This is a genomic window from Kurthia sp. FSL E2-0154 (genome assembly GCF_038003625.1).
GTDB lineage: Bacteria > Bacillota > Bacilli > Bacillales_A > Planococcaceae > Kurthia > Kurthia gibsonii.
In genome coordinates, this window is record NZ_JBBOPO010000001.1 from 2,752,672 (window position 1) to 2,868,014 (window position 115,343).

Sequence of the window (115,343 nt, forward strand, 5' to 3'; positions counted from 1 at the left end):
CAGCAGCAATTGCTAAAATAATCCACACACCTAAAGAACCTTGCCAACCGAATGACAATGTTGATAACGGATAACTCACACCAGCAGCAATACTAGCAGATGAGTTCATTGCGACTGTATAGATTGCTGTAAGTAAACCTACTTGGAATGGAAATTTAAGTTTGATTAAACTAGGTAATAGTACATTGCCAAATGCAATTCCGATTCCAATTAAGGTAGTACCGATAAATAATAACGACGTCACGCCACTTGAACGAAGTGCCATACCCACGACTAAGATAATCATTGATAAGAATAGAGAGCGTTCAACCGTAATTCTACGCGATATTTTCGGTACGATTGGTGACACGACAGCAAATGCAAGTAGAGGAATGGTTATAATAAAGCCAGCTACTACATTTGAAATATGTAATGAGTTTCGAATATCTTCGATTACGGGGCCAACAGACGTTAGGGGAGAGCGAAGTGTTAATGCAATGAAGACGATTCCAAGTACAAGAAGCCATGTTGTTGAAGTCCATTTTAGTTTTTTTGAAGCAACGTTTTCTGTAGGTGACATAACTTTCCTCCTATATATAATTTGATTTATCGTAACATTATGCCCCTACCTATTCAATAATAAATTCGTTTCACGAAAGTCTTAATTGTATAATAGTTGAGAGTTTTTATGTCTTGAATTCGTCTGTAGAATATATTAAGATAATAGTAGAAATAATATAAATATTGCAATGCCTCATCCGTTCGATGAGGTAGAGGTCGCAAAAAATAAAAGTAGTATAATCGAGATGTAAAAGCATTGGTGACATTATATGAAAGGATTTTTTGCCGAAGTGGTGGGTTGCTTTTACAATCAACTGCTGGGGCTGTCGCTTAATAGGTGCAGAACTGTCACATCTGTGAGGGTGTGTTGAGCTATCTTTTTCAAGGTTGATGAGTGTCATTGTGTGATTACAACCATCCAAGATTGCTTGAGATGGTATTTTTATTTTCCAGGAAATAATCACTTACGAACACCTCAACTAACATATTCCCTGCAATAAAAGGAAAGAGGAAATGAAATGAGTCGTACAAAAGCAAGTCAAGAAGCGCCTACAACTCTAAAAAGAGGACTAAAAAGTCGTCACATTATGATGATTTCACTCGGCGGTACGATTGGGACAGGTTTACTACTTGCAAGTGGTAACTCAATCGCACAGGCTGGACCAGGTGGAGCGCTATTAGCATATGGTTTAATCGGGATTATGGTATTTTTCTTAATGACAAGTTTAGGAGAGATGGCAGCGTATATGCCTGTTTCAGGTTCGTTTAGTACGTATGCAACAAAGTTTATCGATCCAGCACTTGGATTTGCATTAGGATGGAACTATTGGTATAACTGGGCAATTACAATCGCAGCTGAAATTGCAGCTGTTTCAATCGTTATGAAATATTGGTTCCCTGATACAGCGTCATGGATTTGGAGTGTATCATTCTTAGCTATTATCTTCTTGTTAAACTACTTATCGGTGAAAAGTTTTGGTGAAAGTGAATATTGGTTCGCATTTATTAAAGTAGCTACAATTATTATCTTCTTAATCGTTAGTATTTTAATGATTTTTGGTATCTTAGGAGGTAAAGCACCTGTTGGTTTTACGAATTTCTTTGCAGGTGATGGTCCATTCCACGGTGGATTCTTTGCGACACTCGGTATTTTCTTAGCAGCAGGATTCTCATTCCAAGGAACAGAGTTAATCGGTATTACAGCTGGTGAAACAAAAGATCCAGGCAAATCGATTCCAAAAGCAGTGAAGCAAATCTTTTGGCGTATTTTATTATTCTATATCTTAGCCATTTTAGCGATTGGCTTATTAATTCCTTATACAGATAGTCGTCTAATCAATGATGGAGAGACGGTTACGACAAGTCCGTTTACGCTTGTATTCGAAAATGCAGGTATTGCTTTTGCAGCTTCGATTATGAATGCAGTTGTTTTAACAGCTATTTTATCTGCTGGTAACTCTGGATTATATGCTTCATCTCGTATGCTTTGGGATTTAGCGATGGAAGGTAAAGCACCAAAGATTTTTAAAAAGTTAAACCGTCGCGGTGTACCATTTGCAGCATTGATTGCAACAGTCATCGTTGCAAGTTTATCATTCTTAACATCTATTTTCGGTGAACAAGTATATATTTGGCTATTAAGTGCTTCTGGTATGTGTGGTTTTATCGCATGGCTAGGTATTGCAGCCAGTCACTATCGTTTCCGAAAAGCACTGATTGCGCAAGGGAAGAACTTAGATGAAGTATTACCATATAAATCAAGATTTTTCCCATTTGGTCCATTATTCGCATTCATCTTGTGTGCATTAGTTGTCTTCGGACAAAGTTATTTTGCATTTGAAGATGGGCAATTTAGTTGGTATGAACTACTTGTTTCTTATATTGGTTTACCAATTTTCTTCTTACTGTGGTTCGGTTATAAAATCAAAAACAAAACGAAAATGGTTAAATTAACAGAGGCAGATGTGGAACCGACTAAAAATCTTTATACAGAAGAATAGCAAAAAGCACTCGGGATTTCCGAGTGCTTTTTTATGTAGAAATAATGAATTTTTAATTATTTCCTAAAAAGAAAATCATGAATAATAGAGAAAATTATGCAAAAAATATAAACAACATTAAAATGTTATTTAAATTTATTTATTTCCTTTTTCATCCATTTTAATGGTTAATCACGAACGAAAAATTAAATAACTAATATAAATGTTCATAATAAGGCTCTATTTTCTTATTTTCAGCTTAAATATGCTCGATTCGTGTCAGAATATTTTTAATTTAAGAAATCTAGTTGTAAAAAGTATTTCCCGTGATATAATTTGTACATTCTTTAAAAAACATACACACGCATTCACTCATATAATAGTGGGAATATGGCCCACGAGTCTCTACCGATTTGCCGTAAACGAATTGACTATGAGGAAGCATGATTTAGTGTCTATTTCGTATATATATGAAAAAGCTCAAAGTTATTGCTCCACTCGTAGAAGAATTGGGGCAATGGTTTTGAGCTTTTCTTTATATGAGGAGATTGCATCTATTAAAAAAAGGTAATTTGAATTTGAAGGGAGATCCTCATAGTGAAAGCACTTCAGGACAAAATCATTAAAGACGGTAAAGTATTATCAACAGAAGTTTTAAAAGTAGATTCATTTTTAAATCACCAAATCGATCCAGAGTTAATGCAACAAATTGGTCAAGAATTTGCTGATTTATATAAAGATGCAGGTTTAACAAAAATCGTAACAATCGAATCTTCAGGTATTGCACCAGCGGTTATGGCTGGCTTAATTTTAGGAATCCCTGTGGTGTTTGCACGCAAACGTAAATCTGTCACATTAACAGACAATTTCTACTCAGCAGAAGTGTATTCATTCACGAAGCAAGTATCAAGCGACATTTCAGTTTCTAAAGACTTTTTAAATAAAGATGATGTGGTATTAATTATCGACGATTTCTTAGCAAATGGTGAAGCAGCAAAAGGCTTATTAAGTATTGTAGAGCAAGCAGGTGCAACAACAAGCGGTATTGGAATTGTAATCGAAAAAGGATTCCAACCAGGTGGACAAGCACTTCGTGATCAAGGTCACCGTGTAAATTCATTAGCCATCATCTCTTCATTAGAAAACGGGAAAGTACAATTTGCTTAGGAGGCAACTTTTCAGATGAACAAGCTTAAACTAACGACTCTTGCGTTTCAACATTTATTAGCAATGTATGCAGGTGCAATCCTCGTACCATTAATTATTGGTGGTTCTCTTGGTATGACACCTGAACAATTAACGTACTTAGTTTCAATCGATATTTTAATGTGTGGTATTGCGACATTACTCCAAGTTATGCGCGGTAAAGTATTCGGCATTGGTTTACCACTTGTATTAGGCTGTACATTCACAGCTGTAACACCAATCATTACAATCGGTAAAGAATACGGTTTAGGTTCAATTTATGGAGCAGTTATCGCTTCGGGTGCAATTGTTGTATTAATTGGTGGTATTTTCGGGTTATTAGTTAAGTTATTCCCACCAATCGTTACAGGTTCAGTTGTAACGATTATCGGGATTACATTAATTCCAGTAGCATTCAATAATGCAGCTGGTGGCGATGCAACAAGCCCAGATTACGCATCATCGGAAAATGTATTATTAGCATTTTTAACACTTGCGATTATTATTTTATTCTATCGTTTCTCAAAAGGTTTTATGCGCTCAATTGCAATTCTAATCGGTTTATTAGTTGGTACAGTTGTTGCATCATTCATGGGATTCGTAAGCTTTGATAATGTACGTAATGCAGATATGGTACACATGGTTAAGCCATTCTTCTTTGCAACACCAGAATTCAATCTTGTACCGATTGTGACAATGACCATTGTTGCGATTGTATCGTTAGTTGAATCAACAGGTTCTTACTTTGCATTAGGTGAGATGACAAAAACACCTGTAAATAGTAAAAATTTAGCACGTGGTTATCGTTCAGAAGGTTTAGCATCTGTTATTGGTGGTATTTTTAATGCCTTCCCTTATACTGCCTTCTCTCAAAATGTTGGTTTAATGCAATTAACAGGCGTTAAAAATCGCGCTGTAATCGGAATTATGGCTGTTATGCTTATTGCTCTTGGTTTTTTACCAAAAGTAGCAGCATTAACAACAATCATTCCAACACCAGTTCTTGGCGGTGCGATGATTGCGATGTTCGGTATGGTTATCTCTCAAGGTATTAAAATGTTAGGACGTGCAGTAGTAGAATCAGAAGGTAATGCGATGATTATTGCTTGTTCAGTTGGTATGGGTTTAGGTGTAACAGTTCAACCAGGCATCTTTAATTTCTTACCAGGTTCACTAAGCATCTTAACAAGTAACGGGATTGTAGCAGGTTCATTAACAGCGATTGTTTTAAATATAATCTTCAATATGATTCCTTGGAGACGTGATGAAAAAGCACCAATCGAAGAGTCGGCTTCTGTTCAAATGAAAGAAGAAGTTGTTTCTACAACAGAAAAACACGCTTAAGCGATGAAATACCTTAAAGTGCTACTCGCATTTTAAGGTATTTTTTATTATCATTAAGAGAAGGTTAAAGAGATTTGGGGTGTTTTAAAAGTGGAGTTGGGGCAAGTATTAAAAGAGATTCGCTTGAATCGTGGACATAGCCAGTTAAATGTCGCGCATAAGATCATTTCACAAGGTGTTTATTCAAAAGTAGAAGCAGGTACAAGGGACTTAGACGCAGTTGGTTTTTTGAAAATTGCGAACCGTTTGAATGTCACACCAGATGAAATTGAATTTATAAGCAATGGCTATAATTATAATGAAAAACAACAAATTTTAAATGAGTTCTTTCAATTGAATTATAATGACCCAGAGAGATTAAAAAAGATTAAAGCAAAGGCAATGGACTATTTAAAACACGGTGATGACTTAGAATTACGTGAGATTCATCTTCTTTGTGATGCCTTATTAGTTGTATCAGATTCAGAAGATTTCGATCGTGCACGCGAACTCATTGAACCAATTTGGAGAAGGCTGAAAAAGTATGATCAATGGTATTTATATGATATTCGTTTAATTAATACGATTCTCTTTATGTATCCTCTTGATACGACGATTGCGTTTTCGCAACGTGTACTTGAAAGGCTAAAAGATTATGAAAAGCATGAAAAGGTGGATCAGTTAAAAGATATTTATAATATAAACTTATCACTATTATTAATTAAGGCTGAACGTTATGAAGAAGCGCTTGAAGTAGTGGAGGAACGTCTTGAAAATCGCAAACGTATGAATTATACAATGTTGGCATTGCATCTTGGAAGACGCGCACTATGTAAGAAGCTACTGCATATCCCCGGGCATGAAGAAGATCAAGTATTAATGCGCTATGTTTTAGAAGCATATGAAGCGCATGATTTATTAAAACGTTTAGAAGAAGAGTTTGAACAATATACAATAGAAGGAACACAGGTTTAATCAAAAGAGGCATTTCGCTATGATGAAATGCCTCTTTGTCTGTTTAAAAATCACGTTAATTGTTCCATTCTTTCATTTGAATTTCTTCAGCAATCATTTGCAAGTCGTAAGCATCTATTTTGATACATTCATAAGCATGGTTTTCCATATATTTTTGTGCGAGTTCATACATGTATTTAGGAGAACCTTCATTTTCATCATCATACACAATTAATAGTGCGTCGGAATGTGTTAAAAACCATTTGTTTTTTTCAATGAATTGCCATGGTGCTTCATAAGGTCGATTTGTAATGCTGCTTGTAAAATTGGCGTGTTGCATGATTTCTTGATATTTCTCTTTTTTTACGTCGTTCCAATTTTTCTCTTGTTCTAAAAATGGTGTGACGATGGCGAAATGTAGTTGTGGAAATTCTTTTTGTAGCGAAATGACAACATCTGCTGCCCATGTTTCGACACCTAATTGGCCACTCAACAACACCCATTCTAAACCTTGTTCGATTAAAGAACGCAGCTTTTCCTCCAAAGCCTGTTGAATGACTCGAACACCGGGGTGGTCTTCTTGAAAAATGCCGAGTTCCTGCGCTTTATAGCCTGTAATAGCGACTTTGCTAATAATCATATTGAACACCTCTTTCTTTTATTGTGCCATAATTTAATTTTAAAAAAACATTTAAATAGCAAACATAATTCTAAATATTTGTTTTTCCCCTACTTTTTACTTTACACTAGTAATGTAAGGTAATTATTTTGTAGGAGGTAGGATAGTATGAAAGCAGCAGTATGGTATGGTGTGAAAGACATTCGTGTAGAAGAAAAAGAACTAAGAGAATTACGTGACCATGAAGTAACGGTTCGCGTTGCATGGGCAGGTATTTGTGGTTCAGATTTACATGAGTATGAAGAAGGCCCTGTTTTTGTTCCTGTTGATGCACCAAACGATTTAACTGGTGAAGTCGCTCCAATTACGATGGGACATGAATTTTCAGGTGTAGTAGAAGCAGTCGGAAAACATGTAACGAAGTATAAAGTCGGTGATCGTGTTGTTGTGAATCCTACTTTAACATATGGTAAAAAACATGAAGAATTAGATATTTATGATGGATTTAGTTTTATTGGATTAAGCGGTGATGGTGGATTTGCACATTTTGCAAATGTACCAGAAGCAAATGTATATGCCTTACCTGAGTCATTAACTTTACAAGATGGAGCATTGGTTGAACCAATGGCTGTTGCTGTACAAGCTGTAAAAGAAGCTGATATGCGTTTTGGTGATACAGTCGCAGTGTTTGGGGTAGGTCCAATTGGTTTATTAACAATCATTGCAGCAAAAGCAGCTGGCGCAAGTAAAATTTTAGCTTTTGATTTATCAGATGAACGATTAAATAAAGCAAAAGAATTAGGTGCAACCCATATCTTTAATTCAGGTAAAGTAAAGCCAGCTGAAGCTGTTCGAAAAGAAGTGCCAGATGGTGTTGATGTAACATTTGAAGTAGCAGGTGTAGGACCAACATTCCAATCGGCTATTGAAGTAACAAGAGCGCGTGGTACGATGGTTATTGTATCGATTTTTGCTCGTCCAATTGAATGGAATCCAATGATGTTGACAAATACAGGTGTAAAAGTAACTTCTACAATTGCTTATTCACCAACTTCGTTCCAACAAACAATTGATTTAATGGGAACGGGACAAATTAAACCTCAAGGAATTATTACGTCAAAAATTCATTTAGAAGAAATTGTTGCTTCTGGATTTGAAGCATTAACAAATGATAAAACGCAGGCTAAAATTCTTGTAGAATTAAGTGGAGAATTTTAAAATATTATTTGAGAAGAGAGTGTTTAGGCATATGTCTAAGCGCTCTTTTTTCTATTTTCTATGCTTTTTAAGCAGTTTATTACCTGGGAAATAATGAAAAAATACACTTTAATTTACAAGAATTTTAATAAATTTTTGAAAGAAGGGTGATGGAATATGCATGAGAAGAACCAGAATGCGAAATGGAAGAAAAACAAAAGAACGACATACAAGATGTAGCAGAAAAAGTTGAAAATTACTGTATAACACGCACAAAAAACTCAGAAGAAGAGCTTGAAAAAGTAGTGTTTGATTTAATTACGAAATATAATCATCATAGAGATTAAATGATATATAAATATAAAACTTCAAATAAAAGGATTAATCCATACTAATTGCTTGATTAATCCTTTCTTTTTACATATGTGTGTGAATAGCTTCTTCGACATACTTAGGTAGTTCACTATAAATACGGCGCTCTTTAAATGTGCATTTTTCACCATTAATAAATAGTGTAGGTACACTTTTTACGCCACGCTTAATGGCTTCTGCTGTAACAGCTAAACTAATTTCTGTATTTTCTTCAATCTCTTCTTGTTCCAAATCATATTTAGAAACAAGTAAATCTTTTAATTCGTGCTGTGTTAAGTGTAGCCATTCTTCTTGTGTTTCAAATAAGTCATCAATGATTCTAAGTGATTTTTCAGGCTGATCGTATTGGAGACTAAGATGTACAAGTGTACCTAACAATAGTTCTTCACGCGGCTTATCATAAAAGTATAAAATGACTTTTGCTTTTCCCTCTTGTACTAAAGGTGGCAATAATTTTTTAGCATCTTTATAAAAGATCGCGCTTCCAGGGCAAGACATATTGTAGAAAATTTCAAATGTAACGGGTGCATCTTCTGGACCAATTAAAAAATAAGGTTGTTTCATGAATGTTTTACCTCCTGTCCTTCTTTTAATGCATTTTGTGCGAGTTTTGTAATCGTCATATCATCCATTGGTGGATTGTGTAGTCCAGCACGAACATCACGATAATAACGGTTCAATGGGTTTTGACTTTGTAAACTTTTTGCGCCAACAATACGCATCGCTAAGTCAACAATCTCAATTGCATCGTTTACGACAACATGTTTTGCTAGACCTAAATCTTGTGCAGCCGCATCATGTGTTGTAGGTTGTTCAAAGTGGTCTGCAACGCTATAAAGAATGTGACGAGCTGTTTTTAACTTCACTTCGATTTGACCTAATTTATCTTGTACATGTGGTAATTCACCAATAACAGTTGGTAAGCTGTTCGGTTGATATGTGCGTGCAAAATGTAGTGCATAATCACGTGCAGCCTGTGCAATTCCTAAATAAACAGCAGGAATGTGAAGCGCCCAACCATTGATATTATTACTTCTAGGGCCATCATTCACTTCTACAAGTGCATCTGCTGGAACGATTACATCTTCTAGAATTAAGTCATGACTTGCAGTGCCTCGCATCGCGACCATATCCCATGTTTCTTCAATTGTTAATCCGTCTAATGTACTTGGAATTAAGAAGAAACCAATTGCTTGTTTTTCTTCAATCCATGCAGAAGTTAAAAAGTGTGTGAGTGCATATGAGAGCGTTGTAAAACTTTTTCTTCCTGAAATATGCCAATTTCCATCAATGAACACTGCATTTGTACCAGGACGTCCTCCGCGAGTAGGACTTCCTGTTACGGCTTCACTCGCAATACGATTTACAAGTGCGCGATGTTGTGTAATTTCTTGTGCAAAATGTTGTAGCTGTTCTTCAGACCATTTCTTCTTTTCATAAATTTCACCGACAACACCAAGTTGCCATCCAATCGCAAGAGCTGTTGCACCATCGAAACTAGCTAATGTTTCTTGAAAAGAAATCATTTCTGAAATACCGAATCCATCTCCACCATACTCTTTTGGTAATGTGAGTTTGTTATAACCAATTTTCAGTAGTTCTTGAAAACTTTCGGATGGAAAACTATTTTCACGATCAGCCTCTACACCGCGTGCTTGAATTCCTTCTTTTAATGTGTGTAATTTTTCAATGACTTCTTTTTGTGCATCATTTTTTAAAAACATCGTTAATGAATTCAATTCAATCGCTCCTTTAAATTTATTATTAAAACTATCATACTACAAAATGAAAATTAAAAACATACTTTACAGGTAGGATTAATTATGTTAAATTGTCGTTATATTTTAAAAAAAGCAGTTTTATTTTAAGGTAGGTGATTTGGTGATTAAGTTGAGTGGTATTTATAAAAAGTTCCAACAGCATGAAGTGTTAAAAGGAATTGATTTAGAAGTGAAGAAGGGTGATGTTTTAACAATCATCGGGCCTTCGGGATCAGGGAAGACGACTTTTTTACGCTGTATCAATTTCTTAGAGAAGCCAGATGAAGGAACAATTGAGATTGGTTCCACTTTAAAAGTGAATGCGATAAAACCAAGTAAGAAAGATATTTTAGCGTTACGACAAAAAACAGCGATGGTTTTCCAAAACTACAATCTGTTTCAAAATAAAACAGTACTTGAAAATATAATGGAAGGTTTGACTGTCGTACAGAAAAAGTCGAAACAAGAAGCACGTGAAGTTGCAGAGCGCTTATTACATAAAATTGGTCTTGAAGAAAAGCGAGATGCTTATCCTTCTAGTTTATCTGGAGGGCAGCAACAACGTGTCGGTATTGCGCGAGCTCTAGCACTTAATCCCGAAGTCATCTTATTTGATGAACCTACTTCAGCACTAGATCCTGAAATGGTTGGCGAAGTGCTTCAATTGATGAAACAAATTGCGGCAGAAGGTATTACGATGATTGTTGTGACACATGAGATTGACTTTGCGCATGAAGTATCCAATCATGTGGTATTTATGGATGGTGGTCACATTGTAGAAGAAGGAACACCAGAGGAAGTCATCGTACATCCACAAAAAGCACGAACACAACAATTTTTAAAACGATTACGAAAAAATCCAGAATACATTATTTAATAGAGGAGAATGAACATGAAATTTAAAAAATTAACAGCACTAGTGGCAACGATTGGTATTGCAGGTGGATTACTTGCTGCATGTGGTACATCAGATGAAAAAGCAAAGTCTGCAAATGGCGCGCAAATTGTAAAAGTAGCACTTAGTGATGATGTAAACCCACCATTCCTATATACAGACAAAGAAAACAATCCTGTAGGTTATGATATTGATTATTTAAATGCAGTAGAGAAGAAGTTGGATGGGAAATATGATTTTCAATATCGTTTTGGAGCAGAGGAAAGTAACTTAATCGGATTGAGTACAAAGAAATCAGATTTTGCGATTAACTGGTTTTTTAAAAATCCAGAACGTGAAGCGAAGTTCTTATATGGTAATCCAGAGTATGGCTATTCAATGACAGCATTAATCGTAAGAAAAGATGAAAAAAATATTGAGAAGTTAGAAGATTTAAAAGGAAAAAAACTAGCACCAATGGCTCCAAGTGGTGGCTTACGCACGATTTTAAATAACTATAACGAGCAAAATCCAAAAACAGCAGTTGAGATTGAAACAATCGATCAGCCATCTAATGCGGATAACTTAAAAGGATTAGCAGATGGCAAATATGATGCAGTATTTTTAAATGTTTCAACATTTAAGGCTGTACAAAAAGAATTAAAGTTAGAAGATTTAAAAGTGGGGGGCATTGTATCAAAAGAGCCAGTCTTTATCGTGTATAACAAACAAAATGAAGCAATTCAAAAAGATATTAATGAAGCGACAAAAGAATTAACAGAAGATGGTACATTATCGAAATTAGCTGAGAAATGGTTCGAAGTCGATTTCTTCAAAGATGTTGATTATATCAACCAAAAACAATACCAGTTTAACAAATAATAGAGACATCGTGACGGAAGTGTAGCGCATTTCCGTTTTTTTATTCGTATGATTGGAGGGGAAATCGAATGGGATCACAACAATGGGGAATACTATTTGCTCAAATTATGGAACGATTACCGATTACAATTGCGATGCTTATTGCCGCACTAATACTCGGTTTAATACTTGGAACAATAATCGCGATTATTCAAATTAAGCGTATTCCCTTCTTACATCAATGTATGACACTTTTCATCTCATTTTCAAGATGTACACCACTATTAGTCCAACTATTTTTAGTGTATTTTGGTGTGCCTCAACTATTGTCAGCTTTCGGTATTTATATTAATGACCTTACGCCATTTATTTTTGCAGTAGTCACATTTGCTTTACATATTTCAGCCTATTTAGCCGAAGTGATTCGCTCTGCTTATTTAGCTGTCGGAGAAGCACAATTAGAAGCTTGTTATAGTATCGGTATGACGTATACACAAGCGTTACGTCGCGTTATTTTACCGCAAGCTTTCGTATTGGCACTTCCAAACCTCGGAAATACCATTATTGATTTATTCAAAGATACGTCACTCGCCTTCACAATTGGCGTAGTCGATATTATGGGACAAGCGCGTCTTATTATTGGGAATAATTATGGTTTAGGTATGTTTAAAGTGTACATTATCATTTCCCTTATTTATTGGGGCGTATGTATCATTATTGAAATTATCATCCATCAAATTGAACAGCGCTTTAAAAAAGGGCGCGTGAATGTAGCGAAAACGTAGAGGAGGGAGCATATGACAGTTTTTGATTGGGAGTTTGCCATTGATCACATACCAGAAGTATTAAAGGGTGTACCCATCACTTTATTAATTGCCGTAGTATCGATTGTGATTGGTTCATTCGTCGGTCTGTTTATGGCACTTATACGTGTATACCGTGTGCCTGTTTTAAATCAAATGACATTAGTATTTATCTCGTTCATTCGTGGAACACCATTATTAGTGCAATTATATGTATTTTTCTATGGTATTCCTGCTCTTGTAGAAGCACAGGAATGGCAAGTGAATCCAGATAAAATTTCACCTTTATGGTATGCATTCATCGTCTATTCAATGAACGCTGCTGCCTATACAGCGGAGATTTTTAGAGCTTCTTTAAATTCCATTGCAGCAGGGCAACTAGAAGCGTGTCATAGTGTAGGTATGACAACATGGCAAGGATTAAGACGCGTTGTCTTCCCTCAGATGATGATTATGGCATTACCGAATATGGGGAATATTTTTGTGAATTTAATTAAATCGACTTCGCTAGCCTTCGCGGTAAAAGTAGTTGAGATTATGGCGATTGCGAAAATGTTAGCGAACCAAGGATATAACTTCTTAGAGATGTATCTTGTCGCGGCAGTAGTCTACTGGGTGATTTGCTTATTATTAGAAGTAATTTTCCACTATACAGAAAAACGTCTAAGTATCTTTAAAAGAGCTGTGACAGTTTAAAAAATACTTTTGAAGGTGTTGAAGCCTTCAAAAGTATTTTCTTTTATAATAAAAGAAAAAGGAGGCAGTCATATGAAATCAATTGCAGTTTTTTGCGGTTCACGCTTTGGGAATAACCCATTTTATGAAGTATATGCGAAAGAGGTTGGTACCTATTTAGCAAATGCAGGTATTCAGCTCGTATATGGTGGTGCAAAAGTAGGGATTATGGGAACAATTGCAAATGCCACACTAGCAGCTGGTGGAGAAGTCATTGGGGTCATGCCAAAATCATTAGAAGAAAAAGAAATTTCACATGAAGGATTGACCGAACTTCATATTGTGGAGAGTATGCATGAACGTAAAAAGATGATGATGGATTTAGCAGATGGTTTTATTGTATTTCCAGGTGGGATTGGCACAATGGAAGAATTTTTCGAAGTGTTTACATGGAATACGATTGGTATTTTACATAAGCCATGTGCCTTGTTGAATGTAGCAGGTTATTATGAAGGACTCATTCAAATGCTAAAGCATATGGTAGACGAAGGATTTTTACAACAGCAAACCAATCAAACGCTTATTGTAGAAAAGACAATAGAAGTAATAGTAGAAAAAATGATGGAACAAAGTGCCATATTAAAATAATACAAAAAAGACACATCGTTATGTGAACGTGTGCCTGTCACTGTAGTAAGTAACTATATTTATACCATAACGGTTTGACGACATATAAATAAACCGGAATGGCAATAATTAGATAAAGAAATAGTTTGAAAATCACTTTGAAAAAAATCTTGAAAAAGAGCACAAATAATAAAATCGCAACGATTACCGCGATCATAAATGACATAATGAAGACTCCTTTCTCTTCATCTACTAAGACTACATTGAGCAGTAGAAGTTGCGTCATTTTTACACATAAATTGTGAACAATTTATGTGTGTGGAAATCAAATAATATGAGAAAAGGAGAAATTCCATATGCAATGGCATTCCTCCTTTTCTCTATAACTATACTTTAAATTGACGTACGTGATTTTGTAATTCTTCTGCCATGCGTGATAAATTTGAAGCAGAAGATGAGATTTCTTCCATTGAAGCAAGTTGTTCTTCAGAAGCAGAAGCTACATTTTGGATATTTGCTGCTGAAGCTTGTGCGATATGAGCGATTTCTTCGATTGAAGCATCGACTTCTTCCACACTTGCAGACATTTCTTCTGATATTGCTGAAGCTTCTTGCGTTTGAACTGTTACTTCTTCAATTAATTGACGGATTTTTTCGAAGCCTTCTTTTGCTTCTAATACAACTGCTAAACCTTCTTTTACTTCATCTGTACCTTTTTCCATCACACTTACTGCATGGTCTGTTGAACCTTGGATACGTTGAATTAATTTTGTAATTTGATTGGCTGATTCTTTTGACTGCTCAGCGAGTTTACGAACTTCTTCTGCTACAACTGCAAAACCTTTACCATGTTCGCCTGCACGAGCTGCTTCAATGGCAGCGTTTAATGCAAGTAGGTTCGTTTGGTCTGCAATTGATGTAATTACTTCGATGATCTTGCCAATCTCTTTTGAATGTTCACCTAAATCCTTAATGACTGTTGCAGAATCATCTACAGCTGAACTAATTGAGTTCATTTGTGTATTCACTTTTTGAATCGATTGATTACCGCGTGACGCCTCATGACTTGTTTCAACAGCTAACTCGGATACAGCTGAAGTTGTTTCCGCAACGCGTTGAATACCGATTGCCATTTCGCGCATCGCAAGTGAGCTTTCGTTTGCGCCTTGACCTTGTTCTTCAGCACCATTTGCAACATCTTGAATGGACGCTGTAATTTGCTCTGTCGCACGTTTTGTTTGTTCTGCACTTGCAGTTAATTGTTCAGAAGCAGAAGCTACTTGTTGAGAATTCAAGTTTACCTGTTCAATTAAACGACGTAAGTTACCTTTCATCATATTGAATGAAGTAGCTAATTCCCCAATCTCATCGTTATTTTTGATTTCAATATCTTGCCCGTTTAAGTCGCCTTCTGCAATACGTTTTGAAGCACTTGCGATATATGTAATTGGACGTGCAATTAGTCGACCGATGAATAGCGCAATACCAATGCCTAAAAGAATCGCAATAACACCTAAAATGATTAATTGTGTTGAGATAGTTTTTACTTTTGCCGTAGTTGTTTTATTGTCCATTTGTAACAATTTATTTTGATGGTCCATTAATTTACTTACTTGCTCATCAAATTTAATTGCAATATCACGACCTGTAGTTGCGACAAGTTGTGTATATTCTTTTGTTTTGTTTTCTGCTTTTAATGCAAATGCATCAGCAGTAAAATCACGAAATTCTTTCTCAGTTGTACCTAAGTCTGTTAATAATTTTCTCCCTTCAGGATTTTTAAAGTTGCTTTCTAAATTATTATAAAGTGCTTGGAAGCTATCTTGTGCTTTTTGATTTGTATTTAATTGTTGTTGATCGCCAGTTAAAAGATAGCCACGCATAGATGTTATTTCTTGTTTTACGTTGATTTGTAAATCTTTAACGTCCATTGTTTTTTGAACTTTATCACTTAAAAGTTCCGTGTATTGTTTATTAATGTTATTTAGCCCGTAAAAGCTAAGCGTTGTGATAGCGACAAGGATGGCTAATACTACGATAAAGCCACCGAAAAGCTTCCTATTGATTGTCCACTTCATATGAAGTTCCTCCTAGTAAGTTGTAGTGTCATCGAATAACTTTAAAATTGTTCGTCATCTGTTTGCTATGTATCCTTAAATATCTAAAAAGAAAAATAATTTTTTAATAGAAATTTAAGTAGTTTTAATAAATTCCCTTGATGTAATTTATTAAAGAAAACAAACGAATATTGGTTCACATCGTGTAAATAAAAGCTTGCATAGATAAATCATCTTCTAAACTAAAAGCTGTAGAAGTTATATATAAGTTTAAAATTAATATTTATAAAACTTATATATAACTTTATACCTAAAAATAAAAGTGGGATTCATCCTATTTTTGCAATGCTTTTTCACCTTGAATATCATACAATATACTGTGACGTAAATCTATTTATAGTCACTGGAAAATGAAAAAATTTAAAAAAGTGGGTAGTAAAGTCTTATAGAGAAAAAATATAATATAGTACATCTTTAGTATTAACTTTTTTATTACAGTTGTTAAATAATGAAAAGTGACATAAAAAAGACACCCACCGAAGTGAGTGTCTCTGAAATGTAAAATAGAGAAGCCGCCTTTGCCGTAAGTTGATCATATTGAAAGTTTTAAACCACCACTCCTAAAAGTGGGTGTTCGCAGAGTCGCTCATGTATGTCCTCCTAGCTAAGAGGCTTGCCAGTCCTTACTCAATCTAAAACTCCCTATTACAGCTTAAAGGTTAAAACTTAATACTATTACGAACAATGCAGCTTGTATTAATAATATACGCTAGAATCACGATTCATGCAAACATCTTGTTCGAGTTAAGGTGCTTCTTGAATCGCTTGTTCTGTAAGCTTGATAATATCAATAGTTGTATCTTCTTTCATGACATCTTTTAGCATTGTATTTTTAAAATAGTCTACACTGTTTGGTAATGGAAGATTTAAAATCTTCTTGAGTGCAGTTTGATACATTTTCACAAATTCAATATCTTTATTACCGCGTTTTAATTCCGCGAATGACTCATAGAATTGATCGAGCTTGTCACTGAGTTCGAGTAAACGACCTTCAATGGTCTCGTCCTTACCTTCCTTCATGCGATGTTTAAATGTCGCTTGAAATTCTTCTGGAATTTCTTCTTCTATATAATGTTCCACCATTTTTTCTTCAACTAGTGCAATCATACTTTTTAATTCAGGTGATGAGTGTTTTACTGGTGTTTTAATATCACCAATGAAAATCTCACCATAGTCATGATTGATCGTTTTTTCGTAAAGTGATTTCCAATCAATCGTTGCACCATGCATTTCTTCTAATGTAGCAAAGAACATCGCATATTGAGATACTTTCCAAGAGTGCGCCGCCACGTTATGTTCTTCAAATTTGAAGCGTCCAGGCGCGCGAATAATACGTTCTAAATCATTTAAGCTTGTAAAAAATTTATGAATACCCATTGTGACCTCGCTCCCTTCCTTTCATTTCACTATACCGTATTTTCTCCTAAAAGAATATTGATTTGCAGAAGCTTTACACAAGCTTTAGAAATTGAGAAAATAAAGTGGAATGACAGAAGACAAGAGGAGGGTAGAATTGTCTCGGCAATTCTTCAGTGAATGCTCTATCTAACAATTATTTATATACATGTATTAAGCACTATTTTATCGATTGGTCCATTCTTTGTGCTATTTCCTGTATTAAAAAAGATGGAGAAAACATCAAATATGGATATGTTTCGTGCCTATGCACACGCTTTTCAATCTGGAATCACTGTTGTGAAACATGCAGGTCACGTACTAATCATTTTTGGTTTACTTGCAATGTGGTTAGGTCCTTATAAGTGGGATACACCGTGGATTTTAACAACGATGATTTTATTAGTGGCATCAGTTGTTTATTTAACGCGTGCGTTTAAACCAACGATGCGTATGCTAGACACACCGCAATTTCAAAAAGAAAAGTTTATACGAAATTTACGACGAGGCGCGATAATCTATACTATTTTACTCTGTATTATGCTGTGGTTAATGGTTACAAAGCCAATCTTATGGTAATGAAAAAACTCCGACATTTTAGTATGTCGAAGTTTTTATAATTATCTTGTGTGAATTGCTAAAATCTGTTCTTTTGCTTCTTCAACTGTTGATAAAATGGTTACTTCTTCTGGAAAATGCCCTGATGATGTTAAATCGTTTGGAACAACGATACAAGGAATTTTTGCAGCTACAGCTGATTTTGCACCATTCTCAGAGTCTTCAATCGCAATGCATTGTTCAGGCTCTAAATTAAGTACAAAGAGTGCTTCTTCATAAATTTCTGGATGTGGTTTAACATGAACAACATCATCAGCACATCGAATCGCTTCAAAATAATGGGCAATGCTATGTTTATTAATAAATTCTGCAATAAACTTTAATTGGCTACCTGATGCAATTGCCATACGTACACCCTGTTCGTGAAGTGTGCGAAGTAAATCTGTAATACCATCTTTCACAGGTAAATCAACTAAACGTTCATTTACACGTTTTTCGGCAAAAGGTGATAATTCGTCACGTGTAATATGAGCATCTACATGTGTTGTTAAGTAATCATAAAGTGATGTATCTTGTGTACCAATACATGCTTGAAAAACTTCTAAAGGTACTTCATATTCATATCGTTCTTGAATAAGTTCTTGGTAAACGTCAATCCATAATGCTTCTGTATCGACAATTGTTCCATCAAAATCAAAAATGACTGCTTCCATTTTTAATTCCTCCTTTATAAAAAGTGAAAAAACTTTTCAAATAATACTTTTCGAAATATACTGTTAGAAATAGCATAACATAGAATAGTTTCGAACTGTAAAGGAAAGGGGTGCCATCTAATTGGAAAATAAAAAGAAAATGAAACGCTTATCAATCATGAGTATCGTATGTGTATCAATTGTAATGTGTTGTGAGATCGTATTCCACTTAGAGAAGGCACTGGATTTATCAACAACTAAGTATTTTTCATATTTACAAGTAGCTACATATTTCATTGCAGCAATTCCCTTTACATATGCGCTGTTCTTATATATACAAATAAAAAAGCAACAAAACATGAAATAAAATTTCAGATTGAATGGTTTTGCTTAACAAATAATAAAAAAGACCCTATAAGATCGACCATTGAAAAAGTCATCTTATAGGGATATTTTATTTTAAATCCAAACCATAAATGCTTTGCAAATGTTTTAAAAGACCAAGTTCGTTATTCGTATATTCGGTTACTTCTGTTGCTTGCTCTTGTACCCAGAGAGGCGCATTTTTCATTGCTACAGAGCGACCTGCTTTATGGAATAGTGGTAAATCATTTCCGCCGTCTCCAAAAGCAATTACATCTGCGAAAGATAGGTGATTTTCTTCTAGAATTTTTGCAACACCAGTAGCTTTTGTAATATGGCGACCGCTAATATCAATTAAATCAATTGCGGAAAAAGCCGCAGTAAAAGGTAGGATTTTTTCTAAAATACGTAGTTCACCCAAAAAGTCAGCTAATATATCATGATTTTCTTTAAAGAATAGAATCTTTTCAACATCTTTTGTATCAACATCTTTTGTCCATTCGGGTGATGTATAGCCATGTACGGTTAATTCATGTGCGCGATCACGCATAGGCGAAATTTTCGCGGTTGTACGTCCATCGTGATGGTGAATTTCATGATGGATTTCGTGTACGAGTGATAAATCAACGAGTGTTTCTACAGCTTTTGCTTCAATGGATTCGCGATAGATTTCTTTTCCACCAAAGTGTACGTTCATTCCATTTGAATTAATAATACCGTCAACTTCAAAATCAATTGGAATCGCTAAGCGCATTTCATACATCGTTCTCCCTGTCGCAATACATACTAGAATGCCTTTTTTTCGAAGAGCTTGTAAGTAATCTGAGAGTTCAGGATCTACTTTACGGTCATTGTTCAATGTTGTGCCATCTAAATCAAGTACTATCATTTTAGGTTCCATATTCATCGACTCCTTATTTTTTCGTTTCAATTGATTTTTCAACTTCAGGAACGAGATTTTTAATCAATTGTGTCGCGGTTTTTCCACTTTTTTTATAATTTTCTACGAGTGATACAATTAAATAATTCTTTTTTTCGGCATTGAATGCAAATACGAAGCTATTCTCTATACCTTCTGTACCTTGTTCAAGCTTTAATTCAGCAGTTCCTGTTTTAGCTGCTAATGGTAATTGTAGTGAAGCTAGGTTATGAGCTGTACCATTCGGATCTTTCACTACTTGTAAAAGAGCTGCATTTACTTGGTCGACTGCTTTTTTGGATACTGCTTCAGAAGTTTTAGATTTTTCATTCACTCGAATATGTGGTTGTACAATTTTTCCGTCATTTGCAAAAGCACTGTATGCGACTGCCTGTTGGATAGGTGACATGAGTAGTTGTCCTTGTCCATAAGCTGTATCAGCTAATAAAATATCACTCTTGAATTGTTTATGCGTTGAAATTTGGGCAGGTGTCATAGCAAAAGGTAGATTGAAATCTTGTCCAAAACCAAATTTTTTTAAACCAGCACGTAATCGATCCTCTCCAAGCTCTAGACCTTCTTGAGCAAAGAAAATATTATCGGAATAAATGAGCGCTTTTTTATAATCTACTTTTTGATTCTCTGTAACGCGCGTAATTTTATAATTTCCCCAAGAACCATCTTTTTGCCATTGTAGCCCATCAATTGTACGTACGCGATTAGGTTTTAATGTTCCCGCATCAAATCCAATTGCTGCTGTAATAGCTTTCATTGTTGAGCCAGGCGCATAACGCTGTGTAAATCGATTTGTGAACGGTCTGTTAGGGTCATTCGCATATTGGTCATACGTTCTTTGCGATAAGCCACGTACCATCTGATTCGGGTCAAATGATGGTTTCGACACTAATACCATTAGCGCACCATTTTGTGGTTCTATAATGACAGTAGAACCCGTAGCTTTTTCTAAATCTTCGTATGCACGTTTTTGCATTAAGGCATCTATTGTTAAACGAATTTTTTCACCATTCTTTACCTTACTCTCAAGTAATACCTCTTTTACTTTACCGTCTTTATTAACTAAAGAGATACTTCCTCCATCTATACCGCGAAGTTCCTTATCGTAAGCTCGTTCTAGCCCTGTTTTTCCAATAATTGCGTCAGAAGAAAGAGCTGGATTCTTTTTAATATCTTCTGCTGTAACCGTTCCTGTGTAACCAATTAAATGAGCTGCTGCTGCACCAAGAGGGTAGTAGCGTGTAGTTGTTGCAGCATATTGTAGTCCATCCATTTTCTGAACATGTTCATCGGCTACTATTTTAATAGGAACAAATAAGTCATCTTTTACCCATACTTGTGCCAATTTTTGTTCGATACTGTCTGTTGAAACATCTAAAAAAGTTGCAATCTTTTTGATTCTTTTCGTACGTGTCGAATTATTCCCTAATTCTTTAGGAATGATACCCGCGCGAAAAGCCTTTTTATTTGTGGCTAAATCAAAACCATTCACATCTACTAAATCACCACGTATTGCATCGGTTGTTTGAAATGATATGCGATCAGTTGGCTTCATATTTGGAAAGATTAAAGATGTTTTCCAATCAATCTGATATGTGCCATCTTGTTTGATTAGTTTTGTTGAATATGAAAAAGACGTTGTTTTCCCAATAGTCGTTTCAAATATAGCTTGATAACTCAACTTTTGATCAGATACTTTCATATTTGAAATTTGAATGTTACTTGCACCAATTCCTCCAAAGACATTCGTATATTTCTTCACAAAGTCATCTTTTGTATAACCTTGTTGTTTTAAAGAATCTGTTGTTACCTGTTTTACAAGCTCTGTATATTTCTTCTTTTCGAAGTTTTGAGTCCATTGTGTTGCTGCTTTTTCCTGTGCTTTTTGATCTTTTTGTTGTATGAAAACATAGATGCCGACAACTGCAAGAATTATAATAGCAAGTACACTAATGACCATTATTATTTTTTTGTTCATTTTCCTGCCTCCTTCTATTTATTATGAAGGATTCATGCAAAGTTTGCACAAAGAAAGACTGCCGTTTTTTAACAAATTGTAAAAAAATAAAAAAATTTATCGAAAAATGCGTGATTTTCTCAAAAAATATATTATAATTCTATTTAAGGAAGAAAAATTGTTTAGTTTAAGAGAATTTCTGTTAAGAGTAGATAGGGCAATCATTTTTTAAGTAAAGAGAGCGGACATTCATTATCAAATAATTGAAGTCGTAGCCTCTATTCTGCAACGTCTATTTCTAAAAATAGAAACTCTGGAAAGAGAGGGGAGTAATGATGTTTGATCAATATGCTTTTGGTGAGCAGCTAAAGTTACTAAGGGAGCTTAGCAATCACTCAATGTTGTCTTTGGCAAAAGAAATCGGCACGTCAGCGAGTCGTATTAAAAGTTGGGAGGTTGGTGAGAGCATTCCTTCAGCGAAATGGATTGTTCGATTGAGCCAAGCTTTAAAAATTTCTGCAGACGATTTATTATTAAATATTATGAGTGATGTACCAACACCGCAAAATGATATTGAATATAGCAGAAGAAAGAATGTGTTACTTCGTGATTTGAGTTCCATTTTACCAGAGCTGACGAAGCAGGATTTACTAGAACTTTATACGTTAGCTGAAATGAAAGTAACGGTAAAAAAAGAGATGCCAATTGAAGAAGCCATTCGTGCATAATAAATGATTAAAAAGAGAGGTTACGAGCAAGCGTAATGTCTCTTTTTTTTCGTTTCGCGTCTTACATATAAAGGGTATGATATACATAATGTATATTATCTCGAAAGAAATGACTCAAAATACTTATAAAATAAAGCACTTTATATTAAAAGATTCGTTATAATTAATAGGATGATAAAAAATATGTAAATGGGGGAGAAGGGTGAAAATAAATCGTTCAAAAATCTTTCAATGGATTAAAGTTATTTTACCGATTCTCTTAATGCTTTTTGCGATTCACGAGTTGACCAAAATTGTAAGAGAAGCAAATGGAGCTCAAATTGCGCGGCAACTTGGTTCAATTGATGTTCGGACGCTAGCATTAATCGCAGTTGTGCCGCTTTTTTTAGCTTTTCCAATGTTTTTTTATGATTTTTTTATTATGAAAAAACTGAAGTTAAAAATGCCAATCAAAAGGCTTATGAAAGAATCTTTAATAATTAATTCATTTTCAAACTTAATCGGATTTGGTGGCTTAGTAGGTGTACTTTTGCGTACACATTACTTTAAAAAGCCAGACATGGATAATACGACATTCTTTAAGATGATTGCCTCTGTAACGCTCTTTTATTTAGGGGGTATTTCATTATTTGCGGATTTATTATTAATTTTCTTCCGCGATATTCGAATTTTTACAGAGCATCCTTTCTTACTATATGTAGCTGCATTTATCGGCTTATATACACCGTTTTTAATTGTGCGCGCGATTGTTCAGCTACTGCGTAAAAAAATGACAAAACATCAACTATTAGGCGATGTTGCACTGATATTTGTATCTATTTGTGAGTGGTTAGGTGCTTTCACAATGCTCGTTATTTTAACAAAATTACTTCATATCGATGTGCCTTTAATCGATTTATGGCCGATGTTTGTTATTGCTTCTGCAGCCGGTATTGTCAGTATGATTCCTGGTGGATTAGGCTCTTTTGACTTAGTTTTCATTTGGGGGGCTACGAGTTTAAATATTCCTTCAGAATCTGTATTAGTATTATTACTATTCTATCGTGTTGGATATTATGCAATTCCGTTTTTAGCTGGGTTGATTCTCTTTATTCGCGATATTTGGCGTACATTCAATAGAGGCTATAATAGTATTCCAAACTTACTATTAGAACGTACGATGCATATTATTGCGACAGCACTCGTGTTTTTGGCTGGTTTAAGTCTATTAATCTCAAGTGTTGCACCTGGTGCAATCGAAAAAATAAAGTATGTGAGAGAACTTACATCATTGCCTTTTATTAATGTATCGCATCAAGTGTCGGTCATGACGGGTTTCTTATTACTAGCATTATCAAACGGAATCTCTTATAAGGACCGTCGCACATTTAAAGTGACACTATTCGTCTTGCTGTTTGCGGCTACGCTTTTCATTGTAAAAGGTATTCAATATCGCCAAGCGCTCTTTATGATTTTTGTAGCGCTATTACTGTACTTTGCACGCAATCGTTTCTATCGTACGAGTTATGTAGAGACATGGGGACGCAGCATTTTCAATACATTCGTTATTACGGTTGTATTACTAAGTTACTTAGTGATTGGGATTATTGTGAAGTCGGATTTACGTCACCACCTTTCTGAGCATGTACAAGGGATTATTATTCGTAACCCTGATGACTTATTTAAAAGTGCATTAATTGGATTGGTTGTTATTGCAGCTGTAGTTCTGTTTGAACGTTGGCAGCGAAATCGAACCCAATTCAAGCGTGTTTATTTAGTTGAAAATCAAGATGAAGTAGCAAAGCATATTACAAAATATGGTGTGACAGAAGCGCATCATTTTGAACAGCATATGCATCAATGTATTTTTTGGAATAAACAACGTAATGTACTTTTTTCTTATCGTATTACTGCTGATAAATTTATTGTACAGGGTGATTTAATTGGTGATCGAAAGCATTTTAAAACATCAATTGAGGAATTTATTGCCTTTGCAGATTACTATGGTTATACACCTGTATTTTATGAAGTCAGCGATTCATTCATTCCATATTTATACGGATACGGCTATAACTTTTTTAAACTAGGTGAAGAAGGAAATGTAGAGATTTCAGAAGTTGTTTTAACGCATGAAGAAAAAGAGCAATATAAACAGTTACAAAAAGAAATGCAAGAAGTTGGTTATACATTTGAATGGTTAGAACCCAAATTTTCTGAATCATTTATACGAGAGTTAGCAGAACTTTCAGCTATATGGCAAGGCGATAAAGAACAGATTGGTGAACATTATGTATTTAATGAGCGCTATTTAAATAATGGTCCAATCGTTTTATTACGAAACAAACAACAAGAAATTGTCGCATTTGCAAATTTAACAGAATTAGATGGTCCAAAGCATACGATTGCGATTAGTTTATTGCGTTCGACACAAATAGACATGCCAGCACATGCACTTGATTATTTGTTAGTCTGCTCGTTAATTGCAACGAAAGAAAAAGGTTATCGATATATTAATATTGGAATGGTTTATTTAAAACATGTTGGTGTATCTAAATATGCGGGAATTTCAGAGAAAATTGCAGCTCAGATTTTAGTGAATGCACAAGAGTCTGGGAATAAAAAAGACTTACGTTATTTGAAAGAGCAATATGCGAATGAGTGGCGACCAAAATATATTGCCTATCGTAAACGACGCTCGTTACCATTTACAATGATCCAAATTTTAATGTTAATTGGCGATAATAAAATTGCGAGTAAGCGAAATCAGTTAATCGCAATGCGAAATTTAAAGAAAAAACAACGAAATTAATTTTAATGAGGTGCGGGTTATGACAGAATTGACAGTAGAACAACAGATTTACGATTGGTTTCGTCATTTTCATGAACATCCAGAAGTAAGCTGGAAAGAGTATGAAACAACAAAAACATTAGCTTCGATTATGGAAGAACTACAAGTGGAGTATCGCTTATTCGGTGATATTCCAGGTTTAGTTGCAGAAATTGGTACAGGAGATGAAATTATCGCTGTTCGTGCAGATATCGATGCCTTGTGGCAAGAAGTAGATGGTGTATGGCGCGCGAATCATTCATGTGGGCACGATGCGAATATAACAATGGTGTTAGGAGCATTACTTCGTTTGCGAAATGAACCATTAACACATCGCGTTCGTTTCATTTTCCAACCTGCAGAGGAACTAGGGAATGGGGCTGTTGCAGCTTATGAGCATGGGGCTGTTGACGGTGTATCTCATTTATTCGGTGTTCATCTACGCCCGATTGAAGAATTACCACTTGGCAAAATTGCGCCAGCGATTCATCATGGAGCAGCGTATTTCTTAGAGGGAAGCATCAAAGGTATTGATGCACATGGTGCTCGACCACATCAAGGTAAAAATGCACTGGATGTTGTCATGGCTGTTCATCAAATGCTAAATAGTTTGCACTTTTCACCGTTCGAACCACATTCAGCAAAATTAACCAAAGTAGTTGCTGATGGCGGAAGTACGAATATCATTCCAGGGAGTGCGACCTTTGCGATGGATCTGCGTGCGCAAAGTAATGCTTTATTAGATGATATGAAAACAGCTATCCATAAAGGATTGCAAGCGATTCAACAACAGTTTGACATCGATTTAGAGTGGCGCTTTTATGATTATACGCCAGGAGCAGAAGTTTCTGAAGAAGCGTCACAGATGGCAAAAGAAGCAATTGTTGAAACGCTAGGTGAAGAATTTTGCACAGAAGCAATCCATACACCGGGAGCGGATGATTTTCATTTTTATACAGTGAAGAAGCCAGAACTAAAGGCCGCAATGTTAGGTGTAGGGGCGGATTTAGCCCCTGGTTTACATCACCCGCATATGACATTTGACCAACAGGCTCTAGTAGATGCATCAAAAGTATTGACTACATTATTAAAGAAAACACCACGAAAATAAAATACATTTCAACCACTTAATCAATTTGATTAAGTGGTTCTTTATACACTTAAATGAATTTTTATTTATTTTATCACATTTGTATTGTTTAGCTATTACAAATAAAAATACTGTCTATGTAATCGTTTTCTTTCTGCTTTGGTGCAAAAATTTTGCATTGACCTCTTTCCAATCAACGGATATTCTTAATTCTAGTGAATGTTTTCATTTTTCAGACAGATAAAGGGGATGAGATGGATGAAAAGAGAAATTAAAGCAAGATGGACGATTTTAACGTTCTTTGTCATGATTACATCGATGGCTGTAGCTGTTGCAGTTTTGGGGACAAGCCCGCACGTACCACTTGTTATTGGTACAGTAACAGCAGCGATTGTGGCGATTGCTCATGGTTTTAAATGGTTAGAAGTAGAAGAGATGATGTATAAGGGGATTAAATTAGCACTTCCAGCGGTTGTCATCATCATGCTTGTTGGTTTTACAATTGGCGCATGGGTTGGTGGCGGTGTCGTTGCGACGATGATTTTTTACGGTTTGAAAGTAATCTCACCTGCATGGTTCTTAGTAACAATTCTATTATTATGTGCGATTGTAGCATTAGCAATCGGTAGTTCATGGTCTACAATGGCAACTGTGGGGGTTGCTGGTATGGGTATTGGACTAAGTATGGGTATTCCTGCACCAATGATTGCAGGAGCAGTTATTTCAGGCGCTTATTTCGGTGATAAGATGTCACCATTATCAGATACAACAAATTTAGCTTCTGGTTTAACAGGTACACAATTATTCGATCATATTCGTCACATGCTCTATACGACGATTCCAGGATTAATTATTTCATTAATTGTTTTCGGTATTTTAGGTCGTAAGTTTGCAGATGTGAATATGAACTCGGAAAGTATTTTAACGACATTACGTGTCTTACAAGAGACGTTTTATATCTCACCATGGTTATTAATTGTACCTGTAGCAGTTATTTTCATGGTAGCCAAGAAAATTCCAGCTATTCCGGCATTACTTGCAGGGATTGTGATGGGTTTCTTATTACAAATTACGGTTCAAGGCGGTTCAACAAAATTTGCACTTGAAACATTACAAAGTGGTTTTGTTTTAGAATCAGGTAATGAATTAGTTGATAAACTATTCAATCAAGGCGGATTAGATGGCATGATGGGTACGGTATCAATGACGATTATCGCGATGACATTTGGTGGTATTTTAGAGTACTCAGGTATGTTGAAATCATTAATTCAAGTCATTATGAAATGGGCAAAATCAACAGGTAGTCTAGTAGCATCTACGATTACAGCCTGTATTTTTACAAATGCGACTTGTTCTGAACAATATATCTCAATTGTCGTACCATCGCGTATGTTTGTAAAAGCTTACCGAGATCGAGGGTTACATTCTAAAAACTTATCACGCGCGTTAGAAGATGGTGGTACTTTAACATCTGTATTCTTCCCGTGGAATACATGTGGTGTATTCATTTTTGCAACGTTAGGTGTAAGTGCATTTGAGTATGCGCCATATGCTATTTTAAATTTTGTTGTACCAATTATTTCGATTATTTATGCTTATGTAGGTTTTGCGATTGTTAAATTAACACCTGAAGAATTAGAAGAAGCAAAACAAAAAGAAATTGAAGAAGAAAAAGCATTAGAACCAAGTGCATTATAAATGTAAAAAAAGCAAATCGTCACTTATTGGCGATTTGCTTTTCCAGTATTAAGAGCCAATCCAAGTGTAGACTGCACGTGGTCTACCTTTTTTGTATGTCATTTCAGAAGAAATAATTGCTAAATAACCATGTTCTAATAGTTTTTTAATCATGCGCTCAGCAGTGCGTCTTGTTACGTGTAGGTGATCTGCAACATCTTGAGCAGTAAAGTGTTTTGTATGGCGTTCCTCAATGAATGAACTCATTTTTGAAAGACTGAGTACACTTAATTTTGTACGTTCAGCCATTTCTTTTTGCTTCTCACTATCAAATTTGAGTGGCAAAATCATTTGATGAGTTGGGTAAGGACCTAATAAACGACTATATTCATCAAGAATGTAGATTTCGTCGGTTTTTGTAAATTGAAGAGCATCTTGTGCATGTTGAAGTGCTTCTGAAATCGACTCACCATAGCCGAAACCCATTTGATACGGTTTTTTAAAATAGGCGAGACAGGCTTTTAACTGTTTTTCATTGTGTAGAAGTTGTTCTAAGTGACCAATTGTTGTATATAATTCTAGGCGATGTGTATTGTGCCTTGTATAATTTGCATGGATGGCTTGCATAAAATGAATGAAAGCAGCCTCATCTTCTGGATGAATTTTTAAGACACCTGCTGTCATACGGTTGGCATTTGATTTTTGCAAAAGAACAGAATCACGCATTTTTTCTAACTTTTGAATGGTTGCAGAAGTCGATTCTTGCATACGCATAACAGGATAACCATTTGCTTTTAACTTTTCATATAATTGGTGTACGCTAGTAATAATCAGTTGTATATGCCCTTCATCGTATAATGTTCGATGACGTTGTTCCACGTCTACTTGTGTTGCATCATGAATATATGGAGGAGTATCAAGCTGATGAATATCTTGTAAAATAGACGTAACAAATGTTGGTTCAATCACATCAATGGAGATTTGATTGAGCGGAATATGATATTTGGTTATAGCAGCTAATAATGTAGTAGAGATGGTAGCCTCATCTTGTATAAAATGTGTATAAGGAATACGAAGTGAAGGCAACAAAGGTTTCACTTCTAAATACGGTAAAAAGCCACCAATAATAAGTGCATCACATGGTTGTAATTCATGTAGTAATTGTGTTGCTTGTTCCGGTTCTTCATACACATAAAAATCTAGTTGGATATCCGCTATTTTTTGTGCGATACTAGAAATGTATTTTTGATAAGCTTGTGAGCTGATTAATGCCATTCGAATGTGCATGGTCATCTTCCTTTGCTTTTTATTTTCGTTATTTAACGACAACTTAACGACATCTATTATAAAGGAGTTTTTTATTTATGAAAATTAAAGAAATTGAGCTATTTGCTATTAACTTACCATTAATCGATCCATTTATCATCAGCTATGCGACATATGATTCAATCCAATCGATTATCGTGAAAATGACAACAGATGATGGAATTGTTGGATATGGTGAAGCAGTTCCAGATGAACATATTACAGGGGAAACGTGGGAAAGTACATTCCAAGTTTTAAAAAATCATTTAGCACCAGCCGTAATTGGTTTAGATCCACGTCAGTTTGAGAAGTTACATGATGTGATGAATCATGTTGTAAAACCAGCACCAGCAGCCAAAGCAGCAATTGATATTGCTTGTTTTGATATTGCAGGGAAGTCGATGAATGTACCTGTGTATCAATTATTAGGTGGCCGTTATCACGAGAAATTCCCAATTACACATGTATTATCAATCGGCGAACCTGAAAAAATGGCTGAGGAAGCGGCTCAGAAGATGGAACTTGGCTATACATCGTTTAAAATGAAGGTCGGAACAGAAGTAGCAAAAGATGTAGCACGTATCAAGGCAGTACGTGAACGCGTAGGACAAGATATCGCCATTCGTGTTGACGTTAACCAAGGGTGGGGTAATGCAGCGACGACATTAAAAGCACTTCGTGGTATGAAAGATTTAAATATCGATTGGTTAGAACAACCTGTAGAAGATAATGATATTGACGGTTTAGTTGAGATTAAGGCGAAATCAGATATTACATTGATGATTGATGAAGGTTTACGTAGCGAGCGTGATATGCGTGAAGTCATCGCAAAACGTGCAGCAGATAAAGCAAATATCAAACTGATGAAATGTGGTGGAATTTATCCAGCGATGAAATTAGCTGTAATGGCTGAAATGGCTGGAATCGAATGTCAAATTGGTTCAATGGTTGAATCATCTGTTGGTTCAGCTGCTGGATTCCACGTAGCATTCTCGAAAAAAAATATGGGTAGTGTTGAATTAACAGGACCAATTAAATTTTCAAAGGATATCGGAAACTTGAAGTATGATATTCCATTCATTCAATTGAATGAAAAACCTGGACTTGGTGTAGATGTTGACGAAGCAGTTCTTCACGAATTAACAGCATTTTCAGAGAAGATTACAGGGTAAGGGGTAACAGATATGACATATTTTTTAACAGGTCACTTAGGAGAAACACCTTTTGCTGTTCGTTATTTAACAATGGATGACCTACAGGCAATCGAAGCACTTCAGCAACGTGTATATGAAGCATTGCCTGTTCGAAGTGTCCTTCAACCATTAATGACAGAAGAATTTGAAGCGATTTTACAAGATGAAAAGATGATGATTGGTGTTTTCGTAGAGGAGGAAATGATTGGCTTCCGCGCACTATTAAACCCACCAATAGAAGAAGAACATCTAGGATATGATTGTGGTGTTCCAGAAGATCAATTCCATCGCGTACTTTATCAAGAGATTTCAAATGTAGCACCAGAATATAGAGGATATGGTCTACAAAAGAAAATGGCGCAATGGTCGATGGAACGAATCGATCAAACACGTTATGACTATGTATGTTCAACAGTTCAACCATACAATATTCCAAGTTTAAAAGATAAATTTTCTCAAGGTCTAGTTGTAAAAGCCTTGAAAATTAAATATGTAGATAAATTACGCTATGTATTTTTCAAAGATTTACGCACTCCAAATCCAACATATGTAAAAAAAGAGACGATTGTCATGCGTGATACAGAAGGTCAACAAAAATTATTGAAAAATGGATTTGTAGGGACAAAAATGTACGAAGAAAATGATGAATGGTATGTAGTGTATGAGAAATAAAAAGTATATAATAAGATAACTATTATATAAGGAGTATTATCTACACATGAATAAAATCCCTGTAATCATTGACTGTGACCCAGGTATCGACGACACAATGATGCTGACATTAGCATATGCACGTCCAGAACTAGATATTAAATTAATAACAGTTGAGGCTGGTAACTTAACAATTGATAAAACAACTTATAACACATTAAGTTTCCTAACATACATTCAAAAAGAAGTAGAAGTTGCAAAAGGAATCGAGCAACCCATGTTCCGTAAACAAGAGGTAGCAGAAGATATCCATGGTGAAGGTGGACTTGGTAATGTAAAATGGGCAGACCCTGTTTTACAAGCAAGTGACCGTACAGCGATTCAAGCGATGTACGATATTTTAATGAACGCTGAAGAGCCAATTACGATTGTTGCAACAGGTCCATTAACGAATGTGGCTGCTTTATTATTTGCACATCCAGAAGTGAAACCAGTCATTAAACAGATTTCTTGGATGGGCGGAGCAGCAGTTGGAGGTAATATGTCAACAGTAGCTGAATTCAATGCATATGTTGACCCGCATGCAGTGGAATTAGTATTCCGTTCAGGTGTTCCAATTATTATGAGCGGTTTAGATGTAACACATAAAGCATACATTACACGCGATGAAATGACACGTTTACGCAATCTAGGTACACCATTCGCTGAAAAAGTAGCAGATATGATGAACTTCTATACATTTACACAATCTCAAACACCGTTTAACCCACCAGGATTTGAAGAACAAATTCGTGTGCATGATGTGTGCGCAGTTGCGTGTCTAGTTGAACCTGAGTTATTTAAAGGTGATGATTACTTTGTAGAAGTAGAGTTGAATGCCTCACTAACACAAGGGGCAACCTTAGTCGATTTCGCAAAGAAGACAGGGAAAGAACCCAATGTTCATGTATTACACACAGTAAATCGTGACGACTTTATCGATTTATTCTTTAACGCAGTCACAACAGTAGGTAAAACACTTTAACAAATTGTTCCATGTGAAACAATTAAAAAAATAAAAATGAGGACAGGTTATGTAATTCATAGACCTTGTCCTCATTCTATTTTGTGTGCTTTTCTTTTCATTTGAAATGCCACCTATTTTAATTTAATATTCTCAGTAATTGAATTAATGTAATAACTAAAGCAATCGTCACAACAATACCAAGTATGAATAATATGACTAAACGACGTGGTGTTTTTTCCATACGACGACGACCATAAAGCACTAGCTCTCTCCAAGCGAACCCCCATACAATTAAATCGATAACTGCTAAAATAAGAATCCATATAACCATTTCATCACCTCTTACTATTAATTGTAACATAAAGTAAAAAAATGAAGCATAAATTTTCAGATTTCTTCTTATTTATACCCATATTAATTCCATAAAGTGATGAAGAATAATCAAATCATCTGTTTTAGGTATATAATGATAGAATAATCTAGAATTTTGAAATGAAAAAGATCTTTCACTCTATTAGAGAAAAAGATCTTTTTTACGTATTAAGATTGAATCAATTCAACAATCGAACTGTAAATTAAGAATAGATTGAGAGCAACCGTAATAGCCGCAATTACCCAACTTGTATAGGTCACCCATTTTCGATTCACTAAACCACCCATGATTTTAGGGTTACTCGTGAAAATAATGAGTGGAATTAAAGCGAATGCGATACCAAATGATAGGATTACCTGACTCCATACTAAAGCAACAGTGGCATTTAAACCGAGTGCGATAATGAGAATAGGTGGAGCCATCGTAATCGCACGACGTAAGTAGAGTGGAATTCGTCGATTAATAAATCCTTGCATAACGACATCACCAGACATCGTACCAACAGCTGAACTTGCTAAACCAGCAATTAATAATCCTAGACCGAATGATACTGCAGCTGTAGGACCGATTAATGAGCCGAGTTCATGGTAGGCAACATCTAAATCGCTGACATCCATTCCACGCTTATGGAATAGCGCAGCCGCAATGACTAACATCGATATATTAATTGCACCAGCGATGACCATTGCAATGATAATATCGAAAAATTCAAATTTGAAAATCTTTTTCTTTTCTGCTTCAGAACGCCCGATTACACGACTTTGTGTTAGAGAAGAATGGAGGTAGATGGCATGTGGCATAACCGTCGCTCCTAAAATCCCTGTAGCAAGTAAGATGGAACCAACACCATCAAAAGAAGGGAATAGGCCTGATAATACTTCAGTTGGTTTAGGGTTTGCTAAAAATGTTTGGAAAGCAAAAGCCATTACAACCATCATAACCATACCAGAGACAATGGCTTCAAATGTACGAACACCTCGTCTTTGAAGCTCTAAAATAGCAAAAGCAGCCACCGCGGTTATAAGAGCAGCTGGTAACATAGGGATTTTAAATACTAGATAGAGTCCAAGAGCTGCACCGATAAATTCAGCTAAATCGGTTGCGATGATGACAATTTCTGCTTGAATCCAGAGCATAATTGATGTTTTTTTAGAGAAATTATCACGTGCGACTTCAGGAAGGTTACGCCCTGTCGCAATGCCCAGTTTAGCTGATAAAGATTGAATCAATACCGCCATTAAGTTGGAAACGACAATGACCCATAAGAGTAGATAACCATATTCAGAACCTGCTGTAATATTCGTCGCAAAGTTACCTGGATCAATATAGGCAACTGCAGCAATAAATGCAGGACCTAAAAAGGGAAGAATCTGTCTGAAACCTTTAATCTCACCGCGTAAGACAGCATTTGCGGATAAAGATGTTTTTTGTTTGTTTTTCATAGTCTGCGCTCCTTAATATGTGTGAATGACAAAAAGTTGCTTTAGGGAAACTTTATATTGTAAGTGTATAATAGAATCTCATAATTTGTAAAGTATGAATTCACTACAGTATTCCCTTTTTAAACTAAAATAAAAAAGAAATCAATGGAATAAATGATTTCTTCTTTCATATATTATTTTAATGGACAAAAACCACAGGCGAGTAAACCCGGAACATCTTTTGAAAAACAGCAACTCTTTCGAACGGGTAAGTGAATGAGTGTAGAAGGGTGTTGTCCGCCTGTATAAGTGTGAAAACGTGAATGTTCACTAATCCCTTCCCATACAACATCACTTTCAAGAAAGTCTAAATATGTTCTGGCTTCTTCTGTAGTATGGTTTGAAAGAAGCGTATGATAGTGCCATAAAAGATAGCCAAATACATTCTCCCAGTGCGTTAAGACGGATACGCCGCCTAGCTTTTTCAGTTGTGAGAAAATCTGATGACATTGCTCAAGTAGAATGGTATGTACAGCTTGTTCGCGTTCATCCTCATCAATCATGTCCCAATCTTCGCTACGTGTGAACATGCAAATAGAAGGGCGACCAAATTCTTCTCTCACACCAAATTTTAAGTTTTCGAACTTCCCCACCCACATTTCGTCATAGACGGTGAGCATATAAAACTGCATAGCGATAAACATACCGTAGCGTCTTGTGAAGTACGAAATCGCAACTGCGTCTTGGTCACTTTGACTAATTGCTCTCCATATATTTTTAGCATCTTCTAAAAAATCATCCTCTAATAATTGTTGTAAATTAAATAAAAAAGGTTGTTCTTCATCGATATAATTGCTATAAGCGTGTAGTTGTTGTAATTGATCTTGTGATAAACGTGTCATATTTCTCCCCCTTATAATAACTATACACGAAAAAAGTTTAATAAATCTATTGACTATTTAATTGATAACGATTATCATTATCATATAAACAAATTACTTCTCCTCGAAAACAGAAATACAGAGGACATTAGCCACTTTTCTCCAAAAAAGAGCTGATGAAGAATAACAGAGTATTCATAACCCCCCTCAAAACGTTATGGAATAGCTCGGTATAGCATAGAACCAACAGGGATTCGCCACTCTGTTGGTTTTTTTATGGTTCTCATAAAAAAGAGGTCGCTAGGAAAAGCAAACTTCTTGTCATTCTTAAATAGCATTTTTGTTCATAAGCATCGTGTGATAACTGTGTAGTAACATACCGAAAATAATAACGAGTAAGCCGACAAGTGCAAGTGGAGCAGGAAGTGGAATACCGAGTAGAATCATTTCACCGATAATAACGAAAATAATTTCAGCAGATTGAGTCGCTTCTACAGCCGCTAGTTTTCCTTGATTATCTCGTACGCGATCTGTTGCAATAAAGAATAGAATGGTCGCAATAATACCAGAACTAATCCCCACGATGAATGATTGGAATACTTGTGAACTACTTGGTGCACCTACAGTGAAGCTGGCATAGATAGCGAGTATAATCCATGCAGGCATCGACATAATCGTCATACCGAGTACACGTTGGAATGTATCGAGTCGACCATCACAGACTTCCATCATTTTACGATTACCAAGTGGATAGGCAAAGGCAGCGATGATGACAGGTAACGTACTAAGTAAGAGTGCCTTTTTTGAAACAGTTGCGGCACTTGGAATTTGAATTAAGATGATCCCAACTAATATAATGCATGAAATAAGGAGTGATTTAAACGGAATTTTCTGACGAATTTTTTTCTGTTCAATATGTATAAAAAACAGCGGAGCGAGTAATACGCCCGCAATAATAGTGAATTGCCATGTCCCTGATACAAGCCAACCTGGTCCATATGAAGCAGCATAGGTCAGTGGTGCATAAAATAGTACGAAACCTACAAAACTCCAAAGTAGCCAAGCACCTATATTTTGTTTAATTTCTTTTGTCATCTTAGGCAGCCCACGACGAGCTGCCACGATGATCAAAAGAAAAGGTAGCATGAAGAAATAACGCAGAGACGAACTCCATAACCAACTACCACCTTCTAATTCCATCGCACGATTCAAAATGAATGTGACGGCGAAGAAGAGGGCAGCAAAGATACCGATTACAATTTCTTTCATACCCAAACCCCTTTCAAACGCAATTAAGCGCGTTGTTCGTATAACTTCACAATTTCGAGAATAACTTCTGTTGCTTTTTCCATTGTTTCAGCCGATACATATTCATATTTACCGTGCATATTTTCGCCACCAGCAAAAATATTTGGTGTTGGTAAGCCCATGAATGATAGTTGAGAACCATCTGTACCGCCGCGAATCGCTTTTTTAATCGGTGTAATACCTAAATTTAACATTGCTTCTTCCGCAAGGTCAACGATGAATTTTACAGGCTCAATTTTTTCAGCCATATTGTAATATTGGTCATTCATCTCTAGTTGAACTGCATCTTCACCATATTCTTTTTGAAGTGCTTCAAAAGCTTGTTGTACAAGTGCTTTTTTTGCTTCAAATTTTGCACGATCATGGTCACGAACGATGTAGTGTAATGTTGTTTTTTCAATTGAACCGTTAAATTCCATTAAATGAATGAAGCCTTCACGACCTTCTGTTAATTCAGGTACTTCGTCTTTTGGCATCATCTCTTGGAATTTAATTGCGGCTGTTATTGAGTTGACCATTTTATTTTTGGCGCTACCTGGGTGTACGTTTGTACCGAAAGTTGTTAATTTGACACCAGCTGCATTAAAGCTTTCGTATTCTAATTCACCTAGTGGACCACCATCCATTGTATAAGCATAGTCTGCATTGAAGCGCTCAACGTCAAATGCGTGTGGACCGCGACCGATTTCTTCGTCTGGTGTGAATGCAACACGTAATTCACCATGTTTAATCTCTGGATGCTTGATTAAGTATTCCATTGCAGTCATAATTTCTGCAATCCCTGCTTTATCATCTGCACCTAGAAGTGTTGTACCATCTGTAGTAATTAATGTTTGACCTACATAATTCGCCAGTTCAGGTGAATTTTCTGGTGATAGAACGACTTCTTCATTTAATTGAATCGCTTTTCCATCATAATTGTCATGACGAATCGGATTCACATTTGTACCTGTGTAATCAGTTGTTGTATCGACATGTGCTAAAAAGCCGATTGTTGGAATTTTTTTATCTGTGTTAGCAGGTAGCGAAGCAAATAGGTAACCATGCTCATCCACCATTACATCTGACATACCGATTGCCTTTAATTCTTCTTCTAATACATGAAGTAAATCCCATTGTTTAGCTGTTGAAGGTGTTGTCTCACTTGTTTCACAAGATTGTGTATCAATTTTCGCATAGCGAATTAAACGTTCGATTAATTTTTCTTTCATTTGTAGCATCCTCCTTAATTGTTGAAGCATTGCTACTATTCTAACACTTTCTTACGGATTTCGAAATGTTCAGGAAAATGAAAAATAAATAAAAATTGTGCAAATAAATAAGTCCCTAATGTCCACTGGGCTGCACCATCAATGGTTGTCACAAACATATTAATCATAAAAATAGAATCTGACATGATGAGTAGTATTGCGCTGAATAATAAAATCCATTTGCGCGTTTGAATAGTCGCCCAGCCAATTGTGAGCATGACTGCGATATAGAAAAGTACGACAAGACCTAAAAGAACAGCACCACTTTTAAAAATATTCCCACCCACCCATGCAGCAAGAACAATTCCATAAAATAATAAGCAGAGTGTCGCAATTTTAGAAGGGGATGTTTGTCGAATTGTTAAGCAAGCATGAATATAAAAAAGATGACCAATTAAAAAGAAGAATAAACCGATGATAAACCAATGGTGTGTGAGTTGTCCCACAATAAAAAAGAGAAGACCAAAAATGATAAAACAATCATAATGAGCTGTTTCAATAGATTTTGAAGTGAAGAAAATGAGTAAGAGACAAATTGTGGGAATTGTTGGTATGAGGATATCGTAGAAGTATGAAACTTCCTTTGGTAAGAAGAATAAATAAAGAATACTAAATATGAATGCAGTAATCCAAAGTGTACGTTCTTTCATAAATCAACCTCCTCGTATGAAGTCATATTTGAATATACCCCGAATTTGTGAATTCAAGAGGTTTTGAAACTTTTTCCTTCGCTTCACGTAAATAATGTAAGAGGAAAGGGAGGTTTTTTGCAAAATGACGATGACTTTTATCATTGCAGTCGCATTAGCCGCTGTAATCGGTGTATTAATTGTTCCGATTTCTAGTCGAATGAAGGACGGTAGTTTTAATTTCAAATTTAAAGCATTATTTTTCATTGGTATTTTACTCGTTGCATCCATTGCGACCATGATTACGCTATACATAACGATGATGGATTTAAACTGGACAGCAGTATGGCCAGTTATAGCAATTGTCGCATTTGCGGGTGCTTACCTATCAACAGGATTTGAGCGAAAGATTAAAGGATTAATTGGTTTAGCTGGTATTGGTGTCGCAGTTTATATGCTCTCTGCACCGATGATGAATGCAGATGAAAAATATGAATCAGCTAAGATGAAAACAGAAGTCGAGTTAAAAGCATTCGACGAAACAAAAACACCAGCGAGCGTACCGCCAAAATATGCACGCAACAAGATGAAAAAAGCATTTGGTCAAGTACCGAACACAAGTTACTATGAGCTTGGAAATTTACAAATTCAAAAAATTAACGATGACTACGTTTATGTTGCACCTGTTGAATTCTCAGATGCTTTCAAATGGTTCAAAGGGAAAACAACACCGGGTTACTTCGTATTAAGCGCGACGGATTCATCAGCGAATCCAAAATTTGTTGAAAAAGAGATGAAATATGTTCCGTCTGCTTACTTAAATAATCATGTTGCGCGTTATATGCGCTTACACAACCCGTTAACTATTTTCAACGGAGATGTTCAACTTGAAATCGATAATGATGGTACACCGTATTATATTCGTACGTATGGTGACTTCATTTCGGCACGTAACGGTTTTAAACCACAAGGGATTGTCATGGTGAATGCACAGAATGGTGATATCAAAAAATATAAATTAAAAGACGTTCCGAGCTTTATAGATGGAGCAGTTTCACCAGAGGCTGTGAGCTTACAAAATAGTTATTTCGGTAATTATGTGCATGGTTACTGGAATACAATTTTCGGTAAAAAAGATATCAAAATTCCTTCAGATGAAGGTGTAGAAGCAAATGTTAGCCCTGTATTTGATGAGAATGGCGAGATGTATTACTTCACTGACTTTACAAGTCCAAAAGAAGGCGTGGACTCCATGCTTGGTTATTCATTAACGAATGCACGTACAGGTCAAGGAACGTATTACACAGGTAATAGTGATGAATCGTATATGGATTCAGAAGGGGCACTGCAAGTAGTGGAAAAGAAATTCGTTGAGAAAAAATGGTCAGGTTCTATGCCATTACTTTATAACTTCTATGGTGAAACAAGTTGGTTAGTACCTGTATTAGATTCAAATGGATTCTTACAAAATTACTACATCGTTTCAGCAGCAAATCCTGAAATTGCTGTAACAGCGACGACACCAAATGAAGCACTTCGCCAATATAAAAATGTTCTAAGTCGAACAGGTACGAGTACAGTAAACGGTAACTCGACGAAAGAGGAAAAACAGGGTGAAGGAACAGTACTACGCGTATATAAAGAAACAGCAGGAGACTTCACGAATGTTACATTCCTTTTAGATGATGAGACGAACTATACAGTGAGTTCGGAAGTAGCTCCACTTGCAGTCTATTTACAAGAAGGCGATAAAGTGAAATTCACGTACTTGGCGACATCGGAAGTATTCCAACAAGTAAAAGAATTAACAATCACGACATTAAAGCCAAAAGAAAAGAAGACGAAAGAGTAACGTAAAGTACTGAATGAACAGAGGAATCGCATACGATGTGGTTCCTCTTTTTTTAACTGAATGATGCTATACTAAAGTTATAGGTTAAAAAAGGAGTATTTAGTATGCAAAGTAAAAATAAAACAGTTGTACGCTCAATGGAAATACTTAATTTATTTATAAATCATGCGAAATTAACATTTAATGAAATTATTGAATTATCAGGAATACCGAAAACATCCGTCTATCGTATGCTGCAATCATTAGAAGAAATGGGCTTATTAGATAAAGATGCGAACGGGAAATATAGTTTAGGCATTCTTTTTTTACGCTTCGGACATCTTGTTTCTGAACGAATTGATTTACGCCAAGTGGCATTACCAGCGATGGAGAAGTTACATCAGGAGTTAGGTGAGGCCATCAATCTCATTATTCGTGACGGCGATGAAGCAGTATATATTGAAAAGTTACAGTCGATTCAACCGGTTCGTCTTTATACAACGATTGGACGTCGTACACCTCTTTATGCAGGTGCTTGTGCAAGAGCCATTCTATCGTTTTTACCACCAACGGAACGAGAAGACTACTTGAAGCGAGTAGAATTAACAGCTTATGCAAAGGGAACCATCACATCAGAAGAAGCACTACGTCATTCGATTTCTGAAACGAGAAATAAAGGATATACGGTGAGTTTTTCAGAGCTAGAAGATTTTACTGCAGCAGTTGGCGTTCCAATTTTTAATCATTTAGGTGAGGTTGTTGCAGCGATTAGTATTGCAGGAATTGAAACGAATTACGCAGAAGAACATCTTGCTGTATTTATTCCAAAAGCAAAAGAAGCAGCACTCGATATCTCTTTAAAGTTAGGTTATCGCCCAGAAGTGTAACGAATTAAAAAAGTAGGTGACGAATGAAGATGAAAAAGATCATATTGGGCACACTGGGTTCTATACTACTGATTATAGGGATTATATTAAATCGCATCCATTCTATTGATTCGGGAATAGCGATGATTATCGGAATTTTTGCAGGACTTTTAATTGGTGCGATGTTCGGAGTAAAAGAAAAGTAGATAATGTTCATAAAAATCATGAATCTATGTAACACTATTCATTTTAATCGTGCTGATTGGTTGGATAATTTATGATACGATGAAAATCCCTACGTAGGGAAAAATCTAGATAATTTAGGAGATATAAGATGATGGATCAACAAGGACAAGAAAAGTTTTTACAGTTCATTTTAGAACGAGTGCAAGAAGGAAAAGAAGAGGAAGCGCGCGCAATACTTCTAGAAAACTTTAAAAAGCAAGATGAAGGTACATTCTCACAACAAGACATTCAAGAATTCGTTCCTAAAATGCTCCTTTTATTAAAACCAGAAAAATTACAAGAAGTTCAACTAATTGCACAACAATTTGCTAGTAAGTTTGGCTACTAATAACATACGAGTTTGAAATAGAAGATGAGATATCAGTGTAGAAACACCATCTCATATGAGCATAAGAAAAATCGGAATCGCGCCACAATGCGGTTCCGATTTTTTGTTTAGAACCCTAAAGAAGGAAGGTGAGTGTTATGTCTCATTCTGAACTTTTTATATGTATCAAGTATAATAAATAGGAAAGGAGTGGAAATGGTGGATTTTAGAGAAAAGTTAGCAAAATATCTGACAATTTTTGCACAAGTGGGTTTCCTATTAGCATTTGCTTGTAACGTATTCATTGGCGTACAAGGAATACCATCGACAATTGTGACAAGTGAACTGACATCAATCGCATGCTTTTTATTTATTTTCTTGTACGTTATAACAAAATTCATCATTAAACCAAAAACTAAAAATGATGTATTTGATTCAATACATTAAACATATATTTTTATCAATTAGTAAAGGGTGATTAAGTGTTCCATTATATTTTGAGGTAGAATAATTTTTTTAAAAGTTTAGTTTCTAGTGGAACAAGAAATAATATGATAGGGAATGGATAGGAAGAATAATTCACTTATAGCTATGTTATCTATTTACTATATAGATGATAAAGTCATAAAAATATATGGAAAGGACGGTGTGCTAATGGATATTGTGATTAAAGTGTTGAGTACATTAGTAGCTATTGAGTTTTTATTTATTATGTACCTAGAAACATTAGCAACTAGTTCAGATCGAACATCTAAAACATTTAATTTTACTAAGAAAGAATTAAGCAGCGATAAAATTAAGCTACTTATGAAAAATCAAGGTATTTATAACGGTCTTATTGGTTTAGTTATTTTATATGCAGCTTTTATCTCAAATAATGGACAGGAATTACTTATAATTAATATGATTTACATTGTTTTAGTGGCGTTATATGGTGCATATTCTAGTTCTAATATAAGCATATTTTTTAAACAAGGAACCTTAGCGTTGATTACGTTGCTGATTTTAGTTTTCTCTTAAAGTTTTTGATTGAATTTCATTTTAAAAAAGGGAGATTGGGACAGAACAAAATAATATGTCTCAAATGCGAATGATCAAATCAATTGAACTCGTAGAAAACGACTCCTGTGGGATTAGCATGAGCTGAAAACCCCACAGGAACGTAGTGACGAGGAGTTTGAAGCCATGCCCGAACGCTGCGTGATGTAGTGGGGCAAGATTTGCAACAGGACGTTGCGTTCTTTTCTTGCCTACCTCTATTCGTTTTTCGAAGCGGAAATTAATCTGAACGAGCAAATCCCGTATGATTTTGAAAAATCATACGGGATTTGCTATGTTGAAAATACTTTTGTCTCAGGCCCTCTTTGGCTTTTAAATTGAATTTTATAGAATCCCTAAATGCTCGTCACGAATATCCGTTATAAACATATGTCCAGGTGCATGTGTAATCATTAAATCGGGTTTTACGTGCATAGCAATTGCTTGAGGCGTAACACCACAAGCCCAAAATACAGGTACTTCGCCTTCTTTAATGGTTACTGCATCACCAAAGTCTGGTTTTGAAAGATCTTGAATACCGATTGTTTCAGGATTACCAATATGAAGCGGCGCACCATGAACAGAAGGAAAACGTGAAGTTACTTGAACTGCACGTACTACGTCTGCTTCAGGAATCGGACGCATCGAGACAACGGTCGGACCTTCGAAAAGTCCAGCAGGTGTCGTAGCGATATTTGTTTTATACATCGGTACATTACAGCCCTCTGAAATATGACGTACATCAATCTCGTTATTCAGTAGTGCATTTTCAAAAGAGAAACTACAACCGATTAAGAAGCAGACGAAATCATCTGACCAGTAATCATATAAATCCGTTACTTCTTCAACGAATACACCTTTTTTATAGACGCGATATTTTGGAATATCTGTACGAATATCTGCATCTTTGGCGATTCCTTTTGGTGCGACTTCACCAGGTTCGATTACATCTAAAATTGGACAGGCTTTTGGATTTCGTTGTGCAAATAAGAGAAAATCAAAAGCGTGTTCCTTTTTTAAAATAGCTAAATTTGCCTGTGCATAGCCAAGTGCGTGACCAGCTGTTGGACCTGTAATCTGCTTTTCGCGAATTAACTTGCGAATTTCAGCAGGTGATAAGTTTGCATAATCCATTCTCGTTCACTCCTTATTTCATTAGTAATTGAATTTGTTCAACCAATGTCATGTAGCCAAGTGTCCCCATCGATACGACAACAAGGATCCCTGTAATCGTTAGCCATTTTGGATGTTTATAATTGCCCACGATTGATTTTTTATGAACAGCAATTAATAATGTGCCAAGTGCGATTGGTAAGATTAGACCATTTAATGCACCAGCTAATACAAGTACATTGATAGGTTTACCAACTGAGATGAAGACAAGAGCTGAAATCGCGATAAACGCAATAATAATCCAGTTTTCATACTTAGCAATATTTTTATGGAATGTTTTAATGAATGATACAGATGTGTAAGCAGCGCCGACAACTGAAGTAACAGCTGCAGCCCACATAATCACACCGAAAATACGGAAACCAGCAGTACCTAAAGCACTTTCGAATACAGAAGCAGCAGGGTTATCTGCAGCTAATTTAACACCTTGTGATACAACACCTAATACAGCTAGGAATAGAAGAACACGCATAACACCTGTTACAGCAATCCCTGTAATCGAGCTTTTATTCACTTCTGGAATTGCGCTTGTACCTTTTAATCCAGCATCTAGTAAACGGTGACCACCTGCGAATGTAATATAACCACCGACAGTACCACCCACCAATGTCACAATGGCAAAAATACTTAATTCCGTTGGTACGAATGTACGAATCACTGCCTCACCAACAGGCGGTGCTGTTGAAATCGCTACGTACATCATCAGAAGAATCATAATACCACCAGCTACTTGTGCAGCGCGGTCCATAATTTTGCTTGCCTCTTTGAATAAGAAAATAACAATCGCAAAAATCGCACTTAGTGCAGCGCCAGTTGTTACATCAAGTCCAAGCATTGCGTTCAGACCAAGACCAGCACCGGCGACGTTTCCGATATTAAAAGCAAGTCCACCAAAAACAATTAAGATGGCTAGAACGAATCCTAGACCAGGTAGTACTTTATTCGCAATCTCTTGCCCGCGCAAACCCGATACGACAATAATGCGCCAAACGTTCATTTGTGCAAAAACATCGAGTAAGAGCGAGATTAAAATAACGAAACCAAAACTCGCGCGTAGTTGATCTGTGAAAATCGTTGTTTGTGTTAAAAATCCAGGACCGATTGATGATGTGGCCATTAAGAAGGCGGCACCTAATAGGACACTAGCGCCAGCTTTCTTCTTTGTCGATGACTGTGTATGTAAGTCGACTTTTTCCATATGAAACTCCCCTTTGTTCTAACGGAACGGTGTAACTTGAATCCCACTCTCCGTTAATCGTTGATGAATGAATTGTGCAAATTGTAGTGCGTGTACGCCATCCCCATGGATACAAACGGTATTTGCGACAATTGGATAACTTGTTTGTTGAACGGTTTGAACTGTTCCTTTTGTAATCATATTCAATACTTGTTCAACAGCTTGATGGTCATCTGTAATAAGTGCATTTGGTAATGTACGAGATGTTAACGAGCCATCAGCTTGATAGGTACGGTCTGAAAATACTTCACTCGCTGTTTTGAGACCGATTTTTTCACCTGCTTTGATGAGTTCACTACCTGAAAGGCCATATAAGACAAATTCAGGATTTACTGCGTAAATCGCTTCTGCAATAGCAGTGGAAAGGCTTTCATCTTTTGCTGCTAAATTATACAGTGCGCCATGTGGTTTGACATGTTCTAATTTTCCACCGAAAGCAGTCGTCAAAGCTTGTAATGCCCCGATTTGGTACGTGACAATGTTGAAAACTTCGTGTGGTGATAGATGCATCGCATTGCGACCGAAACCTACTAAGTCTGGAAACCCAGGATGTGCCCCAATTTTGACGTTCTTTTCAAGTGCTAGCTCTACTGTTTTTCGCATGACATGTGGATCACCAGCGTGGAAACCACAGGCGATATTGGCTGACGTGACATAATCTAAGATTAATTCGTCATTGCCCATTTTGTATGCACCAAAACTTTCACCTAAATCGCAGTTCAAGTCGACTTGAAACATGAAATCAACTCCTTTATCCCCATTTTAGTCCGTAATTCAGTTTATTAGTTCCGTTTTAAGAAACTTATGTTTCGAATAATACCATAAAATAAAAAGTGTGTATAGCTTGAATAGTCCGATATTTTAAAAAATAATTGCGAAAATAATTGAATAATTCTATAATTATTCCTATATTCAGAATTAAAATTCCGAAATTCGGGAAAAGGGGTGGCGACATGCGATTTAATGAATACACAACAATATCGCCAATGGGAGACGCTGCGATTCGTATTGAATTTAACGAAGCGGTGAGCGTCCAACAGTATCATATGATGCAATTATTAATCCAACATATAGAGGATGCGGAGTTACCGTATGAAGAAATCGTACCATCATTTCAAGTAATCACAATTTTGTTTAACCCACTAGATGTGAAGAAGAAAATACACAATCGACAAAATCCATATCAGTGGTTAGAAGAAAAAATCTGTATTATTCTACAACAAGAAATAACTGTTACAGAACAGGTGGAAGAGGTAGTTGAAATTCCTGTTTGCTATGGTGGCGAATTTGGGCCTGATTTAGAAGAAGTCGCAAACTATCATAGCATCACGCCAAAAGAAGTGATTCAAAAACATACAGGACGTGATTATTTTGTTTATATGTTAGGGTTCGCACCAGGGTTCCCGTATTTAGGCGGACTAGACGAATCATTAGCAACACCAAGAAAACAAACACCACGTTTGAAAATTGAAGCAGGATCTGTTGGGATTGCAGGTTCACAAACAGGGGTGTATTCAATTGAAACACCGGGTGGTTGGCAAATCATCGGACGTACACCAACAGCTTTATTTACACCAGAAGCAGAAAATCCTACCTTATTACGAGCAGGTGTCTGGATTCGATTCTATCCTATTTCAATTGAAGAATATCATGCGCTGAAAGGAGAAAGTCTATGTCAATCACTTGCTTAAAAGCTGGCACACTTGCAACAATCCAAGATATTGGACGAATCGGCTATCAAAATATTGGCGTTATTGTAAGCGGGGCGATGGATTCTTTTGCACTTAAAATTGCCAATCGTTTATTAGGGAATCATCAGCACGAAGCGTGTATCGAAGTAACGATGCGCGGTACGGTATTTCATTTTTCAGAAGATACGTATATTGCAATTACAGGTGGTGACTTAACACCGACAATTCAGGGGATGGACGTACCACAGTGGCGACCTGTGTTGGTTCGTGCCAATCAAACACTTCGTTTTAAAGGTGCAAAAAAAGGATTGAGAAGTTATCTTGCTGTGCAACATGGTTTTTCAATAGAAGAAAAGCTCGGAAGTAAAAGTACATACTTGCGCGCAAATATGGGCGGTCTAAATGGACGTGCGCTTCAAGAACAAGATGAAATACAGTTAATGAATACAAATTGGGATACACCTGTATTACCGATTGAAACTGATTATTTTAGTACAGTTTCGTGGCATGTCCGACCTGATTTTTATAAAAAAGCACGTAAAAGACATCGTATTCGTTTCGTCGAAGGGAACGAATATCAATGGTTTACAACAGCTACACAACAAAATTTTGAACGTGTTCATTTTGATGTTGCTATGTCATCTGACCGTATGGGGTATCGTTTAAAAGGGTTTAAGCTTCAAAAAGATGTGCAACAAGAGATGGTTTCAGAAGCAGTAACGAATGGAACGATTCAAGTAGCGAATGATGGACAACCCATCATTTTATTAGCAGATCGTCAAACAACAGGTGGTTATCCTCGAATTGGACAGGTGATTTCAGCTGACTTACATCGTTTCGGGCAAATGAAGCCAGGTGACCAAATACGTTTTGAACGCGTGACACTTGATGAAGCATATGAAGCTTTATATGATTTAGAACAACAACTAAACCATATTGAAATATCGATTCAATTGAAAAAATAAAAAGAAAGAATCGCACAATCGTAAGTGTGATTCTTTCTTGTATTTAGACTATTTCCACGTGAAGCCTTGTGAAGCAAGGAAATCTTTAATGAACGGACGTTGTTGGTTTACTAAGTAATCCGCCATTTGTTTCGTCCAGTTCGTTACTTTTTGATTAGCATTACGGTTTAAGTAGTACTCACCAAGTTCTTTATCATATTGTGTTAATAGTGCGTCATATTTTTCTACATCATAACCATTTTCATGTACAATTGCTTCCACTGGTAAACGTGGTTTTGTATCATTTGTTTTCGTTGGTTTGCCGATCGTCATCGCAAACATCGGGAAGACGTATTCAGGTAGGTTGAATAATTCGCTAATTTCTTTTGGATTATTACGTGCGCCACCAATATAACAAATACCGTAGCCTTCAGCTTCAGCTGCAATAACGAAGTTTTGAGCAAATAAGCTAACATCTGCTACACCCACTAAGACATTTTCAGCCGAATCAGCTGTAATATCAATATCGTATTTTTGACCAGCAATTTGAAGACGTTTGAAATCTACGCAGAATAAGAAAGAAGCGCCAGCTGTTTTGAATTGGAAATCATTATTCGATAATTCGCCAAGTTTCGCTTTTTTCTCAGGATCTGTCACATGAATCACACTATATGCTTGTACAAAGTGTGATGTTGCAGCCATCTGTGCAGTTTCGATTAAATCATATACCACTTCTTTTGGAATTTCTTCGCCTGTATATTTACGGACAGAAGTATGACTACGTAATAATTCTTTTACTTGATTCATGATTCATTCAACTCCTATTGTCATTTGTATTCAAAGACTATGCTACCATAAATGCTCATCTTATTCGAAAACCTTTGATTTATTTTAAAAAGTTTTTTAGTAATTTTTATTTAAAAATAAAATTGTATTTTAAAAGAATTAAATCAGTATAATAAAAATTTTCAGAAAAAAGATTGACGAATGAAAAATAGATGACTATACTAGATAGAAATTGATGGAAACATTATATGTTTAAAACCTTTATCAAGAGTGGCGGAGGGATAGGCCCTGCGATGCCCAGCAACCAGTTTCTTTTTTGAAACCAAGGTGCTAATTCCTACAGATTTTTTATCGGATCTGACAGATAAGGGGAGGACCATGTTCGATAAAGCCCTCTTCTTACCTAAGAAGAGGGCTTTTTTTATAAAATCCTTCTCCTATAATTCCTTATTCCGATGTCCATCATCATAATTCATTTTAGGAGGAATCATATATGACAGAATTCAAAAAAGAAACATTAGCCGTACATGGCGGACAATCACCAGACCCCGTAACAGGAGCAATTGCAGTACCTATTTACCGTACAACTGCATATCAATTTAATGATTCAGAACATGCTCGTAAATTATTCGCACTAGAAGAAGCAGGCAATATTTATTCACGCATTATGAATCCAACAGTTGATGTGTTTGAAAAACGTGTTGCCTTATTAGAAGGAGGAACAGCAGCAGTCGCTCTATCTTCAGGTATGGCTGCTATCTCATTTAGTATTTTAAATATTGCGCGTGCAGGAGATCATATTGTAGCTGCGAATAGTTTATATGGTGGCACGTACAATTTATTTGCGAATACACTTCCACGTTACGGTATTACAACAACATTCGTTGATGAACGCGAGCCTGAGAAGTTTGCAGAAGCGATTCAAGAGAACACAAAAGCGCTATATGTTGAAACAATCGGAAATCCAAGTTTATCAGTAGTTGACTTAGAAGCATTTGCAAAAATTGCACATGAACATCAAATTCCACTCATCGTCGATAATACATTTGCTTCACCAGTTGGATGTAACCCGATTGAACATGGTGCAGATATTGTGATTCACTCGGCAACAAAGTGGATTGGTGGACATGGTACAACAATCGGTGGAATTGTAGTGGATGCAGGGAAGTTCGACTGGACACAGGGTAAATTCCCAGACTATACAGAACCAGATGCTTCTTATCATGGTATTCGCTATGGTGTGGATGCACCGAATGCAGCGTTTGCAACACGTTTACGCGTTCAATTATTACGTGACTTCGGTCCGACATTGAGTGCAGATGCAGCCTTTAACTTCTTACAAGGTTTAGAGACACTTCATTTACGTGTGCTACGTCATAATGAAAATGCACATAAAGTAGCGACATTCTTACGCAATCATGAACAAGTGGAATGGGTACACTATAATGGATTTGAAGATAGTGAGTATGCGCCACTCGTAGAAAAATATTTAAAAAATGGTGCAGGTTCTGTTTTAACATTTGGTATTAAAGGTGGGCGTGAAGCAGGTCGCAAGTTCATTGATGCAATTGAGCTATTCTCACATGTAGCCAATGTAGGTGATGCGCGTTCATTAATTATTCACCCAGCTTCAACAACACATCAACAATTAAATGAAGAAGAACTTATTCAATCAGGTGTGCCAGAAGAACTCATTCGTTTATCAATCGGCCTTGAAAATGCAGAAGATCTAACTCATGCGTTAGAGCAAGCATTCCAACAAGTAACAGTGGTCGCAAAATAGGTTCTAAAATCAGTTATATATAATAGAAGGAACTGACTCAATCCGTTGTAGGCAGTTCCTTTTATTTTCTAAAATTCAGTATTTAGTGACCTCTTAGAAAAAACAATTGTCCTTCTGAAAAAGAATTTTCTTGAAATATGTCTTTAAATACGTTAGAATTTTCATTAAGTTGTGAAATGAACGTTCAAAATAAACAAATTAAATTTAATCATTGGAGGCGAACAATATGACAGCAGTGAAGGTGGCAATCCTAGGGTTCGGAACGGTAGGAGAAGGCATTTTTAACATTTTGAAAGAAAAGCGAAAGCAATTGAAAGAAACACTGGGTGTGGACATCGAAGTAGCAAAAATTTTAGTCCATAATGTTTCAAAAGAGCGCGAAGGTGTAGATGCGTCTTTATTAACGAATCGTTTTGAAGATATTTTAGCATTGCCACAATTAGACGTTGTCTTTGAAGCAATTGTTGGAGAAGAACCAGCATATGGTTATTTAGATGCAGCAATTGAAAAAGGCGCGCACGTTATTACTGCAAATAAAGTCATGTTTGCTAAATTTGGTCAAGCGCTACAAGAGAAGGCGAAAAAATACGGTGTACAAGTAGGTTTTGAAGCAACTACTGCAGGTGGTGTACCGGTAATTAAAACAATGGAGACAATCTTACGTGTGAATGATGTATTACACATTCAAGGTATTTTAAATGGCACATCGAATTATATCTTAACGCAAATGCGTACAGAAGGTATTTCATTCGAAACAGCTTTAAAAAATGCACAAGATTTAGGATATGCAGAAGCAGATCCATATAATGATATTTCAGGACAAGATGCTTTCAAAAAGCTAATGATTTTAAGTGCGCTCGCATTCGGTAAACAACCGAACTGGGAAGATGTAAAAGTGGTAGGTATTTCTGAAATTACATTGGAACAAGTACAACAAGCAGATGCAAATGGCCAACGCTATCGCCATATTGCAGAAGTTTCTATTGATGAAAACGGTAAAATTCATGCAGAAATTGGACCTCAACTTGTTGATGCAGCACATCCGTTATATGCAATTGATGGCGTCGATAATGCAGTCGCACTTGATACGAACTATATCGGTAAGATTACATTAGTAGGTCCTGGTGCAGGTATGTATCCAACTGCTTCTGTAATGGTAGAAGATTACGCGAGTATGCTATCGAAACAATCGGTTGTTGTACCCGTTTGAAAGTCATAGCAAAATATAAGAAAAGCCAGAATTACGCTTTATCACGCGATTCTGGCTTTTTGTTGTGAACTTGATTTAGTTAGCAGTTACTTCATTTATTAATGCTCTCATGAATTTTTCAAGTGAAACAAGAGCTTCTAATAATGTGCCATCTTCTTTAAATCCTTCAATAGCAGTAAGTGCAATATTAATCTCCCACAGTCCTTCATTACCTGAAAAGCTAGCTGAAGAAGCACCGAAAATCGAACGTAAATGAGTGTGTAAATATTCTTTAATCGCAGTAGCATATTTTTTCTGTAAACGTAAACCAAATAAAGCAGTATATGCATCGAACATCTCATCATATTCAAATACAACAGCATCCATCTTTAATTCTTCAAAAAGTGGTGATTCCATATATAAAAACTCTTGATCATGTTCTTTTAGAAAGTGAATAGGTGAAGTTAAAAAATCTGCACCTTCTGTAGCAATTAAATCATCTGTTTGTTTATGACAGCGTTCAATTTGTGTAATTTCCATGTAAAACACTCCGTTTCTCTGTTTGTTCTTTTTGTATTATAGCATGAAAGAGAGTAGACAGTTTTTTTCTGAAAAGAAGAGAAGTTAAAATTTTTTGAAAAAAAGATTGTTTTTTCTAATATTTTGAATATATAATCTTAATTAGGTCATCTGATGACCTAATGTTATATTGAATTTTTTCAAAATATCGAAAATTCAATACGTAACGATGTACATAAGGGGGAGAAAAAATGACATTCACGCAAAATTTCACCGCTGTAGGGGACAGCTTATGGTGGACGGCGCTTGTAGCTATTATTCCAATACTTTATTTTTTCTGGGCACTTGCCATTAAAAAGATGAAGGGGCATATCGCAGGTCTTACCACGTTATTAATCGCACTTATTCTAGCCGTTGTGGCATTTGACATGCCTGTTAAAACAGCCGTTATGTCAGCAAGTCAAGGTGCAGTCTATGGACTTGTGCCAATCGCTTGGATTATTGTCACATCTGTATTTTTATATAACATCACAGTAAGAGTAGGACAATTTGATATTATTCGTTCATCTGTACTTTCAATTACAGAAGACCGTCGTATTCAAGCATTATTGGTAGCGTTTTCTTTTGGTGCGTTTTTAGAAGGAGCAGCAGGATTTGGTGCGCCCGTAGCAATATCAGCTGCATTACTAGTCGGTTTAGGGTTTAATCCATTATATGCAGCAGGTTTATGTTTAATCGCAAATACGGCACCCGTAGCATTCGGAGCAATTGGGATTCCAATTATTGCGATGGAAGGACCAACAGGTATTCCAGCATTAGAAATTTCAAAAATGGTTGGACGACAGTTACCAATCTTATCAATCTTCATTCCATTCTTCCTTGTATTTATTATGACGGGATGGAAGAAGACAATTGAAGTATTACCAGCAGTTCTTGTATCGGGTATTACATTCGCAGTAACGCAATTTTTATCTTCAAACTTCTTAGGACCTGAGTTACCAGATGTACTTTCTGCATTAGTGTCACTTGTAGCATTAGCAGTATTCATGAAGTTCTGGCAACCCAAAACAATTTATCGTTTTAAAAATGAAGAGCAAACAGCAACATTACAAATTGAAAGATATTCAGCAGGTAAAATCTTTAAAGCATGGTCACCATTTATCTTATTAACAGCTTTAATCTCGTTATGGGGTATTCCAACAATCAAAACGGCTTTAACAGGTCATTATGAAGGAAGTAATGCGATTTTAAGTGCTATTAATTCACTTGGTAAATTCCTAACATTCACACCTGAAGTACCTTTTGTGAATAATCAAATTATCGATGGGATGACGGAATTACCGATTGCGGCTGTTTATAAATTAGAGTTATTAGGCGCAGCAGGTACAGCCATCTTTATTGCGTGCTTCATTACAAAATTCATCTTTGGTATGAGCTTTAAAGCATGGGGGCAAACATTATTTTCAACATTAAATGAAATCAAGTTCCCAATCGTTACAATTTGTGCGGTAGTTGCTTATGCTTATGTAACGAATGCAGCAGGTATGATGACGACACTTGCACTTGTGTTAGCAAAAACAGGCGCATTATTCCCATTCTTCTCACCTGTACTTGGTTGGTTAGGCGTATTTATCACAGGTTCAGATACATCAGCGAACGTAATGTTTGCGAAGTTACAACAAGTAACAGCAGGGCATGTAGGAATGGATCCAGTATTAGCACTTGCAGCGAACTCATCTGGTGGTGTAACAGGTAAGATGATTTCACCACAATCCATTGCAGTTGCAGCAGCAGCTGTTGGATTAGTCGGACGTGAATCAGAGTTACTTCGTTTCACATTAAAATATAGTATTATTCTATTACTATGTATTTGTATCATTACGTTTTTACAAAGTAATGTATTAGGTTGGATGGTTCCTTAATAGTTAAACAATAAAAAAAGAGAAATCGTCGTGTAATTTGGCATGACGGTTTCTCTTTTTTGTATTAGTCTTCATCTTTTACATCGATATCTTCAGGAATCGGCGTATTTTTCCATATTTCAATTTCGTGTTTTACTTGTTCAAGTTGTTCAAAATATGTGTCAAATTGTTGTGTATTAATTAAAAAATCCTGTCCGTCATGAACCGAGTGAATGCGTCCTTCTAACACATAGCGCATGACTTGTGATTCGGGCATATTAATCTCTTTTGCGGTTTCGGCAATTGTTTTATACATTGAAACACCTACCTTCTATTGTAGTATAATGCAAAACATATCTTGCCTCAATAAAACTTTAATTGGTATATTTAAGTAGAATAGGGGATTGGAGGAATACATAATGAAAGCTATACCATACATACTCGTGTTATGTGCAGCTGTTTTATGGGGGACAGTTGGTACAACACAAACATACTTAACAGAAGGCATTCATCCAATTCCGATTGCGATGATGCGTTCATTAATTGGTGGAGGAATCTTATTAATCATCGCGATTCTTTTGAAAAAGATCTCATTTCGAACGTGGTCTTGGAAACAAACTTTTTTCGCTGCATTGTCGATGGCTTTGTTCCAACCACTTTTTTTTACATCTGTACATTTAACAGGTGTCGCAGTAGGAACCGTTGTGACGATTGGTAGTTCACCGATTTTTGCGGGCTTAATTGAATGGCTCTTTTTAAAAACAAGACCAACTAGAACATGGGCATTTGCGACATGCTTTGCGATTATCGGTTGTGTACTGTTATTTACAAGTAAAGGCGAAACAACAATTGTCCCAAGTGGCATTCTATGCGCTCTTTGTGCAGGAGTTGCCTTTGCAACCTATACAAATGTTAGTAAAGTATTGTTAGAAAAAGAAGCAGCATTACCTTCTGTTGCGATGACATTTACGATGTGTGGCGTCATCTTGTTACCATTTTCACTCTTTTTAGGCGTCGAGTGGATTGGGATTCCGAGTAATTGGCTACCACTCTTTGTGATGGGTGTAGCAGGAACAAGTATTGCCTACTTATTATTTTTACGCGGGTTACATGCGATTTCATCTTCTGCAGCAGTCACGCTATCACTAGGAGAACCATTAACTGCGGCATTATTAGGCGTCTTTTTAGTAGGTGAAAATTTAAGTCTTACCGCATGGGTTGGCGTAGCCTTTTTATTAGGCGGTATTCTTGTTGTGACGTTAAAAGGAAAGCAGCCGATAGAATCTTAAGAAAATCTTCATATTTATCCTAAGTAGATGTTAAGAAATAAACGATATAGTAAGAGTAAGCAAAAGAGCAGGAGGAATACAGATGGAATACACAATTTTAGTAGCAGATGATGATCAAGCCATTCGAGATGGTATTGAGATTTACTTAAAAAATGAAGGTTATCATGTACAAAAAGCAGCTGATGGTCAGGAAGCATTAGAGATTTTAAAACAACATGAAATTCATTTGATTATCATGGATGTGATGATGCCAAATTTAGATGGTATTGCTGCTACGTTTAAAATACGTGAAGACCAAAATATTCCGATTATCATGCTCAGTGCGAAAGTAGAGGAAACAGATAAAATACTTGGTTTATCTATGGGAGCAGACGACTATATCGGCAAGCCTTTTCATCCTTTAGAATTATTAGCACGTGTGAAGTCACAATTACGTCGTTACATGCGTTTTGGGTCATACGAACAAAAAGAGCAACAATCAAACGAAATTGTTGTGGATGGTCTCGTATTAAATAATGACACCAAAACGATAACAGTCGATGGGGATGAGGTCAAACTCACACCAATCGAATTTAAAATTACACAACTATTAATGGAGCATGTAGGGCGTGTTTTTTCCATTGATGAAATTTATGAGCGAGTTTGGAAAGAAGCTGCTTATAATGCAGATAATATTGTGGCGGTACATATTCGAAAAATTCGAGAGAAAATAGAGGTCAATCCCAAAAACCCGAAATATGTGAAGGTGGTGTGGGGAGTTGGATACAAGATCGACAAGTCTTAAATCAGTGATTGCCTCTTTAGCGGCACTTAGTTTAGCGATTATTTGTTTGATTTATTGTTCTCAAATTTTCTTCCATGAATGGGGTAACCCGAATGTACTACTCGCAAAATTAAAGATGTTGGGAGAGAATGTGAATGGCTAAATGGATGAAACCGTTCATTTCATTAAGTATGGCACTTGCGATGGTTTCAATTTTCTTAATTGTCATCTTGCAGTCTACGTTATTTAAAAGTTATTTTGAATCGAATACATTCCAAGAGAAGTTATCGAATTATAAGACGAGTCTGGCTTATTTTGAACTCGACTCGATGACAAAAGAACAGGCGATTAAAGACATCAATATTACGAATGAACAAATTGAAAATTATCGTACAGAGAACGGAACGTTGAGCGACCAAATTATGAGTATTCGTGATGAATATGTAGCGCGAATTCAAGAAGCAGAAGATATGGAGGCAACATCACTTTCTGATAAGTTGAAAAAAGAACGCGATGCAAAAATCAAAGAAGTGACGCGTATATTTGAAGATCGTAACTATGTAAAAGAAAAATTAATCAAACAGCAGAAAAAAGAAATTACGCTTTATTATGAAAAACGTGACAAATATCGCGAATTACTAAAAAAACAATATCCTTATTTCTCGTATGATTTAGAAAATGTTGATACAGGTGAAACATTTAAAAATGCAACAGAGGAAAAAAATCCACTATTTAAAATTGCTTTTCGCTCAACAGAGTATGGTGCTTTTTACGATATTAAATCACTAGAAGATTTATCGTATGTATCAGGATTTGAAGATCTACAAGAAACAAATGGTTTCATGATGACAGATATCCCAGTTTATACAGGACAAATCTTTATTAATCAAGATGCGACAGGTGTTGCAGAATTACTGAAAGAAAAAGACAAATACGAAATCGTGCAGTATGCCTTTTATATTTTCTTTGGTATTTCAGGACTTTTCTTCATCATTGCGTGTATTTTATTAATTAAAAAACGCCATATGTATCGTGTATATCAAGCGCCTGCTGAAATTCAAATGCTTGCAGCGATTGCTTTCTTTATTATTGCGATGGGTCTATCCATTGAGATTGCTAATAACACTAATAACTATTTGAATTATCAAGGGTACACTTCTATATTCGAAATGCTTGTAATGTGTATCTTAATTGGTTTAGTAATTTGGGTGTTAATGGACGTAACGATTAAACTCGTTTTATCTGTATTCTATGCTTTTGCGGATAAGAAAAAACTATGGGAAACATCTGCGACGAAATGGGTCATTCATATTTTTAAGAATGGTTTAATAAAGAGTCCCATCTTTATTAAAGTAACGCTGTATCTCATTATCATTTTCTTAGCTGGATTCGGCTTTATGGTTATGATTTCAAACTTTAATAGTGGATTTATTGTCTTGTTTTATGTTTTCCTCTATATTTTATTTGTTGTTCCGACCACGATTTACTTCTATAAGCAGATTGGGGATTTAAACAAAGTCATTACAACGACGGAGCGAATTGTAGAGCGTGGTAGTGATGAAAAAATTGAGCTAACACGCTACTCAGACTTCAAGAAACTTGCAGAATTGATTAATCAAATGCAAGTAGGTGTGGAAACATCACAGCAACAACAATATAAGAGTGAACGCTTAAAAACGGAGTTAATCACGAATGTTAGTCACGATTTACGAACACCACTAACATCGATTATTACGTACACAGAGTTGCTGAAAAAAGAAAATCTTTCAACAGAAGAACGACTACAATATATTGATGTCGTCGATAAAAAATCACAACGTTTAAAAACATTAATTGATGACTTATTTGAAGTATCGAAGATGAGTTCAGGTAATATCGAATTGCATAAACAAGACGTTGATTTAGCACAGCTTGTCCAACAAGCGATCGGTGAACATGAAACGGACATTGAACAGTCTGGCTTACGTTTCCAAGTACAAATTCCAGACCATGCAGTGACGACACATATTGATGGTCAGCGTTACTGGCGTGTCATTGATAATTTAGTCAGGAATGCGATTAAGTATTCAATGGATGGAACGCGTGTATTTGTGACATTAGAAGACAATGACAAACAAACGGTACTAACTGTGAAGAACATCTCGAAATATGAAATTAGCGAAGATGTCGAAGAACTGTATGAACGCTTCAAACGAGCAGATGCTTCTCGACATACAGAAGGATCAGGTCTTGGATTAGCCATTGCACAATCCATTGTTGATTTACATGAAGGACGTATGGAAATTACGATTGACGGCGACTTATTTAAAGTAACCGTTACGCAACCGAAGAATGTATAAAAAATTAGAGGTTGGGGCATAAGTATAAAAATACTAATTTATATGAGCATAAGAAAAACTGGAATCGCATTATAGCGCGGTTCTAATTTTTTACGAACTCTAAAAAAAGTGTACAAGGACAACGAGCATTGATGACTTCAAAATTAAGAGAAAAAATAAAGGAACGCGATAATTATACGTGTCAAAACTGTAATTTGTCTATAAATGACGAACCCAATTTGCTTTTAGAAATTGATCATATTATTCCTATTTCAAAAGGTGGAATGTCTAGCGAAGATAATCTTCAAACACTTTGTTGGAAATGCAATCGTTCAAAGGGTTCAAAAATCGTAAGCTAATTTTTATTAATATACATAATTAACTTTCTGTATTATACATTCTATCAATTTAAAGAGCTTGGACAGAACAAAATAATATGTCTTAAATGCGAATAATCAAATCAATTGAACGCGTAGAAAACGACTCCTGCGGGAATAGCATGAGCTGAAAACCCCACGGGAACGTAGTGACGAGGAGTTTGAAGCCATGCCCGAACGCTACGTAATGTAGTGGGGCAAGATTTGCAAGAGGACGTTGCGTTCTTTTCTTGCCTACCTCTATTCATTTTTCGAAGCGAAGATTGGTATAAATTAAGAATCCCCTATGATCCAAAATCATAAGGGATTTTCTCTATTTAAAATACTGTTATGTCATACTGGTCTTTTCATTATAGATCTTGCCAATAGTTTCTTCTTTGAATCGTGAGAGAAACTTCATTGGCTTTTTTATAGAGTTTAGCAGCGTCTTCAAAAGACTGTTGTTCATAAAAGACATGACCGAAAGCAATGGCGTATTTCTGGACGAGAATTAATTCCTCACATTCTTCAAAGTATGTAATTGCTTCTTCAATGACATCGGGCTTTAGTGATTCGATATGATGCAACATTTGATAGAACCTAAACTGGAAATAGAATGTTCTGTAAAAAGGTGTGTTTAGATGTTCTGATACAAGTTGAATGCCTTTTTTACACCAATATTGAATGAATGTCGGTTGATTTAGTTTAGAATACTCTTTAATCATATGGTGAATTGCGGCTAATTTTGGTTCTACCGAAACTGTATGTTCCAAACTTTCACGATAATATTGAATGGCTTCTTTTGATTCACCTGTCAGAGCAGCGTGCTGACCTAATTGTTGAAGAATGGTGCCGTATAATTCTTTTTTTTCTAATTGAACAGCAAGGTGATAAGCTGTTTGAAGTGCTTTTTTTGCATATTCAAATAAGCCACTCCGATTATTACAAATGCCAATTTGGATATAACAATTAATAATAGGTGTTTGTAAATTTAGTTTTTCAAAAATCGTGAGAGCGAGATGTGCATGAGAGAAGGCAGCTGAATAGTGATGAATCGTGTACGTTAATTGACTTGAAATAAAATGAAAGTTACCAATGAGCCACTCTGGAATCTCATGTTCATAATCCTGGATGACTTTTTCAGCTTTACTCATAAACTTCATTGCATCTTTATATAATCGATTCTCTAAGCAATAATGGCATGAATTTACATAGAAAATAAAAAGTTGTTCAGGATTTAAATTATTTAAAACAGAGGCAAATGCTGCTGAAATTTCATCTAAATCGAGAATGGGTTGTTTCGCAATAATGGCGATGCGTTGTAAATATAAATTACATTGATAAAAATTTTCACGTGTTGAAAACTCAATATTGAATTCATTAAAGTGGTTCCAAACGATTTGTGCGTGTTCAGCGCTGTTTAAATGGATAGCATATTGAAATGCACGATGTAGTTCACGAAGGAATTCTTCTTCTTGTGACATTTTTAAATAATGCGTATTTAGATTTAGTTTTTTTAAGAGTGCTTCACGAATGTGATCGCGTGGAATAACATGTTCTTTTTCAATTTTGCTTAAATAAGAAGTAGAGCAAATCCCTTTTGCCAAAGCTTGTTGCGTCATGTTCTGTTTAATACGTTCATTTTTAATAATTTGACTATAATTTAGCATGATGACCTTTCTAAAATAAAATTCTTATATTTATTATAGTATAAAATAAATGAAAAACGTCGAACAATTGTGAGGAATTGTTCGACATTTGTTTATTTTGGTACAAGATTATGTGAAAAGGCATAAACGACTGCTTGTGTACGGTCTTGAACATCTAACTTGGAAAGAATATTACTAACATGTGTTTTCACTGTCTTTAAGGCAATGAATAATGTGTCCGCAATTTGCTGGTTGGTCATCCCTTTTGCCATTAATAGTAATACTTCTTGTTCGCGTTCTGTTAAATCTTCGTGTAGGGCACGATCTTGATTTGAGCGCATGCGTTGCATCATTTTGTTTGTGACTTCAGGCTCTAAAACTGATGTTCCGCTGTAAGTTTTACGAATTGCATCGGCAATTTGCTTCGCATTCGTCGTTTTTAATAGGTAGCTAATCGCACCCGCCTCTAGCGCAGGATATACTTTATCATCTTCTAAAAAACTCGTCACAATCATAATTTTCGCTTCAGGCCATTGTTTTATAATTTCTGCTGTTGCTTCTGCACCTGTCATAATCGGCATAACCATGTCCATTAAAATAATATCAGGGCGATATTCTAAACTGCGCTCAACGGCTTGTTGACCATTTTCAGCTTCAGCTACGACTTCCATATCGGGTTGTGCCTGTAAGTATGCAGAGACACCGATTCGCACCATCTCATGGTCATCTGCTAATAATATACGAATCACTTTGTTTCCTCCTGTTCTACAGGGATTTGTACTTCGATAATTGTTCCTTGCTCTGGAATGGATACGACTTTACATGTTCCACCAATTTCAACAGCGCGCTCTTCTACGTTGCGTAAACCATAAGAGCCAGCATGATTATCATCTTGAATAGAAAAACCAACACCATTATCTTGAAGGCGGAATATGACAAGATCATTGCGTTCTACTAGAAGTAGTTGGACTTCAGTTGCTTTTGCATGGCGCAATGTATTTGATAAAGTTTCCTGTGCAATTCTAAAGACATGATCTTCAGCACCTTTTGGGAGCGATACTTCTTCTAGGCGCTCTTGAATGTTAAAGTAAACTTTTTGACGTAGCTCATCGAGTAAATCTTGTAAACCTTGTGCTAGTGATTTATTTTTCAGTGCAATTGGTCGCAAATGAAGCAGTAATGCGCGCATCTCTAGTTGTGCTTGTTGAATAATTTTTTCAGTTTGTTGAAGTTGTTTTTGATTTGCCTCAGGCAGTGTTTCACCAATTGTTTCATTCGTAGCCGAGAGAAGCATAGACGCTGCGAATAATTGTTGTGATACGGAATCATGTAATTCACGTGCGAGACGTTGGCGTTCCTGAATAAGACGCTCTTGTACTTCTTTTTCTTGAATATTTGCATGATCATTCGTTAGACGTTGCAAGCTTTTCTTTTGTGTTTGGACTAAATCATCAATCGCCTGCAACTTTTTGAAATTCTTTTTAGAGACAGGACGCTTTTTCGTTGTTTGAAATTGACCTTCTAAAATAAGATTCAATTGTTTGGTTAGTTGATTTTCTTTTTGAATGGTTAGAGAATTTGACCACATGGCAATTAATAGACTAAATCCACCGAAGAAAATCAACATCCAAGCGCCATAGGGTAAGCTTGCATAATTTTTTTCATAGAGCATTTCCCATTGTGTTGAATTTTCGCCCCACAACATATATAAAATCATCGCGAGTAAGGCGAAGGAGATGGTCGCTAAAAAAAGCGTTCGTAAAATTACTTTTGTCATTTTCTAAGCACCTCCAAATCGCCTGAGAAAGAAGAGGCAGCGATAATTAATTCACGTTCAGGAAGTTCATGTTCACAATAACCATCTTTGACAGCGAGTGACTCATTCCAGAGGCGTGGGTATTTATGTTGCATGATAGTTGCCTCGCCCATTAAAGCATTGTAGTAAATACGTACAGGTATTTCATAAGGAACGACGACGGTTATTTTACCAATCCCTTGACGAATTGAGATAAGAGAAGCCCCTTTCGGTAAGATGGTATCGGTTGTATCAATCGTAATTTGTCCAACGAAATTTTGAACGTGGACATCTTCCCACACATAAGAGGTGTTAAGTGTGTCATCAAATTGGAAGAAATTATTTTTCTTTTTTCGTTCACGCGGACGTTCTTCTGTAGAAGAAGTATTCACATGAACAGTAGCAGGTGTGTCTTCACGCATTTTAAAGAGTATATAAATAACGGTTACAAATAATAGAATGCGTAAACTCCACATGGAGAGAACGGAAAGAATGAGTAAACCCAAACCGAGCCAAAAGAATAATTTTCGTTGTTTTTTCATGGATACATAAATGAGTCCAATACCAATCAGTGCAAAAATCATCATGTCACTTCCAAAAAGTATTCCCTCAGCAACGATGCAAAGTAGTGCAGCAAATAGCAAAGTTGTCATCGTATTTGTTTGAATGTGTTTCATCGCCGCTACCTCCATTTCTCGTCGTTCTTTTTTAATACAAAAGAACTGTCCTTCACATCATTTATTATACAGGAAGGACAGTCTATTTTCTTAATTGTACAATAAGCTACAAAGTTTTTTAAGCTTGTTTCTTTTCAAGTGCTTGTAAACGTTGTTCCATTGAAGTAACTTCATGCTCTTGTTCAATTTTTTGACCTAAACGTTCGATATATTGTTCCATTGTTTCGAATTTATCTAGACGTTGATTTTGTTGCCCAGTTGATTCAGGGTCTAATACGCGGTCCATTTGATGATGCGCACGTACAACATTTTCTTTGCCCATTAGTTGTAATTGACGTACACGCATGTTTTTGATTTTGTGTTTCATTTCTTCGAATTTACGCTCTAAGCCGAATAATTCGTTTGTTACTTGTTCAATACTTTGATCAAGTGCTGCGATACGATTTGCGTATGCATTTTTTTCTTGTTCAGCGAATTCAATTAAATCAACTTCGCCACTTGCTTGTGCTAATTCTAGTTGTGCTTGACGTTTTTCGAACATTTCAATTGCTTGAACACGTTCTTTCTCAAGCTTTTCTTTTAATTGACCTTGTCTTTCTAAATACTTACCTGTTTGTTCCGTTTGCTTTTCAGCTTCGCGAATATATTGATTTAACATCGCGATTGGATTTTTTTCCTCTTTTTTATCGAAAAATTGATGTAAGTCTGCCTCGATTGAATATTTTAAACGTTGTAGTAAACCCATTGTTCACTACCTCCTTTTGTCATTATTATTTTTGTAATTCGTTCCACTGTTTTTCAAAGTTTGTGAATGGATCATCTGATTTTTGTGTAAATACAGGTTGAGCTTCTTTTTGATTCCACTTCTTGTAGATGAAGTAACCGCCTGCTACTGCAACAAGTGCCACTAAACCAGGAATATTTGAGATACCTGATGTTAAACCGATGATTCCAACGATTACCCAGACAACTTTTGCAAATGTTGAGCGAGCTTTCAAATAGAAGTGAATACCTGCGTATAAAACAGCAGCAGATATTAATAAACCTGTTAGTGGTCCGAATAAACTCACCACTGTAATACCGATTACGATTCCTAAAAGTGTTAGCCATACTTTTCTCATGTGAAAAGCGCCTCCCTTCTGTTGATACCTTTATGATACGTGGATTTTTAAAGCTTTTTAACCGTCCTCAAAAGGATTTTCGACTAGGACTAGAGACCGAGAACCTATGCGACTTATAGATAGGAATTGTATTTCGCTGTTTAATTATGGCAAAATATAGACACTGAGGAGGAACAACATGAAAAAATATAGTGTATCTATTTTAGCTTTTCTACTATATAGTGCTGTCGTGTTTTATTTAGGTTGGAATGTTTATACATTCTTACATGATTGGTTTGGAGTTACATGGAAAATACCGTTCTATGTAATTTGGTATGTGATTGGATTTAGTATGTTAATTGGACGACTATCACATAAGTTAGATATTTTCACAATTATTGGCTATTATTGGTTAGCATTTTTTCAATATGGTATATTGCTTTTCCCAATTACGAATCTCATTATTTGGTTAGCACCAAATAGCTCGAGAGATCTTATTGAATTTTTTGTATGTCAGCTATTCATTCTTATTTTCTTATTTGGTAGTTATTATGCTTATACGCCTGTTACACGTATTAAAGAAATTATCATTAAGAATGACTTATTAGCAGATCAAACACTTCGTATTGTTTTAGGAAGTGATTTTCATTTAGGTCTTGTGATGCCAAAACGTCAATTGAAAAAATTTGTTCGTTTATCAAATGCAGAAGAACCGGACCTTGTTTTTTTAGCGGGAGATTTAGTAGATGATTTACCGTATTGGTATGAAAAGAATAATATGATGGAAGAAATGAAGAAATTAGAAGCAACACATGGAGTGTACGGTATTTTAGGAAACCATGAGTATTATGGTAATCAAATTGAAAAAACCGTTCAGTTAATGGAAGAATCACAAGTGAAAATGTTACTAGACGAGACGATTGTAATACAAGATGTCTGTGTTTTAACAGGACGAGAAGATGTAACGAATAAAAATCGTAAACCACTTGAATCGTTGAAAATGGATTCACCACTCCCATGGTTCATTATGGAACACACACCAAAAGACATTGAAACACCGGCAAAGCTAGGGGCGGACTTACAAGTTTCTGGACATACACATCGCGGTCAAATGTGGCCTAATCAATTACTTACGCGTTTATCATTTCCGTTAGATTATGGCTATAAAAAGGTTGAGCAGTTGCACGCAATTACTACATCTGGATTTGGCTTTTGGGGACCGCCTATCCGTACAAATAGTCGAGCAGAATTATGGAGAATCGATATAAAATTTACAAAGTCGTAAAAAAAATAAAGGGTATGTCTGTGTTATCATTTGGGTAATAGTGCAAAGGATACCAAACTTTGCTGTAAAAGGAGCATACGCATGTGAGTGAAATTTTAAAAGCCATTATACTAGGCCTTGTAGAAGGTCTAACGGAGTTTGCGCCCGTATCATCTACAGGGCATATGATTATTGTCGACGATATGTGGCTCAAGACAAAAGATTTTTTAGGTAGTTCTTCAGCGAATACATTTAAAATTGTGATTCAATTAGGATCCATACTTGCTGTTGTTGTCGTCATGTGGAAGAGACTACTAAGTTTGATTGGTCTTTATCATATTGAAGGACAAACGAAACACCATCGCTTCAACTTATTGCATGTCATTGTAGGGATTATTCCTGCGGGTGTTCTAGGTGTGCTTGTTGAGGATTACATAGATGCGCATCTATTTAGTATTAAAACGGTTATTATCGGTTTATTCATTGGAGCCATCTTTATGATGATTGCAGATCGTTTTGCTTGGAAGAAGCCACGCGTCATGTCGCTGGACGATTTAACGTATAAACAAGCTTTCCAAGTAGGGTTGGTCCAATGTCTATCATTATGGCCAGGATTTTCACGTTCAGGCGCTACTATATCAGGTGGTGTACTTCTAGGGCTAGATTATCGTGTAGCAGCTGATTTTACGTTTATTATGGCTGTACCAATCATGGCGGGTGCAAGTGGTCTATCACTTATCAAGCACTGGAACGAAATTAATCCAGCTGATATGGGCTTTTATGCAGTCGGTTTTATTAGTGCCTTCATATTTGCGTTATTATCAATCAAATTCTTCCTGAAATTGATTGACCGCGTTAAACTTGCGCCGTTTGCTATTTACCGTATTGTGGTAGCGATTATTTTAGCGATTATTGTTTTCTTATAATAGAAGAAACTACAAAGAGGTTCGGACATCCGAACCTCTTTTTTTATGCTTTTTCTCATCGTGTTCTAAGAAATACCTGTTAAAATGAAGAAAAAACACAAGGGGTCGTGAGTCGATGGGTGAGCGTATTTTAATTATTGAGGACGAACAAAAAATTGCACGTGTACTTGAGCTAGAACTTCAATTTGAAGGCTATGAAACGGGTGTCGCGCATACAGGAACGGATGGCTTAATTTTGTATCGCGAGCAGTCATGGGATTTAATTTTATTAGATATTATGCTGCCAGAGATGAATGGCCTAGATGTATTAAAGCGTATTCGGGCAACGGAATATGACACGCCGGTGTTACTATTGACCGCAAAGGATGCAGTGAGCGATAAAGTGGCAGGGCTTGACCTCGGTGCTAACGATTATATTACAAAGCCCTTTGAAATGGAGGAGCTCCTTGCGAGAATTCGTGTGACGTTACGTTTTCGTAAAAAGGAGGCGCTTGAAGAAGCCGACCCGTATTTATTCACGGCAGGCCAGTTGCGTCTACATACACAAATGCGTGAGGTGACGTGGCAAGGGGAGCCAGTTGAGCTGACAAAGCGTGAATTTGAACTACTAGCCTATTTTATTGCACATCCGAAGCAGGTTTTAACGCGTGAGCAAATTTTAGATGCGGTATGGGGCTATGATTATTACGGGGATACGAATGTGGTCGATGTCTATGTGCGTTATTTACGCCAGAAACTAGAATCCCAACTAATTCAGACCGTACGTGGTGTCGGCTATGTATTGAAGGAGGGGTAGCTTGAAGCTAAGAACAAAAATCCATACGTATACAACAGCCCTCATGCTACTCATGCTCATTTGTACGGATTTAGCTGTTTACTACGTTTATGAAAAGATGACCTATGACAGCGAGGCATCACATGTAATTAAGCGTGGCGAGGATTTGATTACGCTTTTACAAGGAACGGATAATCGCGATGAGGCGACGGAAATGCTACGGGCATATGTGCCGTCAGATGGTGTCGTATCGATTGTACAGCCAGGTAAAAAAAGCTTAACAGTGCAGACAACCTCTGATTTAGAAGATTTTAAACCTACATTTGAAAAAGGTGCTACCTATGCGATTCATTTGGCGGATGATACGCCGTTTATGAGTACGAGCACACCATTTATTTGGGAGAACGGAGAAATTGCGGAGCTTCAAATTTCACAATCATTAGAGGAGACGGAGCGTAATTTATATATGCTGCGACTTGTGTTAACAATTGTAACCGTACTTGCAATGTTGCCAATTTTATTATCGAATATGGCGCTTGCTCGCGTTATTACACAGCCGATTGAGCGTTTGATTCAGACGATGCGCCGAAACAAGCAAACAGGTGAGTTTGAAACATTACCAATCACTTCTAAAGGGCGTGATGAACTATATGAAATGGGTCATACATTCAATGGCATGATTGCACAAATTGAAGAGAATTATCGCAAGCAGGAGCAATTTTTATCTAATGCATCGCATGAACTACGCACGCCGCTGACGATTATAGAAAGCTATGCAAGCCTATTAAAACGACGTGGTACAGCGAATGAGGAAATTACACAGGAAGCCATTGAGGCCATTGTTGGCGAATCAAAACGCATGAAGGCGATGATGGAACAAATGCTTGCGCTCGCAAAAAATAATGAGCAATCAATTGTCTTTGAAGACGTTGATATAAAGAAAATGCTTGAAGAGATGGCAGATCAGCTGACACAGGTATACGGTGCGCGCTATAGCGTAAGTGCAGACGAGGCATCATGCATTACAGATGAGACGAAGCTCAAGCAACTCGTATTTATTTTCTTAGATAATGCAAGGCGCTATAGCGAAGGCATGATTGAATTGACGGCGACGCGTGAGCCTACGCATGTGCATATTCAAGTACGTGATTACGGCGAAGGGATTCCGGAAGATAAATTGAAGCAAGTTTTTGAGCGCTTTTATCGTGTGAGCGAGGACCGTAATCGCAAGTCTGGTGGTACAGGACTTGGGCTTGCGATTGCGAAAGATTTAGCAACGCGATTACATGTGAAGCTTGAAATTGAGAGCACAGTAGGACAAGGAACAACGCTACATTGCTATGTGCCATATGAGTAGGAGGGATTGGATGCGTAAAACACTTATGCTAGTTATTTTAGTGTTAGTTGTGGTGAGTGGGAGCGCTTATTTCGTGTGGGCAGAAACGATTAAGCCAGAACCTTTATCACATGAGGAGCTAATTGAGCGTATTCAATTAACATATGATGTGAAGCCGAAGTATGTCGCGCAGGAGGATGACCAGGTTATTTTCCGTTTTAAGAAAGATGGCGTGACCTATAACATGACCGTTGATGAGCTTAATGGACATGTGAATAAGCTAGTGAAAATTGAAGGAAGCTATAGCGCCCCTGAAAAAGAACAGAAGACACCGACAACAAAAGTACTAACAGATGAAGAGGCAATTGCGATTGCAAACAAAGAGTTAAAAGGAGAAGTAGATGCATTATCGTATCGTAGCACATCAGATGGCGGCTATTATTTAATTGAAATTGATGGCGACGAAGCGGAAGCAGTATTCCAAATTCATGCATTATCGGGTGAAATTTTATCGATTACATGGGATGAATGATTTTCTCATCAAATTCTAATGTTTCTCACCAAGCACTCTCATTTTTAACCTTTATAGTAAAAAGTAGCAAGAGGCACAACAAACTAGGAGGATGAAAAATGAAAAAAATATTCACAACGACTGTTTTAGCAACAACAATTGGATTATCAGGTATTGTCGGCTATGCCGCAGCAGGACAAGGTGATGCAACGCCAACGACTGCATCAGCGAAAAGTGTTAGCTTTGCAGAAGCAAAGAAAATTGCACTAAAAAAAGTGAATGGTAAAATCATCGAAGCAGACCGTGACGCAGATGATGGTGAATATGAGTTTGATATCCGAAAAGGGAATTATGTCTATGAGGTCGAAGTAAAAAAACGTACCGGCAAAGCCTATATCACTGATAAAGACTATGAGCCAGTGAAAAAAGCGAACATTTCACGTGCAGAAGCGAAAAAAATTGCGCTGAAAAAAGTACCGAATGCGAAAGTCGTAAAAATCGAATTAGATGATGGCAAATATGAAGTAGAACTTGTAAAGGGTAACTACGAGTATGAGCTAGAAATTAGCGCAAAAACAGGAAAAATTTTAGATTATGAGCGTGACAATCGCGATTAATTGCAACCTTCAAAAACAAGCAAAAAAGCTGTGCCGACGAGGTGCGGCTTTTTTTGTGCAATGTATGTCATTTTCTCATGAATGGAAGAATCACAAGTGAAAATGTTACTAGACGAGACGATTGTAATACAAGATGTCTGTGTTTTAACAGGACGAGAAGATGTAACGAAACAAAAGATTTTTTAGGTAGTTCTTCAGCGAATACATTCAAAATTGTGATTCAATTAGGATCCATACTTGCTGTTGTTGTCGTCATGTGGAAGAGACTACTAAGTTTGATTGGTCTTTATCATATTGAAGGACAAACGAAACACCATCGCTTCAACTTATTGCATGTCATTGTAGGGATTATTCCTGCGGGTGTTCTAGGTGTGCTTGTTGAGGATTACATAGATGCGCATCTATTTAGTATTAAGACGGTTATTATCGGCTTATTCATTGGAGCCATCTTTATGATGATTGCTGACCGTTTTGCATGGAAGAAGCCACGCGTCATGTCGCTTGATGATTTAACGTATAAACAAGCTTTCCAAGTTGGCTTAGTCCAATGTCTATCATTATGGCCAGGATTTTCACGTTCAGGCGCTACTATATCAGGTGGTGTACTTCTAGGGCTAGATTATCGTGTAGCAGCTGATTTTACGTTTATTATGGCTGTACCAATCATGGCGGGTGCAAGTGGTCTATCTCTATTTAAATATTATCAAGATATTAATCCGGATGATTTGAATTTCTATATTGTTGGTTTTATTAGCGCATTCATCTTTGCATTGCTATCGATTAAATTCTTCTTAAAGCTAATCTCACGCATCAAGTTAATGCCATTTGCAATCTATCGTATTGTATTAGCAGCAGTATTAGCTTGGATTGTTTTCTTTTAGGAGAAGTGAGCTAGGACATAAGTGTAAAAATACAATCTCATATGAGCATAAGAAAAATTGGATTCGCGTTGTTTCGTGGTTCCAGTTTTTTATTGCGAACGCTAAAAAAGAGAAGTGAAATATTTTGTCCTAGCTTGTTTTATACATAAAAAGGGCTTGAATACAAAAAGTATCCAAGCCTTATTATAAATAAAGATTAGCCTTGTTCAGAGGCTTTTTTCGCTTCAAGTACTTTTTTTCTTTGCACGAAAGATAAAATAATGAGTGTGAAGGCGATCAATGAACCAATTAAAACAACGTATAATTTTCCAACAATCAAAGATGTGACGAATGTGATTAAAAAAATCATAATCGCAACAAATTGTATTCCGTAAAACGATGGCATTCTTTTTCACCTCAATTAGTTATATAGGATTAATAATAGTACAGCTTTTCATCATGTGCAATTGAATGAACCAAGTTATCGAAAAATGTTCACGATTATCGAAGCTTTATTAAAAAGATAAAAAAGACGTAAAATGCATATTTTATAAGGAATGATAAAGATATGAGAAGAAGAAAAGTCAAGTAACTTTTCATTGTCGAATCCGTAACAAAAATGAAATTTCATCGATTCCTAAATGTATAGACTAGTTTAGCACGCTTAAATACTCTATAATAAAAAAGTTAGTCTATGAATCAAATTTATTTTTTTGAAATAAATTTATTTCATATAAAAAATAGTGTAAATAATAAATAAAGTGGTTTTTTACAATAAAACGCTTTAAACAATTGAAAATATAGTTGAAATAAAAAAAGATTATTTTTTTAAAAAAATAGTTCAAAATGCAAGTGTTTTTTATAGTGAATTTTCGACATATCAAAAAAGCGATATGAAAAAAAAAGAAAATCCGTCTAAAGAATTTGTTTCTTTTGAGGGGACGAATTTTTGTAGGCCTTTTGCTATTATTTTCTTCAATTTGGACTTTAATCTTGAATCAACCTTTTCGATTATGTTAGATTAGATAAAGAAGAAAACACAAGATATTTGAAAAAAAAGTTGAGGCAACACAATATATTGTGTTGACAACGTTTTGGGCACATATTCACTAATAATCGCTCATTTATATTATTTTTTTTTGTTTAACTTCGTAAATTACAGGATAAAAAGAATTTTAATCATACATGTAATCAACACAACATGACGATTTTTCAGATGAAGAATGGATGCATGTCAAAATGGAACAGTGAATCATATTCTGCTGGATATGTCGTTTACTGTTATTTTATTTGCAGCTGTTTTGAGGAGTTCAATGGGAAAATAGTCAAAAAATAAAAGGAGTCGTGGTCTTATGGTACAAATGATGACACAAGGTAGAGAAGCTTTATTAAAAAAATTAGAAGAACAATATGGTCGTGAAGAAATTAGTCCACTACTACGCAAACATGAGCGTTTCATGTCAAAACATCCAGATGCAGATGATGCAGAATGGACAAAAGCGTTAAGCTTAGATGCTTTAGGTATGTTGGATGAAGACGAGTCATTTTGGACATTTGTAGCTGCACGTCTCCTATTAGCAGAAACGTATAAAGAAGCAGCAGACAAACGTGGTGTTGTGAATATTGATGAAGTTTATCAAGCATTCCCAGCACAAATCGAAAAATTAGTAGAGCGTGGTTTATATCATTCGTTCCTAATCGAAAAATACACAGCAGAAGAGCGCCAAGCAATTGCAAACTTACTTAATCCAGAAAAAGATGAATTATTCACATACATTGGTTTAAAAACGTTATTAGATCGTTATGTTGCACGTGATTTCGATAAAACACCTTTAGAACTTCCACAAGAGCGTTGGCTAGTTATTGCGATGACATTAATGCAAGATGAGAAAGTAGACCGTTTGAAGAAGATTGAAGAAGCTTACTGGGCTATGAGTAACCTATACATGACAACTGCAACACCTACATTATCAAATGCGGGTAAAACACATGGTCAACTATCTTCTTGTTTCATTGATACAGTAGACGATTCGCTACAAGGTATCTACGATTCAAACACAGATGTTGCAACACTTTCTAAATTTGGTGGCGGTATTGGTATTTACATGGGTAAAGTGCGTAGCCGTGGGTCATCAATTCGTGGATTCAAAGGGGCATCATCAGGTGTAATTCCTTGGATCAAACAATTAAACAACACAGCAGTATCAGTTGATCAATTAGGTCAACGTCAAGGTGCAATCGCTGTTTACTTAGATGTATGGCATAAAGATATCTTCCCATTCTTAGATTTAAAATTAAACAATGGTGACGAGCGTATGCGTGCACATGATATTTTCACTGGCGTATGTTTACCAGATATCTTCATGGAAGCTGTAGAAGCGCGTGAAGAATGGCACTTATTCGATCCACATGAAGTACGTACAGTAATGGGCTTTGATTTAGAAGATTCATACGATGAAAAACGTGGCGAAGGTTCATTCCGCGAAAAATACTTACAATGTGTAAACAACCCAATTCTTTCACGTGATACAGTGCAAGCAATTGATATTATGAAACGTATTATGCGTTCACAACTAGAGACAGGTGTACCATTCATGTTCTATCGTGATGAAGTAAACCGTCAAAATGCAAACAACCACGAAGGTATGATTTACTCGTCTAACTTATGTACAGAAATCATGCAAAACATGAGTGCAACAACATTTGAATCTGTAACATTAGAAGATGATGTGATTGTGACACGTCGTAAACCTGGAGATTTCGTTGTATGTAACTTATCTTCAATCAACTTAGGTCGTGCTGTACCAGAGGATGTTTTAGAGCGTCTGATTCCAATACAAGTACGTATGCTAGATAACGTAATTGAATTAAACACAATTCCTGTAGCACAAGCAGAGCGTACAAACTCTCGCTACCGCGGTATCGGTTTAGGAACATTCGGTTGGCATCACCTATTAGCGAAAAAAGGTATCGCTTGGGAGTCAGATGAATCAGTTGAATATGCGGATTCACTATATGAGCAAATTGCTTACCTAACAATTAAAGCATCACATGAATTAGCAAAAGAAAAAGGTTCATATCCTTTATTTGAAGGTTCTGACTGGGCAACAGGTGCTTACTTCGATAAGCATGGTTATGATAGCGAACAATGGAACGAATTACGTGCAAATATCGGTGAATTCGGTATGCGTAATGGTTATGTGATGGCAGTTGCACCAAACTCATCAACATCAATCATTGCAGGTTCAACAGCAAGTATCGATCCGATTTTCCAAAAATCCTACTCTGAAGAGAAGAAGGATTATAAGATTCCTGTAACGGTTCCAGATTTAGATGAAAAAACAACTTGGTACTACAAATCAGCATACTTCATCGACCAAAACTGGACGATTAAACAAAATGCTGCGCGTGCGCGCCACATTGACCAAGGTATTTCACTAAACCTTTATGTTCAAAACACAGTAAAAGCAAAAGATTTATTAGCATTACACTTAAATGCTTGGAATAGCGGCATCAAAACAACCTACTATGTACGTTCTACTTCTGTAGAATTACTTGAATGTGAGTCATGCGCAAGCTAATGTAACGAAAATAGGGAGGAAGGTTTGAATGACTGAGATTAAACGAAGAGCACTAATGGATAAGGAAGCACCGAACCGTTCTACAGCAATCGTGAACGGTCGATCTTCCAACATTTTAAACTGGGATGACGTGCGTTTTAGCTGGGCATACCCAAAATATAAAAAAATGCTTGGTAACTTCTGGACACCATTTGAAATTAATATGGGTACAGACGTAAAGCAATTTTTAGATTTAACAGATGAAGAGAAAAATACATTCAAAAAGATTATTGGTTTATTAGCGCTACTTGATAGTATTCAAACAGACTATGCTGGTAAAGTAGCCGACTACTTAACAGATTCTAGTTTGAATGCGTTAATGATTATTTTAGCGCAACAAGAAGTAATCCATAATCACTCGTATTCGTACATCTTATCAAGTCTTGTATCAAAAGATGAGCAAGATCGTATCTTTGATTTCTGGCGTACAGAGCCAGTTCTTGAGAAGCGTAATGACTTCGTATTAAAGGGTTATAAAAACTTCGCAGAGAATCCAACAATTGATAATATGTTAGATTCAATCGTGTACGATGTTATTTTAGAAGGTTTATTCTTCTACTCAGGATTTAGTTTCTTCTACCACTTAGCACGTAATCAAAAGATGGTTGCGACAAGTACAATGATTAACTACATTAATCGTGACGAGCAATTACACGTAGACTTATTCGTTAAAATTTATAAGGAGTTACTAACAGAGTATCCAGAATACGATACACCTGAACGCGCAGAACGTGTACAAAACATCTTCCGCGAAGCAGCAGCTCTTGAAATCGAATGGGCGAATGAAGTAATTGGTACGAAAATCGATGGTTTAGACGTAGAAGATGTAGAAGACTACATCTACTTCTATGCGAATGTTCGTTGTAACCAACTTGGTTATGATCGTCCATTTGAAGGCTACCGCAAAAACCCATTAAAATGGATTAAAGCGTATGAAGATGTTGATTTAGGTAAAACAGACTTCTTCGAACAAAAATCACGCCAATACGTGAAAGTAAATGTACAAGACAACGGTTTCGATGATTTATAAGATTTAAGTAAAAACCTCAGCATTTTCATGTGCTGAGGTCTTTTTTTGTGAAATAAACCTTATATTATATCAATATAAAATATGGGAAATACTTAAAAATTTGGGAAGGTATCTGAATTATGATACAATTTAAAAAAAGAAAGAAATAAAGGGGTTTTGAGATTGAAGCCAATTCTTTGGATTACATGTAAATTACCAGAAGAGATCGTTGAGCCATTAAATTCATGGGCAGATGTACGTGAGTGGCCTACTGTTGAGGTCAATATGCCACACGAAAAACTAAAAGAAATTATTCAAGAGGCTGATATTCTATGGACAATTATGGATAATCAAGTTTCACGTGAGTTATTACAAACAGCTAAAAATTTAAAGTTAATTTGTAACTTAGCTGTCGGTTATAACAACATCGATGTTGAAGCTGCAAAAGAATTGGGTATCGCTGTGACAAATACACCAGGTGTTTTAACGGAGACAACAGCAGATTTAGCATTTACACTAATGTTAATCACAGCTAGAAGAATAATCGAAGCAGCGGATGAAGTACGAAATGGTGATTGGGCGTATTGGGGTGTAAATCATCTAGCAGGTCGTGATGTTCATGGTGCTACGCTCGGTATTATTGGGATGGGACGCATTGGTGAAGCCTTAGCGCAACGTGCAAAAGGCTTTAATATGGAAGTGCTTTATCATAACCGTCGTCGTAAACCACAAGCGGAAGAAGCCTATGGGTTTAGCTATCGTGAATTAGATGCTTTACTACAAGAGTCTGATTATGTAGTTGTTTTAACACCGATGACACCTGAAACAAAGGGACTAATCGGTAAACGTGAACTACAGTTAATGAAAAATACGTCGATTCTAATTAATGTAGCACGAGGTGGAATCGTTCAAGAAGATGCACTATATGATGCATTAAAGAATGGCGAAATCTGGGCAGCAGGAACAGATGTATTTGTTCAAGAACCTGTACCAACATCACATCCACTCCTTACATTGAAAAATTTCGTTGCACTTCCGCATATCGGTAGTGCAACACTAAGTACTCGTAAGGAAATGATGGAGATGAATATTGAATCCATGCATGATTATTTAGAAGGGAATCCGATTCGACACCGTGTTGTTTAGGGGGAGTCAATAATGAAGTTACCACCAGGTATTACAGGATTCTTTGATGGAAGTGCATCATTTCAAATGATGGACTTAAAAAAGTTCCGTTCGATTTGTTATGAAGTTTCGATGCATCCAGCGATTAAATTATTAAACATTCAAGAAGCAACATATCCAGCCAATTATATGTGTGCCAAATTTGTTTTTTATAATGAACCCATTCAAGTTGTGATGAATGCTTATTATCCTTTATTTACAACAACAGTTATTGCAGAAGACGGACATTTTGTATTTTGTGATTTACCAGAGGAGTTTCGTCTATTTGAACAGCACTATCAATGTATTACAGTAGAAGATTTAGAACAAATGATTGAAGAACATTACTTGAAGCAACTATCGGAAGTAGAACGCGAGCAAGTCGCATTTTGGAAGCCTGAACGGTTAGGTGAAGTCATATTTAATGCATGGGATTAGCCCATAAAAAAAGGTCGATTCATCAATAAGATGGATGGACCTTTTTCTATGGATAATATTTTTCTAGGTTCATTAAAATTTCGTTTCTTAGTTGCGCTAACTCAGAATACTGATAGAAGAACAATACTTTTTCATCTGCACGAGTATACCCAGAGGGTTTAGTGGAAAGAATAAAATACATAAAAGATTCTGCAAAATCTTCAGTAGGATGACTTGTCGCATATTCTGTAACGAATTCATCAGCGTGAAGTGTATAGAAGTGAGTTTGAACAGTAGGATTGGTTTCGATATTTTTTAGTTGCTTCCAATGTTGCATGACATCATATTGCCAAAATTGCTGATAGAAATGATAAAGATAGGCATCTTGTTTTAAACAACCTTCGCCGGAATCATAGGTTTTACATACATTATCATGCGAGTATTCAAAAGAATTAAGCGAAAATAGATGACCATATTCGTGAAGAATTGTTGCGTAAAGTCCATTTAAATTTTTAACATCACGGTAATCAAGAGCTAGTGTCCATTTGTCTGGATAATTCATTTGTTGCACGTAACCGAGGGTATTGTCTTCACCATCTGTGAAAATTTTAAAATAAGCGACCATTTTTCGATTTTCTGATGGAATTAAATTTGCAAAACGTTTCCAAAGCTCATGCTGTTTTTGTTTATTCTCAATAATATTTTGATGCGCTCTTTTTTTTGAAGACTTTATCATATGAATTTGTTCATCTTTAATTTCATACGTTAAAATATCTACTTCTTTTGGAGAGAAAGGTGCAGTCAAACTATCAATCTCTTCATAGAGTAAGTCACCATGTTTTTTTTCGAGTTTTTTAATGATTTTGTCACCAAGTTTTGTATCAACTTGTCTTTGATGAATTTTTTTAATAGGGGGTGTGTCAGTATCTTGGAGTGTTTGAATAGCTTTTTGTGTGGGATGATTGATTAAACTAAAAATAATGACGATGAGCATGAGGTTCAGTAAGAGAGGCAAACCGAATTTTATATGCCGTTTCAATAGTGTATCTCCTTTCTAGTTATACGATTCTTTTATCTAATTACCCGATTTAAAAATGTTTAGTATATTTTGATAAAGGAAAAATGTATTGTAGAAAAAACTTCTTAAAGGAGTGTATTTTTGATTTTTGTAGAATTTATTGTTTAGTGGCAAAAATAGGAGATGGAGGTGTTTCGTTGGATATTAAACACTATATAAACGGTCACTGGAGAAAAGAAGAATCAATGCATTTTATTCCAGTTTCAAACCCTGCCAATGGAGAAGTAATAGCGCACGTGCCAATGGCTTCAAAAGAATTAGTTCATGAAGCGATTCAACATGCAAAACATGCACAAAAAGAATGGGCAAAAGTACCAGCACCCAAAAGAGCCGACTATTTATATGCAATTGGTGAACGGTTGCGAGATGAAAAAGAGCGACTAGCTAGAATTTTGACGATGGAGATGGGAAAAGTAATTGAAGAAGCACGTGGTGAAGTACAAGAAGCAATTGATATGGCATTTTATATGGCAGGTGAAGGAAGACGATTATTTGGTCAAACGACGCCTTCAGAATTACCAAATAAATTTGCAATGAGCGTACGTGCGCCAATCGGTGTAGTGGGTCTCATTACACCATGGAATTTTCCAATTGCGATTGCGACGTGGAAGTCATTCCCAGCGATTGTCGCAGGTAATACAGTTGTTTGGAAGCCATCGACCGAAACACCACTTATGGCATATGAGTTAGCAAAAATTATCGAAGAGGTGGAATTACCAGATGGCGTCATCAATATTGTATTTGGAGGAGGTAGTGATGTAGGGTCTCTACTAGTAGAACACCCAGATGTACATGTTATTTCATTTACGGGTTCTACTGAGACAGGGCAAAAGATTGCGGAACTTGGTGGTAAATACTTAAAAAAGGTCTCACTCGAATTGGGTGGCAAAAATGCCATTATCGTGATGGAAGATGCCGATTTAGATTTAGCTGTAGAAGGCATTATTTGGAGCGGATTTGGAACTTCTGGTCAGCGGTGTACAGCTTGTAGTCGTGTCATCGTACATGAAGCTATAAAAGAAGAATTAGCTGACCGGTTAATCACTGCAATGGAGTCATTAAAGCTTGGTAATGGATTAGATGAAGGTGTACAGATTGGTCCAGTTATTCATAAATCAGCCCTTCATAAAATTCATAGTTATATTCAATTAGGATTACAAGAAGGTGCAACTTTATTGAAAGGAGGTCGCATAGCTGATTTTGAATCAGGTCATTTTTACGAACCTACTTTATTTACAGATGTAAAGCCGCAATCACGTCTCGCACAAGAAGAAATTTTTGGTCCAGTCATTTCAATGATTGCAGTTCAAAATTTAGAAGAGGCGATTGAAGTGAATAATTCAGTGAAATACGGTTTATCTAGTTCAATCTTCACACAAGATGTAACAAAAGTATTTCAGGCACAACGCGATTTAGATACAGGTATTGTTTATGTGAATGCAGGAACAACTGGAGCAGAAATTCATTTACCCTTTGGTGGAACAAAAGGAACAGGTAACGGACATCGTGATTCTGGCATCCAATCCCTAGATGTTTATACGGAATGGAAAAGTATTTATGTGGATTATAGTGGCACACTTCAACGTGCTCAAATCGACAATTAAGGGGGCATTCAAATGAAAGTGACAATTCTAGGCGCAGGTTTAATGGGAAAAGAAGTCGCACGTGATCTAGTGAATAGTTCGAATGTAGATAAAGTTTATTTAACTGATATTGATATCGAAAAGGTCCGTACGTTTGTAGAACAATTAAATAGCGATAAAATTGAACTTTTAACAGTTGATGCTTATGATGACGAACAGTTATGTGAAGTGATGGGAAAAGCAGATGTTGTGGTGAACGCATTATTTTATAAATTTAATGTACGCGTTGCAAAGTTAGCGATTGAACTTGGCGTTCATTTAGTTGATTTAGGTGGTCATATTGGCGGTATAACAGATGAAGTTTTAAAACTAGACGAGGAAGCGAAGAAAAAAGGTGTGACGATTATTCCAGATTTAGGTTTAGCACCTGGTATGACAAATATTTTAGCTGGATATGGTGCTTCTAAACTAGATCGTGTGAATGCAATTAAAATTTATGTAGGTGGTATCCCAGCTTCTCCAAAGCCGCCACTTGATTATAGCGTAGTGTATTCTTTAGACGGTGTATTCGATCATTATACAAAACCCTCTTTGATTGTACGAGATGGGATGATTCGTGAATTACCTTCTTTATCTGAAGTAGAAAATCTCTATTTCCCAGGCTTTATTGGTTTAGAGGCGTTCCATACGAGTGGCGGTCTTTCAACACTTGCGCGAACATTTTCTAAATTACACACATTAGAATATAAAACGATTCGTTACGCAGGACATGCCGAACGCTTTAAATTACTTGTTGATTTAGGACTTACACAAAAAGGTAATGAAGTGGAAGTAGACAATGGTATTACCGTAGATATGCGTGAAGTGATGAAACAATATTTAGAGAATAAATTAAGTTTAGGCGACCAAGAGGATGTTGTATTACTTCGTGTGGAAGTGCATGGAGAGGCGAATGAGGAACGTGTATCATTTGAATACGATATGGTAACCTACCGTGATAAGAATAGTGGAGAAACAGCGATGGCAAGAACGACTGCTAACACGATTTCAGTAGTCGCAAAACTGATTGGCGATGGCACGATTACAGAACGCGGTGTCATTCCACCAGAATTAGCAGTACCAGGAGAAAAGTATATGACGGAGATGAATCATCATGGCGTAACAATCACAGAAACCATGCTCATGTCGACAAATATTATTAAAGGATAGGGGAGATCGTCATGAATTTTCAATTCTCGGATGAACAAAATATGTTACGCCAGACAGTACGTCAATTTGTAGATGCAGAGATTATGCCTTATATTGCGGAGTGAGATGCGACAGGTGGGTTTGATCCAGCTATTTGGAAAAAGCTAGCTGACCTAGGTTTACTCGGTATATGCATACCCGAAGCATACGGTGGAAGTGGCATGGATTATAATGCATTGGCGATTGCCTGTGAAGAACTGGAGAGAGGGGATACAGCTTTTCGGACGGCTGTATCTGTTCACGTAGGATTGAATAGCATGACTTTATTACAGTGGGGAACAGAAGAACAAAAACAAAAGTATTTAGTTCCTCAAGCAAAAGGTGAAAAGATTGGTGCATTTGGTTTAACAGAACCGGGTGCAGGATCAGATGTAGCGAGCATGCAATCACATGCAACATTAGAAGGAGATGTGTATCGCTTAAATGGTCAAAAAACATGGATTTCACTTTGTGATATTGCTGATCACTTTATTGTATTTGCCTATACGAATCCAGCGTTAAAACATAAAGGAATTTCAGCATTTATTGTAGAGCGCGGGATGGCTGGTTTTTCTTCAAAAGCTATTAAAGGAAAGTATGGGATTCGTGCGGGTAATACAGGAGAATTATTCTTTGATGATGTTCTTATCCCAAAAGAGAATCTTCTTGGCCAAGAAGGAGAAGGTTTTAAAATTGCGATGACAGCACTTGATAATGGACGTTTTACAGTAGCAGCCGGAGCAGTCGGATTAATTGATGCATGTATTGAAGCGAGCGTAAGTTATTGCCATGAACGTGAAACATTTGGACGAAAGATTGGTGAACATCAATTAGTTAAACAGATGATTGCACGTATGGAAGCAGGCTATCAAATGAGTCGTTTACTTGTATATCGTGTAGGCGAGATGAAAAATAGCGGTGTACGTAACACGCGTGAAACGTCTCTTGCGAAGTGGCAAGCATGTGACTTTGCGAATCGTGCGGCAGATGATGCAGTTCAGATTCATGGCGCATATGGTTATTCAGATGAATATCCTGTTGCACGCTATTTACGTAATTCAAAAGCGCCTGTTATTTATGAAGGAACACGCGAAATTCATACACTTATGCAGGCAGACTATGTACTTGGTTATCGTGAAGACCGTCCATTATCACATATGTTACCGAAATGGGTAGGTACTAAAGAATAATGTAGAAAAGGATTGCACGATTGTGTAGTCCTTTTTTAATTTGTAAACAAACAAAAAAGAGAGAAGTCGGTTGAATGACCTGACTTCTCTCTTGCAGTTACTATTTTTTATAAACTCTTTTTTCAATGCTTAGCATTTCAGAAGCTGTTACAAATGTATAACCTTGTTGTTTTAAGTAACGAATCACTTGTGGTAATGCTTGAGCTGAACTTGCATGAATATCATGCATTAAAACGGTTGTATATTGTGTTTTTTGACTTTTCACATTCGCTAATGTTTGTTGCGGATTATGATGTTTCCAATCCAATGTATCGACATTCCATAAAACAACTGGCATTTTTGCGACTTTTGAAACATTCGCATTGTAAGAGCCATAAGGTGGACGGAATACTGTTGGATTTTTACCTGTTGCTTTTTTAATGGCCTGATTGGTTTTTTCAATTTCTTTTTTCACGTTTGCAGTCGATAGTAATACTAGATTTGCATGTGTTAAAGAGTGATTTCCAAGCTCATGTCCTTCATCTGCAATTTGTTTCACCATTTTAGGATTTGCGCGTGCTTGCGTACCTACCATAAAGAACGTTGCTTTTACCTTTTCACGTTTTAAAGTAGCTAAAATACTCTTTGTAGATGTTGTATTTGGTCCGTCATCAAATGTAAGAGCAACCGCTTTTTTCGGAATAGGTTTCTTTTTCTTTTGAATAATTTTCTTAACAGGTATTTGGAATTCTTTTGCTAAAGAAGAATTAATATTCTGAAGTGGTAAAGTAATTGTTATTGGCTGGTTAAATGAAGATGTAAAACTATCGGGATTTAAATAGAAGTATAAATTTTGATCATCGAGTGCAAAGTTTTCAAAATGACTAGCTTCTTGGTTGATTGCTAAGTCTTTTTGTTGACTTTTATTGAAATTTTGTACTTCTTTATGTTTTGCCAGTTCTTTTTGTGATAAATTCATAATATGTGTTAACTGCTCACCAGAAGGTATAACTTCCTTAATATCAATTAACTCATTCGCTGGCTGATCCACTGTAAACGTAATGAATTTTTGATCTTTTTTCTGTTTATCCTCTTGTAAACTTTGAGTTAAAACAAATGAGTAAAGGTCCTTATGTCTCAGTGTCATGTACGTCACATGCATCTGTGTATCTTTTGCGTATTTCCCTTTGAAAAAGTCTGTTTTCATCTCTTTAACGGCATCACTGATAGCTGTATTCAGTTCAGAAGCTCCTGTTTTTGGGTACTGAATTGTATAGCTACCTTGTTCTGTTTCATTTGTGACCGTCACCGTTTTAATAAATGGGTTGTCTGTTTCAGCTGTAGAGGTGTTTTCAGTTGAAGCGGCTAAACCTTTTTCAGAAGGACTTTTCAAGTTTAGCATGTATACTACAGCGAAAATAATAAGAGATAATAGTATACAAACAAGTAGTGAGTCAATTAATAATCTGTTTTTGAATGGTGAAGATTTCATTTTTTTTGTATACTCCTTTTCATAGTATTAGTTTAATATTACCATTATTTTACGGTTTATGGTCATATAAAGTGAGTAAATTTTATAACTTATAGAAAAATATATTTAATAGAGAGGACGTTTGAAATATGCCTCATAATAAAGAAGAAGAATTAGCAATTAACTGCTTTTTACTTGCAGGACGTTTGCTAGTTCAATGTGGTGCGGAAACTTATCGTGCAGAGGATACAATGTTGCGCATGGCACAATCACAAGGTTATCCAGATGCACAAAGTTTTGTGACACCTACAGGAATCATTTTTTCTGCAGGACATGAACGACCTACAAGGATTGCTCAAATTCCTAGTAGAACAACTGATTTAGAAAAAATTGCACAAGTTAATAATGTTTCGCGAAATTTAACTGCGCGAAATTATTCAATTGAAAAAGCTTATGAAGAATTGCAGCGAATTGAAAAGACAAATTTCTTTTTTCCTACCTGGGTCCAAATTCTTGCGGCAGCCATTGCTAGTGCCTGCTTTTTAATCCTATTTAGAGGTATATGGTCGGATATGCCGATTGCCTTCATTGCTGGCGGTGCAGGTTTTATCGTATTTATGGCGATTCACTCCTTAACCAAAGTTAAATTTTTTGCAGAGTTCACAGGTGCTCTTTTTGTAGGTGTTATTGCTTTCTATGCTGTGGAGTTCGGATATGGATCGCAACTCGATAAAATTATTATAGGGTCTGTTATGCCACTTGTACCAGGTGTACCAATTGCCAATGCAGTACGTGATTTAATGGCTGGACACTTCGTATCAGGTGTAGCAAAAGGTGTCGAAGCCTTTTTAACAGCTACAGCAATTGGTGCTGGTGTAGCACTTGTACTATTAACATTTTAAGGAGGCAAATCGATTGGAATATGTGATTCATATCATACTGAGCTTTATTGCAACTGCAACATTCGCAATTATTTTTAATGCACCAAAAAATACACTGTTTCACTGCGGTCTTGTTGGGGCCATTGGCTGGGGGATCTATTTAGTCTTCACCAATCATGGTGTAGATATTGTGCCTGCATCATTCGCAGGAGCATTTGTTATTGCCATTGTAGCACACATTTATGCAAAACGTTTTAAAACCCCAATGTTGATTTTCAGTGTAGCAGGGATTATCCCACTTGTACCTGGTGGGATGGCTTATAATACAATGCGTCATGTAGTGGAAAAAGATTATACACAGAGTATTGAATTTGCAGTAAAGACGAGTTTAATAACAGGTGCGATTGTGATGGGGTTAGTTTTTGCGGAGGTATTTATGCAATTAATTTTTACAGCACTACGACGTCGAAAAATACCTACGAAATAAAACGCATAGTGACTGTTTTTTATACGTACCCTTTTTTCTTCTATTGAGTATGTGTTTATTAAAAAGAAAAGAGGATGAGACATAAGTGTGAAAATATCATCTTATATGAGCATAAGAAAAACCGGAATCGCGCTGTGGCGCGATTCTGGTTTTTTGTTGCGAACTCTAAAAGGAAAATGAAATGTTTTGTCTCATCCTCGTCTTTTGTTTTAACTACATGAAGTAGTCATAGGCTCTTTTGATAGTGGCTCTAAATCAACTTCAAAACCTAAATCTTCAAGCATTTGCAAGTCAGATGATTCCTCTTGTCCACTCGTTGTTAAATAATCCCCGATAAAAATTGAGTTTGCTGCGTAAAGGCTAAATGGTTGTAAACTTCTTAAATTTACTTCACGCCCACCAGAAACACGAATTTCTTTCGTTGGATTAATCATACGGAAAAGTGCAAGGACACGTAGAGCATAAAGTGGTGTGACTTCTTTTGTTCCCTCTAAAGGTGTACCGTCTACTGCGTTTAAAAAGTTTACTGGAATTGAATCAGCATCTAATATACGTAAGCTTTTCGCCATCTGTACGACATCTTCTTTAGACTCTTTCATACCAATAATAACACCTGAACAAGGAGAAATACCCGCATTTTTCACTTTTTCAACAGTCCCCACACGATCTTCATATGTGTGAGATGTTGTAATATGTTCATGATGATTTTCTGATGTATTTAAGTTGTGATTGTAACGATCGACACCGGCTTCTTTTAATCGTTCTGCTTGCTCTGGTTTTAGAATACCAAGACATGCACAAACCGTCATGTTTGGATTTTCAGCTTTAATTTCTTTTACAGCATCTACTACAATATCTAATTCACGATTTGCAGGACCGCGACCACTAGCTACAATACAGTATGTTCCAGCTTGAACAACGCTTGCTCGTCTCGCACCTTCTACAATTTCTTCTTGCTTCATCATGGCGTACTTTTCAATTGGTGCTTTTGAAATAATGGATTGTGAGCAATAACCACAGTTTTCAGGGCAAAGACCAGATTTCGTATTAATAATCATATTTAATTTCACTTTATTACCATAGTAGTGGTAGCGAATTTGATAACTTGCTTGTAATAATTTAAGTAAGTCTTGTTGTGGCGTTTCTAAAATAGCTAGAGCTTCTGCATCCGATAATAAATAATTTTCTTCAATGATACGTGTAGCTAATTTTTCATAATTCATGACTTTCGAACCCCTTTCAAGATAAATTGCATACGGTAGGCAAAGAAACCAGATAATACAGATAAAATGATATCTTTTGGCAGAGGAGGCATCATCCACAACCAAGCAATTTGATATGTAAAGTTCTCAGGAGCTGCTGCCCATAGTTTATAAGCGAAGTACATCCAATTCGTTCCGAATACATAATTGATAATCATGGCTACAAGTGCTGCAGCAACATACATCATTTTCGTATTTTTCATTTCAATCATTTTTCCTGCAATATAAGCTGCAAAAATGAATGATACGATGAAACCAAATGTCGGACTTAGTACTTGGCTAAAACCACCGCTGAATCGTGCGAATACCGGTGCACCAGCTAAACCAATTAGCATATAGACTGTAACAGCGATAGCTCCTCGCTTACTTCCTAAAATTAATCCAGCTAAAATCGCGAAAAATGTTTGTAATGTAATTGGAACACCGCCAACAACCATGAATGGTGCAAATGATGTGATGTTCGCCCCAATCATCATCAATGTAGCAAACATAGCACAATAGACTAAATCTACAACGCGTAATTTCGTTTTCGACTTTGTCATCGTTGTTTGACTTGTTGTCATTTCTAAATCCCCCTCAAATGAGTAAAAATTGAACATGTAAGTTGTTCAATATCCAATTTAATACTTTTTCATAATTTGTGTCAACTTATTTTTATTTTAAGTTGACACAAATTATGAAAAAGACCTCAACTAATCTGCGAAGAAAAGTTGAGGTGCCTATTTTATAATAATTTGTTAGGAGTGAATAAAGTTTCGATGTCTTGTGGGACTTTAGGACGGCTTAATTGATAACCCTGAATTGCATCGCAACCAGCTTCTCGTAAAATCGAAACTTGTTCTTCAGATTCAACACCTTCTGCAACAACGCGCATGTGTAAAGAACGACCAAATTGAATCATCCCTTGAACTAGAGCGCGTGTTTTTTCTTGGTAGACAATTGGAGCTATAAAGGAACGATCAATTTTGAACTCTTCTAAAGGTAATAGTTGCATATAACGGAATGAAGCATAACCTGTTCCAAAATCATCTAATGAAAATTTAATTCCTTTAGCTTGTAATTTACGCATTTGACTAACAATTGATTCCTCTGCTTCTGCTTCAAGCGCAAATTTTTCTGTAATTTCAATTTGCAGTAAATGAGGTGGACATTGTGTATGCTCTAACACTTTTAAAATCGCATCAACCATATTTTTATCACGGAACTCACGAATCGATGTGTTAATACTAATACGAATTGGCGTACCTGCATTTGCCCATTCAACAGCTTGTTCACAAGCTTTTTCAAGCATGAAGCTACCAATTTGATTAATTAAACCGGTTTCTTCTGCAATTGGAATTAAAATATCTGGCGGTACAATCCCAATTTCAGAGTCTTCCCAACGTACAAGCGCTTCAACAGTTGTAATTTCATTGGTTGTTAAATCTTGTTGTGGTTGGTAAAGAACACGTAAATCTTTTTGATTTAAGGCAACTAACAAACGTTTTTCAATAATTGAACGTGTGCTTAGTGATTCATGGTCAGCTTTTGATAAGCTCATAATAAGGTTTCCACCTTCAGCTTGTACCTTTTGAATAACTGAATTAGAAGCTTTGAATAAATTACTAAATGTATTCTGATCTTCAGGGAATTTTGTAATTCCACCACTCACAGTTAGTGGGGTTGAGGTATTATCTAAATAGATTGGATGTTGTGTTAAATAAGATAAAAATTCTTGAATAAACCATTCTCCAAGTGGTGTTAAAACAACAAACTCGTTCACGCTAATGCGTGCCATCGTACTATCTTGGAAATACATTTTCATTCGATTTGTGAACTCTGTTACGAGTACAGCTTCTGTTTGTTCATCATAGATTTCTTTTAAAGAATAGAACTTGTCGATGCTTAAAAAGACAAATGTGAAGTGGTGACCTTCTTCAATCATCTCATTGACGATTTGTTCTAGACGGTAACGATTCATCAGTCCTGTTTCTTGATCGATGTAGGCGATTTGTTCTAAACGATTTTGTAACATTTTTTTATCAGTAATATCATTTTCTAAAAATAGATAAGAAGGGCGATTCTCTTTGTTTTTAGCAATTGGAATAGCTGATAATTCTACCCAATAAGGTTGTCCATCTTTTGTAATTTGTTCAACTTCACCATGCCATGTACGATTATTTTTCAGCGTAGACCAGATTTTATCCGCTTGTTTTGAGCCTTCATCTGTTTGTGGGAACATTTGCCATAATGGTTTCCCGATAATACGTTTTGGTGTCCATTTACTATATTTTAAAAAGTTCGAATTGGTTGCTTCAATTAAACCATTCTCATCAATTGACAACATCATGAAGGAATCATCTAAACCGGATCTTAAATAAGATAACTGTTCTTCAAAATTTGCATCAGAAATGTTACGATCAGATGGTGTCAAACTAATGACTAAATAAGGCTGATCTTGAATTGCCCAAACAGTAAAGAATGTTTTACATAATATGCGCGTTTGATCTTTTGTTATATATGTAAGGTAACCCATGTCACGTACTTCAGGTTTGTCAATTAATTGTTCAAAAATTAGTTCGTTTGTAGCGAGTTGATTTTGTTCAGCGAAAGGTACTGGATAACCAAGTACGTCATTCGCATCGTAACCTAAATATTTCTCAGCTGTATGGTTCCATAGAACGATTTCTCCGTCTTTATTGACAAGGAGAAAAGGCTGGGGTAACTGGTTAATTAATTCTTCTGAAGCTGGCAATAAGATTTCACTTTCTTTCATTTTATACAACGACTCCTTGAATTTACGGTATAGTTTCTATTATAAAGAAAAAAAGTATATAAGTCATTAGTAACAGACGATGAAATAAAAATAATTTATTTTACCTAATTTTGATTTGCGTTTAAGAAAATATTATTCAAAGGGATAAAAATACAAAAAAAATCGAAAAAAATAAGCAAAAAGATGTAAAGAAGGGGGCTTACAAATGAATCATACGACTAAGAGATTAAAGGGAATCATCATGATTATAATTGGTTCAATGCTTTGGGGAGCGACAGGACCTATGATGGAATGGGTATTATCATCTAGCTACATGAGTGTATCATTTATGCTAACAATACGCCTTTTATTGGCAGGTTTTCTCATATTATGCTTTTTAGTTGTGACTAAAAGAGATATATATGCTATTTGGAAACAACCTTATTGGTGGATTAAACTTGTGATTTTTAGTGTGTTTGGAATGCTCGGCGTGCAATATACGTTTGTTGCTGCGATTCATGCAAGTAACGCAGTTTTAGCAACATTATTGCAATTTTTAGCGCCTATTTTTGTTGTGTTATATGTGTCATTCTCACAAAAGATGTTTCCCCCGAGATATCAAATACTCGGTATTTTAGGGACTTTAATGGGTTTGTTCTTATTGCTAACAAATGGTTCTATATCAAACCTATTAGTAAGTCCTGTAGCGCTTCTTTGGGGATTAGGTGTAGGTTTGACGTTTGCTTTTTATACACTATACCCCACTTCTGTCATGAATGAATGGAGTGTACTCGTTGTCATTGGATGGAGCATGTTAATAGGTGGTTTGCTACTTGGGTTCTCAAAAGGTTTTTGGGAATTTAAACAATATGCGCTACTTACAGAAAGTGATACGAATCTAATGTTATTAGCGATTATTTTCTTCGGTACAATTGCCTTCATCCTATTTTTAAGTAGTATGAAATATATTTCGCCTGTTGAAACGAGTATCTTATCGAGTTTCGAACCATTAACTGCAATGTTTATATCGGTTATTTGGTTGGGAAGTGTACTTGCGGGCGTTCAAATCATCGGAATTATTCTTATGATTTTATGTGTTGTCTGGTTATCAATTGAAGGAAATCGACAATCGGTGAAGATGAAGGAAGAATAGGGAGGGAGTGGGTGAACCATTCCTTCTTTTTGTATATAAAGATATAAATAGTTTAGTTTAAAGTAATTTTTAAATCATGATTATAGCTATTTTTGAAGGCGAAACATTTATCTAGAGAAATGAAGTGAGAATATGTCATAATAAACAAATCAATGAAGTCGGGAAGGTGTCTTATGCGAAAAGTTTTTTCTTATATAGGCCCTTATAAATGGGCAGCTTTAGTGGCCTTCATGCTGATGTTAGTCGAATTAGCAGTTGAATTAGTACAACCACTCATCATGGCAAAAATTATCGATGAGGGTGTGGTCGCAGGGGATTTACATACAGTTATTTTATGGGGAAGTATCATGCTAGGGCTAGGTGTTCTTGCTTTTATAGCAGGGCTTTCAAATGGTTTCTTTTCAGGTCATGCAGCACAAAGTTTTGCGTATGACTTACGAGTTGCACTGTTTAAAAAAGTGCAATCTTATTCAATGCATAGCTTTTTAAAGATTCCTACATCGAGCATGATCACGCGTATTACAAATGATGTGACGCAAGTACAAAATATTTTCTTCATGTCATTACGTTTTATGATGCGTGCGCCTCTTGTTGTGATTGGTAGTCTAGTTATGGCCTTTTTAGTAAATGCTAAGTTGGCAATTTTTTTAGTGATTGGAATTCCGTTTTTACTTATTTTCTTATGGTTCATGGTGCGAAAAGGTGCTAGAAACTTTGGGAAAGTTCAAAGACGTGTCGACCAAGTGAATCGTAATATTCAAGAAAACTTACAAGCGACACGTTTAATCAAAGCGTATATGCGCGGTGTTTATGAATCGACTAAATTTAATCAATTAGCAGTCGCGTTAAAAACAGATACGATGAAAGCACTTCGTTTAATGGAACGTATTCAGCCCATTTTATTAATTGTCATGAATGGTGCTTTACTTGTTATTTTATGGCTTGGTGCAAAAGAGATTCAAGCAGATCGTATGCCTGTCGGTGATTTAGTCGCAATCTTCAACTACACGATGCGCATCACAGGAAACTTTAGCATGTTTGCGATGATTATTACGTTTTTCTCTCGCGCTTCTGCTTCAGCCAATCGCATGAATGAAATTTTATCGATGGATGAAGTGCAAACCGTTCAAGAAAATAAAGAACATAGCCCATACTATGTCGAAGCACGTCATATTACATTTAAGTATGATGAAGAAGGAAAGTCCATTTTACATGATGTATCGTTCGCAGCGAATCGCGGTGATACGATTGCAGTTATGGGTGCTACAGGTTCAGGTAAGTCCTCGTTACTCCAATTATTACCGCGTCTGTATGATGCAACGGAAGGTACGATATTTGTAGAAGGAAAAGACGTGAAGAGTTATGATCCGCATGATTTACGTCAAAAAATCGGTTATGTACCACAACGTTCTCTATTATTTACAGGAACGATTTTTGAAAATATTACGTGGGGTAATGAACATGCAACGTTAGAAGAAGTGGAGCATGTATGTAAGATTGCACAAATCCATGAGACCATTATGCGTTTTCCAGATGGCTATGAAACACGCGTAGGACAAAAAGGTGTGAATTTATCAGGCGGACAGAAACAGCGCATTGCGATTGCGCGTGCCTTGATTCGTCAACCAGAACTCTTTATTTTCGATGATAGTATGAGTGCGCTCGATTTAACAACTGAGGCGAAGTTATGGCAGGCATTGAATGAATACGAAGATGCAACACGTTTTGTAGTGACACAAAAGATTGCAACAGCGAAAAGTGCCACATGTATTTTATTAATGGATCAAGGTAAGGTAGTTGCACAAGGAACGCATGAGGAGCTTCTTAAAAATAGTGCACTTTACCGAGAGATTGTCGCTTCACAGCAGGAGGTGCGTACGAATGTTTAAAGCATTTCAATATAAACCGATTTTAACAAAAGAAGATATTCAGTCGCACCAAAAGAAAAAACGAGCGAAGACATCGAATATGAAAGGGACGATTAGTCGTATTTGGCAGCTTGTAGACGAACAGCGTATTCTACTACTCGTTGTATTAGCAATGGTCTTTCTAAGCTCTGTCGGTATGTTGCTAGGACCTTTATTAATTGGTCGTATGATTGATGAACAAATTTTACCGAAGAATTTAATTGGTATTGGTCCAACACTCATACTATTAGCGGGAATTTATATTATGGTGTCAATTACGTTATTTTTACAGAATTACTGGATGATTGGCATTGCCCAACAAACCGTTTACCGATTACGTACACAATTGTTTGAAAAGTATCAGCGTCTGCCGATTTCATTCTTTGACCGTAAACAACATGGTGATTTAATGAGTCGTATGACGAATGATTTAGATAATGTGAGTTCTACATTAAATAGTACATTCATTGAAGTGTTTTCAAGTGTACTCATTTTAACAGGAACATTCACCTTTATGATGATTTTGAGTCCGCTTTTAACCATTGTGACGATGATGATTATTCCGATGATGTTCTTAGCGACGAAGTGGATTACACGTCGCACAGGTCCATTATTTAAAAAGCAACAAGCGACACTTGGCGCATTGAACGGTATGGTAGAAGAAACAATCTCAGGACAATATGTTGTTAAAGCTTATTCGCAAGAAGAACGCATGATTCGCCAATTCGAGGAGAATGGTCAGCGTTTACGTCGCACAGGCTACTGGGCGAATGTCTACTCAGGTGGTATTCCGAAAGTGATGAACTTCTTAAATAACGTCAGCTTTGCGATTGTTGCAGGATTTGGCGGTTACTTAGCTTACAAAGGGCATGTCACAATTGGGATTGTCGTGATTTTCGTTGAATATGCTCGTCAATTTACACGTCCACTCAATGAATTAGCGAATCAATTTAATAACGTGTTATCTGCCATCGCAGGTGCAGAACGTATTTTTGAGATATTGGATGAGCCAGAGGAAGTAGAAGAAGGAACGAAGCCTTTAACGAAAAGACTGACGGGGAATATTACGTTTGATCACGTTGATTTTAAATATGATCCACAAAAAGAACCGTATATTTTACAAAATGTGAATTTTAATATTCACTCAGGTGAAACGGTGGCGCTCGTCGGTGCGACAGGCGCAGGGAAGACAACCATTATGCAATTAATGGCCCGCTTTTATGAAACAACTTCAGGACAAATTCGAATCGATAACCAACCGATTGAACAGATTTCGCGAGAAGATTTACGCAATCAGATGGCATTTGTTCTACAAGATCCGTTCCTGTTTGAAGCATCTATTTTAGAAAATATTCGTTATGGTCGATTGAATGCCACAGATGAAGAAATCATTGAAGCATGTAAACAGGCGAATGCCCATGCTTTTATTGAACAATTAGAAGATGGTTATCATCATGTATTAAAACCTGAAGCAAGTGATTTAAGTCAGGGACAGAAACAGTTATTATCCATTGCGCGAGCGCTTATTGCAGACCCTGCGATTCTGTTATTAGATGAAGCAACTTCAAGTATTGATACCGTAACGGAACTGCATATTCAACGTGCATTAAATCATTTAATGAAGGGCCGTACAAGCGTTGTCATTGCGCATCGTCTCAATACAGTGAAAAATGCAGATCGAATTTTTGTTATGGAACAAGGACAATTAGTCGAACAAGGTACGCCGAAAGAGTTAATCGAGAAGCAGGGAATTTACTACCGTATGTTGCAACAAGGGAAAGCAATTGAATAAAAGGTATGAGGAGAATCGAAAATTATCCGGTTCTCCTTTTCCATTTTCTTGAAAGTTGAACGAAAGGCGAATAGGACTTACAATAGGAGATATTCTATAAGGTAACGGTGATAAAATGAATGTATTTGCGATGAAGGCAACGTATCCACTCGATACATTGACACAACAAGAGCTAACTCAATTATGTGAAGATGCGGCGCTAACTGATGGTGTGAATTATTTGGAATGGATGCATGAACAAGATTGGAATGAGTGGGATACACTTGGTTTTTTTGTTTTTATCTATGATGAGGACCATGACCGCTTAGTAGCGGCATTGAGTGCTTTTGATGCATTTGGTTTACATGCATACGAATGGACGATGGTCATTGAACCTTCATATCGTTCAATTGGTTTAGAAGAAGTATTAATTGATGGGTTAAAGCATGGATTAGAAGAAAGACAAGCGACAGGTGAAATGGCGGTTGTCAATCAGCGTCAAGAGATGAAACAAGTTCTTGAACAACAAGGATATGTATATAGTTCATCAAAGCTTGAGATGATGACTGCTGCGCAACAAGAAAATGACGTGGAATTCAATGTACGTCCGTATCAACCAGACGATTTGCAAGTTGTTCAACAAATGATGTCGGATGGTTTTGGTGACTTACCTGAAGAAACAGAAGAATTTATTGCGCTCATGGATAAGGAATCGAGTAGTCACGTTTTTGTGGCAACACAACAAGATGAAGTCGTTGCGATGGTTACAACAGCAGTGTTGGAACGACAATTATGGATTACATCTTTTACAACACTAGCTTCCAAACGTCGTCAGGGCATCGCTTCAAATTTAGTGAAGTGGGTAAAGAATGAAGCATATAGACAACAACTTGAAAGTGTTAGATTAGAAGTAGAAACTGAAAATATCGAAGCACTTACTTTTTATAAACAAGCTGGTTTTGAAGTGGTGGAACAAGTCGATTATTACATTGTGAAATAAGCAGCAAAGAAGGGTGACATATGAAAATAGTTTGTTTTGGCGATAGTTTAACTGCTCGAAAAGAAGGTTATCCTAAGCCAATGTTGACGATGATGTTATCGGAAAAGGTAAAAGGGCATATATATGTGAATATCGGACTTCCTGGGAATACGACGGTGTCTGCGCGAGAGCATTTAAAATCAGAAGTTTTGGAAGAACATCCAGATGTCGTAACGATTCTTTTTGGGTCGAATGATTGTTCTGAAACGAAACAAATCCCTTTATCCATTTATGAAGAAAATCTCGCATTTTTTGTGAAAAAGATTGGTCCTAAAAAAGTCATTTTGATTACGCCACCTCCTGTAGACGAGCATAAACAAAAATATCGTACGAATGCACGCATTCACGAATATGCAGATGCAGTACAACGTGTAGCAGCACAGTATCAGTGTACATGTATTGATTTTTTTGAGCATGTTTATATACAACCGGATTATGAAAAATTACTCGTTGGAAAAAGTGACGATGGCTTACACTTCGGTGAAAAACTCTATGATCAACTTAGTGATTTAATTGCAGATGAGTTGAGAAAACGTGAACGTGAAGCAGAAAAATCACTCTGGCGAAAAATGATGGATAAGTTGTGAAAATAGATTACTAAAAGTAAAAGGAATCGTGCCACAAACAGCGCGATTCCTTCTTTTAATTTAATCCAATAAAAAATAATGTTTCGTCGGTGCTACAAGATGTAATTCATGCATGGCACGTGTTAACGCAACATAGAGTAATTTACGTTCTAGTGGTGTATCTTCAAAAGGTTCTTCACTCGCTACGAGAATTACTGCATCGAACTCAAGTCCTTTTGCCAGGTGACTTGGTACGACAAGTATAGCATCTTGGTCAATTTCCGACGTTTCATCTAATAGTAATGCAAGAACCTCAGCTTGTTGTAACTTCTTTGTTAGTATTTTTGCTTCTTTTGTCGATTTACAAATACATGCGATTGAGCAATGTCCATTAGATCGAATTTGTTCATTTATTGCATGAATCAACTGCGGATCAATTCCATGCATTTCATGGAATTCAGGAATAAGTCCATGACGTACAACCGGTTCGACAAGTGGTAAATTTTCATTCATCCCTTGAAGAATTGTATTCGCAACGTCCATAATTTCAATCGTTGTACGATAGCTTTTTTGAAGTGTCTTATAAGAAGCACGAGGGAATAGTTCACGTACAGGTCCCCAATTCGTGAGTGAACGATAGCTATGAATCCCCTGTGCTAAATCACCAACCATCGTGAATAAATCTGTATCGAGTCCATCTCTTAAAGCAGCTAATTGGAAAAGACTATAATCTTGTACTTCATCAATGAAGATAGCGCGCATTTTCCATTCATCTGAAATTCCTTTAATTTTGGCATGCAAGTAATAAAGTGCTGCTAAATCTTCTGTCGCATAACGCTCTTTTTGATGGAATGTTAAAAATGTATGACGTTCTTCTTCTGACCAGTTAGGTGTTAATTTAGCTAGAAGTATGTCATCAGTTAAAAGTTGACGATAGATTTTTTTAATATTTTGTTTTGAGAAAGGTTTCATATAACGTGTAACAAGTGTTTTTGCTTCTTTTTCAATTGCGGGAATGCGTATATCACGTTCATCAATCCAGCGCGTTACTTCTGCTTTTCGCTTTACTGGGTCAATGATGTTTAGCGCACGTCCTAAAATATCATCGTATTTACGATTCAAATCGTACAAAATCTTCTTTTTTTTCATCTGTACGGTACGTTGTACAACAGCTTTAATCTTTTGAATTCGTTTTTCAATTGGCAAGTAGGCATACTCCGTACGGAATAGTTTTAATAATTTTGTACCACGTAGTAGACGGTATTTTTCAAGAACGACATCTGTAAAGTGTTGTTCATACTGCGCATTCATTTCAGCAATTAATCTGTCCATTAAATCACGGTATTCGAGTGAACCTTTTAACTTGGTAATCCAGAGTACATCATCTTTTGCTTTTTGTTCGATAAGAGATTCAAGTAATTCATTCGGAGCAGTTAGTTTTAAAGAAAGTCCAATTGCTTTTTGTCCATATTCTTCATATGTTGTTTGGCAAATTGCGCCGACACCGAGTTCTGGAAGTATATCCGAGATATAATCGATAAAAAGTTTATTCGGTGCTAAAATCATTAATTTTTCTGCTTCGAAATGTTCACCCATTGTGTAGAGGAAGTAGGAGATTCTGTGAAGGGCAATCGTCGTCTTCCCAGACCCAGCCGCGCCTTGTACGATAATTGGTTGTTTTAAATGCGCACGAATAATTTCATTTTGTTCAGCTTGAATGGTTGAAACAATTTCAGTTAATCGAACGTCAGCTTTCCCAGCAAGTGCATCTTGTAGTAGCGCATCATTCGTCGTTAAGTCAATATCTCGTACATCAAGTAATTCACCATCTTCAATTTTATATTGGCGTTTAGAATAGAGGTGACCTTTATTTTCGATGTCATTCACCATATACGTTAAGTCGCCTAAACGTCCATCGTAATAGACATTTGCGACTGGTGAACGCCAATCGACAATAACGGGTTCTTGCGTTTCTTTATCGAATAGGGAGGTTTTACCGATATAGAGTTTTTCATCGGGTTCGCCTTCTTTTTCAAAGTGAATACGCGCAAAATAAGGCTTCGATTTAATTGCTTCGAGCCCTTCTTGTTGATTACTTGCCATATCAAAAAAGCGTGTATTCGTTAAAATATTTAAGTATCCTAAGCTGGAATCTAAGTAGTCGAGGTCTGCAATGGAGTTTCGAATGATTTCTTGTGTATTAGTTAAATCTTCTTCGGATTCATGCAGTAATTTTTCCATAAAGTTTTTCACATAAGTGAGATGTTGTGCTTCCTGTTGAAAATCAGGATGTTGTTCAGACATAAAAGAATCCTCCCATCGAAATATCGTTTTTGAAACGTAATGGAATGCTTGACACGGCCCTTCATACTGCTTCAATCCCTTTAATAAAAGGATAAAAACGGCTTTCTTTGGTAGAGTGACAAATACTATCATACGTTTTTTAAAAAAGATTTGCAAAAACGAGGAATACCTTTCATGATGTAATGGAAGATAGGAGAGAAAAGATATGAAAATTTTTGCCCATCGAGGTTTCTCAGGTGATTATCCTGAAAATACATTACCAGCTTTTGAAGCAGCATCAAAACTTCCAGTAGAAGGAGTTGAATTTGACGTACAGCGTACAAAAGATGGTGTACTTGTTGTTCATCATGATGAAAAAATTCATCGTACATCGAATGGTAAAGGACATTTGAAAGACTATACATTTTCAGAGCTTCGTGAACTTGATTTTGGTAGTTGGAAAGATAAAAAGTTTAAAGGGACACAAATTCCGACACTTGGAGAGGTATTACGTGTCTTCAAAGATACACATCATCTCTTAAATATTGAGATTAAAACAGATGTGGTGGATTATCCTGAAATTGAACAAGCGATTATGGAACAAGTCGATTACTTAGATATGACAGATCGTGTCATCTATTCATCATTTGACCATGTGATGGTCGAAAAATTATTGCGTATAGCACCGAATAATATAACAGCTGCGCTATTTAAAAAAATTTTAGTGAACCTACACGAATATGGTGAAAAAATTGGTACGAAGCATTTACACATTTCATTGAATGCGGCTAAAAGAGGTGTAATTCGTGAAGATATTCAAAAGGGAAGTATATTCCGCGTATACACAGTTAATAAAATAGAAGACTACGATGCAATGGAGAAATTAGGGGTGGAGGCTGTATTTACAGATGTCCCAGATGCTTTATTAAAGCATCGGAAAAATAAATCATAATAAAAAGAGTCACACTGTTTTTAAAATTCAGTGTGGCTCTTCATATATATTACCATTTTGCTTTATGCACTTCTGAAGCACCAAGCATTTGTCGAATCGGAAGAATTTGTCCGTTTTCAAACTTAACGAAGCCTTCAAAGTATCCGAATAGTTGGTGGACAGTTGATTGGACAAGTTTTGCATCGGTTTTTGCAACACGTTCAAAAAACGGTTTGAACGTTAAGCGTACGTCATTTGAAAACTTGGTTTGAATCGTCCACGGCTTCATCAAGTCTTGCTCGTCATATTTGAAAATGACATCTTCATGTATTTTAGTCATTTTTCCGTCAAAGAAAAAAGCATTCTCTGTCATACCTGTGCCATCTGTCCATTGTCCACCAAAGTTTAGCCCAACACGATGATTACGACAGCGCTGTGATGCCATCGCCCAGTTCCAAGTAGATTCTCTCGGCCATACACCGCGACCGTAGTCGAGTACAGCGTAAGAATCGCGACGATCGAATGCGTAGCGACGATCACCAATTTTTACATAACCTTCTGTTGGTAATGTATGATGTTTTGCGGTGAATTGGAATGTTTGGCGATTCCAAGGAATGACAACATTGAGTGATTCATCTTCCTCTAAATGGTGAATGGTCAAATCAGCATGCAGTAGCTCACCATCAAAATCAGGAATTGTAACGGTTATTTGTGTTTCTTGATAGCCATCATAGAGAAACTGAATTTTCATTTCACTATGATTGCAAATCGTTGTATCGAGTACGTGTTCAGACATCTTTGGTTTTTTACCGAGTGGTGACATCGTAATTGTTTTTTCGAAAAAACGTTGTGTTTCATAATCTAATACATAAACAAAGCAAACGGTTGCATAATCAAGATGACTAATAGCTGCTGAGAACATTAAATCATCCCCATATACACACCAATAATTCCACTTTTTCTTACGCATGAAGTGGCCCTTTAAATTACTTTGAATTAAAGGTTTTCGTGCATAACCAATCGCAGCAGGATTCAAATTTCCTTTTGCGTCACATAATTTAATTGTGTTTAAAATTTCATTTTCTGCATGCTGAACCACTTCATAACATCCTTTCCTAAAAAATTATTCCGTACAATTTAGTTGTTACTTGTATTGTATCAAAAATTAATTAAAAAAAATGATTTCGTGAAAAAAATAAAGGAATTTTTTTCAATTATTTGCTACTATGAATGCCATTCCAGAAAAATGTTGTAATTTCATGTGCAGTTTCTTCAAGAGAGTTGAAAAAACCTTGCCCATTTGAATCGGTAAACTTACTTAAATTGAGAAGCGATAAAAATAAATGTGCCATAAATTTCGTACTCTTATTCGGGAGAACACCATTCTCTACTTCTTTTGCAAAACAAGCTTCAATTGCATCGTGCATGGCATCTTCAGAGGCTTGAATTCTTTTTAATTGGTCTTCTGATAGGCTTGATGATGCTTCACGAATAAATGTGTGAATATCGATATCGACAGTTGCGCGTGTAAAAATAATAATTAGTTGTTCAAGTCGCTCTTGAAAGGGTATATGTTGAGATAGAATCTTTACAGAACTTTGACGTACCGTCGTCATTAAAGATTCAACAGCAGCTGTAAATAATTCTGCTTTTGTTTTGAAATAATAATAAACAGTGGCTTTTGTGACATTACATTTGAGTGCTACTTCGTCCATTGATGTATTTTTATAACTATATTGTAAAAAAAGTTGGATGGCTGTATTTAAAATATGGGTTTTTGTAGGGATTACACGATCTTCTTGCTTAGGGCGACCTAAATTTTTAGGTGAAACTGACATAGTGAAGCCCTCACTTTCTAATAGAATTTAGAGGTTATTATATCATATTTTAAAATTTTATTTGATTAATTAACTATAGAGTATATATAATGAGAGGGGATAAAAAAGGAGTGAGAAAATATGCGAAAGCACCCATTAGAACAATGGGGCGCGTTAGTAGCAGGTAAAAAAGGACGTTGGATTACATTAGCTTTTTGGGTTCTACTCGTAGCGGTATTATCATTTACACTTCCTCAAATTAATAGCGTGGAAAGCAACAACGCAGAAAATTTACCTTCAAACGCAGCTTCAAAAGAAGCGGAAGAAGTTATTAAAGAACAATTTCCAAATGATTCAGGTACTCCATTATTACTTGTTTGGCACCGCGAGGGTGGTTTAAATCAAGAGGATTACGCAAAAATTCAAAAATTATATAAAGATTTAGAGAGCAACCCCGTACCACATCAGGCAACACTTCCTCCATTTGGTAAATTACCACCACAAGCTTTAATGAAATCAGCTTCAGAGAACGGGTCTACACTTGTTACACCTGTATTCTTTGATCAAAAATCAACAACGGAGCAATTACAAGTTGGTTTAGATGATATTAAAAAGCAAGTGAAAGATTTAGATGTTAAAACAACAGGTAGTTATGATAATAAAGACGAGCTGAACCTTCGTTACTCAGGTCCTGTTGGAATTGCTATTGACGCAACAGGTCTATTTAAAAATGCAGACTTTAAATTATTAGCAGCAACTGTATTACTTGTATTAGTATTATTAATTTTAATTTATCGCTCACCATTATTAGCGATTATTCCATTAATTGCAGTAGGTCTAGCATATGGTGTGATTTCACCATTACTTGGACTGATGGCAGAGCAGGGATGGATTGATAAGGACGATCAAGCAGTGTCCATCATGACCGTTCTATTATTCGGGGCAGGAACCGACTACTGTTTATTCCTGATTTCAAAATATCGTGAAGTATTATTAAAAGTAGAAAATCGTTTTGAAGCGATGAAGATTTCGATGAAAGAATCGGGTGGCGCAATTATGATGAGTGCTTTAACAGTCGTAATCGGTCTTGCGACATTAGGTTTAGCGCACTATGGTTCATTCCATCGATTTGCTGTACCATTTAGTTTTGGCGTTCTAATCATGGGAATTACGGCACTAGTTGTACTACCAGCTATTTTAGTGATCATTGGTCGCGTGGCATTCTTCCCATTCATTCCGCGTACAGAAAACATGGCGCAGGAAGTAGCAGCGAAAAAAGGCAAAGCACCAAAACAACATGCACCGCAGCACCGCATTGGTAAGAAGGTTGCACATCTTGTTACAGGTAAACCATGGGTAATCATTATTATTACAGTTGTATTCTTAGGTGGTCTTGCAGCATTCACACCAAAGATTAACTATACGTTCGATTTACTATCATCATTCCCAGATGAGACAAATTCACGTGAAGGTTTTAAACTAATTGAAGATAACTTCTCAGCTGGTGAACTTGCACCGATGAAAGTCGTTGTCGATACAAAAGGCAAAGATGTTAACTTAAAAGAGAATCTTGGAAAATTAAGTTACGTGAGTGAAGTAGCAGCACCACAACAAAGTGAAAAAGATAAAAACATTCAATTATACGAAGTAAGTTTAAAAGATAATCCTTACTCAGCAGAAGCTCTAGAAACTGTACCGAAGATTACAAAAGCAACAGAAGGTTTCTTGAAAGATGCAAAAGTAGAAGACGGTAAAGTATGGGTAGGCGGCGAAACAGCTTCACAATATGATGAGAAAGAAACAATCTCTCGAGATGAATCTGTGATTCTACCAACGATGATTGCGTTAATCGCATTACTATTACTTGTATATCTTCGTTCGATTACAGCAACAATCTACCTTGTCGGAACTGTTGTATTATCATTCGTTGCAGCACTTGGCGCGGGTTGGATTGTTCTACATTATGTTTTAGGATTCGATGCAATCTCTGGTTCAATTCCACTATATGCATTCGTCTTCTTAGTGGCACTTGGTGAAGACTACAATATCTTTATGATTTCTGAAATTTGGAAGAATCGTAAAAATGGTAAGCCGCATAAATTGGCAATCCAAGAAGGTGTCATTCATACAGGAAGCGTTATTACATCAGCAGGTTTAATCTTAGCTGGTACGTTCGCAGTATTAGGTACATTACCAATTCAAGTACTTGTACAGTTTGGTATTGTAACAGCTATCGGTATTCTAATGGATACATTCATTATCCGTCCATTACTTGTACCAGCACTAACAACAGTTATGGGACGTTACGCTTACTGGCCAGGAAAGTTATTTAAGAAACAATAAATAGTAGGGTAGCTAGGGGAAATATTATATTTGAACCTAGCTGCTTTTCTAATTTACAACGATTTTACATAATGGTTATCATATGCAACTTCTTATTTTTTTCAGCATATGATACAGTTAAATTACATGAAAGTGAAGGAGTTGGACATTATTCTTACTGTTAAAGAAGTTATTCGTAATCGTCGTTCAATTAAATTATTCAATGGTAAACCTGTTTCAAAAGAAGCACTATTAACCATTTTTGATGATGCTAAATGGGCTCCAAACCATGGTAACCGTCAACCGTGGCGTATCGTATTAGCTACAGAAGATGGACTACTACGATTAAATACGGTTATTCGTGATGTTGTTGTACCGAACTGGGAAGAACTATCTGTAGAAGAACTAGCGAAAAAGATGGTGAAGTTTACAACACCAGGTGCTGTCGCTTTTGTCATCATGCCAGAAGATTTGCGTCAAAAAGAACGCCTAGAGGATTTTGCGGCAGCAAGTAGCTTTATTCAAAACATTCAATTGCTTGCGTGGGATGAAGGAATTGGTTGTTGCTGGAAAACACCAGGTTGGTTAGAGAAACCGGAGTTCTTGAATAAATTAGGTGTAGAAGCAGGCGAAAGACCGATTGCGATGTTGCAATTTGGTTACTTTGATACAATTCCTGCTGAAAAACCAAAAAAATCTATTGAGGAATTTGTGACATTCTTTTAATAAAAATCTTGTGAATTTGAAGTTATTTCTAAAGTAGAACGAATATTTTCCGAATGTATAAGTAGGAAGATACAACGTCTATGGAGGAAATAGCTTCCTTTTTTTATATCTATATACTCGTTTTCTACTTGTAAAAGAACGTTTGTTCGTATATTATAAAAATAAGGAGATGAGAAGGATGATTCAATTGAAGTCAATTTGTGAGATTCGTACGAATAATTTCCATGATCCGGACATGGCGATGAAGTTCGACCAATTATGGAACGAGGCCACACCTTACAAGCTAGATGGCACTGTTCTTTATGGTGTATATAGTCAATATGAGAATAATTATAAAGGTGATTATACAGTAGGTGTATATCGCGAAAGTCAAATTGGTGACTTGAATATTGATGTCAATACAGCCTATAAAAGCTATGTAGTGGATCATCATGATCCGATGGGTGTATTTAAAACATGGCAAAAGATTTGGCAAGAAGAAGAAGAAGGTATTATCAATCGCGCCTATACATACGACTTTGAAAAATATGAAGCAGATGGTACGATTACGATTCATATTGCGATTGATACATGTCTATAATGATAAAAAAGAAACAGCCTCGTTATAATCGAGCTGTTTCTTTTTTTATTATTTTTTGTAATCTTTGATTTCGTGGAAGTAATCACTTACGACACGTAGACCTTTATCAAAGTTTTCTAAGTGGAAGTGTTCGTTAGGTGCGTGAATGTTTTCTGTTGATAGTGCGAAGCCCATCATAACAACAGGTGCGCCTAAAATTTCATCAAATGTTGAGACGATTGGAATCGAACCACCTTCACGTACATAAGCTGTTTTTGCGTCATATTGCGTTTCATATGAACGACCAGCTGCTTGAATGAGTGGGTGATCCATCGGTGTGATGAACGGTTTACCTTTATCAAATTCAGCTACTTCAACGTCTACACCAGCAGGTTTGTTCGCTTCAATATGTTTACGAAGAAGACGAACGATTTCGTCTGGATCTTGGTCTGGAACAAGACGACATGTAATTTTTGCGCCAGCTTGAGCAGGAAGAACGGTCTTAATTCCTTCACCTGAGAAGCCACCGAATACACCGTTTACTTCAAGTGTTGGACGGGCAGAAGTTTGTTCTAAATAGGAGAAGCCTTCTTCACCGAATAATTCTTTTACGCCTGTTTCTTCTTTAATATCTTCTTCACTGAAGTCTAGTTCTGCATAAGTTGCGCGTTCTTCATCTGTTAATGGGCGCACAGAATCGTAGAAACCTTCTACAGAAATCGTACCATGTTCATCATGGAATGAAGATAATAAATCAGCTAATGCATGGATTGGGTTTTGTACACCGCCACCGTAAACACCAGAGTGTAAGTCGCGTTTTGAACCTTTTACTGTAATTTCGATACCTGCTAAACCACGAAGTGCATAACATACAGCTGGTTTACCAGGACCGTATAGTGCTGTATCTGAAATTAATACAACATCTGTTGCTAATTCTTCTTTATGGTCAGCGATGAATTGGTCTAAATGAACGCTACCGATTTCTTCTTCACCTTCGAAGATGACTTTCACATTAACAGGTAATTTTTCTTCTGTTTGTAATAAAGCTTCAAGTACTTTGACATGCATGAATACTTGACCTTTATCATCACTTGAACCACGTGCGTAAATCTTGTTGTCACGAATTTCAGGCTTAAATGGTTCTGTATCCCATAGCTCAATTGGGTCAACAGGTTGTACGTCATAGTGACCGTAAACAAGAACGGTTGGACGACCTTCAGCGTGTAACCATTCAGCCGTTACAACAGGATGTCCTGGTGTTGGTTGTACTTGTACATTTTCCATACCTGCTTTTTCAAGCAAGTTTGCTAAATAATCAGCAGCTGTTTGCATATCTGTCTTATGTTCAGAAAGTGAACTAATACTTGGAATGGCTAAAAATTCTTTCATTTCTTCTAAATGCTTTTCACGATGATTTGTAAAATATTGATCGACTTGTTGTAATTGATCCATTTAAAATCCCTCATTTCTAACGTAATTAGCTCTAGTATAACATATGTTTCGATAGGCGGAATATTTGGAACGTTCATAGATATAACTGGAATACTGTTTAAGTTAAAAAGTACAATAAAAAAAGGAAAGTTAGTTGGAGGTGGAAGAAATGGTCATGACCGTTCAGAATTTTTTAGAATTACCGATTACAAAGGATTTTGAGGTTGTAGCAGGGGAAGATTTTCTACACAAAAAGATGAAGAACGTTGAAATTTTAGACTTTGAGTTTATTAAGGGCTTTGAAGGAACGCGTGAAAAGATGTTCACAGAGGATAGTCTTGTGTTGACAAGTTTGCTATTTGCACAACATGAACCGGAACTACTGATGGATATGGTAGAACGATTTGCGGACCTACATATTAGTGCATTCGCTTATAAGCCAGTGATTTATAAAGATTTACCATCTGAAGTTTTAGAATTAGCAGTGGAAAAAGAGATTCCTGTTTTAAAATTCGGCGGTGATGAGTTTTTTGAAGATATTATTTTTCAGGCGATGAATTATCGTACACGTGCTTCACAAGTCGAATTTTTAGAGACAACGGTTGCTCGTTTAATTGAAGATGATTTAGACCGCGAAACACAATCTACACTTATGCGCCAATTGAACCGACCTTTTGAGACATATGCATATGTAGTGAGTATTTCAAGTCCGCACATTGCTTCATATAATTTATTTCGTTTAGAACCTTTTTTACGTACAGGATTAATTACTCGTTATAAACAGCAAATGATTATGGTCATGACGAATCATAGTTCATCAGCGCCTTTTTATGAAAGGATGATGGAGATTTTACAAATTTGTAAAAAGGAATTAGCGCCAATCCAGATTGGTATGAGTAATGTTCATGAAACAGAGCAAGATTTAGCAAAAGCATTACAAGAAGCGTGTTACGCTAATATTTTTGCGAATCTTTATAACCAAGCAATTTTTTCATACGATACATTGAAAACAGAGAAATTATTAATTGAATTAATGAAAAAACAACCTTCTTTCGTTAAAAGATATATAGATGAATGGATTGAACCGTTAGAGGAGTGGGATCACTTTTTAGAAACAGCCATCTCATATGTTTTACAAGAAGGGAATATTAAAGCTGTTGCGGAGTTACACTATTGCCACCCGAATACGATTCGTTATCGTATTACAAAGATGAAGACGATTTTATCGCCAGAAGTAAATGACATGCAGTTTTTTGAGCAATTATCTGTTGCAATTAAGTTATATCTGTTAAAAAAACATTTAGATTTGTAAAAAATACAAAAATAATTTAATTTTTTTAGAAAATACATGAAACATTTTGTTCTCTTTACATGATATGCTTACAAAAGCTAAAAGGAGGAGAACGAATGAAACAACATATAGGTGTACTTATGTTGATGGTAACAGCAGTTGTTTGGGGCAGTGGATTTGTTGTCACAGATATCGGTTTGGATTACCTCAACGCCTATCAATTAATGGCTGGGCGATTCATATTAGCCGCTATTCTACTAATTATTTTATTTGGTTATAAATTTAAAAAAATAACGAAACGTGTCATTTGGAAGGGAGCGATTTTAGGCGCTATTCTTTATACAGGTTTCGTGTTACAAACAGTGGGTCTTGAATATACAACACCATCTAAAAATGCTTTTTTAACAGCTGTGAACGTATTAGTTGTTCCGTTAATTGCCTATGCAGTGTACAAGCGTAAAGTTGATCGTTTCGAAGTGATTGGGGCAGTTACAGCATTAATCGGGATTGCGCTACTCTCATTGCAAAGTTCATTCACAATGAATATTGGCGATATTTTAACGCTATTATGTGCGGTTGCTTTCGCGTTTGATATTTTTTATACGAATAAATTTGTTCAAAATGAAGATGCTATTTTATTAACGATTATTCAATTTATTTCAGCAGCAGTAATTAGTGCTTTATTCGTGCTAGTAAGAGGTGATGTCCCAACAAGTATTGAAAGTGTTGGAACAGGCGGTCTATTCTCGATTGTTTATCTCGCCGTATTCTCTACAATCGTGGCGTACTTATTCCAAAACATCGCTTTCAAATATACATCTGCAACACAGGGAGCCATCATTTTATCGATGGAATCATTCTTTGGTATGGTTTTCTCGGTCGTATTTTTGCATGAAGTATTAACAGGACGTATGGTAATAGGCGCTGTGCTTATTTTAGCTGCCATTATTTTCTCGGAAGTCAAACCGACATTTGGAAAAAGACAGCCAAAATTATTAAAGCCAGATTAAATGAGAAAGAGGAATCTCGTAAGACGGGATTTCTTTTTTATTGTAAAACATTAGACTTTGCATGGTGTAGTTCGTCACAATCTACTAAACTAAAAAGAGAGGAAAAGATAAGGGGCGATTGTATGCGTGATTTAGTTACACATTTAAAGCAAAAAGTAGCGCAACATGAACCGATTATTGCAGCGGCAGTTGGTGGTGGACTTGTTGCTAAAAGTGCAGTAAAAGGTGGCATTGACTTTTTATTAGCGCTAAGTGCAGGGAAGTATCGGCAAATGGGTGTAGGTTCTCTCGGCAGTTTTTTAGCCTATGATAATAGCAATGAACTTGTCATGGAATTTGCAACGCGTGAGCTACAAAAAGTAGCGCAGAATATTCCGGTCGTTTTAGGCGTTCAAGCAACCGACCCTACAATTAATTTACATGCGTACATAGATGAAGTCGCGGTACGAGGCTTTCAAGGAATTAATAACTTTCCGAGTGTTGGCTTAATTGATGGGCAGTTTGCGGAAGCTTTAGAAGAAGCAGGTATGAGTTATGAACAAGAAGTTGAAGCGATTCGTTACGCACATGAGAAAGGGCTATTCACAGTCGCGTTCGTTTTTAATGAACAGCAGGCGATGAATATGTTGGCTGTCGGTGCAGATATTATTTGTGTTCATCTTGGTTTAACAGTCGGTGGGCATCTCGGCGCAAAGCGAATTCAAAATTTACAAAGTGCTAAACAGATGGCACAGCGTATTTTTGAACGTGTAATCGAACAAAATCCATATGTCATTCGTATGATTTATGGTGGAATCATTAATAAGCCCATTGACGCGCAATTTATGATGACAGACCACTTAATTCAAGGCTATATTGGTGGCTCTACATTTGAACGTATTCCAACGGAGTATATTGTAGAGGAGATTACAACTTCTTTTAAACAGTTACAAGATTTTCAATATGATGACGTCACACAGAAAGTAATTGATGGTATTAATCATGTGCATGACTATGTGAATACAACGAAGAAGTATATTGCACTTTATTATGCGCAACATATTACGCTCGAAAGAATGGCACAGCAATTAAACATTAGTAGCACGCATTTAAGTAAACAATTTAAAAAAGTGGTCGGCATCTCCTTTCAGCGATATTTAATCGAATACCGTATGAATCGTGCAGTTGATTTAATGAAAGACCCACAACTTCCGTTATTCTTAATTGCCGAAATGGTTGGGTATACGGATTATGCTCAATTTAGTAAAATGTTTAAAAAAGTAAAAGGAATAGCACCAAAGGAATATATAAAGACAACTTTGTGATTGATAAACACATGTAGTTGTCTTTTTTCTTTCGATATAATCAAGATAACAACAATGAAAGTGCTTACATCTCAAAGGGGGATATCCAAATGAAAACAATTGCTTTAATTGGAACATTTGATACAAAGGGAAAAGAATTTTTATTTGTCAAAGAGTTAATCGAGTCACTGGGTTTTAACACATATACGATTCATACAGGTGTTTTTGAACCTACATTTATACCGGATTGCTCCAATCGCACAGTGATGGAATATGCAGAGGAACAGTTAGAAAATGTTCAGCAAAAGAATGACCGCGCATTTGCGACAGAAGTTTTAGCGAATGGAATGGAAAAGCTATTACCACAATTATTTAAAGAAGGAAAATTCGATGGTGTTTTATCATTCGGTGGATCAGGTGGGACATCGATTGCAACACCAGGTATGCGTCAACTACCAATCGGTGTACCTAAAGTGATGGTATCAACCGTTGCATCAGGTAATACAGAACCTTATGTCGGTACAAGCGATATTATGATGTTACCTTCTATTGTTGATGTAGCTGGATTAAATTCGATTTCAACAAAAATTTTCACGAATGCTGTTTTTGCGATTGCAGGTATGTTGCAGTTTGAAAATAAAGTGGAATTAGAACAAAAACCATTAGTCGCGACAACGATGTTCGGTGTTACAACACCATGTGTACAATTTGCAACAAGTTACTTAGAGGAACGTGGCTATGAAGTATTAATTTTCCACGCAACAGGTGTCGGTGGTCGCACGATGGAACAATTAATTGAAGATGGTTACATTGAAGGGGTATTAGATTTCACAACAACAGAGTGGGCAGACGAACTCGTTGGTGGTGTACTGAATGCTGGACCGAACCGACTTGAGGCAGCAGGTCGAAAAGGGGTTCCACAAGTTGTCTCATTAGGTGCGCTTGATATGGTGAACTTTGGACCAGTCGATCAAGTGCCAACGAAATTTAAAGGACGTAAATTTTATCGCCATAACCCAACGGTAACATTAATGCGTACAACAATTGAAGAAAATGAGCAGTTAGGTAAAATCATCGCAGAAAAATTGAATCTTGCAAAAGGTCCAACAACTTTAATGATTCCGCTACAGGGAGTTTCGGCACTCGACGCAGTCGGACAAGACTTCCATGGACTTTGTGAGGACCGTACATTATTTGAGGCAGTGAAGCAGGGAGTCAATCCACAACAAGTTACAATCTATGAAGAAAATCTTCATATTAATGAACAAGCATTTGCAGAAAAAGCTGCAGAACAATTAATTCAAATCATGAAAAAATAAAAGGAGTGTTTCAAATGAATCAACAATCACGTCAAGAAATTATGGAACAATTCAAACAAGAACTAGCAAACGGGAATGTGTTACTGGGAGTAGGTGCAGGCACAGGGATTACAGCGAAAAGCAGTGAAGCAGGCGGAGCAGATATGCTAATTGTCTACAATTCAGGTCGCTACCGTATGGCAGGTCGAGGTTCTTTAGCTGGCTTACTTTCTTACGGTGACGCGAATCAAATCGTTGTCGAGATGGGACAAGAAGTGTTACCTGTCGTTAAAGATATTCCAGTATTAGCAGGTGTGAACGGTACAGATCCATTCCGCGTAATGGATGTATTTTTAAAACAATTAAAAGATCAAGGCTTCAAAGGTGTACAAAACTTCCCAACAGTAGGTCTAATTGATGGCGTGTTCCGTCAAAATTTAGAAGAGACAGGTATGGGGTATGATTTAGAAGTTGAGATGATTAAAAAAGCACACGAATTAGATTTACTCACAACACCGTATGTATTTGATGAAGACCAAGCGACTGCGATGGCAAAAGCAGGAGCAGATATATTAGTAGCACATATGGGACTTACAACAAAAGGCGCAATTGGCGCAAAGACAGCTTTAACATTAGATGACTGTGTTGAGCGTATTGAAAAAATTGTTCAAGCAGGTCGAAGTGTGAACCCGGACATTTTAGTTATTTGTCATGGTGGTCCAATTGCAGAACCTGAAGATGCAGCGTATGTAATCGAGCGTGTAGAAGGCGTATGTGGCTTCTTCGGAGCATCAAGTATCGAACGCTTTGCTGCTGAAGTAGGCATTCGTGAACAAGCGAAAGCATTTAAGTCAATTTAAAAATCGAATCGATTCTATAAAAATAAACGAACCTCTGATGTAAAATCGGGGGTTCGTTTTTTGGTTATACAAGGAGTAAGTTCTTATTCTTACATAAATTGCACAAAAACCTTACACGTTTGTAATGAAAGTGAAAGCAAAACCGATAGAGCGTAAGGTTGTTTTCACAGATAATAAGAGTATAACAAAGAAAGCAATATCTGGAGGTTTTAAAGATGACAATTCAACTTGAAGAAGTTTATGAAGAATATAATCGCTACATATATCATTTATGTTTAAAATTAACACGTAATAAAGCAGAAGCAGAAGACTTAATGCAGGAAGTATGGGTGAAAGTTGTCCGCTATGAATCATACGTTGCACAAGTCGACCACTTAAAAGCATGGTTAACAACAATTTGCATGAATACATTCCGCGACCGCTATCGCAAAAATGTACGTCGTAGCAAATACATGATGAACCAACCTGATACATTAGACGTACCTGTTTTAGATTTGGTTCCCAACAATGAACCAACAACAGAAGAATTAATTGAGCAAGAAGATGTAGCGCAATTAGTACAAGCAAAAATCAATCAACTAGACGGTATTTACCGCAATACACTACTTTACTTCTATGTAAAACAATACTCATTAGTTGAGATTGCAGAATTAATGAAAGTATCAATCGGTACAGTAAAATCACGTCTTTTCCGTGCAAAACAACGTCTAAAAGAAATGATGTTACAAGATGATACAACAGCTACAGCAATCCTACCAGCATAATTAATATAAAATATTGTATAAAACTGTCCCCCTAATCTCACAATCGTCATTGTGAGTTCATATAGATTGGAATCGTATATAAACAGATATACGATTCCTCTACTACATATAAAAAAAGCCATCTTAAACATGTAAAAACCCACATCTGAAAATGTGGAAGGCATGTAAAAGATGGCTTTTGAACATGACTGTGTTCAATTAACCAAGTAAGAGTTTAGAGAATATTTTGCGAAGTGTATCCACTTCGTCTTCTGTAAGCATACCGAACATACGCTGAACCATTAACTCAATATGCGCATAGGCATTATCGAGCAACTGGATTCCTTCATCAGTAATTTCAATCTGATAAGCGCGTCGGTCGGCTACATTCTTTGTTTTTTTGATATAACCTGCGTTGATGAGCTTCGTAGTTAGAACGGTTACACCGCCAGTCGTGACATGTAGCTTTTCAGCTAAATCAGATGGGCGAACAGGGCCATTCGATTCTAAAAGATCGAGTAATAAAATATGGGTTTTTGAAAGACCCATATTATTATGGCTGTTCCATTCGTTTGCCCATTTTCTTTCAAGAGCTGCAGCAATCTCGAAAAGAGACGAGATGCTGTGCTCTTTTTCTTTATTATTCATCATAGGGTAACTCATCTCCAACGTGATTCATTTAGAAATCATTTGATAAGCGTTGCATTTCAAATAATTCATATGCACGTACTTTACGTGGAATAAAACGACGAATATCCATCTCGTTATATCCAACTTGTAGGCGCTTATCGTCAATTAAAATTGGGCTACGCAACATTTTTGGGTGGTCTTTAATAATACTATAAAGTTCTTGAATTGATAACTGATTAATATCGCAATTTAAGTTTTTATAGTCTTTTGAATTCGTTGAAATAATTTCATCTGTGCCGTCTTCTGTCATACTTAGAACTTGTTTGAACTCAGCAAGTGTTAACGGATCTGATGTAATGCGTTTTTCTACATATGGAATTGCGTTCTCTTCTAACCATTGTAGAGCCTTCTTAGATGATGTACAGCTAGTTTGTGTATAAATTGTAACAGTCATGTTCATTACCTCTTTCTCTTTTGTTAATATATTTATATCTTACCAATAAGATATTTATAAGTCAATTACATTTTCGTGACAAAAAGATGAAAAAAAGAGCATTAAATAGAAATATTACACAATTGTAATGTTTATTTACGAAAACATTAACTGTATTAATGTGTAATGCAATCTGTTTCACTTCTATTACAATATATGACGAGAATGTAACGGGAAAGTTCGTTAATCAAGCAAGAAAAATATAAATTCAAGCTATTCGTAAAATAATTTAAGTGTTTGTATGGAGAGTAGTCTGGGTAAATAATTCGTGTAAGCCAATCTTTAAAGAATAAATTTTAAATACCTTGGTTATAGGCTGGAGGTTAAAAAATGAATATGGGTTTGAGATGGATTTTTGGTATCTATGCTTTATTAACATTTTTACTATCACTTAGCATCATTCTTATGCTGATAGAAGTATATGATTCAGTAGCATATGTACTTGAATTCCCAAAGAATGGCTCTTTCTTCATTGTAGTCATTTCACTTGTATCATTTCTTGCATTGGTGTCGCTTATTTTATTCTTTAGTAGTTTTAAGTCGTCACCTAGTACACGAAAAGATTTAAATATTGATACAAGTTTAGGTGAAATCAGTATCTCTAAAAAGTCAATTGAATCCATGGCGTATAATATTGCGAAAAAATTTGATGGCATTCGTTCACTTGAAGTCGGGGCTGAGATTTTTTCAAAAGCTGAAAAAATTAAACTTACTGTTACATTTTCAGTTTTTAAAAATAGTGCCGTACAACAAACAGCGAAAGAGATGCAGCAAAGATTGAAAGATGATTTAGAGAGAATGTTAGAAGTGCAAGTAAGTGAAGTACAGATTTATGTAATTGATTTAGAAGGCAAAACAAGCAAAAAACAACGCGTCGTATAAGGAGGAGCGTCATGAATAATAAAGAAGTATTCATACGCTATCGTGGGCGTATAGTAGGCTTAATTGCAGCAATTATTTTTAGTGTGTTATTTTTAACAGTTGGTTTTGGATATGCAGTTATGGTTTTAGTATTTCTACTTATTGGGTATCTCATTGGTAAGTGGGTAGACCATGACTTGGATATTGCATCTTACATTGATGCACTATTTAATAAAAGATCGTAAAAAATGGGAGTGATTTCATGTCAAATCAAAATGTACGTTCAACAGAAAAAACACCAGAAGAAGTAGAATTAGAAAAAAAAGAAAAGGAAGAACAACATAAAAGTCATTTAACATATGATGATGAAGTGATTAAAAAGATTGCAGCACTTGCAACAACGGATGTAAAAGGGATTCTAGGAATGAGTGGTAATCTATTCCAAGGTCTACAAAAAACATTAACAGGCAATGAAAATTTAACAGCAGGTATTCAAGCAGATATTGGTGAGAAGCAAGTTGCAATTGATGTTTCAGTCTATGTTGAATATGGATTGAGCGTGCCAGAAATTTATCGCACTGCTTATCAAAATGTAAAAGCAAATATCTCGCAAATGACGGGACTGGATGTAGTGGAATTTAATATGCATGTAGATGATGTCTATACGCGTGAAGAGTTTGTTGAGTCAAATAAATCAAAAGCTAAAACAAGTTCATCAAATAGTCGCGTAGAGTAAATCGAAAAAGAGGCTGGGACATAAATAGCTCTCAGTCACACAAAAAAGGAGATTGCGCAGGCAATCTCCTTTTTTGTGTGATTTTTTTCATAAGTGATGGGAGGGTTTTACCCTCTCATCGCATACTTTCTTAGGTTGGTCGCCATTAAGGCAAGTCCGATTTCATTTCGGACCTTCGATTTTCCACGAAGTGAAAATCGAGTGAAACCTAAATTCGCCTTCAAAAATCCAAAAACTGGTTCCACATCGATTTTTCGTTTTCGATAAATGGCGCCTGTTTTTGCTTCTGAAAGCGTCGCTTGAATCATTTTCTTCTGTTCTTCCCAATGCGTATTGATGGCCAATCTTCGATTGTTTCCTTCACGTGCTTTTGTACAAGATGAACGGAAAGGGCATCCTGAACAGTCTTCACATGTATATATTTTAAAATGACGTGTAAATCCTGTTTTGTCCGTACGTGTTGAGTCGTATTGATACGTTACTAATTGTCCATTCGGGCACGTATAACAATCTGTCGTTGCGTTATATGCCCAATTGCTTGTTTTAAAAGGATCTTTAAGATATTTTCGTTGCTGTTCTTTGCGATACATACCATATGTAATTAATGCTTTACGTTGGAGTGTTTCTACCACGTATTGATAGTTCGGTTCACTACCATAACCTGCATCGGCGACAATATGTTCAGGTAATTCAAAATAATGAGCTTGAATATCTTGTAAAAAGGGCACGAGCGTTTTTGTATCTGTCGGATTCGGATACACCTCATAAGCAAGGACATATTGATTTTCTGTTGCGATTTGAACATTGTAACCGGGTTTCAGTTGTCCATTCTTCATATAATCGTCTTTCATACGCATAAATGTCGCGTCGACATCGGTTTTTGAATAACTATTTCGTGTACCCATCTGTTGTAAATGAAGGCGATATTGTCTTTTTCGGACAATCCAATCTTTCACTTGTTTTAAATATTGTTTCGGTGTTTTACGTGCAGCGCGTAATTGTTTTCGTTCACTTGAATCAGAGGAAGCTTCCAGCTTTTCTGTATAATCATCAATCACTTCTTCTAATGTCGAAGCGACTTGTTCTAGCTCTTCACTAGACAAAGCATCGTCTTGTTCCTTTTGAATGGCAGGCAAAATACGTTCTTCTACGAGTTGCTCGTATAAGGCATTAGACTTTTCAATCATACTAGCTTGATAGTTTTCAACCGACTTCTTCCATACAAAAGTGAACTTATTGGCATTCGCTTCAATTTTTGTACCATCAATGAAGATTGCTTGTTGGTCAATGCATTTTTCTTCAATTAATCGACACCGGAATTGGATAAAGCATTGTTTTAGAAGTTCTTGCATCTGTGGATGAACGCGAAAACGATTAATCGTACGGTAACTTGGTTCGTAACCTTGTGCTAACCACATCATACGTACACTATCTTTTGTTAAATCTTCCATCCGGCGACCTGAAAAAATAGATTGTGTATAACCACATAAAATAATTTTCAACATCATTTTAGGGTGATAAGAAGGACAACCTGTCGCTTTGTAGAAAGGAGCGAAAGCTTCTTCTGGAATACTTTCGACTAAATGATGGATCGAAAAAGCAATATCTTTTTCAGCTAGTTTCATTTCAAAATCTAATGGTAAAATCACTTGATTCATGTTATAGTTTTTATACATAAAGA

The 115,343-nt window shown here is 36.3% G+C and carries 110 protein-coding genes, 1 other RNA gene, 2 pseudogenes and 3 riboswitches (1 of these 116 running past the window's edge); of the genes and pseudogenes, 70 read left to right on the forward strand and 43 right to left on the reverse strand.

From position 1 onward, the window contains the following. Nucleotides 1-559, reverse strand: the 5' portion of a protein-coding gene (locus MHB75_RS13780) for a CynX/NimT family MFS transporter (protein WP_141273832.1). Its footprint begins 653 nt before the window's first position; 559 of the gene's 1,212 nt are visible here — the first part of the coding sequence; it begins with the start codon at nt 557-559; its stop codon lies off the left edge, out of view. Nucleotides 560-742: 183 nt separating this feature from the next. Next, a riboswitch (Lysine riboswitch) is annotated at nt 743-923 on the forward strand. Nucleotides 924-1,058: 135 nt separating this feature from the next. Between MHB75_RS13780 and MHB75_RS13785 the strand changes: the two genes are divergently transcribed. The 4 genes from MHB75_RS13785 (at nt 1,059) to MHB75_RS13800 (ending at nt 6,002) form a co-directional block, all read left to right on the forward strand. Then, nucleotides 1,059-2,540 (forward strand): amino acid permease, encoded by a 1,482-nt coding sequence (locus MHB75_RS13785; RefSeq protein WP_340998321.1) that lies wholly within the window; start codon nt 1,059-1,061, stop codon nt 2,538-2,540. Between the two features lie 331 nt (nt 2,541-2,871). Next, a riboswitch (purine riboswitch) is annotated at nt 2,872-2,973 on the forward strand. 143 nt (nt 2,974-3,116) lie between these two features. Continuing rightward, on the forward strand, nt 3,117-3,686 hold the full coding sequence (locus MHB75_RS13790) for a xanthine phosphoribosyltransferase (RefSeq protein ID WP_141273830.1): 570 nt from the start codon (nt 3,117-3,119) through the stop codon (nt 3,684-3,686). A 15-nt stretch (nt 3,687-3,701) separates the two neighbouring features. Beyond that, on the forward strand, nt 3,702-5,048 hold the full coding sequence (locus MHB75_RS13795; RefSeq protein ID WP_340998322.1) for a nucleobase:cation symporter-2 family protein: 1,347 nt from the start codon (nt 3,702-3,704) through the stop codon (nt 5,046-5,048). 96 nt (nt 5,049-5,144) lie between these two features. Beyond that, nucleotides 5,145-6,002, forward strand: coding sequence for a helix-turn-helix domain-containing protein (locus tag MHB75_RS13800; protein WP_340998323.1), 858 nt, complete (start codon nt 5,145-5,147; stop codon nt 6,000-6,002). Between the two features lie 55 nt (nt 6,003-6,057). On the opposite strand, the gene MHB75_RS13805 is transcribed toward MHB75_RS13800, so the two are convergent. Continuing rightward, nucleotides 6,058-6,618, reverse strand: coding sequence for a DUF1273 domain-containing protein (locus MHB75_RS13805; protein WP_340998653.1), 561 nt, complete (start codon nt 6,616-6,618; stop codon nt 6,058-6,060). Between the two features lie 150 nt (nt 6,619-6,768). Between MHB75_RS13805 and MHB75_RS13810 the strand changes: the two genes are divergently transcribed. Both MHB75_RS13810 and MHB75_RS13815 read left to right on the forward strand, forming a co-directional pair. Next, nucleotides 6,769-7,818 carry a 2,3-butanediol dehydrogenase gene (locus MHB75_RS13810; protein ID WP_141273827.1) on the forward strand — a complete coding sequence of 350 codons (1,050 nt, stop codon included), beginning with the start codon at nt 6,769-6,771 and terminating at the stop codon, nt 7,816-7,818. 182 nt (nt 7,819-8,000) lie between these two features. Then, nucleotides 8,001-8,144 carry a hypothetical protein gene (locus MHB75_RS13815; RefSeq protein WP_340998326.1) on the forward strand — a complete coding sequence of 48 codons (144 nt, stop codon included), beginning with the start codon at nt 8,001-8,003 and terminating at the stop codon, nt 8,142-8,144. A gap of 70 nt (nt 8,145-8,214) precedes the next feature. Here the strand turns inward: MHB75_RS13815 and MHB75_RS13820 are convergent, their stop codons facing one another. Together MHB75_RS13820 and MHB75_RS13825 are read right to left on the reverse strand one after the other, a co-directional pair. Then, nucleotides 8,215-8,733, reverse strand: a complete 519-nt coding sequence (locus MHB75_RS13820) for a thioredoxin domain-containing protein (protein ID WP_340998328.1) — start codon at nt 8,731-8,733, stop codon at nt 8,215-8,217. Continuing rightward, nucleotides 8,730-9,893, reverse strand: coding sequence for an acyl-CoA dehydrogenase family protein (locus MHB75_RS13825; RefSeq protein ID WP_340998655.1), 1,164 nt, complete (start codon nt 9,891-9,893; stop codon nt 8,730-8,732). The genes MHB75_RS13820 and MHB75_RS13825 overlap by 4 nt, the downstream gene beginning before the upstream one ends. Before the next feature lie 157 nt (nt 9,894-10,050). Between MHB75_RS13825 and MHB75_RS13830 the strand changes: the two genes are divergently transcribed. From MHB75_RS13830 to MHB75_RS13850, 5 genes are all read left to right on the forward strand, one after another. Beyond that, complete coding sequence (locus MHB75_RS13830; RefSeq protein WP_340998332.1) at nt 10,051-10,806, forward strand: amino acid ABC transporter ATP-binding protein; 756 nt, start codon at nt 10,051-10,053, stop codon at nt 10,804-10,806. Nucleotides 10,807-10,821: 15 nt separating this feature from the next. After that, entirely contained in the window at nt 10,822-11,685 is an 864-nt protein-coding gene (locus tag MHB75_RS13835; protein WP_087680949.1) for a transporter substrate-binding domain-containing protein, read from the forward strand. Between the two features lie 68 nt (nt 11,686-11,753). Further along, nucleotides 11,754-12,449: an amino acid ABC transporter permease gene (locus MHB75_RS13840; protein ID WP_068456425.1), complete on the forward strand. Its 696-nt coding sequence runs from the start codon at nt 11,754-11,756 to the stop codon at nt 12,447-12,449. 12 nt (nt 12,450-12,461) lie between these two features. Then, on the forward strand, nt 12,462-13,163 hold the full coding sequence (locus tag MHB75_RS13845; RefSeq protein WP_141273825.1) for an amino acid ABC transporter permease: 702 nt from the start codon (nt 12,462-12,464) through the stop codon (nt 13,161-13,163). 72 nt (nt 13,164-13,235) lie between these two features. Beyond that, nucleotides 13,236-13,790 (forward strand): LOG family protein, encoded by a 555-nt coding sequence (locus tag MHB75_RS13850; protein WP_340998334.1) that lies wholly within the window; start codon nt 13,236-13,238, stop codon nt 13,788-13,790. 37 nt (nt 13,791-13,827) lie between these two features. Here MHB75_RS13850 and MHB75_RS13855 read toward each other — a convergent pair whose 3' ends face one another. The 4 genes from MHB75_RS13855 to MHB75_RS13870 all read right to left on the reverse strand — a co-directional run bounded on the left by MHB75_RS13855 (nt 13,828) and on the right by MHB75_RS13870 (nt 17,263). After that, entirely contained in the window at nt 13,828-13,995 is a 168-nt protein-coding gene (locus tag MHB75_RS13855) for a hypothetical protein (protein WP_156422380.1), read from the reverse strand. A 160-nt stretch (nt 13,996-14,155) separates the two neighbouring features. Then, on the reverse strand, nt 14,156-15,847 hold the full coding sequence (locus MHB75_RS13860; RefSeq protein ID WP_340998335.1) for a methyl-accepting chemotaxis protein: 1,692 nt from the start codon (nt 15,845-15,847) through the stop codon (nt 14,156-14,158). 544 nt (nt 15,848-16,391) lie between these two features. Next, a non-coding RNA gene (gene ssrS, locus MHB75_RS13865) (6S RNA) lies at nt 16,392-16,582 on the reverse strand. Between the two features lie 48 nt (nt 16,583-16,630). Then, nucleotides 16,631-17,263 (reverse strand): HD domain-containing protein, encoded by a 633-nt coding sequence (locus MHB75_RS13870; RefSeq protein WP_141273822.1) that lies wholly within the window; start codon nt 17,261-17,263, stop codon nt 16,631-16,633. 159 nt (nt 17,264-17,422) lie between these two features. On the opposite strand from MHB75_RS13870, the gene MHB75_RS13875 reads away from it, so the two are divergent. Then, nucleotides 17,423-17,860 carry a hypothetical protein gene (locus tag MHB75_RS13875; RefSeq protein WP_340998339.1) on the forward strand — a complete coding sequence of 146 codons (438 nt, stop codon included), beginning with the start codon at nt 17,423-17,425 and terminating at the stop codon, nt 17,858-17,860. A gap of 41 nt (nt 17,861-17,901) precedes the next feature. On the opposite strand, the gene MHB75_RS13880 is transcribed toward MHB75_RS13875, so the two are convergent. Next, nucleotides 17,902-18,552, reverse strand: a complete 651-nt coding sequence (locus tag MHB75_RS13880) for an HAD family hydrolase (RefSeq protein ID WP_340998342.1) — start codon at nt 18,550-18,552, stop codon at nt 17,902-17,904. 139 nt (nt 18,553-18,691) lie between these two features. Between MHB75_RS13880 and MHB75_RS13885 the strand changes: the two genes are divergently transcribed. After that, the gene (locus tag MHB75_RS13885; protein WP_340998344.1) at nt 18,692-18,898 is read left to right on the forward strand and encodes a hypothetical protein; all 207 of its coding nucleotides are present in this window, start codon (nt 18,692-18,694) and stop codon (nt 18,896-18,898) included. 87 nt (nt 18,899-18,985) lie between these two features. Here MHB75_RS13885 and MHB75_RS13890 read toward each other — a convergent pair whose 3' ends face one another. Both MHB75_RS13890 and pbp4 read right to left on the reverse strand, forming a co-directional pair. Next, a complete protein-coding gene (locus tag MHB75_RS13890; RefSeq protein ID WP_340998345.1) occupies nt 18,986-19,795 on the reverse strand; it encodes an HAD family hydrolase in 810 nt (269 codons plus the stop codon). Between the two features lie 13 nt (nt 19,796-19,808). After that, a complete protein-coding gene (gene pbp4, locus MHB75_RS13895; protein ID WP_340998349.1) occupies nt 19,809-21,806 on the reverse strand; it encodes a penicillin-binding protein PBP4(5) in 1,998 nt (665 codons plus the stop codon). Between the two features lie 311 nt (nt 21,807-22,117). Here pbp4 and MHB75_RS13900 point away from each other — a divergent pair, with 311 nt between their 5' ends. The 4 genes from MHB75_RS13900 (at nt 22,118) to nhaC (ending at nt 28,107) form a co-directional block, all read left to right on the forward strand. Continuing rightward, on the forward strand, nt 22,118-22,513 hold the full coding sequence (locus MHB75_RS13900) for a helix-turn-helix domain-containing protein (RefSeq protein WP_231726958.1): 396 nt from the start codon (nt 22,118-22,120) through the stop codon (nt 22,511-22,513). Between the two features lie 202 nt (nt 22,514-22,715). Further along, nucleotides 22,716-25,301, forward strand: a complete 2,586-nt coding sequence (gene mprF, locus MHB75_RS13905; RefSeq protein ID WP_340998350.1) for a bifunctional lysylphosphatidylglycerol flippase/synthetase MprF — start codon at nt 22,716-22,718, stop codon at nt 25,299-25,301. A gap of 19 nt (nt 25,302-25,320) precedes the next feature. After that, nucleotides 25,321-26,430 carry an amidohydrolase gene (locus tag MHB75_RS13910; protein WP_340998352.1) on the forward strand — a complete coding sequence of 370 codons (1,110 nt, stop codon included), beginning with the start codon at nt 25,321-25,323 and terminating at the stop codon, nt 26,428-26,430. Nucleotides 26,431-26,667: 237 nt separating this feature from the next. Beyond that, nucleotides 26,668-28,107: a Na+/H+ antiporter NhaC gene (gene nhaC, locus MHB75_RS13915; RefSeq protein WP_340998354.1), complete on the forward strand. Its 1,440-nt coding sequence runs from the start codon at nt 26,668-26,670 to the stop codon at nt 28,105-28,107. Nucleotides 28,108-28,155: 48 nt separating this feature from the next. Here the strand turns inward: nhaC and MHB75_RS13920 are convergent, their stop codons facing one another. After that, nucleotides 28,156-29,373, reverse strand: a complete 1,218-nt coding sequence (locus MHB75_RS13920) for an HTH domain-containing protein (RefSeq protein ID WP_340998356.1) — start codon at nt 29,371-29,373, stop codon at nt 28,156-28,158. A 77-nt stretch (nt 29,374-29,450) separates the two neighbouring features. On the opposite strand from MHB75_RS13920, the gene MHB75_RS13925 reads away from it, so the two are divergent. From MHB75_RS13925 to MHB75_RS13935, 3 genes are read left to right on the forward strand one after another with little or no spacing between them, the layout of a single operon-like run. Continuing rightward, a complete protein-coding gene (locus tag MHB75_RS13925; protein ID WP_340998357.1) occupies nt 29,451-30,563 on the forward strand; it encodes a mandelate racemase/muconate lactonizing enzyme family protein in 1,113 nt (370 codons plus the stop codon). Between the two features lie 12 nt (nt 30,564-30,575). Then, nucleotides 30,576-31,256: a GNAT family N-acetyltransferase gene (locus tag MHB75_RS13930; protein ID WP_141273812.1), complete on the forward strand. Its 681-nt coding sequence runs from the start codon at nt 30,576-30,578 to the stop codon at nt 31,254-31,256. 46 nt (nt 31,257-31,302) lie between these two features. Beyond that, nucleotides 31,303-32,259 (forward strand): nucleoside hydrolase, encoded by a 957-nt coding sequence (locus tag MHB75_RS13935; protein ID WP_340998359.1) that lies wholly within the window; start codon nt 31,303-31,305, stop codon nt 32,257-32,259. 118 nt (nt 32,260-32,377) lie between these two features. On the opposite strand, the gene MHB75_RS13940 is transcribed toward MHB75_RS13935, so the two are convergent. The 6 genes from MHB75_RS13940 to MHB75_RS13965 all read right to left on the reverse strand — a co-directional run bounded on the left by MHB75_RS13940 (nt 32,378) and on the right by MHB75_RS13965 (nt 38,124). Further along, nucleotides 32,378-32,602 carry a hypothetical protein gene (locus MHB75_RS13940; RefSeq protein ID WP_340998361.1) on the reverse strand — a complete coding sequence of 75 codons (225 nt, stop codon included), beginning with the start codon at nt 32,600-32,602 and terminating at the stop codon, nt 32,378-32,380. A 179-nt stretch (nt 32,603-32,781) separates the two neighbouring features. Beyond that, nucleotides 32,782-34,056: an Nramp family divalent metal transporter gene (locus MHB75_RS13945; RefSeq protein ID WP_340998363.1), complete on the reverse strand. Its 1,275-nt coding sequence runs from the start codon at nt 34,054-34,056 to the stop codon at nt 32,782-32,784. A gap of 173 nt (nt 34,057-34,229) precedes the next feature. Continuing rightward, nucleotides 34,230-34,937, reverse strand: coding sequence for a siderophore-iron reductase FhuF (locus MHB75_RS13950; RefSeq protein WP_141273808.1), 708 nt, complete (start codon nt 34,935-34,937; stop codon nt 34,230-34,232). A gap of 306 nt (nt 34,938-35,243) precedes the next feature. Continuing rightward, nucleotides 35,244-36,185 (reverse strand): DMT family transporter, encoded by a 942-nt coding sequence (locus tag MHB75_RS13955; protein WP_340998364.1) that lies wholly within the window; start codon nt 36,183-36,185, stop codon nt 35,244-35,246. Between the two features lie 23 nt (nt 36,186-36,208). Next, complete coding sequence (gene pepT / locus MHB75_RS13960) at nt 36,209-37,435, reverse strand: peptidase T (RefSeq protein WP_141273807.1); 1,227 nt, start codon at nt 37,433-37,435, stop codon at nt 36,209-36,211. A 35-nt stretch (nt 37,436-37,470) separates the two neighbouring features. After that, nucleotides 37,471-38,124, reverse strand: a complete 654-nt coding sequence (locus MHB75_RS13965) for a lysoplasmalogenase family protein (RefSeq protein WP_340998365.1) — start codon at nt 38,122-38,124, stop codon at nt 37,471-37,473. Between the two features lie 124 nt (nt 38,125-38,248). On the opposite strand from MHB75_RS13965, the gene MHB75_RS13970 reads away from it, so the two are divergent. The 6 genes from MHB75_RS13970 (at nt 38,249) to MHB75_RS13995 (ending at nt 42,373) form a co-directional block, all read left to right on the forward strand. Beyond that, on the forward strand, nt 38,249-39,955 hold the full coding sequence (locus MHB75_RS13970) for a hypothetical protein (RefSeq protein ID WP_340998366.1): 1,707 nt from the start codon (nt 38,249-38,251) through the stop codon (nt 39,953-39,955). Between the two features lie 104 nt (nt 39,956-40,059). Continuing rightward, entirely contained in the window at nt 40,060-40,821 is a 762-nt protein-coding gene (locus MHB75_RS13975) for an IclR family transcriptional regulator (protein ID WP_340998368.1), read from the forward strand. Nucleotides 40,822-40,850: 29 nt separating this feature from the next. After that, entirely contained in the window at nt 40,851-41,006 is a 156-nt protein-coding gene (locus MHB75_RS13980) for a hypothetical protein (protein WP_170214735.1), read from the forward strand. Nucleotides 41,007-41,134: 128 nt separating this feature from the next. Further along, nucleotides 41,135-41,374, forward strand: a complete 240-nt coding sequence (locus MHB75_RS13985) for a hypothetical protein (RefSeq protein ID WP_255314738.1) — start codon at nt 41,135-41,137, stop codon at nt 41,372-41,374. Nucleotides 41,375-41,572: 198 nt separating this feature from the next. Next, the gene (locus MHB75_RS13990) at nt 41,573-41,800 is read left to right on the forward strand and encodes a hypothetical protein (protein ID WP_141273803.1); all 228 of its coding nucleotides are present in this window, start codon (nt 41,573-41,575) and stop codon (nt 41,798-41,800) included. Nucleotides 41,801-42,007: 207 nt separating this feature from the next. Then, nucleotides 42,008-42,373 carry a DUF1304 domain-containing protein gene (locus MHB75_RS13995; protein ID WP_141273802.1) on the forward strand — a complete coding sequence of 122 codons (366 nt, stop codon included), beginning with the start codon at nt 42,008-42,010 and terminating at the stop codon, nt 42,371-42,373. Nucleotides 42,374-42,736: 363 nt separating this feature from the next. Here the strand turns inward: MHB75_RS13995 and MHB75_RS14000 are convergent, their stop codons facing one another. From MHB75_RS14000 to MHB75_RS14010, 3 genes are read right to left on the reverse strand one after another with little or no spacing between them, the layout of a single operon-like run. Then, nucleotides 42,737-43,525: a putative hydro-lyase gene (locus MHB75_RS14000; protein ID WP_141274836.1), complete on the reverse strand. Its 789-nt coding sequence runs from the start codon at nt 43,523-43,525 to the stop codon at nt 42,737-42,739. A gap of 13 nt (nt 43,526-43,538) precedes the next feature. Next, entirely contained in the window at nt 43,539-44,762 is a 1,224-nt protein-coding gene (locus MHB75_RS14005) for an NRAMP family divalent metal transporter (protein ID WP_141274835.1), read from the reverse strand. A gap of 18 nt (nt 44,763-44,780) precedes the next feature. Beyond that, nucleotides 44,781-45,539, reverse strand: a complete 759-nt coding sequence (locus MHB75_RS14010) for a LamB/YcsF family protein (protein ID WP_087680926.1) — start codon at nt 45,537-45,539, stop codon at nt 44,781-44,783. A gap of 215 nt (nt 45,540-45,754) precedes the next feature. Here MHB75_RS14010 and pxpB point away from each other — a divergent pair, with 215 nt between their 5' ends. Both pxpB and MHB75_RS14020 read left to right on the forward strand, forming a co-directional pair. Further along, nucleotides 45,755-46,492, forward strand: coding sequence for a 5-oxoprolinase subunit PxpB (gene pxpB / locus MHB75_RS14015; protein ID WP_340998376.1), 738 nt, complete (start codon nt 45,755-45,757; stop codon nt 46,490-46,492). Continuing rightward, the gene (locus tag MHB75_RS14020) at nt 46,474-47,457 is read left to right on the forward strand and encodes a 5-oxoprolinase subunit C family protein (protein ID WP_340998378.1); all 984 of its coding nucleotides are present in this window, start codon (nt 46,474-46,476) and stop codon (nt 47,455-47,457) included. Before pxpB ends, MHB75_RS14020 begins: the two co-directional genes overlap by 19 nt. Nucleotides 47,458-47,505: 48 nt before the next feature. Here the strand turns inward: MHB75_RS14020 and nfsA are convergent, their stop codons facing one another. After that, entirely contained in the window at nt 47,506-48,243 is a 738-nt protein-coding gene (nfsA, locus tag MHB75_RS14025; protein ID WP_068456325.1) for an oxygen-insensitive NADPH nitroreductase, read from the reverse strand. 237 nt (nt 48,244-48,480) lie between these two features. Continuing rightward, nucleotides 48,481-48,593, forward strand: a riboswitch (SAM riboswitch). Nucleotides 48,594-48,715: 122 nt separating this feature from the next. Here nfsA and MHB75_RS14030 point away from each other — a divergent pair. Together MHB75_RS14030 and MHB75_RS14035 are read left to right on the forward strand one after the other, a co-directional pair. Then, nucleotides 48,716-50,005, forward strand: coding sequence for an O-acetylhomoserine aminocarboxypropyltransferase/cysteine synthase family protein (locus tag MHB75_RS14030; protein ID WP_141274831.1), 1,290 nt, complete (start codon nt 48,716-48,718; stop codon nt 50,003-50,005). 226 nt (nt 50,006-50,231) lie between these two features. Further along, the gene (locus MHB75_RS14035; RefSeq protein ID WP_121176460.1) at nt 50,232-51,215 is read left to right on the forward strand and encodes a homoserine dehydrogenase; all 984 of its coding nucleotides are present in this window, start codon (nt 50,232-50,234) and stop codon (nt 51,213-51,215) included. A gap of 75 nt (nt 51,216-51,290) precedes the next feature. Here MHB75_RS14035 and MHB75_RS14040 read toward each other — a convergent pair whose 3' ends face one another. Next, a complete protein-coding gene (locus MHB75_RS14040; protein ID WP_340998381.1) occupies nt 51,291-51,734 on the reverse strand; it encodes a hypothetical protein in 444 nt (147 codons plus the stop codon). 230 nt (nt 51,735-51,964) lie between these two features. Here MHB75_RS14040 and MHB75_RS14045 point away from each other — a divergent pair, with 230 nt between their 5' ends. Beyond that, complete coding sequence (locus MHB75_RS14045) at nt 51,965-53,635, forward strand: L-lactate permease (RefSeq protein WP_340998383.1); 1,671 nt, start codon at nt 51,965-51,967, stop codon at nt 53,633-53,635. Nucleotides 53,636-53,699: 64 nt separating this feature from the next. On the opposite strand, the gene MHB75_RS14050 is transcribed toward MHB75_RS14045, so the two are convergent. After that, nucleotides 53,700-53,930, reverse strand: coding sequence for a helix-turn-helix domain-containing protein (locus tag MHB75_RS14050; RefSeq protein ID WP_141274827.1), 231 nt, complete (start codon nt 53,928-53,930; stop codon nt 53,700-53,702). 103 nt (nt 53,931-54,033) lie between these two features. Between MHB75_RS14050 and MHB75_RS14055 the strand changes: the two genes are divergently transcribed. The 5 genes from MHB75_RS14055 to MHB75_RS15150 all read left to right on the forward strand — a co-directional run bounded on the left by MHB75_RS14055 (nt 54,034) and on the right by MHB75_RS15150 (nt 58,343). Beyond that, nucleotides 54,034-54,903, forward strand: a complete 870-nt coding sequence (locus MHB75_RS14055) for a DMT family transporter (protein ID WP_340998386.1) — start codon at nt 54,034-54,036, stop codon at nt 54,901-54,903. Nucleotides 54,904-54,985: 82 nt separating this feature from the next. Next, nucleotides 54,986-55,687, forward strand: coding sequence for a response regulator transcription factor (locus tag MHB75_RS14060; RefSeq protein ID WP_340998388.1), 702 nt, complete (start codon nt 54,986-54,988; stop codon nt 55,685-55,687). Beyond that, the gene (locus MHB75_RS14065) at nt 55,662-55,829 is read left to right on the forward strand and encodes a hypothetical protein (RefSeq protein WP_156422379.1); all 168 of its coding nucleotides are present in this window, start codon (nt 55,662-55,664) and stop codon (nt 55,827-55,829) included. The genes MHB75_RS14060 and MHB75_RS14065 overlap by 26 nt, the downstream gene beginning before the upstream one ends. After that, on the forward strand, nt 55,822-58,005 hold the full coding sequence (locus MHB75_RS14070; RefSeq protein ID WP_340998390.1) for a HAMP domain-containing sensor histidine kinase: 2,184 nt from the start codon (nt 55,822-55,824) through the stop codon (nt 58,003-58,005). Before MHB75_RS14065 ends, MHB75_RS14070 begins: the two co-directional genes overlap by 8 nt. Nucleotides 58,006-58,136: 131 nt before the next feature. Then, the gene (locus MHB75_RS15150) at nt 58,137-58,343 is read left to right on the forward strand and encodes an HNH endonuclease (RefSeq protein ID WP_445667010.1); all 207 of its coding nucleotides are present in this window, start codon (nt 58,137-58,139) and stop codon (nt 58,341-58,343) included. A 368-nt stretch (nt 58,344-58,711) separates the two neighbouring features. On the opposite strand, the gene MHB75_RS14075 is transcribed toward MHB75_RS15150, so the two are convergent. The 6 genes from MHB75_RS14075 to MHB75_RS14100 form a co-directional block, all read right to left on the reverse strand. Then, a complete protein-coding gene (locus MHB75_RS14075) occupies nt 58,712-60,010 on the reverse strand; it encodes a helix-turn-helix domain-containing protein (RefSeq protein ID WP_141273925.1) in 1,299 nt (432 codons plus the stop codon). Between the two features lie 92 nt (nt 60,011-60,102). Further along, nucleotides 60,103-60,738, reverse strand: coding sequence for a response regulator transcription factor (locus MHB75_RS14080; RefSeq protein WP_068456295.1), 636 nt, complete (start codon nt 60,736-60,738; stop codon nt 60,103-60,105). Next, nucleotides 60,735-61,766, reverse strand: coding sequence for a sensor histidine kinase (locus MHB75_RS14085; RefSeq protein ID WP_141273926.1), 1,032 nt, complete (start codon nt 61,764-61,766; stop codon nt 60,735-60,737). The genes MHB75_RS14080 and MHB75_RS14085 overlap by 4 nt, the downstream gene beginning before the upstream one ends. Beyond that, on the reverse strand, nt 61,763-62,461 hold the full coding sequence (gene liaF / locus MHB75_RS14090) for a cell wall-active antibiotics response protein LiaF (RefSeq protein WP_338838503.1): 699 nt from the start codon (nt 62,459-62,461) through the stop codon (nt 61,763-61,765). The genes MHB75_RS14085 and liaF overlap by 4 nt, the downstream gene beginning before the upstream one ends. Nucleotides 62,462-62,579: 118 nt before the next feature. Beyond that, complete coding sequence (locus MHB75_RS14095) at nt 62,580-63,206, reverse strand: PspA/IM30 family protein (protein ID WP_340998396.1); 627 nt, start codon at nt 63,204-63,206, stop codon at nt 62,580-62,582. A gap of 25 nt (nt 63,207-63,231) precedes the next feature. Next, a complete protein-coding gene (locus MHB75_RS14100) occupies nt 63,232-63,582 on the reverse strand; it encodes a lmo0954 family membrane protein (RefSeq protein ID WP_068456284.1) in 351 nt (116 codons plus the stop codon). Nucleotides 63,583-63,760: 178 nt separating this feature from the next. Between MHB75_RS14100 and MHB75_RS14105 the strand changes: the two genes are divergently transcribed. The 7 genes and pseudogenes from MHB75_RS14105 to MHB75_RS14135 form a co-directional block, all read left to right on the forward strand. Beyond that, nucleotides 63,761-64,846, forward strand: coding sequence for a metallophosphoesterase (locus tag MHB75_RS14105; RefSeq protein ID WP_141273930.1), 1,086 nt, complete (start codon nt 63,761-63,763; stop codon nt 64,844-64,846). Between the two features lie 83 nt (nt 64,847-64,929). Next, nucleotides 64,930-65,751 (forward strand): undecaprenyl-diphosphate phosphatase, encoded by an 822-nt coding sequence (locus MHB75_RS14110; protein ID WP_340998400.1) that lies wholly within the window; start codon nt 64,930-64,932, stop codon nt 65,749-65,751. Nucleotides 65,752-65,866: 115 nt separating this feature from the next. Continuing rightward, on the forward strand, nt 65,867-66,547 hold the full coding sequence (locus MHB75_RS14115) for a response regulator transcription factor (protein ID WP_020188981.1): 681 nt from the start codon (nt 65,867-65,869) through the stop codon (nt 66,545-66,547). Between the two features lies 1 nt (nt 66,548). After that, nucleotides 66,549-67,883 (forward strand): sensor histidine kinase, encoded by a 1,335-nt coding sequence (locus MHB75_RS14120; RefSeq protein WP_340998402.1) that lies wholly within the window; start codon nt 66,549-66,551, stop codon nt 67,881-67,883. 10 nt (nt 67,884-67,893) lie between these two features. Next, a complete protein-coding gene (locus MHB75_RS14125) occupies nt 67,894-68,394 on the forward strand; it encodes a PepSY domain-containing protein (protein WP_340998405.1) in 501 nt (166 codons plus the stop codon). Between the two features lie 98 nt (nt 68,395-68,492). Continuing rightward, nucleotides 68,493-68,990, forward strand: a complete 498-nt coding sequence (locus MHB75_RS14130; RefSeq protein WP_340998407.1) for a PepSY domain-containing protein — start codon at nt 68,493-68,495, stop codon at nt 68,988-68,990. A gap of 167 nt (nt 68,991-69,157) precedes the next feature. Further along, nucleotides 69,158-69,871, forward strand: a pseudogene (locus tag MHB75_RS14135) (undecaprenyl-diphosphate phosphatase); the annotation flags it as partial. A 196-nt stretch (nt 69,872-70,067) separates the two neighbouring features. On the opposite strand, the gene MHB75_RS14140 reads toward MHB75_RS14135, so the two are convergent. Next, nucleotides 70,068-70,220 carry a hypothetical protein gene (locus MHB75_RS14140; RefSeq protein ID WP_340998408.1) on the reverse strand — a complete coding sequence of 51 codons (153 nt, stop codon included), beginning with the start codon at nt 70,218-70,220 and terminating at the stop codon, nt 70,068-70,070. A gap of 982 nt (nt 70,221-71,202) precedes the next feature. On the opposite strand from MHB75_RS14140, the gene MHB75_RS14145 reads away from it, so the two are divergent. From MHB75_RS14145 to MHB75_RS14160, 4 genes are all read left to right on the forward strand, one after another. Then, nucleotides 71,203-73,431, forward strand: a complete 2,229-nt coding sequence (locus MHB75_RS14145) for a ribonucleoside-diphosphate reductase subunit alpha (RefSeq protein ID WP_141273932.1) — start codon at nt 71,203-71,205, stop codon at nt 73,429-73,431. Nucleotides 73,432-73,459: 28 nt separating this feature from the next. Beyond that, nucleotides 73,460-74,500, forward strand: coding sequence for a ribonucleotide-diphosphate reductase subunit beta (locus MHB75_RS14150; RefSeq protein ID WP_087680910.1), 1,041 nt, complete (start codon nt 73,460-73,462; stop codon nt 74,498-74,500). 162 nt (nt 74,501-74,662) lie between these two features. Beyond that, nucleotides 74,663-75,625 carry a 2-hydroxyacid dehydrogenase gene (locus tag MHB75_RS14155; protein WP_340998409.1) on the forward strand — a complete coding sequence of 321 codons (963 nt, stop codon included), beginning with the start codon at nt 74,663-74,665 and terminating at the stop codon, nt 75,623-75,625. Nucleotides 75,626-75,637: 12 nt separating this feature from the next. Further along, complete coding sequence (locus tag MHB75_RS14160) at nt 75,638-76,081, forward strand: hypothetical protein (protein WP_141273934.1); 444 nt, start codon at nt 75,638-75,640, stop codon at nt 76,079-76,081. Nucleotides 76,082-76,127: 46 nt separating this feature from the next. Here the strand turns inward: MHB75_RS14160 and MHB75_RS14165 are convergent, their stop codons facing one another. Further along, nucleotides 76,128-77,099, reverse strand: a complete 972-nt coding sequence (locus MHB75_RS14165) for a hypothetical protein (RefSeq protein ID WP_340998411.1) — start codon at nt 77,097-77,099, stop codon at nt 76,128-76,130. Nucleotides 77,100-77,275: 176 nt separating this feature from the next. Here MHB75_RS14165 and MHB75_RS14170 point away from each other — a divergent pair, with 176 nt between their 5' ends. From MHB75_RS14170 to MHB75_RS14180, 3 genes and pseudogenes are all read left to right on the forward strand, one after another. Beyond that, entirely contained in the window at nt 77,276-78,742 is a 1,467-nt protein-coding gene (locus MHB75_RS14170; RefSeq protein ID WP_340998412.1) for an aldehyde dehydrogenase family protein, read from the forward strand. A 12-nt stretch (nt 78,743-78,754) separates the two neighbouring features. Beyond that, on the forward strand, nt 78,755-79,930 hold the full coding sequence (locus MHB75_RS14175) for a saccharopine dehydrogenase family protein (RefSeq protein ID WP_068456257.1): 1,176 nt from the start codon (nt 78,755-78,757) through the stop codon (nt 79,928-79,930). Nucleotides 79,931-79,941: 11 nt separating this feature from the next. Further along, nucleotides 79,942-81,138 (forward strand): annotated as a pseudogene (locus MHB75_RS14180) (acyl-CoA dehydrogenase family protein). A 100-nt stretch (nt 81,139-81,238) separates the two neighbouring features. Here MHB75_RS14180 and MHB75_RS14185 read toward each other — a convergent pair. Further along, the gene (locus MHB75_RS14185) at nt 81,239-82,609 is read right to left on the reverse strand and encodes a polysaccharide deacetylase family protein (protein ID WP_340998415.1); all 1,371 of its coding nucleotides are present in this window, start codon (nt 82,607-82,609) and stop codon (nt 81,239-81,241) included. A 128-nt stretch (nt 82,610-82,737) separates the two neighbouring features. Between MHB75_RS14185 and MHB75_RS14190 the strand changes: the two genes are divergently transcribed. Continuing rightward, the gene (locus tag MHB75_RS14190) at nt 82,738-83,490 is read left to right on the forward strand and encodes a threonine/serine exporter family protein (RefSeq protein WP_068456248.1); all 753 of its coding nucleotides are present in this window, start codon (nt 82,738-82,740) and stop codon (nt 83,488-83,490) included. A gap of 13 nt (nt 83,491-83,503) precedes the next feature. After that, complete coding sequence (locus tag MHB75_RS14195) at nt 83,504-83,956, forward strand: threonine/serine exporter family protein (RefSeq protein ID WP_068456244.1); 453 nt, start codon at nt 83,504-83,506, stop codon at nt 83,954-83,956. Nucleotides 83,957-84,165: 209 nt separating this feature from the next. Here the strand turns inward: MHB75_RS14195 and bioB are convergent, their stop codons facing one another. The 3 genes from bioB to MHB75_RS14210 all read right to left on the reverse strand — a co-directional run bounded on the left by bioB (nt 84,166) and on the right by MHB75_RS14210 (nt 87,973). Continuing rightward, nucleotides 84,166-85,179: a biotin synthase BioB gene (bioB, locus tag MHB75_RS14200; RefSeq protein ID WP_340998421.1), complete on the reverse strand. Its 1,014-nt coding sequence runs from the start codon at nt 85,177-85,179 to the stop codon at nt 84,166-84,168. Next, nucleotides 85,176-85,781: a biotin transporter BioY gene (locus tag MHB75_RS14205; protein WP_340998422.1), complete on the reverse strand. Its 606-nt coding sequence runs from the start codon at nt 85,779-85,781 to the stop codon at nt 85,176-85,178. The genes bioB and MHB75_RS14205 overlap by 4 nt, the downstream gene beginning before the upstream one ends. Before the next feature lie 161 nt (nt 85,782-85,942). Next, nucleotides 85,943-87,973 (reverse strand): EAL domain-containing protein, encoded by a 2,031-nt coding sequence (locus MHB75_RS14210; protein ID WP_340998423.1) that lies wholly within the window; start codon nt 87,971-87,973, stop codon nt 85,943-85,945. Between the two features lie 205 nt (nt 87,974-88,178). Here MHB75_RS14210 and MHB75_RS14215 point away from each other — a divergent pair, with 205 nt between their 5' ends. From MHB75_RS14215 to MHB75_RS14235, 5 genes are all read left to right on the forward strand, one after another. After that, on the forward strand, nt 88,179-89,105 hold the full coding sequence (locus tag MHB75_RS14215; RefSeq protein WP_340998425.1) for a DMT family transporter: 927 nt from the start codon (nt 88,179-88,181) through the stop codon (nt 89,103-89,105). Nucleotides 89,106-89,278: 173 nt separating this feature from the next. Further along, on the forward strand, nt 89,279-90,994 hold the full coding sequence (locus MHB75_RS14220) for an ABC transporter ATP-binding protein (protein ID WP_340998427.1): 1,716 nt from the start codon (nt 89,279-89,281) through the stop codon (nt 90,992-90,994). Beyond that, nucleotides 90,987-92,804, forward strand: a complete 1,818-nt coding sequence (locus tag MHB75_RS14225) for an ABC transporter ATP-binding protein (RefSeq protein WP_340998428.1) — start codon at nt 90,987-90,989, stop codon at nt 92,802-92,804. Before MHB75_RS14220 ends, MHB75_RS14225 begins: the two co-directional genes overlap by 8 nt. A gap of 115 nt (nt 92,805-92,919) precedes the next feature. Next, nucleotides 92,920-93,783, forward strand: a complete 864-nt coding sequence (locus MHB75_RS14230) for a GNAT family N-acetyltransferase (protein ID WP_340998430.1) — start codon at nt 92,920-92,922, stop codon at nt 93,781-93,783. A 20-nt stretch (nt 93,784-93,803) separates the two neighbouring features. Then, entirely contained in the window at nt 93,804-94,409 is a 606-nt protein-coding gene (locus MHB75_RS14235; RefSeq protein WP_340998432.1) for a GDSL-type esterase/lipase family protein, read from the forward strand. Nucleotides 94,410-94,469: 60 nt separating this feature from the next. On the opposite strand, the gene helD is transcribed toward MHB75_RS14235, so the two are convergent. Next, nucleotides 94,470-96,692: an RNA polymerase recycling motor HelD gene (gene helD / locus MHB75_RS14240; protein WP_340998434.1), complete on the reverse strand. Its 2,223-nt coding sequence runs from the start codon at nt 96,690-96,692 to the stop codon at nt 94,470-94,472. A gap of 205 nt (nt 96,693-96,897) precedes the next feature. On the opposite strand from helD, the gene MHB75_RS14245 reads away from it, so the two are divergent. Further along, nucleotides 96,898-97,623 (forward strand): glycerophosphodiester phosphodiesterase family protein, encoded by a 726-nt coding sequence (locus tag MHB75_RS14245; protein ID WP_340998435.1) that lies wholly within the window; start codon nt 96,898-96,900, stop codon nt 97,621-97,623. 49 nt (nt 97,624-97,672) lie between these two features. On the opposite strand, the gene MHB75_RS14250 is transcribed toward MHB75_RS14245, so the two are convergent. After that, nucleotides 97,673-98,701, reverse strand: coding sequence for a DUF2804 domain-containing protein (locus tag MHB75_RS14250; protein WP_340998436.1), 1,029 nt, complete (start codon nt 98,699-98,701; stop codon nt 97,673-97,675). 115 nt (nt 98,702-98,816) lie between these two features. Beyond that, nucleotides 98,817-99,440: a TetR/AcrR family transcriptional regulator gene (locus MHB75_RS14255; protein WP_340998438.1), complete on the reverse strand. Its 624-nt coding sequence runs from the start codon at nt 99,438-99,440 to the stop codon at nt 98,817-98,819. Nucleotides 99,441-99,560: 120 nt separating this feature from the next. Between MHB75_RS14255 and MHB75_RS14260 the strand changes: the two genes are divergently transcribed. The 3 genes from MHB75_RS14260 to MHB75_RS14270 all read left to right on the forward strand — a co-directional run bounded on the left by MHB75_RS14260 (nt 99,561) and on the right by MHB75_RS14270 (nt 103,047). Beyond that, on the forward strand, nt 99,561-101,762 hold the full coding sequence (locus MHB75_RS14260; protein WP_340998440.1) for an MMPL family transporter: 2,202 nt from the start codon (nt 99,561-99,563) through the stop codon (nt 101,760-101,762). A 108-nt stretch (nt 101,763-101,870) separates the two neighbouring features. Next, nucleotides 101,871-102,467 (forward strand): nitroreductase family protein, encoded by a 597-nt coding sequence (locus MHB75_RS14265; protein ID WP_340998442.1) that lies wholly within the window; start codon nt 101,871-101,873, stop codon nt 102,465-102,467. Between the two features lie 178 nt (nt 102,468-102,645). Further along, on the forward strand, nt 102,646-103,047 hold the full coding sequence (locus MHB75_RS14270; protein WP_141273945.1) for an AraC family transcriptional regulator: 402 nt from the start codon (nt 102,646-102,648) through the stop codon (nt 103,045-103,047). Nucleotides 103,048-103,095: 48 nt separating this feature from the next. Here the strand turns inward: MHB75_RS14270 and MHB75_RS14275 are convergent, their stop codons facing one another. Continuing rightward, on the reverse strand, nt 103,096-104,478 hold the full coding sequence (locus MHB75_RS14275) for a dipeptidase (protein WP_340998444.1): 1,383 nt from the start codon (nt 104,476-104,478) through the stop codon (nt 103,096-103,098). 154 nt (nt 104,479-104,632) lie between these two features. On the opposite strand from MHB75_RS14275, the gene MHB75_RS14280 reads away from it, so the two are divergent. The 6 genes from MHB75_RS14280 to MHB75_RS14305 all read left to right on the forward strand — a co-directional run bounded on the left by MHB75_RS14280 (nt 104,633) and on the right by MHB75_RS14305 (nt 110,963). Further along, nucleotides 104,633-105,769 (forward strand): PucR family transcriptional regulator, encoded by a 1,137-nt coding sequence (locus tag MHB75_RS14280; RefSeq protein WP_340998445.1) that lies wholly within the window; start codon nt 104,633-104,635, stop codon nt 105,767-105,769. A 95-nt stretch (nt 105,770-105,864) separates the two neighbouring features. Further along, nucleotides 105,865-106,758 carry a DMT family transporter gene (locus MHB75_RS14285; protein WP_141273948.1) on the forward strand — a complete coding sequence of 298 codons (894 nt, stop codon included), beginning with the start codon at nt 105,865-105,867 and terminating at the stop codon, nt 106,756-106,758. A 122-nt stretch (nt 106,759-106,880) separates the two neighbouring features. Further along, nucleotides 106,881-108,062: a phosphoenolpyruvate hydrolase family protein gene (locus MHB75_RS14290; protein WP_340998448.1), complete on the forward strand. Its 1,182-nt coding sequence runs from the start codon at nt 106,881-106,883 to the stop codon at nt 108,060-108,062. A gap of 89 nt (nt 108,063-108,151) precedes the next feature. Beyond that, complete coding sequence (locus MHB75_RS14295; RefSeq protein WP_340998450.1) at nt 108,152-109,360, forward strand: Tm-1-like ATP-binding domain-containing protein; 1,209 nt, start codon at nt 108,152-108,154, stop codon at nt 109,358-109,360. 14 nt (nt 109,361-109,374) lie between these two features. Continuing rightward, entirely contained in the window at nt 109,375-110,199 is an 825-nt protein-coding gene (locus MHB75_RS14300; protein ID WP_340998452.1) for a phosphoenolpyruvate hydrolase family protein, read from the forward strand. 215 nt (nt 110,200-110,414) lie between these two features. After that, complete coding sequence (locus MHB75_RS14305) at nt 110,415-110,963, forward strand: RNA polymerase sigma factor (protein WP_068456179.1); 549 nt, start codon at nt 110,415-110,417, stop codon at nt 110,961-110,963. Nucleotides 110,964-111,161: 198 nt separating this feature from the next. On the opposite strand, the gene MHB75_RS14310 is transcribed toward MHB75_RS14305, so the two are convergent. Next, entirely contained in the window at nt 111,162-111,590 is a 429-nt protein-coding gene (locus MHB75_RS14310; protein ID WP_141273961.1) for a MarR family winged helix-turn-helix transcriptional regulator, read from the reverse strand. 31 nt (nt 111,591-111,621) lie between these two features. Further along, complete coding sequence (spx, locus tag MHB75_RS14315; RefSeq protein ID WP_141273949.1) at nt 111,622-112,026, reverse strand: transcriptional regulator Spx; 405 nt, start codon at nt 112,024-112,026, stop codon at nt 111,622-111,624. A 369-nt stretch (nt 112,027-112,395) separates the two neighbouring features. Between spx and amaP the strand changes: the two genes are divergently transcribed. From amaP to MHB75_RS14330, 3 genes are read left to right on the forward strand one after another with little or no spacing between them, the layout of a single operon-like run. Beyond that, nucleotides 112,396-112,947, forward strand: coding sequence for an alkaline shock response membrane anchor protein AmaP (gene amaP / locus MHB75_RS14320; RefSeq protein WP_340998456.1), 552 nt, complete (start codon nt 112,396-112,398; stop codon nt 112,945-112,947). A gap of 11 nt (nt 112,948-112,958) precedes the next feature. Next, complete coding sequence (locus MHB75_RS14325; protein ID WP_340998458.1) at nt 112,959-113,171, forward strand: DUF2273 domain-containing protein; 213 nt, start codon at nt 112,959-112,961, stop codon at nt 113,169-113,171. A 17-nt stretch (nt 113,172-113,188) separates the two neighbouring features. Next, a complete protein-coding gene (locus MHB75_RS14330) occupies nt 113,189-113,662 on the forward strand; it encodes an Asp23/Gls24 family envelope stress response protein (RefSeq protein ID WP_340998459.1) in 474 nt (157 codons plus the stop codon). Between the two features lie 107 nt (nt 113,663-113,769). Here MHB75_RS14330 and MHB75_RS14335 read toward each other — a convergent pair whose 3' ends face one another. After that, the gene (locus MHB75_RS14335; RefSeq protein WP_340998461.1) at nt 113,770-115,338 is read right to left on the reverse strand and encodes an IS1182 family transposase; all 1,569 of its coding nucleotides are present in this window, start codon (nt 115,336-115,338) and stop codon (nt 113,770-113,772) included. Nucleotides 115,339-115,343: the final 5 nt, after the last annotated feature.

Coding starts and splice junctions, on each gene's coding strand:
- MHB75_RS13785 (WP_340998321.1), top strand. CDS start 1,059: ATGAGTCGTACAAAAGCAAGTCAAGAAGCGCCTACAACTCTAAAAAGA.
- MHB75_RS13795 (WP_340998322.1), top strand. CDS start 3,702: ATGAACAAGCTTAAACTAACGACTCTTGCGTTTCAACATTTATTAGCA.
- MHB75_RS13810 (WP_141273827.1), top strand. CDS start 6,769: ATGAAAGCAGCAGTATGGTATGGTGTGAAAGACATTCGTGTAGAAGAA.
- MHB75_RS13815 (WP_340998326.1), top strand. CDS start 8,001: ATGGAAGAAAAACAAAAGAACGACATACAAGATGTAGCAGAAAAAGTT.
- MHB75_RS13820 (WP_340998328.1), bottom strand. CDS start 8,733: ATGAAACAACCTTATTTTTTAATTGGTCCAGAAGATGCACCCGTTACA.
- MHB75_RS13825 (WP_340998655.1), bottom strand. CDS start 9,893: ATGTTTTTAAAAAATGATGCACAAAAAGAAGTCATTGAAAAATTACAC.
- MHB75_RS13835 (WP_087680949.1), top strand. CDS start 10,822: ATGAAATTTAAAAAATTAACAGCACTAGTGGCAACGATTGGTATTGCA.
- MHB75_RS13840 (WP_068456425.1), top strand. CDS start 11,754: ATGGGATCACAACAATGGGGAATACTATTTGCTCAAATTATGGAACGA.
- MHB75_RS13845 (WP_141273825.1), top strand. CDS start 12,462: ATGACAGTTTTTGATTGGGAGTTTGCCATTGATCACATACCAGAAGTA.
- MHB75_RS13850 (WP_340998334.1), top strand. CDS start 13,236: ATGAAATCAATTGCAGTTTTTTGCGGTTCACGCTTTGGGAATAACCCA.
- MHB75_RS13855 (WP_156422380.1), bottom strand. CDS start 13,995: ATGTCATTTATGATCGCGGTAATCGTTGCGATTTTATTATTTGTGCTC.
- MHB75_RS13860 (WP_340998335.1), bottom strand. CDS start 15,847: ATGAAGTGGACAATCAATAGGAAGCTTTTCGGTGGCTTTATCGTAGTA.
- MHB75_RS13870 (WP_141273822.1), bottom strand. CDS start 17,263: ATGGGTATTCATAAATTTTTTACAAGCTTAAATGATTTAGAACGTATT.
- MHB75_RS13875 (WP_340998339.1), top strand. CDS start 17,423: ATGCTCTATCTAACAATTATTTATATACATGTATTAAGCACTATTTTA.
- MHB75_RS13880 (WP_340998342.1), bottom strand. CDS start 18,552: ATGGAAGCAGTCATTTTTGATTTTGATGGAACAATTGTCGATACAGAA.
- MHB75_RS13885 (WP_340998344.1), top strand. CDS start 18,692: ATGAAACGCTTATCAATCATGAGTATCGTATGTGTATCAATTGTAATG.
- MHB75_RS13890 (WP_340998345.1), bottom strand. CDS start 19,795: ATGGAACCTAAAATGATAGTACTTGATTTAGATGGCACAACATTGAAC.
- pbp4 (WP_340998349.1), bottom strand. CDS start 21,806: ATGAACAAAAAAATAATAATGGTCATTAGTGTACTTGCTATTATAATT.
- MHB75_RS13900 (WP_231726958.1), top strand. CDS start 22,118: ATGATGTTTGATCAATATGCTTTTGGTGAGCAGCTAAAGTTACTAAGG.
- MHB75_RS13910 (WP_340998352.1), top strand. CDS start 25,321: ATGACAGAATTGACAGTAGAACAACAGATTTACGATTGGTTTCGTCAT.
- nhaC (WP_340998354.1), top strand. CDS start 26,668: ATGAAAAGAGAAATTAAAGCAAGATGGACGATTTTAACGTTCTTTGTC.
- MHB75_RS13920 (WP_340998356.1), bottom strand. CDS start 29,373: ATGCACATTCGAATGGCATTAATCAGCTCACAAGCTTATCAAAAATAC.
- MHB75_RS13925 (WP_340998357.1), top strand. CDS start 29,451: ATGAAAATTAAAGAAATTGAGCTATTTGCTATTAACTTACCATTAATC.
- MHB75_RS13930 (WP_141273812.1), top strand. CDS start 30,576: ATGACATATTTTTTAACAGGTCACTTAGGAGAAACACCTTTTGCTGTT.
- MHB75_RS13935 (WP_340998359.1), top strand. CDS start 31,303: ATGAATAAAATCCCTGTAATCATTGACTGTGACCCAGGTATCGACGAC.
- MHB75_RS13940 (WP_340998361.1), bottom strand. CDS start 32,602: ATGTTACAATTAATAGTAAGAGGTGATGAAATGGTTATATGGATTCTT.
- MHB75_RS13945 (WP_340998363.1), bottom strand. CDS start 34,056: ATGAAAAACAAACAAAAAACATCTTTATCCGCAAATGCTGTCTTACGC.
- MHB75_RS13950 (WP_141273808.1), bottom strand. CDS start 34,937: ATGACACGTTTATCACAAGATCAATTACAACAACTACACGCTTATAGC.
- MHB75_RS13955 (WP_340998364.1), bottom strand. CDS start 36,185: ATGAAAGAAATTGTAATCGGTATCTTTGCTGCCCTCTTCTTCGCCGTC.
- pepT (WP_141273807.1), bottom strand. CDS start 37,435: ATGAAAGAAAAATTAATCGAACGTTTAATTCGCTATGCGAAAATTGAT.
- MHB75_RS13965 (WP_340998365.1), bottom strand. CDS start 38,124: ATGAAAGAACGTACACTTTGGATTACTGCATTCATATTTAGTATTCTT.
- MHB75_RS13970 (WP_340998366.1), top strand. CDS start 38,249: ATGACGATGACTTTTATCATTGCAGTCGCATTAGCCGCTGTAATCGGT.
- MHB75_RS13975 (WP_340998368.1), top strand. CDS start 40,060: ATGCAAAGTAAAAATAAAACAGTTGTACGCTCAATGGAAATACTTAAT.
- MHB75_RS13980 (WP_170214735.1), top strand. CDS start 40,851: ATGAAAAAGATCATATTGGGCACACTGGGTTCTATACTACTGATTATA.
- MHB75_RS13985 (WP_255314738.1), top strand. CDS start 41,135: ATGATGGATCAACAAGGACAAGAAAAGTTTTTACAGTTCATTTTAGAA.
- MHB75_RS13995 (WP_141273802.1), top strand. CDS start 42,008: ATGGATATTGTGATTAAAGTGTTGAGTACATTAGTAGCTATTGAGTTT.
- MHB75_RS14000 (WP_141274836.1), bottom strand. CDS start 43,525: ATGGATTATGCAAACTTATCACCTGCTGAAATTCGCAAGTTAATTCGC.
- MHB75_RS14005 (WP_141274835.1), bottom strand. CDS start 44,762: ATGGAAAAAGTCGACTTACATACACAGTCATCGACAAAGAAGAAAGCT.
- MHB75_RS14010 (WP_087680926.1), bottom strand. CDS start 45,539: ATGTTTCAAGTCGACTTGAACTGCGATTTAGGTGAAAGTTTTGGTGCA.
- pxpB (WP_340998376.1), top strand. CDS start 45,755: ATGCGATTTAATGAATACACAACAATATCGCCAATGGGAGACGCTGCG.
- MHB75_RS14020 (WP_340998378.1), top strand. CDS start 46,474: ATGTCAATCACTTGCTTAAAAGCTGGCACACTTGCAACAATCCAAGAT.
- nfsA (WP_068456325.1), bottom strand. CDS start 48,243: ATGAATCAAGTAAAAGAATTATTACGTAGTCATACTTCTGTCCGTAAA.
- MHB75_RS14030 (WP_141274831.1), top strand. CDS start 48,716: ATGACAGAATTCAAAAAAGAAACATTAGCCGTACATGGCGGACAATCA.
- MHB75_RS14035 (WP_121176460.1), top strand. CDS start 50,232: ATGACAGCAGTGAAGGTGGCAATCCTAGGGTTCGGAACGGTAGGAGAA.
- MHB75_RS14040 (WP_340998381.1), bottom strand. CDS start 51,734: ATGGAAATTACACAAATTGAACGCTGTCATAAACAAACAGATGATTTA.
- MHB75_RS14045 (WP_340998383.1), top strand. CDS start 51,965: ATGACATTCACGCAAAATTTCACCGCTGTAGGGGACAGCTTATGGTGG.
- MHB75_RS14050 (WP_141274827.1), bottom strand. CDS start 53,930: ATGTATAAAACAATTGCCGAAACCGCAAAAGAGATTAATATGCCCGAA.
- MHB75_RS14055 (WP_340998386.1), top strand. CDS start 54,034: ATGAAAGCTATACCATACATACTCGTGTTATGTGCAGCTGTTTTATGG.
- MHB75_RS14060 (WP_340998388.1), top strand. CDS start 54,986: ATGGAATACACAATTTTAGTAGCAGATGATGATCAAGCCATTCGAGAT.
- MHB75_RS14070 (WP_340998390.1), top strand. CDS start 55,822: ATGGCTAAATGGATGAAACCGTTCATTTCATTAAGTATGGCACTTGCG.
- MHB75_RS15150 (WP_445667010.1), top strand. CDS start 58,137: ATGACTTCAAAATTAAGAGAAAAAATAAAGGAACGCGATAATTATACG.
- MHB75_RS14075 (WP_141273925.1), bottom strand. CDS start 60,010: ATGCTAAATTATAGTCAAATTATTAAAAATGAACGTATTAAACAGAAC.
- MHB75_RS14085 (WP_141273926.1), bottom strand. CDS start 61,766: ATGACAAAAGTAATTTTACGAACGCTTTTTTTAGCGACCATCTCCTTC.
- liaF (WP_338838503.1), bottom strand. CDS start 62,461: ATGAAACACATTCAAACAAATACGATGACAACTTTGCTATTTGCTGCA.
- MHB75_RS14095 (WP_340998396.1), bottom strand. CDS start 63,206: ATGGGTTTACTACAACGTTTAAAATATTCAATCGAGGCAGACTTACAT.
- MHB75_RS14100 (WP_068456284.1), bottom strand. CDS start 63,582: ATGAGAAAAGTATGGCTAACACTTTTAGGAATCGTAATCGGTATTACA.
- MHB75_RS14105 (WP_141273930.1), top strand. CDS start 63,761: ATGAAAAAATATAGTGTATCTATTTTAGCTTTTCTACTATATAGTGCT.
- MHB75_RS14115 (WP_020188981.1), top strand. CDS start 65,867: ATGGGTGAGCGTATTTTAATTATTGAGGACGAACAAAAAATTGCACGT.
- MHB75_RS14125 (WP_340998405.1), top strand. CDS start 67,894: ATGCGTAAAACACTTATGCTAGTTATTTTAGTGTTAGTTGTGGTGAGT.
- MHB75_RS14130 (WP_340998407.1), top strand. CDS start 68,493: ATGAAAAAAATATTCACAACGACTGTTTTAGCAACAACAATTGGATTA.
- MHB75_RS14140 (WP_340998408.1), bottom strand. CDS start 70,220: ATGATTTTTTTAATCACATTCGTCACATCTTTGATTGTTGGAAAATTA.
- MHB75_RS14145 (WP_141273932.1), top strand. CDS start 71,203: ATGGTACAAATGATGACACAAGGTAGAGAAGCTTTATTAAAAAAATTA.
- MHB75_RS14150 (WP_087680910.1), top strand. CDS start 73,460: ATGACTGAGATTAAACGAAGAGCACTAATGGATAAGGAAGCACCGAAC.
- MHB75_RS14160 (WP_141273934.1), top strand. CDS start 75,638: ATGAAGTTACCACCAGGTATTACAGGATTCTTTGATGGAAGTGCATCA.
- MHB75_RS14175 (WP_068456257.1), top strand. CDS start 78,755: ATGAAAGTGACAATTCTAGGCGCAGGTTTAATGGGAAAAGAAGTCGCA.
- MHB75_RS14185 (WP_340998415.1), bottom strand. CDS start 82,609: ATGAAATCTTCACCATTCAAAAACAGATTATTAATTGACTCACTACTT.
- MHB75_RS14190 (WP_068456248.1), top strand. CDS start 82,738: ATGCCTCATAATAAAGAAGAAGAATTAGCAATTAACTGCTTTTTACTT.
- bioB (WP_340998421.1), bottom strand. CDS start 85,179: ATGAATTATGAAAAATTAGCTACACGTATCATTGAAGAAAATTATTTA.
- MHB75_RS14205 (WP_340998422.1), bottom strand. CDS start 85,781: ATGACAACAAGTCAAACAACGATGACAAAGTCGAAAACGAAATTACGC.
- MHB75_RS14210 (WP_340998423.1), bottom strand. CDS start 87,973: ATGAAAGAAAGTGAAATCTTATTGCCAGCTTCAGAAGAATTAATTAAC.
- MHB75_RS14215 (WP_340998425.1), top strand. CDS start 88,179: ATGAATCATACGACTAAGAGATTAAAGGGAATCATCATGATTATAATT.
- MHB75_RS14220 (WP_340998427.1), top strand. CDS start 89,279: ATGCGAAAAGTTTTTTCTTATATAGGCCCTTATAAATGGGCAGCTTTA.
- MHB75_RS14225 (WP_340998428.1), top strand. CDS start 90,987: ATGTTTAAAGCATTTCAATATAAACCGATTTTAACAAAAGAAGATATT.
- MHB75_RS14230 (WP_340998430.1), top strand. CDS start 92,920: ATGAATGTATTTGCGATGAAGGCAACGTATCCACTCGATACATTGACA.
- MHB75_RS14235 (WP_340998432.1), top strand. CDS start 93,804: ATGAAAATAGTTTGTTTTGGCGATAGTTTAACTGCTCGAAAAGAAGGT.
- helD (WP_340998434.1), bottom strand. CDS start 96,692: ATGTCTGAACAACATCCTGATTTTCAACAGGAAGCACAACATCTCACT.
- MHB75_RS14245 (WP_340998435.1), top strand. CDS start 96,898: ATGAAAATTTTTGCCCATCGAGGTTTCTCAGGTGATTATCCTGAAAAT.
- MHB75_RS14255 (WP_340998438.1), bottom strand. CDS start 99,440: ATGTCAGTTTCACCTAAAAATTTAGGTCGCCCTAAGCAAGAAGATCGT.
- MHB75_RS14260 (WP_340998440.1), top strand. CDS start 99,561: ATGCGAAAGCACCCATTAGAACAATGGGGCGCGTTAGTAGCAGGTAAA.
- MHB75_RS14265 (WP_340998442.1), top strand. CDS start 101,871: ATGATACAGTTAAATTACATGAAAGTGAAGGAGTTGGACATTATTCTT.
- MHB75_RS14270 (WP_141273945.1), top strand. CDS start 102,646: ATGATTCAATTGAAGTCAATTTGTGAGATTCGTACGAATAATTTCCAT.
- MHB75_RS14275 (WP_340998444.1), bottom strand. CDS start 104,478: ATGGATCAATTACAACAAGTCGATCAATATTTTACAAATCATCGTGAA.
- MHB75_RS14280 (WP_340998445.1), top strand. CDS start 104,633: ATGACCGTTCAGAATTTTTTAGAATTACCGATTACAAAGGATTTTGAG.
- MHB75_RS14285 (WP_141273948.1), top strand. CDS start 105,865: ATGAAACAACATATAGGTGTACTTATGTTGATGGTAACAGCAGTTGTT.
- MHB75_RS14290 (WP_340998448.1), top strand. CDS start 106,881: ATGCGTGATTTAGTTACACATTTAAAGCAAAAAGTAGCGCAACATGAA.
- MHB75_RS14295 (WP_340998450.1), top strand. CDS start 108,152: ATGAAAACAATTGCTTTAATTGGAACATTTGATACAAAGGGAAAAGAA.
- MHB75_RS14300 (WP_340998452.1), top strand. CDS start 109,375: ATGAATCAACAATCACGTCAAGAAATTATGGAACAATTCAAACAAGAA.
- MHB75_RS14305 (WP_068456179.1), top strand. CDS start 110,415: ATGACAATTCAACTTGAAGAAGTTTATGAAGAATATAATCGCTACATA.
- MHB75_RS14310 (WP_141273961.1), bottom strand. CDS start 111,590: ATGAATAATAAAGAAAAAGAGCACAGCATCTCGTCTCTTTTCGAGATT.
- spx (WP_141273949.1), bottom strand. CDS start 112,026: ATGACTGTTACAATTTATACACAAACTAGCTGTACATCATCTAAGAAG.
- amaP (WP_340998456.1), top strand. CDS start 112,396: ATGAATATGGGTTTGAGATGGATTTTTGGTATCTATGCTTTATTAACA.
- MHB75_RS14325 (WP_340998458.1), top strand. CDS start 112,959: ATGAATAATAAAGAAGTATTCATACGCTATCGTGGGCGTATAGTAGGC.
- MHB75_RS14330 (WP_340998459.1), top strand. CDS start 113,189: ATGTCAAATCAAAATGTACGTTCAACAGAAAAAACACCAGAAGAAGTA.
- MHB75_RS14335 (WP_340998461.1), bottom strand. CDS start 115,338: ATGTATAAAAACTATAACATGAATCAAGTGATTTTACCATTAGATTTT.